Source organism: Leclercia adecarboxylata (assembly GCF_006171285.1).
GTDB classification, from domain to species: domain Bacteria; phylum Pseudomonadota; class Gammaproteobacteria; order Enterobacterales; family Enterobacteriaceae; genus Enterobacter; species Enterobacter barmai.
The window spans coordinates 3,047,985-3,163,327 of record NZ_CP040889.1; the positions used below are offsets into that span (position 1 = coordinate 3,047,985).

The following is a 115,343-nucleotide window of genomic DNA, read 5'->3' on the forward strand; positions in this document are numbered from 1 at the left end:
GCGCCACCAGCAGAAAAGCTTCCTTGTTCCTGAATGACCAGCGGCTCGGCATAGACCGACTGAGCCACCAGGCCACCCGCCATCATGCAGATGGCCAGCGTTTTTAACATTGTCTTCAAGGGTATTTCCTCTTATTAATTAATCAGCTGCGTATCGTCTCTAACCAATTAGTTACCGTTTCAGTGGTTCGTCGCTCCTGGTCGCATTCAATAACCAGCGGTTTTTCCCGACGCGCCGTTGGGGCAAGACGGGTAAGGATGTCGTCGCTGTCTCCTTTACCGTAGCCACCGTGAGTAATGAAGGGGATGAGTAATTTGCCCGCAAGGTTGTGGCTGCTGAGAAATGCTTGCACGACAGGCGGCACGCTGGTCCCCCAGATCGGAAAGCCTAAATACAGGGTCTCGTAGCGTGAGATATCTGCAACGCTATTTTTTAATGCCGGTTTGACTCCCCGCTCACGCTCTTTTTTCGCCTGTTCAACGGTCTGAAAATAGTCTTCCGGATAAGGCGTAGCCGGTTCGATTTCAAACAGATCGGTATTCAGGCTGCGGTGAATGACGCCCGCAATCACCCGTGTATTTCCGCTGCGGGAAAAGTACGCCACCAGAACACGGCTTTTACCCTGCACGTTTGCGGTTCCGGTCGCAGCTGAGGCAAAAGAAACGTTCGCCAGCGTCAGCCCGGCAAGTGCGGTGATTAACATTCTGCGGTTGGGATCATGCTCCATAATCCACTCCTAATTGTTTGCAAGCGCCTGCTGCAGCGCCTTTTCAGCTCGCGTTGCTGCATCACTTTCGCCATGTTCACGCAGAACCTGTGCCAGCTGGCGCAGCTGCGACGCCGTCAGGCCGACCCGCATGCTTGCTCGCGTATGCGACAGCAGTTGTGATTCGACGCCCGGCGTGGCCGCTAATGCGCCAACCGTTGCCAGCTCGCGGCTTTGCCAGTCGAGGTTATCACGGGCGAAAATGTCGCCGAAAAGGTGCGTTTGCAGGAACTGGTTAATCACCGGGGCAAAATCAAACAGCGGGCCCTGGACGGGAGTGCCTGAGATTTTTGTCTGGTTTGCGGTACCGACACGGCGAAGCTCATCCCCGACAGGGATCGGGGCAACCGGTTCTTTACCCTCAACGTCTTTGATACCACGTTGTTTACGTGCTTCGACGACTTTCATCAGTTCATTAAGCGCATTCAGGCTACGAGGGAAGCCCGTATAGGCATAAAGCTGGACGAGAATCTCTTTGGTTTCGTTTATCGTAAGCCCGGCATCCAGTCCCTGATTCAGGGCTGCATTCAGCTTATCCATCTGACTGCTGGCCATCGATGCCGCAATCAACGGGATGGCCTGTTGGCGAGCTGACAGCGTATCTGAAACCTTTTGTTCGTGGTTCATTTCTGAGGCTCCTTTACTGACGGGCGCAGCATGTGCCGCGAGACCAAAACCAAAGGTCAGCAGTACCGCTGCCGCTAATGCTTTAATGGGCGTGGTATTGTTCATCTGTCACTAACTCCTTCCAGTTAACGCTTTTGCCATCCACAATCCCGGTTATCGCCAGATGCGTCATCGCGCTGCCGGGGGCCGCCCCGTGCCAGTGTTTGACGCCCGCCGGGCAAGAGACAACGTCACCGGCGCGGATAACCTGCACCGGCTGACCTTCTTGTTGGGTGAGCCCAACACCCGAGGTCACAATCAGCCGCTGACCTGCCGGATGCGTATGCCAGGCGGAACGAGCGCCGGGTTCAAAGGTGACATAAGCCCCGGAAACACTGATGTCGTTATCCGGTTTGAAGAGAGGATCAACCCTGACGCGACCGGTAAAGTTTTCGGTTGGCCCGAACACCGCGTTCTGACTTCCTGCGGGGGCGATATGGACAGCAGGATTTTGCTCCGCTGCCCAGGATGAAAATGCGACGAGGGGCAGTAACAGCCCGAGGTAACGTAAATGTCCGATCATGCAAAGCGTCCTTATCAATGAAGAGGGGATTGCCTGCGATGATTTTATCGAGAGGGTGATGACGTCAGGCTGACGCCCCCCTGACAATTCTGTCAGTTAACCCGGGTTCCGGCTCAGTGCCGGAGTGAGCGTTGCCCGACGCTTTATCGATTTGCATCGCAAAGGTGAGGCCAAAAGTATTGATGCCTCCTTCACTACGAGCAAAGACGTCTCCCCGGTGCATAATGGCGACGGCACGCACGATCGACAGACCCAGTCCATGATGGGTATCACTCCTGGCTCGGGAGGTGTCAACGCGATAGAACCGCTCGAAAAGTCGGTGTAAGTGCTCTGGTGCTATCGGATCGCCCGGGTTTGACACTTCAATACAGGCTTGATGACCGGTTTCGCTTAACCGCACCGTAACCGTACTGTCAGAGGGCGAATGCCTTGCGCTATTTTCCAGTAAATTAGCCAGTGAGCGGTGGAACAGTCGTCGGTCGATATGCGCGGTGACGTCGCCTTCCACATCCAGAGAAAGCTGTTTTTCAGCAAAAGAAGGCTCTACATACTCCGCTGTTTTCAGCGTTTCTTCCCGCAGGGACACTTGGGTAAGCTGGGACGCATGTTCACCCGCATGGGCATGGGACAGGAACAGCATGTCGTTAACGATAGACGTCATGCGTTCAAGTTCTTCCAGATTGGAACCCAGTAACTCTTCCAGTTCATCCTGCGAGCGTCGGCGCGAAAGCCCCAGCTGCGTCTGGCCGATCAGGTTAGTCAGCGGAGTCCGGAGCTCATGCGCAACATCGGCATTAAAGCTTTCGAGCTGCCGCCAGGCGACCTCCTGCCGTTCCAGCACGCCATTAAAAGATGATGCTAACTGCTGTAATTCGTCAGGTAATGCTTCGGTATTCAGGCGCTGACCATGGTCCCCGGGAGCGAGATGCCTCGCCTGTTTACTGAGCGCCCCAACGGGACGAAGACCGATCCTTGAAACGACGTATCCCAGTAAGGCGACAATCACGACGCCCAGTGCGGTAATGATCAGTAATGTACGCGTGAACGCATCGAGTGTGCCCATGTACGGCGTGGAGTCGATGGCAACCACATAGCGCAGCTCAGGCCTTTCACCGTTGGCGGGTATCGTTTTCACTAAAAGGAACAGCGAGCAGGCACCTTCTGATGCGCCGGGCACTTTATTAAAGCCTTCCTGTAAAGAAGACCACTGAACGCCCACCGGTGGCGTTCCCCCCATGCTAAAGCGTGGGTTATCGCTCACTATCCAGTAGCGAACGCGTTCACCTTCAGAATTGGTTAACACGGTGAATTTATTGGCAAGCAGTGACCAGCCGTCAGCCGAGGTTCGCGCGGTGATCCACGGACTCATTAATGATTCGCGAAACAGCAGCTCGTTGTGCATCTGCTTTTGCAAAGAGTCATGCAGGGAGCTTCTGAGCAGGATACCGATAACGGACACAATCAGCAGCGCGGATAGGGCAAACATCAGCGCCAGGTGAACGGAGATGGAACGCTTAGGCATGCTTATCCCCTTCATTTATTCGGACCGGACTTCGAGGACATACCCCATGCCACGAACGGTATGTAACAGCTTGATATCGAACGGCGCATCCACTTTGGCCCGAAGTCGTTTAATGGCCACTTCAACCACGTTGGCATCGCTGTCGAAATTCATGTCCCATATCTGCTCCGCAATCATCATTTTTGACAGAATCTCTCCCTGATGCCGGGCCAAAAGGCTCAGCAGGGAAAACTCTTTCGCGGTCAGCTCCAGCCGTGTTCCGGCGCGAAATACGCGACGAGCCAGCAGGTCGAGATGCAGATCGTGAATTTGCAGCTGGGTGATGTCTGCGCCATCCGTAGCGCGGCGGCGCACCAGCGCCTGAATACGCGCCACCAGCTCAATCAGCGAGAAGGGCTTGGGCAGATAATCATCCGCGCCAAGACGCAGCCCTTTAACGCGCTCGTCGACCGATCCCCGTGCCGATAGCATCAGTACCGGCGTCTGTTTGATTGCCCGCACGCCCTCCAGTACCCGGTAGCCATCCATCCCCGGCAGCATCACATCCAGTATTATCGCGTCGTAGTCGAACTCCAGCGCGTAATGAAGACCTTCAGCGCCATCTGCAGAGACATCTACCGTAAACCAGGACTCACCCAGCGCACGGTTGAGATAGGTTGACGTTTTTTCTTCATCTTCGACTAACAACAGACGCATAACGGGACTTCCTCTTAACTATCCAATCGGGATCATTCTGCTTCTTGATTGCCAACATAAAGCTGACGGCTACCTGACAGCGCTGTCAGAAATACTTCCCACCCGTTCTGTTCCTGACAAAAATGTTATTTCTCTGTCACTATGCTGACAGCCCTCTCTCCCTAATCTGAGCCTGCAAATTTGATTCCGCGAGCCTGAATAACCAGGCCGACACTCATCGGGAGAGACCATGAAATTCACGCTTATCAGTGCAATGCTACTCACGGCAATGGCTGTGGTGTCCTCAGTCAATGCGGCTGATTATAAAAAGAATCCATTCACACTCGTCTATGACGGTGCCATCACCGAGAACGTCAAAGGCAAGGTCAACATTCATCCCGTGAAATACGATCTGCATGGCATCCAGATTGCTGCGAATGTCTATACCCCTGCTAACTACGATCCCGCCAAAAAATACCCTGCTGTAGTGGTGGCACATCCTAATGGCGGCGTAAAAGAACAGGTCGCCGGGTTGTATGCTCAGCGTCTTGCCGAGCAGGGATACATCACGATTACCGCCGACGCGGCTTATCAGGGTGCCAGCGGCGGAATGCCTCGCAGCGTGGATAAACCCGCTAATCGCATTGAGGATATCCATGGCATGGCTGACTACATCAGCCAGTATCCTGGTGTAGATACCGCCCGCCTTGGTCTGCTGGGTATTTGCGGAGGCGGCGGGTATTCACTTGTTGCGGCTGAAACTGACAAGCGGTTCAAATCGATAGCAACCATCAGCATGTTTAATTCAGGCCTTGTGCGCCGCAACGGTATGCAGGATTCACAGCTGGATACTGTCCAGCAGCGTCTTCAGCAGGCTTCTGACGCACGGGCTCAGGAAGCCGCCGGAGGCGAAGTCCTATACTCCGGCGATGCCAACCTGACTGATGAACAGATTGCTAAATTACCTTTTGCCTTATATCGCCAGGGCTACGAGTACTACTGGAAAACCCATGCGCATCCGAACTCCACGTTTAAATACACCACCAGCAGTCTTCTGGATTTGATGAGCTTTGACGTAACGGACCATATCAATCTCATCAATAAACCGCTGCTGATGATTGCCGGTACAAAAGCCGATACGCTCTATATGACTGAAGATGCGTTCGCGAAAGCCACCGGGACGAAGGACAAAGAACTCTTCCTGATCGACGGCGCTACCCATATCGAGACGTACTGGGTACCAAAATACGTTGACCAGGCGATGCAACAGTTAGACGTCTTCTTCGATAAGAATATTTAACTAGCCTGCGATGACGCCCCAGCCGTACAGGCTGGGGTATGCCTGTCAGTTACAGCCACTTTCCGCTTGAATATTCACTCGATAGATCCAGATTAACGAAGTTGCGGTTAAAGATAATTACGCTATTTAAATAGGCGCTATGAGTTAAATTCATAAGCGTGGCGGAAATATAGTGGTCACTTTTTTATCTGAACGGTCAGTGCCATTACGGCGCTGGCTGCTGTAAACAACGCGATTATCCAGCCCATCGTCCAGGGTGTGCCATCACTGAACAGCGCGAGAAGAAGTGAAGAGATGATGCCGCTGCCGTATTGTAACGCGCCCATGAGCGCCGACGCGGAACCCGCCACATTAGGCACTGCATCTAATGCGCAGGCCGTGGATGTCGCCGCGATGATGCCATTCATAGAGAAGAACACGAACACAGCGCCGACAATCACGGTAATTCCACCTACGCCCAGGCCGGTGGTGACCGCCAGCACTATTGCCGCAAGAGTGGCGACGAATACGGCCTTCCTGAGCAACGCTTCCAGTGGGTAGCGGTGAACCAGACGTCTGTTGACCATGCTCACCGCCATCAGTCCAAAAATGTTTACTGCAAACAGCCAACCGTAATGCTGCGGATCAACGCCGAAGTAGGTGATGTAGACAAACGGAGATCCGGTGATAAAGGCATAGGCTGCAACGTAGTAGAACGTCAGGCAGAGGGTAAAACGCATATATTTGGCGTTGGTCAGTAATGCGTAATAGTTACTAAAGGCGCTGGATACGGACGCTTTCGAACGTTTTTCAGCAGGTAACGTCTCCGGTAACCAGAATAAAGACATCAGCATTAATGTGCCGATAATCGCCAGCAGCCAGAAAATGGCATGCCACGAGATGACTTTAATCATCTGCCCGCCGATCAGGGGCCCGGCAATCGGCGCGATGGCCATGATTATCATCAGTGTAGAAAGCATTTGTGCTGCACGAGTGCGGCTAAACAGGTCACGGATCATTGCTCGTGCCAACATCGGCCCGGTACAGGCACCTAACGCCTGAAAAACACGCCAGAAGACTATTTGAACGATATCTGTTGATAACGCACAGCCCACCGAGCCGATGATGAACAGCCCTAAACCGATAAACAGTGGCAGACGACGCCCATAACGATCGCTAATCGGCCCCCAAATCAGTTGCGCAATGCAGAAACCGATAAGGAACCCAGTGATTGTCAGCTCTGCATCACCCTGCAAATCTTTGGCCATCAAGGGCATAGCAGGAAGATAGATGTCGGTTGATAAAGAGGTAACAGCCATCAGGGCGCTGAGAATGAGTAGAAACGAGAGGCCAGTTTTTTTAGCTGTAGCCGACTGTGTTTGTACCTGTTGATTAAGCATGGTGATCCGTTGGACATGTAAAGATAAAGCATGTTAACGGGTTTGCGCTCGCTGATAATCACAGGTGGGAGGATAGGGACTATGAATGGCATTCATTAATGAAAGTTAATTTATCAGATAACGCTTTTATAGACAAAAGTAGCATCCCTTTTTATAAGGGATTTATTTTTAATCAAATGAATGAAGGTCTCTTAAGTCACCTGACCATAATACCAGCGTTCTCCCGTGAACCATTCATCACGATCGTCGCTTCCATAATATTCGAGTGTGATACCTATTTCCTGTACGTTATCTGGCAGAACGAGTCCCCATTCAGCAGCAAGACTACGATCTTTGATCAAAGCAGAAGCACCATTTTCAGAACGATCTTCAGTTATGAAGCCTTGATAATATTCTTCGGAGCGATAAAGACAGACCTCACTTGTAAACATATCTGGAAGACATACCATAGCGGTAATTCGAGGGCTGTAATTCATACTAGCAGTAGCCGTTATGAGGTTTGAACAAGCATTAATTAAAGCTTGTGCACAAGCTGCTTTGGTTTTAAGCGTGCTGTATTTTCCCTGAACGAGATTTATATCTACCGGAATTTTGAAATTCCAGTAATGCTCTTCTTCTGGAAAAATACTACGTTCAGGGCTATAAAAGTACCAGCCCAACGATTAAGAGCTTTTATGCGTCGGGTAATATTTCTGACTTTGGTTCTATGATCTCTGTTAAGTCGTCTACTCATAAATAATGTACCTATTAGCTGCTTAAACGGTTCACGTTTTGCCCCTATACAAGAGCATTCTATCCTAAGTTGTTCCGCTTATCGTTACGTCTGCAATATAACGCACCGCAATCGGCTTATGAGAATTTATGTCCGCTCTTTGCTCAAAGCAGTCCCGTCACATTCCCTTTGGCAGTAATGTCGCAAAAGCATAACCCAAGGCTTTATTTAAATAGCCTGTGAATTCGCCAGGATTTATCAGGTGGTTCATTAATTTTGCAGCCTGTCTTTCTTAACACTTCTATGGAGAAGGAAGACAGGCTGCCCAGCGACGTTAAAACTGCGGCTTGGTCGCGTTTTGCTGATCCATAAATTTTATTCTGGCGTTTTGCCAGGCAGGATCGATCAACGTCAGTTTTGTGCTGGCCACTTTCAGTTCGGCTGTACCCTGTTCGCATCCCATGCCTGTCCCGGGCAGGGGTTTTTCACACCATATAGGGTTCGTATCAGGGGCGGAAACCGGGCCATATTTTGCCAGCGCGGCTTCCTTCATTGACGCTGCATTATCGCTCGTCCAGGGGATCTCATAGGAGATCAAGGCTGCAGCCATCGGGTTGCTTTTGTCGTAAGGGACGCGAGGTTCGAAACTCACCTGCATCCGGGTACCGTTGTTCTCATAGACCAGATACATAACCTGCGGGCTCCCGGTAATCTTGGTTGCCACCTGGTATGTCGCAGACTTAGAGGCTTCGATTTTGTCGGCTGAGACACCAAAATTTTTCTGCATCGCTGCTCGGGCTTGTTCAACGCTCATCCCGGTCTTCACGCCGCCGACATCAAAGGATTTTACATCAACAGCATGCACCGGCTGCGCGGCGCTGGCGGGGGAGACGATACAAGGTAAAGCCATAAGAATGGCAGGGGGCAATGCGAAGAGAGTTTTTTTCATCTACTTTCCTGTAGGGGTTAGTTAAGTGCGATTTCCATTTTCAGCTTCAAGTGTGTGGTAACCCGTCCACACGATGAAACAGTGTTAAATAATTTAACATGCACTCAGGAAACCAGGCGTAAAATCAGCCCAACCCCTTAATTTTGATAGGTTCTTCCTGATGCAAACGCGCCGCCGCCACGTCCGCCACCACCGACAGCGCCAGGGTGTTCGCATCCCGTGCCTGAGGGAAAATCCCAATCGGCGCCTTGATGCGCGCGATATCCGCCTCTTCCCAGCCCAGTTCAAGCAGCTTCTCGACCCGCCGCTGGTGGGTGCGACGGCTGCCGAGGGCACCGATATAAAAAGGTGCTGCCGTCAGGGCGGCCTCCAGCACCGGCAGCTCCTTATGCCCATCGTGCCAGAGCAAAATCACCGCCGTGTCGGCATCCATCGGTTCAACCCTGCGCGGGTTGCACTGAACCTCATACCCCGCCGCCTGGGCCACGCGTGCGGTGGCCTGCGCCTCCACTGAGCCCCCGTAAATCAGTATCCGCACACTGGGGCGATAGCTCTGCTCAAAAACATCATCATTCCAGCCTGTCCGGGTTGTCCCGGGCACTGAGTGCAACGACTGCGACGGGGCGTGATAGCGCAATCCCACCGGTTTACGCTGCGCCAGGCTGTTCAATACCGCCAGTAGCGGCTGCACCGAGCGCAGTTTATGAATGTTCAGCGTAATCCCGCCGCCGCAGGGCAGCACGATGTCGAACCACGGCGATCCCTCGCCGTACTTCACCTGACGGTCTTTGCCGCTGGCGAGGGTCTCCAGCGCCTCGTAAGCGGCAGCGGACTCCACGCAGCCGCCGGAGACATAGCCGCAATATAAGCCGTCCTCGCGAACGGCCATCTGCGCCCCCAGCGGCCTGGCGGCACCGCCGCGGATCTCCACCAGGGTCACCAGCGCCACCGCCATGCCTGCGTTTAACCCCTCCGCCGCGAAGCGCAGCACCGCCACGCTGTCGTCGGTGGCAAAGGCCTGTTCGGGGATAACTTGTTCTGTCAGCGCAGCGTGTTGCAGCATCCTCTCTCCTTACACCACATCGGGTAGCGCTTCGATCAGCTTGTCCAGGGTGATGGGATACTCCCGTACCCGCACGCCCGTGGCGTTATATACCGCATTGGCGATAGCCGCGCCCACGCCGCACAGCCCCAGTTCGCCCACCCCTTTGGCCTTCATGGGCGAGGAGATCGGGTCGGTGTCGTCGAGGAAAATGACCTTCTGCTCGGGGACATCGGCATGCACCGGCACTTCATACCCCGCCATGTCGTGATTGACGAAGTACCCCAGCCGGGTATCGACGGCCAGCTCCTCCATCAGCGCCGCGCCGAGCCCCATGGTCATCGCGCCAATCACCTGGCTGCGGGCGGTTTTCGGGTTAAGAATGCGGCCAGCCGCGCACACCGCCAGCATGCGCCGGACCCGCACTTCCCCCGTCGCCACGTCCACGGCCACCTCGATAAAGTGCCCGGCAAAGGTCGACTGCTGGTACTGCTTGTCCAGATCGCCAAACTCGATACTGTCTTCGGCGGTCAGCGTGCCGTTGGCGGCGGCCTCGCGAATCTCCGCGCTGCGCGTATCCTGGGCGATCTTACCGTCGCTAAATTGCGCCTGAGCGGGATCGAAACCGAGTTTCGTGGCGATGGTTTCACGCAGCTTTACGCAGGCGGCGTAAACCCCCGAGGTGGAGGTATTCGCCCCCCACTGTCCGCCTGAACCGGCCGACACCGGGAAGCTCGAATCCCCGAGGTGCACCGTCACGTTTTCCAGCGGCACGCCCAGCATTTCCGCCGCCGTCTGGGCAATGATGGTGTAACTCCCGGTGCCGATGTCCGTCATGTCGGTTTCTACCGTCACCTTTCCGTCGGCGTCCAGATGCACCCGGGCGGCGGATTTTTCTAACAGGTTATTGCGAAAACCGGCCGCCATGCCGATGCCCACCAGCCATCGCCCGTCGCGGACCTGGCCTGGCGTCGCGTTGCGCTGCTTCCAGCCGAACTCCTCGGCCCCGGTACGCAGGCACTCAATCAGCTGACGACGGGAGAAGGGACGGCTGGGATCCGCCGGATCGACCTGCGTGTCATTGAGGATGCGAAACTCAACCGGATCGACGCCCGCTTTTTCTGCCATCTCGTCGATGGCAATCTCCAGCGCCATCAGGCCCGGCGCTTCACCAGGGGCGCGCATGGCGTTGCCCTCGGGCAGATCCAGTTTTGCCAGCCGCAGGCCGGTATGACGATTTTCACCCGCGTAGAGCAGTTCGGTCTGCTGCACCGCCGTCTCCGGCGTGCCGCCGGGCAGATTGCCGGACCAGCTGTCATGGGCGATGGCGGTGATTTTCCCCGCCTTGTCAGTACCGATGCGAATGTGCTGAATGGTCGCCGGACGGTGAGTGGTGTTGTTAGGGATCGTCGGGCGCGCCAGCATCACCTTAACCGGACGCTTCACGGCCCGGGCCGCCAGCGCGGCCAGCAGGGCATCGCTTCGCAGGAACAGCTTGCCGCCAAAGCCCCCGCCGATATAGGGGGAGATGATGCGCACGTTCTCCTCGGGGATCTTCAGCGTCGCCGCCAGGTCGGTGCGACACCATGCCACCATCTGATTGGAGGTCCAGAGCGTCACCTTATCGCCGTCCCAGACGGCCATAGAGGCGTGCGGCTCCATCGCCATATGGCTCTGATCGGGGGTGGTATAGGTAACGTCTAACTTCACCTCGGCGGCGCTAAAGGCGGCGTCAAAATCCCCGACGTTTTTGTCCGGGGTCTTCTCTGGCGGCTGGCTGACGGCGGGTTTTTCCTCCGCCAGCGAGTACGCGCCCTGATCACGCCGGTACTGAACCTGCACCAGCGACGCCGCCGCCCGGGCCTGCTCAAAGGTCTCGGCCACCACCAGCGCAACGGCCTGATGGTAGTGCTCGATCTTTGGCCCACCCAACAGTGTGGCCGCGTTGCGCTCACCTTTGCCGAGCGCGCCCGCGCTGCTGGCGGTGATCACCGTCAGCACGCCCGGCGCCTTTTTCGCGGCCTGGGTGTCGATGGTGGCGATCTCGCCTTTCGCGATGGCCGAGCCGACCACGTAGCCATAGGCCGCGTTGGGCGCGGTATCGTGCCATTCGTAGGCATAGTGCGCCTTGCCGGTGGTTTTTAACGGGCCGTCGATACGGTCATGAGGCTGTCCAACCACCTTCAACCGATCGATCGGGTTTTCCCCTGCCGGTTTCTCAAATTTCATACCTGAGCCCTCGCTTCTGTCAGCACGGAGGCAAGCGTTCGCTTCGCCAGGGTAAGTTTGAATCTGTTTTCAGGCGTCGGATGCGCGTCGGCAAACAACGCGTCATACACCGCCTGCGCCCCCTGCGCGACCTGCGCATCGGCCTGCGCCACCCGCCAGGGTTTATGCGCCACGCCGCCCATCGCGACGCGACCGGTTCCGTCCGGCTGGACAATCGCCGCCACCGACACCAGCGCGAAGGCGTAGGAGGCGCGATCGCGGACCTTACGGTAAATGTGCTGCCCAGCCACCGGCGGCGGCAGACTGACGGCGGTAATCAACTCGCCGGACGTCAGGACGGTCTCGATATGGGGCGTTTTCCCCGGAGCGCGATAAAAGTCGGCGATTGGAATGTTGCGCGCTTTTCCGTCCGCGTTGATGGTTTCCACCACCGCGTCCAGCAGCCGCATCGCCACGGGCATGTCGCCAGGATGGGTGGCGATACAGGCTTCGCTGCTTGCTACCACCGCATGCTGGCGGCTAAACCCTTCCAGCGCCGCGCAGCCGCTGCCGGGAAGACGCTTATTGCAGGGCTGGTTAGTGTCGTAAAAGTAGGGGCAGCGGGTGCGCTGGAGAAGATTGCCCGCCGTGGTGGCCTGGTTGCGCAGCTGTCCGGAGGCCCCGGCCAGCAGCGCCCGGGAGAGCACGGCATAGTCACGGCGCACGCGCTCATCGGCGGCCAGATCGGTATTACGCACCAGGGCACCGATGCGCAGCCCGCCCTCGTCGGTAGCGTCAATCTTATCCAGCCCCAGGCCGTTCACGTCGATCAGATGGGTGGGGGTCTCAATTTCCAGCTTCATCAGATCCAGCAGATTAGTGCCGCCAGCGATAAATTTCGCGCCAGGGGTGCGCCGGGCGCTGGCCGCCGCCTCGGCCGGGGTTTGTACCCGTTCATAGGTGAAGGCTTTCATGATTTCTTCCCTCCGGCGACGTCTTCAATGGCGGCGAGGATGTTGGCGTACGCGCCGCAGCGGCAGATGTTGCCGCTCATGCGCTCGCGGATCTCCTGGGCGCTCATTTCGGGAGGGGAGACCAGATCGAGGGTCACATGGCTGGGGATGCCCGCTTCAATCTCTTTCAGCACCGCCACCGAGGAGCAGATTTGCCCCGGCGTGCAGTAGCCGCACTGATAACCATCGTGTTCGACAAACGCCGCCTGCATCGGATGCAGATTGTCCGGCGTGCCCAGCCCCTCGATGGTGGTGATATCGGCGTTCTGGTGCATCACGGCCAGGGTGAGACAGGAATTGATCCTGCGCCCGTCAACGATAACGGTGCAGGCGCCGCACTGCCCGTGGTCGCAGCCTTTTTTGGTGCCGGTCAGGTGCAGGTTCTCGCGCAGGGCATCCAGCAGGGTGGTGCGGGTATCCACCTCCAGCTGCTGCTGCTCGCCGTTGACGCGAAACGTCACCGGCATCATCTCCGGCGCGGGCGTGACGGCGGGTTGACCCTCGGCCAGCGCGCCACAAGGGTAAACCGCCGCGGTTGCCGCCGCTGCGGCGCTGACTTTTATCAGATCCCGACGGGACAGGCTGAAGTCGTGTGATCGTCCATCATCAGGGTATTCGCCTTGGTTGCTCATGCCAGGCCTCCGGTATTTAAGGGGATAAAAGTGAAAGAGGGTGCGACTGTGTCGTCTGTTTTTTAAACGTTAAGCATAGTCGGCGATGTGAGCAGGATTATTCTTAAATCGTGGATGCCATGCGCCAGAAGGAATTATCAGGCGCATGGCCGGTGAGCGGTTACCAGTATCTCGTCCAGGTCTGGCGAACCCGGGTCAGCAGCTCGAGGTAGTAATAATCACCCCAGCTACAGCACTCATCCACGCCAATACCGGCGGGCATGTGATAAACCGAATGCTTCAGCAATCCTTCACACGGATCCTCGTCATCCGCCAGATAGTTCTCCGTAAGCGACTGGACGATCCGCAGCGCCATCTCCTCATAATGGGCCCGATGTTCATCCAGCACCGGCAGCGCGTTAACCAGCTCAAGCAGGCCGCAGGCGGCGATAGCTGCCGCCGAACTGTCGCGCACGGCATCGGTGCCCAGCAGGGCCAGATCCCAGTGGCAGACATCATCTTCCGGCAGACGATTGATAAAGTAGTGCGCCAGGCTGCGGGTCAGGTCTACCAGAGGCTTATCGCCGGTGTAGAGATAGCTGAGCATAAACCCATAGATGGCCCATGCCTGGCCGCGGGACCAGCATGACGTATCGCTATGGCCCTGATGGGTATCACCAAAACGCGGCTCGCCGGTCGTCACGTCCATGTAAAATGTGTGGAAGGTCGAGGCATCCGGGCGGACGATGTATTTTGCCGCCTGCTGCGCATGAGCCGCTGCGGCTTCGGCGTAGCGCGCATCGCCGGTCTGCTCGCTGGCCCAGTACAGAAGCGGCAGGTTCATATTGCAGTCAATGATCATCCGTCCCTGCTGCGCCGGATCGTTCAGGTTGCCCCAGGCCTGGATGATCCCGGCGACGGGGTGGTAGCGCTCCATCAGAATATCAGCCGCCTGGAGCGCGACCCGGCGGGCGGTCTCATTCCCCGTTAAGCGCCAGGCGTTAACGCAGGAGAGGGAGTAGAGAAACCCCAGATCGTGGGTGGCCGTTTCAATGCGCTGCGCCAGTCGCGAGGCGAAAGAGGGCAGATAGCGCTCCGCCGCCTGGCGGTATTTATCCTCCCCGGTCAACTCCCAGGCTAGCCACAGCTGACCGGTCCAGAAGCTGGTGGTCCATTGCGTATTGTCTGAAGGGGTCCATTTTCCCCCTTCGCAGGCTTCGTTAGGGAATTTATCTCCCATCAGGGCCATCGTTTTGTCCAGCTTAGGCGTGATGCGGGTTATCGCCTCATCCAGCTTGCGGCGCAGCTGCAGGCGATCGACCTGATGCAGTTCCACAGGGCGCAGTGACTCGGTCACGACATTTGCAGTGACAGCAGAACGAATCATATTTTGTCCTCAGATTAGTGTTTTACCGGCTCGACCGGGGTAGGTTTCAGTTCAGGGGAAAAGGTGTCGGTCAGGCCACGTTGAGACGTGCAGGGCGAAAGGGTAAAGGCGGAGATCAGGGTAAACAGCAGGGCGCAGCCGCCCATCATCAGGTAGGTGTGCTCAAAGCCGATTGTCTCATACAGGTAGCCCGCAGGCGGTGCCACCACCACGGAGCCGACGTAGACCATCGCCTGATAGCCCAGCAGATACATGGTGGCATTCACTTTTTTATGGAAATGCTCGGCGATGTATTTGAAAACCGAAATCAGCAGCAGGGCAATTTCCACGCCATACAGCGGCTTGATAATCGAGATCATCAGCGGATCGGAGGTCAGCCCCGAGGCAATCAGGCGTATTCCCACCACCAGGCCGCACAGCAACAGCCCTTTTTTGGCGCCGTAATGGTTCACCAGCGCGGGGATAAACATCATCATCAGGAATTCGATCCCGGCCTGCAGGGTACCCAGATAGCCGTACCACGCATTGCCCTGCTGTTTCGTTTCGAAAAAGGAGACGAAGTAACGCGGGAACTGCTGCTCGGCGACAAACATCATCCACGCCACCCCGGCCACATAGAGGCTGAACATCCAGAACTTCTGGTACTTCAGGAGCGAAATCACATCGGCAAAGACAATGCGGTTGTCGGCAATGACGTTGTTATTACGCAGCTGTTCGTCGCCAATTTTAAGGCTCATCAGCACCAGCAGCATCACCACGGAGGTCCCGCTGCTGACAAGAAAGTTCGCCAGCGGGGTGATGTTAAACAGCACGCCGGAGACCGACGCTGCCAGCGCCCAGCCTAATGATCCCCACATGCGGAACCGGCCAAACTCCAGGCTATACAGACGACTAAAGCGATCGGCGTAGGATTCCGCGGCCGCGACACCGGCATACCAGCCGAGGCTCAGCCAGAACGCGCCGACGATAATGCCGATGGTGGTATGGGTTAACAGCAGCGGCTGGTAGACCGTGACAAAAAACGGTGCCATCAGGGCCGAGATGGCGCAGACAAAATAGAGCAACCACTTGCTCATGCCTATTTTATCCATGATGTAGCCGTAAACCGGTTTAAGGATCACCGCAAAGGCACCGTTAATCGCAAATACGCTGCCAATGGTGATGCTGTCTAATCCCACTTTCTGGCTCAGCCATAAGGCATATAAACCAAAGCTCGATGACCAGGTAAAAAAATAGAGAAAAATAAAACCACTCATTTTTATTTGTGCGGTACGAACGGATGAGGATAGCGTCATCATTATCTCTCCTGATTACTCATTTATTTTATTGCGTGTGGCGGGCACACGGTGAGCGAATCCTGGTGGATTTTCCGCTTTTCTCCGAGTGAGCCACTTCACAAAAACTATCCGTTATTTAAATAAAGTTGGATTTAAGCCCGTACACGGCAATATTTTATAAATCATGGCCTAAAAACTTAATTCTGTTGCTGTGAGGAAAAATGCAGGAACGACAATTAATGGAGCGCATCGCGCTAAATGACGACGTCATGGCGCTCTATCGTCCGCGCGGCTCCAGCGCCATGTATTACCACTGGCACCAGTGCGTTGAGTTTCTGTATGTCTCAGAAGGCTACGGCATTGTGGTGGTCGATAACCGCCATTACACCGCGCGGCCCGGACGGCTGTTTATCTTTCCGCCTTTCCGGCTGCACAAGGTGCACGTCGAAGCGAGCGACAGTAATCGCTACTACCGCACCACCATGCATATTGAGCAATCGTCGGTGATTGCTGCCCTGCGGGATTTCCCCCGCCATCAGGCGCAGTTTGCCGCCCTGGCCGACAGCAACGTGCCTGCGCAGGTGTACGATCTCAGCGAACACGCCCAGATGATGGGGTGCATTCTGGATCGGTATTGCGGGCAGGGCAGCGGCAATCAAACGGAAGCCAGCGAGGTGGCGTTTCTGGTGATGCAGATAATGGCCTTTCTGCCCGCACAGCCGCAGACGCCCGTTCAGCAACAACATTCCGTGGCGGCGCAGATCATGCAGTGGGTGGAGGATCATTATCAGGAGAAGTTTTCCCTGGACGATCTGGCCAGCGCTATCGGCCTGTCGCGCAGCTACACGTCGCGGATCTTCCGTCAACAAACCGGCGGCAGCATTCACGAATACCTGCTCACCCGGCGCATCAAGAAAAGCTGTGATTTATTGCGAATGTCGCCGTTAAGCATCAACGGGATTGCCGAAAAGGTGGGGTTTACCGAGATGACGTATTTCATTACCTGCTTCAAAAAGCGGATTGGGCAGACGCCATTACAGTACCGCAAGCAGCATCTGGCTCCGGATGCACGTCAGGAGCACGATGAGGCATGACCGCCATGGTAAATCCCCTCAGGATCCGTAAAGTTTATCGACCATCTTCAAAAATTTTTTTACTTTCAAAACTGCTTTTTAATTTGATTTATGGAGCGTAATATCCACACCAGTTATGTTGATTAGGATAATTCTCAAGGATGAGCCGCTCAAATACCCTTTTTATCGACGGACATAAAGCCCTGGTGACCTACGATCCGGTGATTGATATGTTCCGTGGTGTGTTTCTGAATACCAGAAGTGAAGCGCGCTTTATGGCGCGAGATGTGCAGGAGCTGAAGATCGCCGCCCGGGATGCGCTGGACAGCTATCTCAACACCTGCAATATCACCGGTGTACAACCCTTCCAGCAGCGATCCCTGCGGCCTTTGATGGCGCTACAGCGGCTTAAAGCTATTCTGCATTGATCCCTTCCGGCTGCTGGCCTGCCTGATTTTCCGTCAGGCAGGCAAGGGCTATTTACCTTTTTGATGATCGCTGATAGCCTGCGCCGCACAGATCAGCGCCAGATGGCTTAACCCCTGAGGCATATTGCCGACCCACTCGCCGGTGCGGGTATCGAACATTTCATTGAAGGTTTCGACATTGCCGCGATGACATAGCGTTTCAAGAATTTCATCCATGTTCTTTTCGGCCTGCTCCGGTTCGCCCATCGAGGCCCAGGCCTCCGCCAGCCAGAAGGCGCAGGCGATAAAGGTGCTCTCCTCCTGCTCAACCCCGCTGTAGCGGTAGATCATCGCGCTGTTATGACCCAGCTCGCGTTGGATGGCCTGATAGGTCAGCTTCATGCGTTTCGGGTTCACTTTCACACCGTAGCGCGACACCAGGGTAAGCGACGCATCCAGTAGCCCGCCGTCCCCGTCGTAAAAACAGTAGGACTGATGGGTCTCGGACCAGCAGTGCTCTTCAATCCAGTCGCGGATGCGGTCCCGCTCCCGGGCCCAGCGCGCTTTCCATGTAGGTTCGATATGGTTGGTCTCGGCCAGCACCACGGCGCAGTCCAGCGCCAGCCAGCAGGCCATTTTTGAGTGGGTGTAATGCCGCTCTTCCGGCAGCTCCCAGATCCCGGAGTCCTTCATGCGCCAGCGGTCGGCGCACTGGTTGGCAAGATGCCCCAGGAAGCGCGAGGTGCCGATATCCAGAATATGCCCCGCCTCGACGAACAGTTTCGCCACGCCAAGCATATCGCCATACATGCTCAGCTGGCGCTGGTTGCGGGCGTTATTGCCGAGGCGTACCGGCTGCGAATCCCGGTAGCCCTGCAGTTCGGGGTAGCTCTCTTCCGGCACCAGTTCGCCGTCGAGGGTGTAGCAGGCCCGCATCTCCGGGCCGTGTTTAATGATGGTTTTCGACAGCCAGGAGAAGGCCGCTTTACACTCTTCAAGGGTGCCCAGATAGGTAAAGGCTTTGATGATCAGGCAGGCATCGCGCACCCAGGCAAAGCGGTAATCATAGTTTTTGCTGCCGCCGGGCCCCTCCGGCAGGGAGGTGGTGGCGGCTGCCGCCAGCGCGCCGGTGGGGGAGTACCAGAGGAACTTCAGCGCCAGCGCGGAGCGGATAACGTGATCTTTATAGAGGCCGTCGTATTTCAGCCCCTTCACCCAGTCCTGCCAGGCGGTGTGGCTGGTTTCAATCCGGTTATCAATCGCCTGAATGTCCGGTACCGCCAGCGGCTCATCCAGTGTCACCAGCAGCGCGACAATCTCCCGGCTCCCTTTCTTCAGGACGATCTCCGCCTCGATCTCTTCATCATCGGCACGGGTAATGACCACGTTTTCGCTGGTGTGGAGCATCGCCATCAGGTCGCCGATATGGTAAACGCTGCCCTTGTCGGTATCGGAGCGCCAGGGCGATCGCGTTTCGATCATCGTTCCGAACCGCAGTTGAAGTCTGAACGTCAAGGTGCCGCGCACCCCTTCCATACGGCGGGCCAGCTCGCTCCAGGGCAGACGGCCTGCCAGTGTGCTGTTGATGGATTCGGTTAACAGCGCCGTGCCGTCTTTCGTTTCATAGCGGGTTTCCAGGATGTTGCTGTCCTCGCGATAGGCGCGGGAGACGGTGTATTCACTCGCCGGTGTCAGGCTGAAAAAACCGCCGATGCCAGGGTCCAGCAAGCGGTCAAAAAGGGGCGGCGAATCGAGGTTGGGCGCGCCCCACCAGTCGATCGAACCATCCGGGGCGATGAGCGCCACCGAGCGCCCTTCACCGATAGCGGCGTAGTCTCCCAGGCCAACGAACCCGTTATCGCGCAAAGGCATGTCGTATTTCGCATTTTTCAAATGAGTGATCCCTTTTCTTTGATGAATATAAAGCCTGGCATAATGTGACGGTTATCGCGCTTTCAGGGGGGATATGATGGGAGAAAATCCTGGCACCATCGGCTCCCTCTCCATTCAGGGAGAGGGCTGGGGTGAGGGGGAATATGCCGCACAGATGCTTTTTTCTTACTCGCCGCACACACTCGTTTAACAAAGCCAATCTGCCGAAATTACATATATCAATGGCGCGTCAATAGAACGCGTAAGTTTCGCGATATGCCCGCTGGTCGGATATGTTGGGCAGGGGGGCAGTCATAACATCCAGGACTGTTCCTCCCCAACCTAAGAAAATTATGAAAAAGTTAATGATGATAGCGTTCGTCGCGGTTGCTCTGTCCGGCTGCGCCCAACAAACTTTCAGGATCAACAGCGGGGTGGCTGAAAAGCCCACTCAGGAAACAAAACAATCCTTCTTTGTTAATGGTATTGGTCAGTCTAAGACGATTGATGCGGCGCAGGTTTGCGGCGGCGCGGATAAAGTTATTCGTACCGAAGTGCAGGAATCCGGCACGGATGTATTATTACGTGTCGTAACGCTGGGTATTTATACCCCTCGCGAAGCGCGGGTTTATTGCGCTAAATAAATATAATGGCGGGCATTTAATAATGCCCGCCATTATTTATTAGCGCCTGGAATCGATTTATTTACGCGTAAACTGTTGCTCTGTAATGGTGCTGCCCCACTGATCGCCTTGCCACTCTTTCGATAATACAAAGCCGAAGGACTCATACAACCGCCGTGCCGCCGTCAGCTTATTAAAGGTCCACAGCTGAACCGCAGAGAACTCCCTCTCATCGCAAAACTTCATCGCTTCAGCAATCAGCTTTCTGCCCACGCCGCCACCGCGACAACCGTCGTCCAGGATAAACCAGCGCAAATGCGCCTCGTTGTTTCCGAGATCTTCGCCGTCAATGGCGACTGAGCCAACGATGCGCCCGTTCTGCATCGCCAGCCAGATTTGATTGGTCGCATTGTCCAGACGCCCCGAAAAATCCGCTAAGCCAGCGGCGACCTTCGCCTCAAAAAAAGAGCCAAAGTGATGCTCTCTCGCGTAATAGCTGCCGTGCATTTCCGTGATGCGGCCAATCATGCCTGGATGATAGCCAGAGACAATGGTTACCGCGCTTTTTCCTGGCAGATCAACATCATCCCGGCAGGCTTTGAGGGCGCTGGCATAGACGCTCAGGCCCTGTGATACGACGCGCTGCTGGCTGGCGTCCATTTTTTGCAGGGCGGAAATGACGCGTTCGTTACCGTAGGCATTAATTCTGCGCACCGTTTCTCTGCCCTGAGGGCTCAGGCTAAGCTGCTTGATTCTGGCATCTTCCGGGGAGGCGCTCTCTTCCAGCTCTCCGGCCTTGATCAGTTTGGCGAGCATGCGGCTGACGCTGGATTTCTCCAGTCCCAGGACCTGCACCAGCTGGGCGGCAGTCAGGGAGCCCCTGGCTTCCATCTCAAGCAAGGTATGCACTACGGAAGGGGAGTAGTCCGTTGCCGCCAGGGTGTGGTTCATAAAGCCGAGTTCCCGCACCATCAGACGCGACGAGATACGGATCTCTTCAACAATCGACGAATCAGTCATTATTAGGTTAGCCTGTAAAAGATAGTTGTACTATACAACCATCTTTCTCGCATTGCTGTCAATCAGGAAGCGAAACGCCAGGCGACAAGCATCAGCACCGCGACGTTAAGCACCACGCTAACCATAAAATAGGTTTTGAACGGCTGCTTTTGGGTTTTATGACGAAACAGCTGCTGGCCAAAGATAGCGCCCGGCCATCCCCCGACAAACCCGCATACCAGCAGGGTCGATTCCGGGACTCTGCGCCAGGCTTTGCGGGCCGCCAGTTTGTCGGCACCGTAGATCAAAAACGTCAGCGCGCTGGCGAGCAGAAACCACATCGCCAGAGAATGAGGCAACAGGGCGCTGCCCGCGGCGGCAAGGGCGAGAAGGAAATAACAGAGGACATTGAGCATGCTAGGCGGTATCAGTTATCAATCCGGAAGGGCGATGATACGCGATCCTTGCGGGAGTGTAACCGGGCTAGCCGGTTAACCTTTTGGCAAAACAGATGGCCTCGTCGCGCCCGATATAGGGGCCATAGTTTTCTCTCTGCAGATAGCCATGCTTTAAATAGAACTGCACCGCGCGAGCGTTGATTTTACGCGTCTCAAGCCACAGCTCGCGGTAGCCCATGCCCCGCGCTGCCTCTTCAAGCCAGGCGAGTAGCGCCGCCCCAGTGCCCGGGCAACTCCGGTCAGAGAACATGCGTTTGAGTTCGGCAGTGGTCTCAGTCAGCGGGCGGAATGCACCACAGCCTATGGGTTGATTATTCTCATCTTTGGCTATCACCCACATCGCCCGCGCCCCGGAGACATCCTGCGGGTCGAAGTGGCTTTTGCCACTGTCGCCGGTTATAGCGGCAAGCTCTGAGGAAAGTTGATCGATGAGCGTCTGAGAGTCGGTTGAGATTGGGCTGGATTTTTCGATGGTTATCATTTTGACTGGGGCTGAAATTCGGTTTGGATGCCAGTATAAGTCATTGTAAAACCGGCTTATCATACGCAAACGTTATGATGCTACAGCGCGAAGATGGAAGAAGCACCCGCCGGCGACGGGAGCTTCTTTGAGCTCTGTCAGATATTCGCCCCCGGTGGCTGATTCCCCGCCTCCAGCATCCCAAAACTCACAATCCTTGAACGCCCCAGCTCTTTCGCGCGGTACAGCGCCACGTCGGCGGCGCGCAGCAGGTTTTCGCCCTGAGCGTGCTGCGGATAGCTGGCAATGCCAATCGACACATCCACCGGGCCGATCTCCGACAGCTCATAGCGCAGCGCCAGGCCGTGCACGGCGGTATGGATTTCGCTGGCAGTGGCAAACGCCGCCGCTTCATCCGCGCCCGGCAGCAGGGCCAGAAACTCCTCGCCGCCATAGCGGAACGCCATGCCCTTGTCGCTGACCGCGCGCTGGACAATTGCCGCCACACCCTTAATCACCTGGTCGCCCGCTTCGTGCCCAAGTCTGTCGTTGATGGCTTTGAAGTGGTCGATGTCGATCATCAGGCAGCTTACCGGGTTACCGCTGTGCAGCGCCTGGTTCATCTGGGTGCGCAGGGCATCTTCCAGATGGTGGCGGTTGCGCAGCCCGGTCAGGGGATCGAACAGGGCTTTTTCCAGCAGGGCATCGCGCAGACGCTGGTTAGCCAGCGCCAGACCAAGCGCTTCAGCCATCAGCTCCAGATAGGCGCGGGAAGGGGCCATCGCCGGCGTAAGGTTCTGGAAGGAGAGCAGGCCGATGGCTTCGCCCTGGGCAATCAGCGGCACGCAAAGGGCGTGATGGGCGCAGCTGTCCGGCAGGTGATAGCAGGCGATATCCGGCTCGCCGTTGACCGGCGGATGGCTCTGGCCGCGGCGCACCGCCCAGCACTGATCCGGATGGAACGGATCGGGCTCGCCCTGCGGGTTGAGCCACTCGGCGGCGCAGCGCATCTGCCACGGTTCGTGTTCGAGCAGATAGAGCCGCCCGGCGATCCCCGGCGCAATGCTGGGGGCGAACAGCCGCGCGACGTTCAGCACGTCCTCGACGGATTCGCACCCCTGCAGGCGCTGCGTCATGCGTGCCAGCAGTTCGCGGATCGCCCAGTCGGCGTCGCGCTCCTTCTCCAGCCGCTGCCGCACCAGGCCGTTTTCACGAAAGATGCGGATCGCCTGGGCCATATCGCCAATCTCATCGATCTGACGGTAATCCGGGGCTTCGACGGCATAATCCTGGGAGGCCAGCCGGTTGACCACGTCGCTCAGGCGCACCACCGGGCGCAGCACCCGGCGCTTAAGGATAAAGCCCAGCACAAACAGGAACATCAGCGCGGTGAGGCCGACCATCACCTCAGAGAGCGTGCGCAGCGCGTGGGATTTTGCCGTGGCATCCTCAATGGCCACGTCGGTGCGGCGGTCCAGCATCTGGCGAAAATGGTCGAGCTGATTTTGCACCTGCTCCAGTTCGCTCTCGTAACGCTCGCCATAGAGCCGTTCAATGGCCTGCGCCTGCTGCCCGCTATTGACGCTGGCGATGGCGCGCTGCTGTTCATCCTGCAGGGCATCGGCCACGGTTAACCCTTCGTGCAGCAGGGCCAGCTCTTCATCGCTGGCCCCCGCGTCTTTAAGCTTTTGCAGGCGATGCTCGACGCCGACCATGGAGGCCGCTTTCTGGCGATACTCGTCGGCCACCGCGGGCGTCTGTTTGATGACATACAACCGCGCCAGATCCGAGAGCGCCCAGGCGTCCACCTCAACTTCTTCGGTCAGTTGATCGAAGACGTAGCGCTGTTCTACGGCCTGTCGCTCCACCTTTTCAGCGCTGGAAGCCATTAACATGGCTACCCCTGAAGCGATGGTCAGACAGACCGTGGCACCGTATGCCCAGTTAGTGATAGTGGCGATACGCAAGTCTTATTCCTTTTTCATAAATCAGGCGAATTTTTGCCTTCTTCGATAATGGCGTCATCTATTTCTTCGGCATTACCGGCATGATCGCGCCCCGAGAGCAGATTCCAGCAGGCGATAAACAGGGCGGCGATCAACGGGCCAATCACAAAGCCATTGATACCGTAAATCTCCATCCCGCCCAGGGTAGTGATGAGGATGAGATAGTCGGGCATTTTGGTGTCTTTACCCACCAGCAGCGGACGCAGAATGTTATCTACCAGGCCGACGATCAGCACAAAGAACCCGACGATAAACAGGCCCTGCCAGATTTGCTGTGTAGCGAAGAGGAAGATGGCCGCCGGCACCCAGATGATCGCCGAACCCACCGCCGGGATGAGGGACAGGAACGCCATCAGCGCGCCCCACAAAATGCTGCCGTTGATACCGACTATCCAGAAGGCGATCCCGCCCAGCAAACCCTGGACCAGGGCCACCACGGCCGTGCCTTTTACCGTCGCTCTGGCGACCCCGGCAAACTTGGCAAACAGATGCTGTTTGGCGAAATTCGACAGCGGCAGGCTGTCGAGGATCTGGCGCACCAGCCAGGGGCCATCTTTCAGCAGGAAGAACAGCAGATAGACCATCACGCCAAAGCTGATGGCGAAGCCAAAGGTGCCCTTACCAATCAGGAAGGCGCTGCCGGCCAGGTATTGTCCGCCTCTTAACGCTGCTTCAGAGAGCTTCTGCTGGATCTGCGCCGCGGTATCGAGATCGTGCTCGATCATCAGCGTGCGCAGCCAGTGGGGGAGATGGGCGAAGAGGCTCGCCACCACGGTGGAAAACTGGGTGTCGTTCTGCTGCAGGCGCGTATAAACGATATTGAGTTCAAAGGCTAATGAGGAAAAGATCACCATCAGCGGAATAAAAACAATCAGGCAGATCAGCAGCACGCTGAGCAGCGCCGCCAGCCCGTTGCGATCCCCCAGCCTGATACGCAGCGCGTTTTTAACCGGGTAGAAAATCACCGCCAGGATAGCGGCCCACAGGATCGCCGAGAAGTAGGGCGACAGCACATCAAAAAACGCCCAGGTAACCAACAGGAGAATAAGTATGAAGAAACCCTTGGTCAGTCCGTTAAATCGCATTGGATCATCCTTTTTTATATAAACACTACGACTATAGGATGTTTTATATGATTTAACATTCTCATGATTGCGTGCGGCCGGTTGCCGGGTGGCGGCGATGCCTTACCCGGCCTACGTTTCGTGGTTTTGTAGGCCCGTGCAAGCGGAGCGCCGCCGGGCGCTGCGCACTCCCCCTAAAGTTTAGTGAGCCAAAACAGATCCCACTTTCGTCTGACCGACGGAGGATGCGGGGCGGTACATGCTGTAAGTATCGGCTTGCAGGAGGTATCAGATGGCATGGCGACCCTTTCTCTACGTCATTTATACGGTTCATCCCCGCCTGAGCGCCCGTCGAGGATGTCTTCGTCTGGTGCATGGCTAGCAATTTGTTAACAATCGCGGTATAAAAACACCTTCTTTTGGATGTTTAGATGTCCATACGTATAGAAGGTGATATGCAAACACAACAAAATGGGCAGCTTCAGCGCACCATGAAGACTCGCCACTTAATCATGCTGTCGCTCGGCGGCGTGATTGGCACAGGGCTGTTTTTTAATACGGGTTACATCATTTCGACCACCGGGGCGGCGGGCACGCTGCTGGCCTATCTGATCGGCGCGCTGGTGGTCTGGCTGGTGATGCAGTGTCTCGGCGAACTCTCCGTGGCGATGCCGGAAACCGGCGCCTTTCACGTCTATGCCGCGCGCTATCTTAGCCCGGCAACCGGCTACACCGTGGCGTGGCTCTACTGGCTCACCTGGACGGTGGCCCTCGGGTCGAGCTTTACCGCGGCCGGGTTCTGCATGCAGTACTGGTTCCCGCAGGTGCCGGTCTGGGTGTGGTGCGTGGTCTTCTGCGCGGTGATCTTTGCCCTTAACGTCATCTCGACCCGCTTCTTCGCCGAAGGGGAGTTCTGGTTCTCGCTGGTGAAAGTGATCACCATCATCGCCTTTATTATTCTGGGCGGAGCGGCCATCTTTGGCTTTATCCCGATGCAGGACGGTTCTCCCGCGCCGGGGCTCAGCAACATCACCGCCGAAGGCTGGTTCCCGCACGGCGGCCTGCCGATCCTGATGACCATGGTGGCGGTTAACTTTGCTTTCTCCGGCACCGAGCTTATCGGCATTGCCGCCGGGGAGACCGAGAATCCGCACAAGGTGATTCCGGTCGCCATTCGCACCACCATTGCCCGCCTGGTTATCTTCTTTATCGGCACCGTGTTTGTGCTGGCGGCGCTGATCCCGATGCAGCAGGCCGGGGTGGAGAAAAGCCCGTTCGTGCTGGTGTTTGAGAAGGTCGGCATTCCGTATGCCGCGGATATCGTCAACTTTGTCATCCTGACGGCGATCCTCTCGGCGGCCAACTCGGGGCTCTACGCCTCCGGACGCATGCTGTGGTCGCTGTCGAACGAGAAAACCCTGCCGCGCTGCTTTGCCAGGGTGAACAAAAACGGCGTGCCGCTCACCGCGCTGTCGGTGTCGATGCTCGGCGGCGTGCTGGCGCTCTTCTCAAGCGTGGTGGCCCCGGACACGGTGTTTGTCGCGCTGTCGGCCATTTCCGGCTTTGCGGTGGTGGCGGTATGGATCAGCATCTGCGCCTCGCACTTTGTCTTCCGCCGCCGTCATCTGCAGGCGGGCAAACCCTTGAGCGCGTTGCAGTATCGCGCCCCGTGGTATCCGCTGGTGCCGGTGCTGGGCTTTATCCTCTGCCTGGTGGCCTGCGTCGGCCTGGCGTTTGACCCGAGCCAGCGCATTGCCCTTTACTGTGGGTTGCCGTTTGTGGCGCTCTGCTATGGGGCGTACTACCTTACCCAAAATCTGAAAACCCAGGAGCCTGAACATGTCGCAGAATAATCCGCTTACCGCCATCCTTGAAACCCAGCCGTTTGTGGTGCTGGACGGGGCGATGGCAACGGAACTGGAAGCGCGCGGCTGCAACCTGGCCGACAGCCTGTGGTCGGCGAAGGTATTAATGGAGAATCCGGAGCTGATCCGCGACGTGCATCTCGATTACTTCCGCGCCGGGGCGCAGGTGGCGATCACCGCCAGCTACCAGGCCACGCCGGACGGCTTTGCCGCCCGCGGGCTGGACGAGGCGCAGTCCCGGGCGCTGATTAGCAAAAGCGTTGAGCTGGCGCGCAAGGCGCGGGAAGCGTATCTGGCGGAAAACCCGCAGGCGGGCGCGCTGCTGGTGGCGGGGTCCGTCGGGCCGTACGGTGCATTCCTGGCGGACGGATCGGAATACCGCGGCGACTACGTGCGCAGCGCAGAGGAGTTCAGCGCCTTTCACCGCCCGCGCGTGGAGGCGTTGCTGGATGCCGGGGCTGACCTGCTGGCCTGCGAAACCCTGCCATCGTTTGCGGAAATAAAAGCCCTGGCGGCGTTGCTGACGGACTATCCCCGCGCCCGGGCGTGGTTCTCGTTTACGCTTCGCGACAGCGAACACTTGAGCGACGGCACGCCGCTGCGCGAGGTGGTGTCGGTGCTGGCGAACTCACCGCAGGTGATTGCCCTGGGCATTAACTGCATCGCGCTGGAGAACACCACCGCCGCGCTGCAGCATCTGCAAAGCCTGACCGCGCTGCCGCTGGTGGTCTACCCGAACTCGGGGGAGCATTACGACGCGACGACCAAAACCTGGCACCACCACGGCGAGGCGTGCGAGACGCTGGCGGGGTATCTGCCGCAGTGGCTGGCGGCAGGGGCGAAACTGATTGGCGGATGCTGTCGGACGACGCCGAAGGACATTGCGGATTTGAACGCCCAAAGGTAACCGTGTTTTCCCCCTCGCCCCTTTGGGGAGAGGGTCAGGGTGAGGGGAACAGGCCGCACCGTTGTAACCATTGCCGGGTGGCGCTACGCTTACCCGGCCTACATGAGCGCGCCGGACTGTTCCCTCGCCCCTTTGGGGAGAGGGTCAGGGTGAGGGGAACAGGCCGCACCGCTGCAACCCTGCCGGGTGGCGCTGCGCTTACCCGGCCTACATGAGCGCGCCAGACTATTCCCTCTCCCCTTTGGGGAGAGGGTTAGGGTGAGGGGAACAGGCCGCACCGCTGCAACCCTGCCGGGTGGCGCTGCGCTTACCCGGCCTACGGTTCTTGCCGAATTGCTTTTACCTATGCCACATCCGCCAGTACAAACATCCCGTACGGGTGGATCTCCAGGAAATACTCCTCCCCCACATCCGGCTGCAGTCTTGTCGCGTTCACCTGCAACAAAATCTCCTGCCCGTGCCACTCCACAATCACCTCGTACTGCGGGCCCATGTAGGCGACGTGGCGGATCACGCAGCGCTGGCTGGCCTCGCCGTGCTGGCTTAAGGTGATCGCCTCCGGGCGCACCCCGACGGTGCCCGCGCCCATGGCAGCAAAGTGCAGCGGGCGGGGCAGGCGATAGCCGTGGATCGCCACGTAGTCCTGGGTGAAGCTCGCCGGGAACAGGTTGGCATCGCCCATAAAGCTCGCCATAAAGCGCGACGCGGGCTGGCGATAGAGATCCTGCGGGGAGCCAATCTGCATGATGTTGCCCTTGTTCATCACCAGCACCGTATCCGACACCGCAAAGGCCTCGCTCTGATCGTGAGTCACGTACAGAGAGGTAATGTTGAACTGCTTTTGCAGCTCGCGGATCTTATCCCGCATGCTGCGGCGCAGGTTGGCATCGAGGTTACTCAACGGCTCATCGAAAAGCAGCACTTTCGGCTTGAGGATCAGGGCGCGGGCCAGGGCCACACGCTGCTGCTGGCCGCCGGAGATCTGGTCCACGTAGCGATCTTCAAAGCCCTCCAGATCCACCATCGCCAGCGCCTCTTTGACGCGGGCTTTGATCTCACTGCGCGACACGCCGAGCATCTTCAGGCCGTAGCCGACGTTCTCCCCCAGCGACATGTGCGGGAAGAGGGCGTAGGACTGGAACACCATGCAGATATCACGCTGCTGAATGGAGCGGTGGGTCACGTCCTCGCCGTCGATGAGGATCTGCCCGTCGGTGGGTTTCTCCAGCCCGGCCACCAGGCGCAGCACCGTAGTTTTACCGCAGCCGGACGGGCCAAGCAGAGTCACCATCTGCCCCTGGGGGATCGCCAGGTTGATATTTTCAATTACCGTGTTCGCGCCAAAGCGCTTGGTCACGTTACGCAGTTCAACGAAATGTTTCTGAGTCATAGTGTTACGCCTGGTTTTTGGCTTTTGAGCGGGAGATTCGTGCCTCACCGATCAGCCAGTCAAAGAGGAAAATGATCGCCAGCATGACCACAATCAGGATCGAGCCGTAGGCAATCGCCACGCCGTATTCGCCGTCTTCCACGCGGTTCAGGATGTAGGCCGTAGCCACGCGGGTATCCGGCGTGACGAGGAACACAATGGCGCTGACGGTGGTAATGGCGCGCACAAAGCTGTAGATCAGCGCCGACAGAATGGCCGGGCGCAGCAGAGGCAGCAGGATGTGCGTAATGGTGCGTAGCGAACCGGCGCGCAGGCTCAGGGAGGCTTCGTCCAGCGACTTGTCGATCTGGCCCAGCCCCGCGATTCCGGCGCGAATACCGACCGGGACGTTACGCATTACCATCGAGATAATGACGATGGCGGCGGTACCGGTGAGGTACACCGGGGCGCTGTTAAAGGCCAGGATATAGGAGACGCCAGCCACGGTGCCCGGGACGGCAAAGCACAGCATGGTGGTGAACTCGATGGTCTTTTTGCCTTTGAACTGCTGGCGCACCACGATCCAGGCGATCAGCAACCCGAAGGCGGCGGTGATCGGCGCGGCGATCCCGGCGTACAGCAGGGTATCCAGCAGCGAAGGCCATGCGCCGTCGCTCATCCCCTGGCCGAACAGCTTGATAAAGTTATCCAGCGTCAGGGTGTAATCCACCCCCCAGTTGACGGTAAAGCTGCCGTAGAAAATGCTGCCGTAGAGCAGGGCGTTAAAGGCGATCCACACCGCCAGCAGGGCGATCACGCTCCATACCAGAGTCACCGGCAGAGGCTGGACGTCGCCGCGATAGGACTTGCCGGAGACGGTGATGTAGGAGCGCTTGCCGATCCACATGTACTGAATGCAGAACACCAGCAGCGAGAAGAGCAGCAGGAACGCGCCGAGGGTGCTGGCCGCCTGGTAGTCGAGCTGCGATCCGGTGATGTAGAAGTAGATCTGCGTCGCCAGCACGTCGAAGTTGCCCCCCAGCACCAGCGGGTTACTGAAGTCCGCCAGCGACTGGACGATGACGATCAGGAAGGCGTTGGCCAGGGCCGGTTTCAGCAGCGGCACAAAGACGCCGTTAAAGGTCTGCCAGCGGCTGGCGCGCAGGGTGTAGGACGCCTCTTCCAGCGACGGATGAATGGTCTTGATCGCCCCGTCGAGGATCATAAATGCCATCGGGGTGAAGGCCAGCACCTGCGCCAGCCAGATGCCGGTGAAGCCGTACAGCCAGTTGGTGTTGGTCAGCCCGAACCAGTCGACCATCAGCTCGGTGATGTAGCCCGAGCGGCCCATCATTAGCGTCACGCCGAGGCCCACCACGAACGGCGGGGTGACGATCGGCAGGATCGAGAAGATGCGCCCGATGATGGCGCTGCGCTTCGCGATGCGGGTGGTGTAGATCGCCAGCACCAGGCCGAAGAAGGTGCAGCCGATCCCGACCGCCACACAGAGCAGGATCGAGTTTATGATCACCTGAATAATGTGCGACTGCGACAGCACGTTCATAAACGCCAGCGGGGCGAACTCGCCTGCGTCATTGGTGAACATCGGAATAAAGATGGCGATGCTCGGCCAGACGATAAAGATGCCGATCAGCGCGACGATGGCGATCAGCGAGCCGATGACAAAGCGGTCGCCGCCCAGCCATTCTAGGCGGGTCAGGGCCAGGGTCATGATCGAACCCAGCGCCACAAACAGCACGATGGTGGCATAGCCTAAACCGCGCCCTTCGAGGGTGGCGCTGATGACCACAAAGGCCATGCACAGCAGGGCCCAGCCGGCGTCGAGGTAGTGGCGGCTGCGCTGCTCGCGCTTCGCTTCACTGAACGGGCGCACCAGCAGCAGGGTGGGGAGCAGATACCACAGCCAGCTGATGTTGAAGTGCGACCAGCTGTAGGCGTCGAGGATCTCGTCCCCGGTGGACTCCAGCAGGCCGTAATCCAGGCTCCAGCTCGGCAGCAGGGCAAAGGCCAGCCAGCCGACGAAAACCCAAAGGAAGACCGCATCCCGTTTTTTCACGGGATGAAGAGCGAGTGTCTGTGACATAGGTGTTCCGGGTGTTGATGAATGTTGTAGGCCGGGTAAGGCGTAGCCGCCACCCGGCATTTACCGCACGAGTGGGCTTATTTACCCATCTTCACGTCGCTGACCCACTTGTTGATCAGCGCCTTGCGCACGTCCGTTGAGCCGTACTTGTCCATGTCGTAGCTGATCAGCTTCAGGTCATCCAGCTTCAGCGAGTTCGGGGAGGTCTCGGCGGTGGTGTTGGTCAGGATCTGATAGGACTTGCCCTGCTTCCACGCCAGCTCCTGAGCCTCTTTCGACAGCACCCAGTCGACGAACAGCTTCGCGTTCTCTTCGTTACGCGCGCCCTTCAGGATGCTGACGCCGCCAATCTCATACCCGGTGCCTTCGCACGGAGAGATCAGCTCCAGCGGGGCGCCCTGCTCTTTTTCCAGGGAATAGTCATGCAGGAAGCCGATGCCGATGGCCGTTTCACCGCGCGCGGCGTTACGCGCCGGGGCGATGCCCGATTTGGTGTACTGGGAGACGTTGCCGTTCAGCTGCTTCAGGTAGTCGAAGGCCTGGTCTTCCCCCCACAGCTGGACGAAGGTCGCCAGCGCGGTGTAGGCGGTGCCGGAGCTTTGCGGATCGGCAATCTGGATCTCGCCCTTGTATTCCGGTTTGGTCAGATCTTTCCAGCACTTCGGCACCGGCAGGTTCTTCTCTTTCAGGCGCTGGGTGTTAACGCCAAAGCCCAGAATGCCCACGTAAACGGCGGAGGAGAGGTTGCCTTTCACCTTCGCCGGATCGCGGAATTTCTCCATGATCTGCTCGAGGTTCTTCGATTTGTACGGCTGCAGCAGCCCCATTTCACCGGCCTGGGACTGCGGATCCAGGGTGCCGCCGTACCAGACGTCGGCCTGCGGGTTTTTCTTCTCGGCATCCACTTTCGCCAGCGTACTGCCGGAGCCGTTGCGAATAAACGAGGTTTTGACGTCGTACTTATCGCCAAACGCTTTGGTTTCGGCTTCGCACATTTCGTTGGTGGCGCTGCAGTAGACCACCAGACGGCCTTTGGCCTGTGCGGCACCGGTTAAGGTCGCCAGCGCGATCCCGGAAGCAATGAGGGTAGAGAGAAGCGTTGTTTTCATTATTCAGCCCTTTTATGACGTTATGTGACTGCGAGAAGCGGTGATGCCCGCCATCAGCAGGGGCATCAGGAGTAAACCCATCAGTACGGCGGCGATGGAGAGCAAACTGAACATCCCCGACCAGCCGTAGCGTTCGATAACCTGCGACAGCGGCCACCCGGCCAGCGCCGCCCCCAGATAAGCGAACACGCCAAGAAAACCGGTAATCGAGCCTGCTGCCTGCTTGTGTCCGCACTCCACGGCGGCAAGGCCGATGAGCATCTGCGGACCAAAGACAAAAAATCCCACCGTAAAAAAGCACATCGCCAGCAGGGCGTAGTGGTGAACCGGGGCCAGCCACAGGGCGGCGACCGACACCATCAGCCCCAGCGTGAACAGCAAAATCATCGGCGCCCGCTGGCCGCTGAACAGCAGATCCGAACCCCAACCGGCGAACAGCGCCCCGAGCAGGCCGCCGACCTCAAACAGCATCACCGTGGCGTTGGCGCTCAGCAGGTTTACCCCGTGGCTCTCCGCCAGCCAGATGTTGCCCCAGTCGTTGAGGGCGATGCGGATGAGATACACCAGCACATAGGACGCCCCGAGCAGCCAGATCATCGGGTTTTGCAGCATGGTGGTGCGTAACATCTGCCACAGCCCCATCGGCGGGCTCTGCTGTTCCTGGCGCAGTTCCAGCGGATCGTTGCGCCACTCCCCGACCGTCGGCAGACCCTCTTCCTGCGGTGTGCCCCGCAGTTGTGTGGTCAGCCACAGGCCGAGCACGATACTGATGATCCCCGGTGTCAGCATCGCTGCCTGCCAGCCCCAGCGATGGGCGGCGAAGGCACAGATCAGCGGAATAATGGCTCCACCGATGTTGATAGAGGTGTTCCAGCATCCCCACCAGAAGCCGCGCTCGTTGCGCGAGTACCAGTGGGTGAGCAACCTGGCGCAGGGCGGCCATCCCCATCCCTGAAAGAAGCCGTTCAGCGTCCAGATAAACAGCAGCAGCGGCAGGGAATCCCCGAAGGCGAACAGCACGTTCAGCACCCCGGTCGCCATCAGGCCGATGCCCATAAAGGCCCGCTGGCCTTTACTGTCATGCCACAGCCCGGCGGCAAATTTCGACAGGCCGTAGCTGAGGTAAAACAGCGACCCGATCAGGCCGATATCGCTCTTGCTCAGCCCCAAATCCAGCTGCAGCGCGGGCAGGACATAGTTGAGGCTTTTACGCGTCAGGTAGAACGCGGCGTAGCCAATCACCATGCAGAGCAGCAGTCGCGGGCGCAGTGCCCGGTAGCGTTGTGTAACCTGTTCAGCTGACAGTGCGGACATGGCGTTCTCCGTTTGCATTGACTGTATGAAAGCGCGACGAAAAAGGGATGAGAGAAAGTCTGGCGTGACTAAGACTTTTTCCTGGTTAGCGGTGTGTTTGTTGCAAAACTGTGGGCAGGTTAACAATTACGCGCGTGCCGCCCTGCGACTCCAGCGTGAACTCCCCGCCCAGGGCATGCACCCGCTCGCGCATCCCCTGGATGCCGAAGCCGGGGATCTGCTGCGTGCTGATGCCGCTGCCGTTATCTTTTACCTCCAGACGCAGCTGGTTATCGTGCTCGCAGAGCAGGACGCTGACCTCGCTGGCGTTGGCGTGTTTGCTGACGTTATTCAGCAGTTCCTGGAGTAATCGATAGAGGGTGAACACCAGGGTTTCGCTCTGGGGCGGGGCGCTGAGCCGGTAATCGAACCGGCACTGAATGCCGCGCTCGGCAAAGGCGAACTCGTTCACCAGGTGGTGCAGCGCCTCGTTTAAGGAGAGTTCGTCCAGCACCGGAGGGCGAAGCTGGCGCAGCAGCTGGCGGGTGGAGTGGTGAATGCGCCGGGCCAGCTCGTTGATCTGCCCGGCGGCTTCCAGCGCCTGGGGCGTATCCCCGGCCCGTTTCACCAGCTGGGACTGGATCTGAATGGCGGTGATGTTCTGGCCGATCTCATCGTGCAGCTCCCGGGCCAGGTGTTTGCGGGTGTCCTCTTCGGTGTGGATCAGCTTTTCCGTCAGCTCGCGCCGGGCCTGTAGCTCCGCTTCCAGCCGACGGCGATAGTGATCGAGATTCATCGCCAGATGCTGCTGGCGGCTGATGGCGATCCCGAGCCCAATCCCCAGCAGCGACTGGGTGGCGAGGAAAATCTCCAGCTCCAGCAGATCGCTGAACCCCACGCCAACCTGACGGGCGATGGTGATCATCATGCTGCCCAGCAGCCCGGAGAGCACGCCGCCCTGCCAGCCGAACTTCCACGCCATCACTACGTTTGGCAGAAACACCACGATCAGCAGCAGCCGCTCAAGGGCCGGGGAGAGCACCATCTGGGTGCCGATGCCGATGATAAAGAACAGGCTGCACCAGATGATCAGCGACGTGCGCAGGGGCGGATTGCTGGTATCGAGCCCCAGCAGATGATAGCGGTGCTGCTGGCGTAAAAACTCAAACACCAGGTAGACAAACGGGGTCAGCAGCACCCCGCCGGTAAAGGAGGCCAGCACCAGCAGGGTGGGCGGGCTGTCGAGGAACGGCGCCAGGAGCAGGGTCTGGAGCAGCGCGTTAAGGGTCACCGCGGCGATCAGCAGCGACAGACGCTGCCAGTAAAGGGGATAGCGGTGCCAGTAGCGCTGCGCCAGCCAGGCGCAGACGGTACCCACCAGCGGCACCATCAGCATCAGCGGGCGGGTGAGCAGCTGTTCGCTGTGCAGCCAGAGCATCGCCGCCTGGGTGGGCAGGATCAGCGCCGGCCAGAAGCGGCGCGAGAGCAGGATCAGCAGCGCCAGATAGACGCCCTGAGGTAAAAACAGCGCCGCCTGCTGGCCGTTCTGGGTGAGGTAAAAGCTCAGCGTCCACAGCATCAGCCAGCCGGTGCCCCACGCCAGCATGATAAACAGCGAGAGGATAGTGTGTCGCAGGGAGCGCCGCATCAGTGGCCGGTCAGCAGCTGGTGGTCGAGGGCAAAATGCACCAGCTCAATGGTGCTGTTGCACTGGAGTTTGCCGAGCACGTTGGCGCGATGCACGTGGACGGTTTTGTGGCTGAGTTCCAGCTGGAACGCAATCTCCTTGACGCTTTTGCCGTGAACCAGCAGTTCGAACACCTCTTTCTCGCGCGGAGTCAGCACCGCCAGGGCCCGGGACACTGGCTCGCCGCCGCGCAGGGCTTTGACCGCATCGGCACAGAGGTAATGACCGCCCATGCCGACGGAGCGCACGGCCTGCACCAGCTCCTCCGGGCCGCAGCGTTTGGTGAGATAGCCGCTGGCCCCGGCGTCCAGCGCGCTCTGCACAAAGGCAGGGGTGTCGTAGATGCTGAGGATAATGGCGCGAAATCCGGGGCGCTGCTGGCGCAGGCGTTTGAGCAGGCTCAGGCCGTTCTCATCGGGCATGGCGACGTCGAGCACTGCCACGTCGATCTGTTCGCGGCTGAGCGCGGGCCAGGCCTCGGCGGCGCTGCTGTACTGGCCTTCCACCACCAGATCGTCTTCCAGATTTAACAGCTGGGCGAACCCGGAACGCACCACCACATGGTCGTCCACCAGCACCACTTTGATCATCTTGCATACCTTTGCTGAATAGTTTGCCTATGATGCCTGTCCGCGTTGGGCTGGCAATGAGATGCCTGTGGTTATGTAACGAATGTAACAAAATTGCAATAAAGGTTTGGGGTGGGGGGGGGGAGGAATATGCTGAGGGCTGTGGTGGTTCCGTTCACTTTATGTTTCTTGCTTCTCTGTAGCCCCAGAACACGTGAACGTGTCAGGGGGGCTCGCCGCCGCCCCCCTGACCACCCCGGCTCCCGGCAAAGAAAATCGCCGCTTCGCGGTCCCTTCGGCTAATGACTTGCGGCTGTCGGGTCGGGGTCGATCCTACATCCCTGTAGGTCGCCCCCTCTCGGCGCATCCATGCGCCTCGCCCCGGCCTCCAGTCAACGCCTCAGCGATTTTCAGCCGGACCAGGGTGCCGCTGGGACATCTGTGCCTGAGAGGCATTTTCATCGCGGTAATTTCTTGTTTTGCGAGGCTGCTTCCGGGAATAGCCCTTCACATAGAATGGATATGGCGGTATCTTTTTTACGCGTCTGCAAAATCAGGCGTCGGGATTGACCTCCTGCTTTCTTCATCGGCGACGTATAATGATGCGTCGTACGCTCTGCTACATCTCAATGGTGGGCTGAGTAGGGGCATCGCAAGGTGCGCCGGTATCCGATGAAGCCGGTAAGGTCAACTCTGCTTAGTCCGCCACCCATGAGATTGACCTCTCTGGTGGTGGTTAATTAAATCATTCATCGGAGGCTGCCTTTATGGCTACGACCCTAAACCACACTCACGCATTACTTACCCTGCCCTTCAATCACAGCACGTCTTTTACCGAACTGGCGGACAACTGCGAACGCTTTATGGATGCGCTGGTTGAATGTGATCTTCCCACTGAAAAACTCGCCCTTTACGGACGACTTTCCGCCTGTCTGGCCCTGCTGCAACCCACGCTGCTGGAGCCCGTGCCGGACTATTTAAAAGCGAGCCTGACCGTAGACGATTTACCGACACGCCTGCCCGCCTTCGACCCTGAACCCGATCAACTGGGCCGTTACTGTCAGGAGCTGACTCGGCATCTGATGAGCGGTGCATTCCCACCTGAAGCCGAAAGAGTCATCAAGGATCTGCTTTATGAGCTGGTCAGCTTCTATGCCGATACGCTAAAAATGCCACGCTGGCTCAGAACAGACGAGGGAACAATCCCCTTAAATTAACCCACGAAGAGCGATGAAAATGCTTGAGTCATTTACCGACTCACAGCAACACCTGGTCCGGCTGAAAATCGCCGAAGCGTTTCCCGCAGGCCGGGGCGAGGCGCATGGACGCGCCGAGAGGGCATAGCCTGCAGGGATGCAGGCTGGTGCCCGACCCGATAGCCGGAGGGAATAAGCTGAGGGAATCGCGAAGCGGCGATTTTCTTGCCGGTAGCCCGGGTAGCCAGGGTGGTGGCGATTGAGCCACCCTGGCACGTTCACGGGTTCGGTTGTAACAGAGAAGCAATGGACTGGAAGTGAACGGAACAACCACCGGTGTAGCATGCTCCCCCTCACCCCAACCCTCTCCCTCGAGGGAGAGGGGGCCAACCGTGCCGCCGGGCAATGCAGACCGCACAAAATTCACTATCTATTGCCACTTTTTTTCTAAAAACGATTCGGCATTAACGATGCTTTTTAATTCCTTTATCAAAATACCGCCGCCGGAAATACTGCCTCCATAACAACTACGGGAGCAGACACCATGGCAATTTCATCGCGTATCACCTTACTTGGCGCCCTTGCGCTGTGGGCATTTCAGGCGCAGGCGGTGGACGTCACCGTCGCGTATCAAACCTCCGCTGAGCCCGCCAAAGTGGCCCAGGCAGACAAGACCTTCGAGAAAACCAGCGGCGCCAAAGTGGACTGGCGTAAGTTCGATAGCGGCGCAGCCATCGTGCGGGCCCTGGCCTCAGGCGACGTGCAGATTGGCAACCTCGGCTCCAGCCCGCTGGCGGTCGCCGCCAGCCAGCAGGTGCCGATTGAAGTTTTCCTTCTGGCCTCGCAGCTCGGGAATTCCGAAGCGCTGGTAGTGAAGAAAAACATCACCAAACCCGAAGATCTGATCGGCAAACGCATCGCAGTGCCCTTTATCTCTACCACCCATTACAGCCTGCTCGCCGCCCTGAAACACTGGGGGATCAAGCCGGGTCAGGTGGAAATTATCAACCTGCAACCGCCAGCGATTATTGCCGCCTGGCAGCGTGGCGATATTGACGGGGCGTATGTCTGGTCCCCTGCGGTTAACGAGCTGGAGAAAGACGGCAGCGTGCTGACCGACTCCGCCCAGGTCGGCCAGTGGGGCTCACCAACCCTCGATGTGTGGGTGGTGCGTAAAGACTTCGCCGAGAAGCATCCGGAGGTAGTTAAAGCCTTCGCCAAAAGCGCCATCGACGCCCAGCAGCCCTACATTGCTAACCCGGATGAGTGGCTGAAACAGCCCGCCAACCTGGAGAAACTCGCCCGTCTGAGCGGCGTGCCGGAGGCCGACGTGCCGGGTCTGGTGAAGGGCAACACCTACCTGACGCCTGCCCAGCAGGTGCAGCAGCTCTCCGGGCCGGTGAATAAAGCGATTGTCGATACCGCCGGGTTCCTGAAAGAGCAGGGCAAAGTGCCCGCGGTGGCGGCAGATTACAGCCAGTACGTGACCGATCGCTTCGTGAAATAAGGGGGGCCGGATGCTGAATATTACAAATCTGTCTGCCGATTACGCTGGCAAGCCTGCGCTGGAGGATATCAACCTGACGCTGGACAGCGGCGAGCTGCTGGTGGTGCTCGGCCCGTCCGGCTGCGGCAAGACCACGCTGCTGAATCTGATCGCCGGGTTTGTACCTTATCAGCACGGCACCATTCAGCTGGAAGGAAAAAAGGTGGAGGGCCCCGGCGCGGAGCGCGGCGTGGTCTTCCAGAACGAAGGGCTGCTGCCGTGGCGTAACGTGCAGGAGAACGTCGCCTTTGGCCTGCAGCTGGCGGGCACCGGACGGGAAGAGCGGCTGGCGATCGCCCGGGACATGCTGAAAAAGGTGGGGCTGGAGGGGGCGGAAAAACGCTTTATCTGGCAGCTCTCCGGCGGACAACGTCAGCGCGTCGGCATTGCCCGGGCGCTGGCGGCTAATCCGCAGCTGTTGCTGCTGGATGAACCCTTCGGGGCGCTGGATGCCTTCACCCGGGAACAGATGCAAACCCTGCTCCTGCGCCTGTGGCACGAGACCGGCAAGCAGGTGCTGCTCATTACCCATGACATCGAAGAAGCGGTGTTTATGGCTACCGAACTGGTGCTGCTGTCGCCGGGGCCTGGAAGGGTGCTGGAGCGCCTGCCGCTCAATTTTACCCGCCGCTTTGTGGCGGGGGAGCCGGTGCGCAGCATCAAGTCCGATCCCGATTTTATTGCCCGGCGCGAATACGTGCTGAGCCGCGTCTTTGAACAGCGGGAGGCCTTCTCATGAGCATTGTGGTGAATGACAAAACGGCGCGCAAACGCCTGACCCTGCGCTGGCCCCTTTCCCGCCAGTTGACCCTCAGCCTCAGTACCCTGCTGGTGCTGCTGGCGGTGTGGTGGGCGGTAGCGGCGGCCCAGTGGGTCAGCCCGCTGTTCCTGCCGCCGCCGGGCCAGGTGCTGGTGAAGCTGTTCACCATCGCCGGTCCGCAAGGTTTTATGGATGCCACCCTGTGGCAACATCTGGCGGCCAGCCTGGGACGCATTCTGGTGGCCCTGCTGGCGGCGGTGATCGTCGGGATCCCGGTGGGCATTGCGATGGGCTTAAGCCCGACGGTGCGCGGCATTCTCGATCCGCTGATTGAGCTATACCGCCCTGTGCCGCCGCTGGCCTATCTGCCGCTGATGGTGATCTGGTTTGGCATCGGCGAGACCTCAAAGATCCTGCTCATCTACCTGGCGATTTTTGCCCCGGTGGCGATGTCGGCGGTGGCCGGGGTCAAAAGCGCCCAGCAGGTGCGGATCCGTGCGGCGCAGTCGCTGGGAGCCAGCCGTGCCCAGGTGCTGTGGTTTGTGATTTTGCCCGGCGCGCTGCCGGAAATTCTTACCGGTCTGCGCATCGGCCTTGGGGTTGGCTGGTCGACGCTGGTGGCGGCTGAGCTCATCGCCGCCACCCGCGGGTTAGGCTTTATGGTCCAGTCGGCGGGGGAGTTCCTGGCGACGGACGTGGTGCTGGCAGGGATCGCGGCGATCGCCGTGATCGCCTTCGGATTAGAACTGGGGCTGCGCGCGCTTCAGCGCCGCCTGACGCCCTGGCATGGAGAGATACAATGAGTGAACGTCTGACCATTACCCCGCTGGGGCCGTACATTGGGGCGCAGATTTCCGGCCTGGATGTGACCCGGCCATTAAGCGATAACCAGTTTGAGCAGTTGTATCACGCGGTGCTGCGCCATCAGGTGGTGTTCCTGCGCGAGCAGGCGGTGACGCCTCAGCAGCAGCGGGCGCTGGCGCAGCGGTTTGGCGATCTGCATATCCACCCGGTCTATCCCCATGCCGAGGGGGTAGAGGAGATTATCGTCCTGGATACCCACAACGATAATCCGCCGGACAACGACAACTGGCACACCGATGTCACCTTTATCGAGACCCCGCCCGCCGGGGCGATTCTGGCGGCAAAACTGCTGCCGGAGAGCGGGGGCGATACCCTGTGGACCAGCGGAATTGCGGCATTTGAGGCGTTATCCGCGCCGTTCCGTCAGCTGCTGAGCGGCCTGCGGGCGGAGCACGATTTTAAGAAATCGTTCCAGGAGTATAAGTACCGTAAAACCGAAGAGGAGCATCAGCGCTGGCGGGAGGCAGTGGCCAAACACCCGCCCCTGCTGCACCCGGTGGTGCGTACCCACCCGGTGAGCGGCAAGCAGGCGCTGTTCGTCAACGAAGGCTTCACCACGCGGATTGTGGATCTGAGCGAGAAAGAGAGCGATGCGCTGCTAACCTTCCTGTTTGCGCATGTCACTAAGCCGGAATTCCAGGTGCGCTGGCGCTGGCAGCAGAACGATCTGGCGATCTGGGATAATCGGGTGACGCAGCATTACGCCAATGCCGATTATTTGCCGCAGCGGCGGATTATGCACCGGGCGACGATTTTAGGGGATAAGCCTTTCTTCCGTGCGGGCTGATCCCCTCACCCCGACCCTCTCCCCAAAGGGGCGAGGGAGAAAACCTGTACGGCACCTGACTGTTCCCTCTCCCTTCCAGTTCCCGTAGGCCCGGTAAGGCGTCGCCGCCACCGGGCGTGACAAATGTGCGCTGTTTTTGCCGGGTGGCGCTGCGCTTACCCGGCCTACGAGACATCAACACCTACAAATGTGCCCCAATATACCGCTGGTACCGGCTGGCTTTCAGGTAACAGAGATCCACCAGCACCAGGCCGTCGATGCAGTTGTTGAACGCCGGGTCGCTGCCAAAATCGATAAACTGCACGCCGCCGGGCTCGCACAGCTCGGAATACTGTTTATAGAGCGGCGGAATGCCGCATCCCAGGTTGCCCAGCAGCGATTTCAGGCGGGTGAGGTCTTCCACGTAATCTTCGCCGCCAAACTGCGCCAGCACGTCGGGCAACGAGGCGGGATACGGGCGGCGGGAGGTCGCCAGCGGATGGGTAGCCGGGAACCACAGCCGGTAAAAGGCGACCAGCAGATCCCGCGCGGCAGGGGGCAATCCGCCGGAGATGGAGACCGGCCCGAACAGGTAGCGATAGTGCGGATAGCGTGCCAGATAGGCCCCAATTCCTGACCACAGATAGTCGAGGCCGCGACGTCCCCAGTAGCGCGGCTGAATAAAGCTGCGCCCCAGTTCAATCCCGTGATCGAGGATCGCCTGCATCTCGTCATCGTAGTGAAACAGGCTGTGGCTGTAGAGCGCCTCCCGTCCCTTTAAGGCTCCCGGCATAAAGCGGTAGGCGCCGACAATCTCCAGATCCTCGTCATCCCATAAAATCAGGTGCAGATAGTCATCGTCATAGCGATCGGTATCGCGCCGCTTTCCGCTGCCTTCCCCCACCGCGCGAAAAGCGATCTCCCGCAGGCGACCCAGCTCGCGCAGGATCGGCGCCTCTTCCTGGCCGTTGCGCTGCCACAGACAGATGGTTTTGCCATCGGCGGTTGTCCCCAGACACTCCGCCTGCGTCAGGGCGCGCTTCAGGGTGGCCCGATCTTCCGGGCGGGCAATGGCGGATTCGGTTTTGAACACGCCTGACAGCCCCTTGCCAAGGCGCAACACGTGCTGGCGGCACTGTTCGGCCATCTCGCGGGCTGAAAGGGTGGGGCTATACCAGTGGCTCCAGCCGATCTGCTGGCCGATTTTCACCGGCAGGCGGCTGTGGCGACGGCGAAACATCTGCTGCATCAGCAGAAGCATCGACAGCTGCGGCGAGAGCAGGGTGCTGGCATAAAACAGCAGGCTGTTACGGGCGTGGATGTTCACCGGCAGCAGCGGCGCGCGGAATTTGCCCGCCAGCTTGATAAAGCCGGGGTGCCACTTTTTATCGCGGATCCCGATGCGCGTCGGGCGGGAAACTTCCCCGGCCGGGAAGAAGATCAGCACCCCGGCGTTTTGCAGGTGCTGTTCCATCAGGGTGAACGACGACTTCGCCGTGCGTCCGCCCAGATTATCCACCGGGATAAACAGCGAGCTTAGCGGCTCCAGGTGGCTCAGCATGCGGTTGGTGACCACTTTCACGTCCCGGCGCACCCGGGAAATGGCATACAGCAGCGCCAGGCCGTCCAGCGTCCCGGTGGGGTGGTTAGCGATAACAATCAGCGGACCGTGAGCGGGAATTTGTTCGAGGTCGTGAGCGGGAATGGCGCAGAGGATATCAAGATGTTCCAGAACCTGTTCCACCATATCGAGCCCTTTCAGGTGACGGTGGTCGGCGGCAAACTGCTGAAATTCTTCTTCGTGTAAGAGCTTCTTTAACAGGCTTTTTTGCCAGGGTGCAGGTTTCGCCTGCGGCCAAAGGTCATCGAGAACGCTGTCGAGACTAAACATGGTGGCTCCTCCTCCTGTTCTGCGAAGACAGTAGAAGCGCCAGATGTCGGTTGTATTGCAGTGTGGTGAAGGTTTGTCGCAGGCCGGGCAGGGCGAAGCCCCACCCGGCACTGGCGATTAACGCAGGATTTTCTTCTCGGCCAGATCCAGCGCGAAGTAGCTGAAGATCAGATCCGCGCCCGCGCGTTTGATCGCACCCAGGCTTTCGAGGATCACTTTCTCTTCGTCGATCGCACCCGCCTGGGCGGCGAACTTGATCATCGCGTACTCACCGCTCACCTGATACGCGCCCAGCGGCAGTTCGGTGCGCTCGCGGATATCGCGCAGGATGTCCAGATAGGCACCAGCCGGTTTAACCATCAGGCAGTCAGCGCCCTGGGCTTCGTCGAGGAGCGATTCACGGATCGCTTCCCGGCGGTTCAGCGGGTTCATCTGGTAGGTTTTGCGATCGCCCTTCAGCGCGGTACCGGCTGCTTCACGGAACGGGCCGTAGAAGGAGGAGGCGAACTTGGTGGAGTAGGACATGATCGCCGTGTCGGTGAAACCGGCGGCGTCCAGCGCCTGGCGAATGGCCTGCACCTGGCCGTCCATCGCCGCGGAGGGGGCGATAAAGTCAGCGCCGGCTGCGGCGGCCACGACTGCCTGTTTGCCCAAGTTGAGCAGGGTCGCGTCGTTGTCCACGCCGTGATCGCACAGCACGCCGCAGTGGCCGTGGGAGGTGTATTCGCAGAAGCAGGTATCGGACATGACGATCATTTCCGGTACGGTCTGCTTGGCGATGCGCGACATACGCGCCACCAGACCGTCCTCTTTCCAGGCATCGCTGCCGGTAGCGTCGGTATGGTGGGAGATGCCGAAGGTCATGATTGAGCGGATGCCCGCGTTGGCAATGCGTTCAATTTCGCGCGCCAGGTGCTTCTCAGGAATGCGCATCACGCCCGGCATGGCATCGATGGCTTTGTAGTCGTCGATCTCTTCTTCAACAAAAATTGGCAACACCAGATCGTTTAAGGACAGGGTTGTCTCTTCAAATAATGCGCGCAACGCCGGGGTTTTGCGCAGGCGACGGGGACGAGCAATTAAATCGGTCATGATATGCCTGAAGTCGGTGAATCAAAGAGAGGCAGTGTAACCGAAATGCGCGCAGACTGTTTTACTAAAGTTGTCGTTTTGGCCACAGTGTGCGCAGCGGTAAAATCGGCATTATTTTTGCTTTATATGTTTTTCCGCCTGAAATAAGTTTACGCTTTATCGGCGAGCATTAATTACGGGGCCATGGATATAGTGAATCCAGGTAATATCTCAACTTGCCTTGCTGATGCTGTTAGTTGCTGGTTGTTATTTATTTATTTTATCTCTTATTTTCTTTTATTTTATAATTAACAATGATCTTTCGCCTCGCCTTATTTTTCTTTCGAATATACATAACATACTGTAATTAAAGTTGTTTTTTATTATTTTTTGTATTTTAAAAAGTGCTGTGGTTATTTTGTATGTTTCCGGACTTAATTGCCGCATTCATTGAACTATTTTCTTTCGAGACTGCATAATTCGCCTCGCAATATATTTGCACTGTATTTACGGACAAACTTGCTTACGTCCCTGAGGAGGGATGACCCAATGCAAACATGGAAAAAGAAATTTGTTGTATCTCAACTTGCATTAGCCTGCACGCTGGCTATCGCTTCTCAGGCCAATGCAAAGGATATTTCTGATACTACTTACAACACCTTTGGTTACGATAATACCGCCACCTCGGCCTGGTATAATGGATATTCCGACTGGAATGACTCTTCCGCGGCACACGATGGCGATATCTATCCTGTCATCAACAAGTCCACGGTGAACGGCGTGATTTCAACGTACTACCTGGACGATGGCGCAGGCGGTCGTGCCAACGCCCTGTCTGTCTCCAACAGCACCATTAACGGGATGATCACCTCGAAGTGCATGACCACTGAATGTGCCAGCGGCCTGAATTCAGACGGCACGACGCACCAGCAGTACGACCGTTTTGCGCTGACGGTGGACAATACCACCATCAACGATACTTACGAGCATTACGCTTACGACGTGGTAAGCGGCAGCAGCACGACCACCACCTACTGGGATACCTACGCGCTGGGGAATGCCATCACCCTCGACGTGGAGTCGGACATTGTTATTCAGAACAACTCCCGCGTGGCCGGTATCACCCTGACCCAGGGCTATCACCAGCTCGATAACACCCCGTATGACGCGGTCACCGGCATTGAGGACAACGGCCACGTCTTTACCAACACCCTGCAGGTGAAAGATTCTGTCGTCACTTCAGGCGCCTACAGCGATCTGGGCACCAGCGGTTTTTATGGTCAGTCGGCAAAACCGAGCGATTACGGCGAAAACAACGCCACGGCCTCGGATGATGCGGCGCTGATCGTCACCGCCAGCAGCGCGGATAACGCCATGCGCACCACGGCGAACTTCGATCACTCCACCCTGACCGGCGATGTGCTGTTCACCAGCACCTTCGACAACAACTTCTATCCGAATGGCGATCCGGCCACCGATACCACCGCTGACGGCGTCTACAACCCGACCACCAACGGCTGGGACGGTACCGACAAACTGGATCTGACCCTGACCAACGGCAGCAAATGGGTCGGCGCGGCGGTCTCCAGCGTGGAGGCCATCGGGCCGGGTCAGATGTACGGTCAGGGCTACAGCAGCGTCGACTGGCGTGCGCTGTCGCCAAACAGCATCTGGCCAGCCTCAACGTTCAACAGCAACGGCCATCTGGTGGGTAATCAGGTTTACCAGAGCGGTCTGTTCAACGTCGCGCTGGATAACGGCTCAGAGTGGGATACCCGTAAGCAGTCCAACATCGATACCCTGACCGTTAACAACCGCTCGCAGGTTAACGTCGAGAGCTCCGGCCTGCTGGCTGACAGCATCACCCTGACCAACCGCTCGTCGATGAACATCGGCGATTCCGGTGACGTGGCGACCGACAGCCTCTATCTCGACAGCGCCAGCCGGCTCACCCTGACTCAGGAAACCGCCGGGCTGTACGCCAACACCATTACCGTTGATAACCAGGCTGAACTGGCGCTGGGTCTGGGCCAGGTGGATACCCACAGAATGGTGCTGACCGACGGCGGCGTGCTCAACGTTGCCAGCCGCGATTACGTGTTCAATTCCGATCTGAACAACGCCCGCTATGTCTCTGACGATATCCACCATGCTGAGTACGATTACGGGGTGATTGCCCTCAATTCTGACGGGCATCTGGCGGTGAACGGTGAAGTCTCCGGTAACTACAACGTGCGTCTGGATAACGCGACCGGGGCGGGTTCAGTTGCCGACTATAACAATAACGAGATCGTTCGCGTTTACGACAACAACGCGGATACCCGGTTTAGCTTTACCGCGGCCAATAAAGCGGATCTCGGTGCTTACACTTACCAGGCGCAGCAGCAGGGCGACACCGTGGTGCTGCATCAGGAGCGTCTGACCGATTACGCCAACATGGCCCTGAGCATTCCATCAGCCAACACCAATATCTGGCATCTGCAGCAGGATGCGCTCTCTACCCGTCTGACCAACAGCCGTCAAGGCCTGAAGGACAACGGCGGCGCGTGGGTAAGCCTTGTCGGCGGTAACTTCGACGGCGATAACGGCACGATCCACTACGATCAGGACGTCAGCGGCATCATGGTGGGTCTCGATACCTGGATTGATGGCAACAACGCCGATTGGATCTTTGGTGCGGCAGCGGGCTTTGCCAAAGGCGATATGAGCGATCGTACCGGCCAGGTGGATCAGGACAGCCAGACCGCCATGGTCTACTCCGCGGCGCGCTTTGAGAACGCGATCTTCCTCGACAGCTCCCTGAGCTACTCGCGCTTCAATAACGATCTCTCTGCGACCATGAGTGATGGCAAGTACGTCGATGGCAACACCACGACCGATGCCTGGGGCTTTGGCCTGAAGCTGGGCTACGACTGGAAACCGAACACGGCCGGTTACCTGACACCGTACGCGGCTATCTCCGGGCTGTTCCAGTCTGGCGACGACTACCGTCTGAGCAACGATATGCGCGTGGGCAGCCAGTCTTACGACAGCATGCGTTATGAGGCCGGTTTCGACGCGGGTTACACCTTCGGTTATGGCGACGATCAGGCGCTGACGCCGTTCTTCAAACTGGCATACGTCTATGATGATGCCGGTGAAGATGCGCGCGTGAACGGCGACAACATCGACAACGGCGTGAAAGGCTCTGCGGTTCGCGTGGGGCTGGGGACGCAGTTCAGCTTCACCAAACACTTCAGTGCTTACACTGATGCGACTTACCTGGGTGGGGGTGATGTCGATCAGAACTGGGGCGCAAACCTGGGTGTGAAATACACCTGGTAATACGTCTGATGCGGGGAGGCTTGCCTCCCCGTTTTTTAGCTCAGTTAAGGATGATCTGAGGCCTCATGAACCGTTATGCAAAACCCATTTCTGAGTTCTCCCGACTTGAACATTGCCTGGCATCGCACAGCACGCCATTTAAACTTCCCGCAATGCATCCTCTCTTCGGGGAGGGCGATCGAGAAAATGACAACGCAGTGGTGCTGCAGTCGGGCACGCTCAGTATTCACCGCCAGCAGGATGACCTGCTGATAGAGATTGTCGCCGCGCCTTATATCTTCGGGCTCAATGCCGGCATGATGGGCTGCAGCACCGAATATCTGCTGGTGACGCAATCGCCCTGTACCGGTTTCTGGCTGCCTGCGGCGAGTGCCCGCCAGCTGATTCAGCAGGCCGGACTGTGGTCCGACGCCTTCTGCTGGCTCTCCTGGCACCACCGGATGATGGAGATCCGCGATAAACAGCTGGTAGGCAATAACTCCTACAGCCAGATCCGCTCCACGCTGCTGGACATGGCCCAGTGGGACGAGGGGCTGCGGATGCGGGTGGGGGTGATGAACTACATTCAGCGCCGCACGCGCATTTCGCGTTCGGTGGTGGCAGAAGTGCTGGCGGCGCTGCGGCAGGGGAACTACATCATGATGGAAAGGGGCAAACTGATCGGTATCAACCATTTGCCCGCTGAATATTAAGCCTCAGGATGCCGGAATAACCTGCGGTTTGTTCTCGCTCAACTCCACCACCAGCTGGTTAACGCCGTCGCTCATGTTGACGAAACGCGTGAGCGGCGAGCGCGTCACCACCACGAATACCCCCACGTTAGACTGCGGGATCATCGCCATATAGGTGATGAATCCGCCGCCACCGCCGGTTTTCTGGATAATCCCCGGACGACCGTTTTTCGGCGACATATAGACCCAGCCAAGGCCCAGCGCGTCCGCGCGGCCCGGCACATCCATCCCGATCACCCGCGTTAACTGGCTGCGCTGATAGATCAGGGTCTGCATTCTGTCGGCCTGGTTGCTGCGCGAATAGAAATCCGAGGAGAGGAACTGCTGCATCCAGCGCATCATGTCACCCGGCGTGGAGTAAACCCCGCCGCTGCCCACTGCCGCCAGAGTGTTGTTACACGGGCTGGCCCCTTTTTCCGCCACCATCAGGCGTTTGCACTGATCGGGGGAGGGAGTAAAGGTGGTGTCTTTCATCCCCAGCGGACGGGTGATCTGCTCTTCGAACAGCTGCGCATAGGGCTTGCCGGCGGCGTTGCCCAGCGCGTCGGCCAGCAGGTCAAACGCCAGGTTGGAGTAGGCGGCCTGCGTGCCCGGCGTCGATTTCAGGGTCGCCGTCGACAGCCAGTTCCAGCGCTGATCCCGGGTGGGCCAGACGAAGACCGGACGATGCGCCGCGCCGCCCGGCTGTTCGCGCGGCAGGGCGCTGGTGTGGGTAGCGAGGTTAACGAGCGTAATCGGCGCGCCCTGATAGGTCGGCACGCGAGCCCCCGGCGGGGCATATTTACTTAACGGATCGTTGAGCCTGACCACGCCCTGATCGAGCAGTTTTACCAGCATCTCGCTGGTCATTAATTTGGTCAGGGAGGCGATGCGCACCACCGAATCCAGCTGCGGGTGAACGTTGTTGCCCGGGCGCGTTTCGCCAAAGCTGCGGAACACGCGCTGGTTGCCGTCAATCGCTACCAGAGCCATCCCCGTTGCGCCACTGCCGTAAAAAATATGATTTGCGTAGCGATCAACCACATCAGAGGCAAAAGCCGGATCGGCGATCGGCTCGACAGCCTGCACGCTGGTGAGGCTGGCCGCATACAGCGCGGCGGAGAGGAACAGACAACGTTTCAACGAAAGTATCCATGAAGTGAATGAAAAAAGTATGCGTATTTATACTACTAATCGGCGTATTGCAAAGGCCTGAACAGCATAACGATAGCGTGAAAAACGTAACCATGGGTAAATACGAACAATTTCGTGATTACCGATCTCATGTTTTGTGACATTGCGCTTATGATACCTGTCAGATTCATTCACTTTTCCGCCCGGGTGGCGGGTGACGGCGAACTAAAACCAGGCCGACAGGTCTGATAATCCGTCGTGCACAGCAGTAAAGATAACAACCAGAAGGAAGCGTTATGTTTAAGTCGTTTTTCCCAAAACCGGGACCCTTTTTTCTCTCGGCCTTTATTTGGGCTCTGATCGCAGTCATTTTCTGGCAGGCGGGTGGTGGGGCCTGGATTGAGCGTCTGGCTGGCGCTACCGGCGATGTACCCATCAGCGCGGCGCGTTTCTGGTCCCGTAGCTATCTGATCTTTTACGCCTATTATGCGATCTGCGTCGGGGCGTTTGCCCTGTTCTGGTTTATCTACTCGCCGCACCGCTGGCAGTACTGGTCGATTCTCGGCACCGCGCTGATTATCTTCGTCACCTGGTTTCTGGTGGAAGTGGGGGTAGCGGTCAACGCCTGGTACGCGCCGTTCTATGACCTGATCCAGACCGCGCTCAGCTCGCCGCATAAGGTCACCATCAACCAGTTTTATCACGAGGTAGGCATTTTCCTTGGCATCGCGCTGATCGCTGTAATTATCGGCGTGATGAATAACTTCTTCGTCAGCCACTACGTGTTCCGCTGGCGTACCGCGATGAACGAACATTATATGGCCCACTGGCAGCAGCTGCGCCATATCGAAGGTGCCGCCCAGCGTGTGCAGGAAGACACCATGCGCTTTGCCTCCACCCTGGAGGATATGGGCGTGAGTTTTATCAACGCTATCATGACCCTGATCGCCTTCCTGCCGGTGCTGGTGACCCTGTCGGCACACGTGCCGGATCTGCCGATTGTCGGCCATCTGCCGTATGGCCTGGTGATCGCCGCGATTGTCTGGTCGCTGATGGGGACCGGTCTGCTGGCGGTGGTCGGGATCAAGCTGCCGGGGCTGGAGTTCAAAAACCAGCGCGTCGAAGCGGCCTACCGTAAAGAGCTGGTCTATGGCGAAGACGATGCCAGCCGCGCCTCGCCGCCGACGGTGCGCGAGCTGTTCGGCGCGGTGCGCCGGAACTACTTCCGTCTCTATTTCCACTACATGTACTTCAACATTGCCCGCATCCTCTACCTGCAGGTGGATAACGTTTTCGGTTTGTTCCTGCTGTTCCCGTCGATTGTGGCCGGTACCATTACGCTCGGTCTGATGACGCAAATCACTAACGTGTTCGGTCAGGTACGCGGCTCGTTCCAGTATCTGATCAGCTCGTGGACCACGCTGGTGGAGCTGATGTCCATCTATAAACGTTTGCGCAGTTTTGAACGTGAGCTGGACGGTCAGGATCTACAGGAAGTTACCCATACGTTAGGTTAATACAGGGAGTGTCTATGTCTTTTACCGTACCGCGCGCGTTACCCCTTTCGCTGCTTGCCGCCCTGGTGCTGGCCGGGTGTGCTGAGAAAGGGGCGGCGCCGCTGAAAAAGGGCGAAAAGCCCGTCGACGTGGCAAGCGTGGTGCGGCAAAAAATGCCTGCCACGGTAAAAGACCGGGACCAGTGGGCCTCGGCGCTGGCGAAAACCTTTGAGAGCCAGAAGATCGCCCCCACCGAGGAGAACATCTGCTCGGTGCTGGCGGTGGCGCAGCAGGAGTCGCTCTATCAGTCCGACCCGGCGGTGCCCGGGCTGAACAAAATCGCCTGGAAAGAGATCGACCGGCGCGCCGAAAAGCTGCATATCCCGACGTTCCTGGTGCATACCGCTTTGAAAATCACCTCCCCGAACGGCAAAAGCTACAGCGAGCGGCTGGATGCGGTGAAAACCGAAAAGCAGCTGAGCGCCATCTTCGATGACATGATCGGTACGGTGCCGATGGGGCAGACCCTGTTTGGCTCCCTCAACCCGGTGCATACCGGCGGGCCAATGCAGGTGAGTATCGCCTTTGCTGAAAAGCATACCGACGGCTATCCGTGGAAAATCGAAAACACGGTTCGCCAGGAGGTCTTCTCCCTGCGCGGCGGACTCTGGTTTGGCACCTACCATCTGCTGAACTACCCCACCAGCTATACGGTGCCGCTCTACCGCTTTGCTGACTTTAACGCTGGCTGGTATGCCAGCCGCAATGCAGCGTTCCAGAATGCCGTCAGCCGCGCCAGCGGCGTGAAGCTGGCGCTGGATGGCGACCTGATTGTCTATGGCAGCAACGAGGCAGGCAAAACGGAGCTGGCGGTGCGCAAGCTGGCCAGCAAGCTGGATATGAGCGAGAGCGAAATTCGTCAGCAGCTGAGAAAGGGCGACAGCCTGGCGTTTGAGAAAACTGAACTGTATGAGCGGGTGTATAAACTGGCGGAGCAGAAGAGCGGAAAGACGTTACCGAGGGCGATGCTGCCGGGGATCCAGCTTGAGAGTCCGAAAATCACCCGCAATCTGACCACGGCCTGGTTTGCCCAGCGCGTTGACGATCGCCGGGCGAAATGTATGGCGCTGAATTAACGGTAGCGGCGCCAGCGCACCACGACGGCAACGGCGCCTAACACTACCAGACCGACAAGGAAGGGGATCAGTCCGAAGACGGTGCCGACGCCCAGGCCAATTTCCACCCGCGGACGGCCGCTGTCTTCGACCTGCATCAGATGTTCGTAGACCCCTGGCGCATGCACCAGAATGTTCAGTAATTGCGAACCTGCCCAGAAGCAGAACAGCACGAACAGCGCGTAAGCAATATTACCCGCCGTGGAGGTTTTGGGTTGTCTGGTGCTGAAGATGGGCTTCGGCATAGTGAAGTCTGCCATAAATACCTCCGAGTGTTCTGACTGGCTATGTGCCTGTTGTACACGTCAAGTTTGACAGCACATTGCCGTTGTCAATATCGGAATGATGGTAATTTGGCCTGGGGAATTCTCCTGGTTTACCAATTTCTGCCGCGCATCACAGATTTTTTACTTAAGTGAAATTCACTCTCATTTCAGATTTTCCGCATACGCCGCAGACCTGGCGACAAAACTGTGCGAGGATAGATTTTTTCTTCTGGAGCGACCATGAAACTGCCTGCCAAAATTCGCCGTGACTGGCACTTCTATGCTTTTGCTATTGGGCTGATCTTTATTCTGAATGGGGTGGTAGGACTGCTGGGCTTCGAAGCGAAGGGCTGGCAAACCTATGCGGTGGGGCTGGTGACCTGGGTGGTCAGCTTCTGGCTGGCGGGGTTTATCATTCGCCGCCGCCCGGAAGAGACGACGGCGAACGACGCGGATTAACCGCTCACTGAAATCTGCAGCGCGCTGTCAGCGGCATGCCGCTCCAGCGCCAGTTCAATCAGGCGGGTGATTAAATCCGGATAGCTCAGGCCGCTGGCCTGCCACAGTTTCGGGTACATGCTGATGTTGGTGAAGCCGGGCAGGGTGTTGATCTCGTTGATCACCACGCTGTTATCCGCCGTTAAGAAGACGTCGACGCGCGCCATGCCGCGGCACCCCAGCGCCTGATACGCTTCGATGGCAATCGCGCGGATCGCGTCGTTAACCTCAGCATCCAGCGCCGCAGGGACCACCACCTGTGCGCCCTTGTCATCGATGTATTTGGTGTCGTAAGAGTAGAACTCGCTGTTCAGCACCACTTCGCCGCAGGTGCTGGCCTGCGGAAAATCATTGCCCAGCACCGCACACTCAATCTCACGCCCTTTAATTCCCTGCTCAACCACCACTTTGTGATCGAAGGTGAACGCCAGACGCACCGCTTCGCTGAACTGCGCTTCGCTGTTCACCTTGCTGACGCCAACGGAAGAGCCCTGGTTAGCCGGCTTGACGAACAGCGGCAGGCCAAAGCGGGCGCTGAGATCGGCAAAGGTGTGTTGCTCGCGGTTGGCGCGGGTGAGGGTGACAAACGGCGCCACGTTCAGCCCGGCATCGCGCAGCAGGCGTTTGGTGACGTCTTTATCCATACAGGCGGCGGAACCGAGCACATCGGAGCCGACGAACGGCAGGTTGGCCATGCGCAGCATCCCCTGCAGGGAGCCATCTTCGCCCAGCGTGCCGTGGACAATCGGGAAGATAACGTCGAGCTGTGAAAGCGTCTGGCCGGTGCCGGCGTCGATCAGCTGGCCCTGTACTACGCCCGGTACGGTGGCAACGCTGATTTCAGACGGGTTCAGCGCAATGCGCGCCGGATCGTCAGCGTTGAGCAGATAGCCCTGCTCGTCGTTAATGTGCCACTGGCCCTGTTTATCAATACCCAACAGCACGACTTCAAAGCGGCTCTTATCAATCGCGTTAACGATATTTTTGGCCGATTGCAGCGACACTTCGTGCTCTGCTGATTTTCCCCCAAAGACAATACCTACCCGCAACTTCGCCATCACTTCGTTCATCCACTCTGACTCAAAACGCTTACCATATCACGATGCCCGGCGGGATTCGCCGCCTTCTGCCATAATGTTTTTGACACATCGCAAAGGGGGGTGAGTGAAAGGAAAAAGCCTGATTATCTGTCTGATACTGATTGTTGCGGCTGTGGCGGGCTATCGCTGGCTGCCGTCTTATTACAATCCTTTTGCGCCGCTCACCCTCGACGATCCCCCCGGCACCCTGACCCAGTTTAAGCTCCGTCGCCTGACGCCCGAGCATTGTGACGTGCTGCTGGCCCAGGCCAATGCGCGCCAGCTGATCCGCACCCAGGCGGTAGCCGACAGCACGGGAGAGTGTTCGTTGAGCGACGTGGTGCGGGTGCGCAGTTTTGGCCACGTCAGCCTCAGCAGCAGCTTTCTGGCCAGCTGCCCGCTGGCGCTCAGTACGGCGCTGTTCGTTGATCAACAGGCCCGGCCGCTGACCCAAAGCCTGATGGGAAGCAGCCTTTCGCGTATCGACCATTTCGGCAGTTTTGCCTGCCGGAACATCTATCACCGTCCCAACGCCCGGCGCAGCGAGCATGCCACCGCCGAGGCGCTGGACATCAGCGGATTTACCTTGGAAAACGGTCAGCGAATTTCGGTCCTGCGCGGCTGGAAGAACGCCCGAACCGAACCCTGGCTGCGGGCGCTGCTCAGCGCCAGCTGCGGCTACTTCGGCAATGCCCTCGGCCCGGATTACAACGCCGCCCACGCCAACCATTTTCACCTGGGAATGCGCGGTTTTGGCTACTGCCCGCAAAGCATAAATCACCAGCAAAAAGGCGAAAATATGTGACATATTTCACAAATATGATGACTGGGAAGATAAAACACCGAAGTCGCGTCAGGCGCATCTCTGACAACTAACGGCGCAACGTAACTTGCTAATCTGATAACGAATTTACGTAATATGAAGACAGTACCCGCCTATGGAATCGTGGAAGGTTAACCTCATCTCGGTCTGGTTTGGTTGTTTTTTCACCGGCCTTGCCATCAGTCAGATTTTGCCGTTTTTGCCGCTGTATGTGTCTCAGCTTGGCGTCTCGTCCCACGAGGCGCTGTCGATGTGGTCAGGGCTGGTCTTCAGCGTCACGTTTCTCGTGTCGGCCATCGTCTCGCCCATGTGGGGCAGCCTCGCGGATCGCAAAGGGCGCAAGCTGATGCTGCTGCGCGCCTCGCTGGGGATGGCGATTGCCATCCTGCTGCAGGCGTTTGCCACCAACGTCTGGCAGCTGTTCCTGCTGCGCGCTCTGATGGGGCTCACCTCCGGCTATATTCCGAATGCGATGGCGCTGGTGGCCTCCCAAGTGCCCCGGGAGCGTAGCGGCTGGGCCATCAGCACTCTGTCGACGGCGCAGATCAGCGGGGTGATTGGCGGTCCGCTGATGGGCGGATTCCTGGCAGACCACGTGGGGCTGCGCGCGGTGTTCGTCATCACCGCCGTCCTGCTGGTGATCAGTTTTCTGGTGACGCTGTTTCTGATTAAAGAGGGGGCGCGCCCGACCGTGAGCAAGGCGGAGCGGCTGAGCGGCAAGGCGGTATTTGCCTCGCTCCCTTATCCGAGGCTGATGATCAGCCTGTTCGTCACCACCATGGTGATCCAGCTCTGCAACGGCTCGGTGGGGCCGATCCTCGCCCTGTTTATTCAGTCGATGGCGCCCGAGAGTAACAATATTGCCTTCCTCAGCGGGATGATTGCCGCCGTGCCGGGGATTTCTGCGTTAATGTCCGCTCCACGGCTCGGCAAGCTCGGGGATCGCATCGGCACGGGCCGTATTCTGATGGCGACGCTTATCGTGGCGGTGGTGCTCTTTTTCGCCATGTCCTTTGTCACCACCCCGTTGCAGCTTGGCGTGCTGCGCTTTTTACTCGGCTTTGCTGATGGCGCCATGCTGCCCGCCGTGCAGACCCTGCTGATCAAGTACTCCAGCGATCGGGTCACCGGGCGCATCTTCGGCTATAACCAGTCGTTTATGTATCTGGGGAACGTGGCCGGTCCGCTGATGGGGGCCGCGGTTTCGGCGATGGCCGGATTCCGCTGGGTATTTGCCGCCACCGCGGTGGTGGTGCTGGTGAATATTCTGCAACTGGCATGGGCGATGCGCCAGCGCCGCCTGCGGGAAGCCCGGACTCAGGCGGCAAAGCGTCTTTAATGTTGTTGTATAATATAGTGTGATCTGACCGCCATTATCATAAATGTGAAATGGTGGTTCTTCATTTTAATTATTCTGCTAAGAAAGAATTAAATTTAATTTAAAGCACGTCTTATCACGCACCCAGAGATACTATTTTATGATGCATGTGGGGTTTGCTTAAAAATAGTACTTTTACCCACTTTGCAAGCATCAGACATAATGATAACGTCGAAAAAAACTGATAAGGAAATAGCGCTGTGAAAAATCTCATTGCAGAGTTGTTGGTGAAGCTGGCAGAAAAGGAAGAAGAGTCAAAAGAGCTGGTGGCTCAGGTTGAGGCACTGGAAATTGTGGTCACCGCACTGTTACGCCAGATGGCGCAAAGCGATCAGCAGGCGTTGATCAAAAGCGTGGAAGGCGCGCTGGATGAGGCCCGACCAGATGCGGAGGTACCGGCCCAGGATAGCGAGATGCTGCAGCAATACGTAAAAAAGCTGCTACGGCACCCGCGCAGCTGAACGGTTATCTGACTTAAGTTATTGTCATAGAAACGTCACGTCGGTTGCCTGTAGTCGCTCTGTTTTATTTTTCATGTATTTCTCCATGGAGAAAATAAGTGAAACAGAGCGCATTTTATATTGCATTACTCCCTCAGCTGTTTACCCTCACTATTTATGCTGAAAATGTCGCATCCACTACGGTGCTTGTTAATCGTGCTGCCCAGGGGATATCACCTGGCCCGGCGGGGCTCGTCGTTTGACGGAAGTTCAGACCGCCGCAATTCGCGCGTCATTAAATGATAAGCCAGCCCAAAATATTATTCTGCTGATTGGCGACGGAATGGTCGATTCCGAAATAATCGCGGAACGAAATTATGCCGAAGGGGCAGGCGCGTGCAGGCTCAGGCCCGTGGCTATCAGTTGGTGAGCGATGCCGCATCAGGGCTGATATAAACTGGCTGCCCGACGGGAAAATATCCCGCCGGGTGGTTTTTTTATCAACACGGACCAGACTTAAGGAGATCATTCACAGAAGGAAAGTGCTATGAAAATCACACTGCTGGTCACGCTGCTCCTTGAGCTGTTTTCTCTCACCCCGGCGGGGGCGCAGGATAAACAGCTCACCCCGCAGCAGCAACGCATGACTACCTGCAACCAACAGGCGACCGCCCAGGCGCTGAAAGGCGACTCCCGTAAGACCTACATGAGCGATTGCCTGAAAAACGCCTCTTCTAAACCCAACGAAAAAAGCCTGACGCCGCAACAGCAAAGAATGCGTGAATGTAACTCCCAGGCGACGCAACAATCGCTCAAAGGCGATGACCGTAATAAGTTCATGAGCGCCTGCCTGAAGAAAACCGGCTAGTTCAAAAGGGTGAGCGCTTCGTCTGGCTCACCCGAAATATCATACTTAGCGCCAGATAAGCCTTTCTATAATTTGGGAAAATACTATTGAGTATTCCCAATGCCCATGAATGATGAGAACTTTTACACTAAAGCCTATGCCCGTGAGGGTATAAACCAGGCGCGATCCGCGGATGAACATCACCGCGAAGGCATCCGTCTGGCCCGCCGGTTACGTTTACCCCGTGCTGTGGGTCTGGCTATTCTTTTCTTCCCGATTGGCAGCATGCTGGCCGCACTGCCGGCGAACGGCCTCTGGTGGCTACTGCTGGTGGGATGGGCGTTCGTCTGGCCGCACCTGGCCTGGCAATTAGCGATGCGCTCGGCGGATCCTCATCATAATGAGATGTTCAACCTCAAAATTGACGCCATTATGGCCGGGGTGTGGATTGGGCTGATGGGCTTCAACGCCATGCCCAGCGCGGCGCTGATCATGATGATGAGCATGAACCTGATGGGCGTGGGGGGCATCCGGCTTTACGCCACAGGCGCGTTAATGACCGCGCTGTCGGCGCTGGTAACCCTGCAAATGATGCACGTGCCGCTGGCCTTCGTCAGCGCCCCGCTGGAAATCTGGCTCGCGCTGCCGGTCATTGTGGGTTATCCGATGCTGTTTGCCTGGGTCAGTTTCCATACTACCAACAGTCTGGTGGAGCATAAGCGGCGGCTGGAGCTGATGAGCACGCTGGACGGGATGACAGGGGTATTTAACCGTCGCCACTGGGAAGTGCTGCTGCGCACGGAGTTTGAAAACTGCCGTCGCTACCACCGGAGTGCGACGATGCTGCTGATCGACATCGATCACTTTAAGGGCATTAACGACACCTGGGGCCACGACGTCGGCGATCAGGCCATTATCGCCGTGACCCGCCAGCTTCAGCTGACGTTACGCGCCAGCGATATGATTGGCCGTTTTGGCGGGGATGAGTTCGCGGTGATCATGAGCGGGACGCCTGCGGAAAGCGCCATTGCGGCGATGTCGCGGGTCCATGAACGGCTGGCGGAACTGCGCCTGCCGGGTGCGCCGCAGGTAAAGCTGTGCATCAGCGTCGGGGTTGCGCCGCTAACGACGTCGATGGTGCATTACCAGGAGTGGCTGAAAGCGGCGGATATCGCACTCTATAAAGCGAAAAATGCCGGACGGAACCGCACCGAGGTGGCCGCATAACGTCCGGCTATGGATCAGGATTTGCTCAGCAGCTCTGATTTTTCCATGCACTTATTCATGGCTTCAATGACGGCTGCGCGGAATCCGCGCTCTTCCAGCACCCGCACCGCTTCGATGGTGGTGCCGCCCGGTGAGCAGACCATATCCTTCAGTTCGCCAGGATGTTTGCCGGTCTCCAGCACCATTTTGGCTGAACCCATCACCGCCTGCGCAGCAAACTTATAAGCCTGCGCGCGCGGCATCCCGCCCAGCACCGCCGCATCCGCCATCGCTTCGATAAACATAAACACGTAGGCGGGCGCCGAACCGCTGACGCCCACCACCGGGTGGATCATCGCCTCGGCAATTACTTCGGCTTCCCCGAAGCAGCGGAAAATATTGACCACATCGGCAACTTCTTCCGTCGTCACCAGCGCGTTAGGGGTGATGGAGGTCATGCCCGCTTTCACCAGCGACGGCGTGTTTGGCATCGCGCGGACGATTTTACGGTCGTGGCCCAGGGCGCGCGCCAGCTGGTCGAGGGTGACGCCTGCCGCGATTGAGACCACCAGGGTCTCTTTATTGAGGCTGGAGGTGATATCGCTCAGGACTTTGACCATCATGTTCGGCTTCACCGCCCCGAAGACGATATCGGCCACCTGCGCCACTTCCTGGGCGCTTTGCGCAGCGTTGATCCCGTACTGGTCGTGCAGGGCGGCGACCTTGTCCGGTGACGGGGTGTAGACCCAAATCTGACCAGGCAGCACCTGACCGCTGGCAATCAGTCCGCCGAGAATGGCTTTGCCCATATTACCGCAGCCGATAAAACCGATTTTCTTCTCCATCACGTCTCCCTCTTAAACTTTGTTATGATTGTCGAACTTTAGCCTATCAGGTTTTGTTACGCAGCATTATATGCCGGAGAGAGAAGATGGCGATTTGGGTGGATGCCGATGCGTGTCCCAATGTGATTAAAGAGATCCTGTTTCGCGCCGCCGAGCGCGTTCAGATGCCGCTGACCCTGGTGGCGAATCAGAACCTGCGCGTGCCGCCGTCCCGCTTTATCCGCTCCCTGCGCGTTCCGGCCGGTTTTGACGTGGCCGATAACGAAATCGTGCGCCTGTGCAGCGCGGAAGACCTGGTGATCACCGCCGACATTCCGCTGGCGGCGGAAGTGCTGGAGAAAGGGGCGGCAGCCCTCAACCCGCGCGGCGAACGTTATTTCCCGTCCACCATCCGCGAAAAGCTGACGATGCGTGATTTTATGGACACCATGCGCGCCAGCGGCGTGCAGACCGGCGGGCCGGATAGCCTGTCTCAGCGCGACAGGCAGCAGTTTGCCGCCGAACTGGATAAATGGCTGCTGGAAGTGAAGCGCCGCCAGGGTTAATCATCACTGCGACATATGTTTTGGTCATTATTACCCCAGTCCGGGGTTGTCAACGGCGGGTGGGTTCAGGTAAGGTGGGCGCACCGGCTAGTGCCATCATTTCTTTACAGGTTCTTTCCTTGATATTTCTGGAGTTGACTGAAATGTCAGTTAAAAGTCACGCCTGATGTAATAATTTTTTTACGGTTAACGTGTGTACTAGCTTAATGGTATCATTGCACTCTTTTCGACTTCACGTCCCGCACGTCTGCGGCATCAAGGGGAACACCTGGTCATGACCCAGCCTATTTTTTTAATTGGCCCCCGCGGCTGTGGCAAAACCACCGTCGGTCTTGAACTGGCTCGTCTGTGCCAGAGTGAATTTGTCGATACCGACCACTGGCTGCAGACCCAGGCCGGTCAGAGCATCGCCGACATTGTTGAGCAGGAAGGGTGGGAGAGTTTTCGCGCCCGTGAGACGGCCACTCTCGAAGCGGTAACGGCGGGCTCCGGCATTATCGCTACCGGCGGCGGCATTATTTTGTCTGCCTACAACCGGCAGTTTATGCGCGAAAAGGGCATTGTGATTTACCTTTGCGCCCCCGTCCCGGTGCTGGTGGAGCGCCTTGAAGCCTCCCCGGAAGAGGGACAGCGTCCAACCCTGACCGGCAAACCCATCAGCGAAGAGGTGAGCGCGGTGCTGGCAGAGCGTGACGCGCTCTATCGCGAAGCCGCGCATCATGTGGTGGACGCATCGCTTGCGCCTGGAGACGTGGTGCAAAATATCGTCGCTGCGCTGCATCTGGCATGCGCCAGCTAACTGATGTCTATACTGATAGTTCAGCCAACCAAAAAAAGGATGAACTATGCCAACCAGACCTCCCTATCCGCGTGAAGCCCGTATCGTTGCCGTTGAAAAAGGTGCGACGGGCCAGACCGTAACCTGGTATCAGCTGCGCGCCGACCACCCGAAACCGGATTCGCTCATCAGCGAGCATGAAACGGAGCAGGAAGCGCAGGATGCCAAAGTCCGTTACGAAGACCCCGATAAGTCCTGATAAAAATCTGAAAGCATAAAGAACTGTACGGTAATCACATTTTTAACAAAGCGTAAACATGAATCGGAGGGTAATGTTCAGGGTTTACAGACACATTGTGTCAGGCTCGCGGATCTTTACATTCCAGCACCCTAAAGTGCTGCTACGCTTTTCAGCACTTTTTCTGAACAGCGAAGTGAGCCTGTATCTGTGTCACGGTAGTGATGGTTAAGAAAGGCGAGAACAATGAAGGCGACGTTGGCGATCCTCACGATTGGGGTAGTCCCGGTAAGCGAAATATTACCGCTCTTAACAGAGCATATTTCTGAACAACAGATAACGCATTACAGTCTGCTCGGTACGCTGAGCCGGGAAGAGGTCATGGAAGACTACGCCCCTGAACGGGGTCAGGCGCGGCTGCCAGTTCTGCTCAGCGACGGTAAGCTGGGCCACGTCTCGCTGCCAAAGATCGAGCGAGGCCTGCAAAGCGTGATTGAAGTGCTCGATAACCAGGATTATGAGGTGATCCTGCTGATGAGCACGGCCCCCATCACCGGGCTTGTCGCCCGCAACGCGATCCTGCTTGAGCCGATGCGGATCATCCCCCCGCTGGTCGGATCCATTGTCGACAGCCATCAGGTGGGGGTGATCGTCCCGATGGATGAGCTGCTGGAGAACCAGTCGAAAAAGTGGCAGGGTCTGTCCAACGCGCCGCTCCTCGCCGTAGCCAACCCTTTCTGGGACAGCGAAACCAGACTTATCGACGCCGGACGCGATCTGCTCGATCGCGGCGCGGACGTTCTGATGCTCGACTGTCTTGGTTTCCATCAGCATCACCGCGATTTACTGCAAAAAAATCTGGATGTGCCGGTGCTGCTGTCAAACGTGCTGGTGGCCCGGCTGGCCTCGGAATTGCTGGTCTGATGATTTTGCGTGACAGGCATGGAGTGTCACCCCTATATTGGATTGACAACCAACGACAATAAGGACCAGTCCATGCTTCAGAGTAATGAATACTTTTCCGGTAAAGTGAAGTCCATCGGTTTTAGCAGCAGCATTACTGGCCGCGCCAGTGTCGGCGTAATGGAAGAAGGGGAGTACGCCTTCGGGACCGCGCAACCTGAAGAGATGACCGTAGTCAGCGGCTCACTGAAGGTGTTATTGCCGGGTGAAACCGAGTGGAAAATCTATAATCCGGGTGATGTTTTCAACGTACCCGGCCACAGCGAATTCCATCTGCAGGTTGCTGAACCTTCATCCTACCTGTGTCGTTATCTGTAAAAAAAAGAGCCGGGTTAACCCGGCTCCGATTTCTGGCATTAAGCATCAGCGCTGTGCTTCGCCGCCTAATCCTTCCACCACGCTTTTAATCAACGCCGCCAGTTCACCCGTCATCAGAATGAAGTCAGCATCAAAGCGCTGGGCGTAGTCGTCCCGGTCGATATCGTCGTTCTGATCGCGCAGCTCATCGGAAAACTTCAGGCGCTTGATTGAGCCATCGTCACACATCATGAACTGAATACGCTGCTGCCAGTCGAGGGCCAGCTTGGTCACCAGCTTGCCGGCTTCGATATGCACGGCGATTTCGTCGCTGACCAGCTCCTGCTTCTTGGCGCGGATCACGCCGCCATCTTCCAGAATCGCTTTCAGCTCGGCTTCGTCCAGCAGCTGGAACCCCTGCGGAACGTTGTTGCCGCGTACCCACTCGGTGAGGGTCAGCTCGATTGGATTTTCCATCGTCAGCGGCACCACCGGCAGCGAGCCGAGGCTTTTACGCAGCAGCGCCAGGGTGTCTTCTGCTTTTTTGGCGCTGGCACAGTCGACCATAATCAGGCCGTTTACCGTGTCGATCCACATCATCGTCTGGCTGAAGCGGCTGAAGGCGCGCGGCAGCAGGGAGTGCAGAACTTCATCTTTCAGCGAATCTTTTTCCGTTTTTTTCAGCTTCCGCCCCTGTTCGGCTTCCAGCTTGAAAATTTTGGCTTCCAGCGCCTGCTTCACCACCGGCGTCGGCAGGATCTTCTCTTCCTTACGCGCGCAGATGATGATTTGACCATTGGTGGTGTGGGTCAGCGCATCGCTCTGTGATCCCATAGGCGGAACCCATCCGGTTTTGGCCATGTCCTGGCTGCCACACGGGGTAAATGCGTAAAGGTCTAACTGTTTTTCCATCTCGTCTGCGCGCAGTTCGATATCGCGGCTGAGACGGTAAACCATCAAATTTTTGAACCACAGCATGATAATTTCCACGGTCTTGTCGTTTAATTCAGCGGGCATGATAGCGAATTGTCGCATCGCTTGCATTGCTAATCGGGTAGCAGGCTTCTACTCTGTTGATAATCAAAATAATGAGGAACGTCCTGTGCGAATTGGTATTGATCTCGGCGGCACCAAAACAGAAGTCATCGCCCTTGGCGAGCAGGGGGAGCAGCTGTTCCGCCACCGCCTGCCCACCCCGCGTGACGACTACCGGCAGACCATTGAAACCATCGCCCACCTGGTGGAGATGGCCGAAAAGGCCACCGGCCAGACCGGCACGGTTGGCATGGGCATTCCGGGGTCGATTTCGCCCTATACCGGGGTGGTGAAAAACGCGAATTCGACCTGGCTTAACGGCCAGCCCTTCGACCGCGACTTAAGCCAGCGCCTGAACCGCGAAGTCCGGCTGGCGAACGACGCTAACTGCCTGGCGGTCTCCGAGGCCATCGACGGCGCGGCGGCGGGCGCACAGACTGTATTCGCGGTGATCATCGGAACCGGCTGCGGGGCAGGCGTAGCCTTTAACGGCCGCTCCCATATCGGCGGCAACGGCACGGCAGGCGAATGGGGGCACAACCCGCTACCGTGGATGGATGAAGATGAACTGAAGTACCGCGCCGAAGTGCCGTGCTACTGCGGCAAGCAGGGCTGCATCGAGACCTTTATTTCCGGCACCGGTTTTGCCACCGACTACCGTCGTCTGAGCGGCCATCCGCTGAAAGGCAATGAGATCATGCGGCTGGTGGAGGAGCAGGACGCCGTGGCCGAACTGGCGCTCAGCCGTTACGAGATGCGGCTGGCGAAGTCGCTGGCGCACGTGGTGAATATTCTCGACCCGGATGTGATCGTGCTGGGCGGCGGCATGAGTAACGTTGACCGTCTCTATACCACCGTTCCGCAACTGGTGAAGCAGTGGGTGTTTGGCGGCGAATGCGAAACCCCGATCCGCAAAGCGGTGCACGGCGACTCCAGCGGCGTGCGCGGCGCGGCCTGGCTGTGGCCGCACTGATGGTGCCATTGGTGCGGCTTGTTCCCCTCACCCTAACCCTCTCCCCTATGGGGAGAGGGTTAGGGTGAGGGGAACAGATAGCACCCATCCTTAACTACTCCACCGCAAACACCTTATCCAGCCTGCTGTACCCCAGCCCGTTGATCTTCTTCACTTTGATCTGCACCGGAATGCGCTCTTTCATCGCCTCCACGTGGCTGATCACGCCGATGGTTTTACCGCTGGCGTTCAGCGCATCCAGCGCATCCAGGGCGGTATCCAGCGTTTCGCTATCCAGCGTGCCGAAGCCCTCATCGAGGAACAGCGAGTCAATCTGCGTTTTGTGGCTTACCAGATCGGAGAGGGCCAGCGCCAGCGCCAGGCTCACGAGGAAACTTTCCCCGCCGGAGAGCGTGCGGGTGTCACGCACCGCATCAGCCTGCCAGGTGTCCATCACTTCCAGCTCCAGCGCGTCGCTGGCTTTGCGCTGCAGCAGGTAGCGGCCATGCAGGCGGGTCAGCTGCTGGTTGGCGAGCCACACCAGATTGTCCAGGGTTAAGCCCTGGGCGAACTTGCGGAAGCGATCCCCCTCTTTGGAACCGATCAGCGAGTTCAGATAACCCCAGTCATCCGCCTGACGGGCCGCCTCTTCGATCTGCTGCATCAACGTCTGCTGGTGCTGACGATTGTCGCTGTCCTGCTTAAGCTGCTGGCGGATCTCCCCCTGACGGGTGGTGTTTTCCCGCAGCTTCAGCGCCAGCTGCTGGAGCTGCTCGTGCAGAACCGGGGCTTGCGTTGTCAGGCCCGCCGGGCGCTGTTCCAGATGTTCGTTCAGCCGTTGACCGGCCTGCTGGAGCAGCGCCGTGGTCTGCTGGATCTGATTCTCCAGGCTGTGTTTCAACTGCTCCAGACGCTGAACCGTCCCGGCATCCAGCAGGGCCGCGAGAAACGCCTCCCGATCGCTGAAGACGCTGGCGGCCAGCGCGGCGGTAAACTGCGCCCGGGATTGTTGCAGGCGCTCGCTTTCCAGCTTGTGCTGCTGTTGCAGCGTGGCGAGCTGGCTTTGCAGGGAGACGCACTCGGTGTGGATCTCGCGCCAGTTATCCGGGATGGTGCTTTCCGCTTCCGTGAGATCCGTTTCCGGCAGGGTATCCAGTAGCGGTGCCAGGGCAGTGATGCGATCCCGCAGAGCGTTATGCTGCGACTGCCGCTCCTGCCAGGCCAGAGACTCTTTTTCGCGTTCAGCAAGCCAGGCTGCCTCTGTACCGTCTTCCGGCACCGCCAGCGACAGGGCATCAAGCGTGTTTTCCATCGCAGCGCGCGTTGCTAGAAGCTGCTGCTGGTAGAGTTGTTCCTGGGCTTCCTCTTCGTTCAGCTGGCTTTGCAGGGTCAGACGCTGGCTAAGCTGGTGGAGCTGCTGCTCGTACTGCTCCTGTTCAGCCAGCCAGGGAGCGATATCTTCCTGAATATTCAGGTTAACGTTCAGGGAACCACACACCGCCAGCCACTCTTTAGTGAGCGCTTGCTCTTCCTGCGAGAAGGTCTGCGCTTCGCTTGTTTCTCGCTGAAGCTGAGTATTGAGCGCATTCACCTGTCCGAGCACCAGCAGGCCTTCCTCTTTGAGAGCGGCGACCTCTTTTTCCATCGCATCCCGACGGCGCTGGTTTTCGGTGAGCACTAAGGCCTGGTACTGGGCAATCGCCGGATGCCCGGTGGAGCCGCAGAGCGGGCAGGGCTTCCCGGCTTCCAGTTCCGCCCGGTAGCTTTCCAGCTTTTTGATCTTCTCTTCCTGCTCACACAGGGTTTTGAGATCGAGATAGTGCTGGTTTTTCTCTTTGTACTGCTGACGGCGCAGCGTCAGGGTTTCGTTCAGTGTTGCCAGTTCACCCTGCGCCTTTTGCACGCTTTCGCCATTCTGGCGCAACCGCTGCTGCAGGGGCTGATAGCGGGCATGCAGGGTGGTCAGGCGCTGGCGTGCCCCGCGGGACTGGGTCTGGAGCGCCATCTCAGCGGCGGCCTGTTCCGCGCTGAGCGTCAGCGTGCTTTCCGGTAATCCGGCCAGCTTCTGGCGTAACTCCGTCAGACGCCGGGTCAGGGTCGCCATCTGCGTTTTGTCGCGGTTGAGCTGGGTAAAGTGCGCCCGCCAGCCGGCAATCTCCTGACTCCACTGGCGGAAGCGATCGTGTTCGGTGAGCCACTGGGTGAGCGCGTTCAGTTCGGTTTGCAGCTCATCGCGCGCGCGCAGGGCCCCGTTGCGAATGCGCGAGCGCAGCTCCACTCTGGACTGTAAGCGAGTATTCACCTCCTGCATCTGCTGCTCGGTTTGCGACAGAAGGGCAAGCTGCTCCTGCTGCCGCTCCCACTGCGGACGCAGCTGGGCCGCAGGCTGGGCCAGATGCAGCTTTTCCAGCTCGGGCATGGCGTCGGTCAGAGCCTGCTGCGCCTGCTGTTGGGCTGCCATCGACTGCTGTTGCTCACGCACAAGCTCATCGTGGCGGGTAAGCCATTGAAAATCTTTCTGTTGCGCCTGCTGCTGGGCCAGCAGCTGCGCTTCTTCGTCAGTAAGTACCTGCAAACCTTGCTGAAGCTGCTGCTGCTGTTCTTCACTGAGCAACACCACCCCGGCTGCCTGGGCCTGACGTTTCTCCAGCTCGCTGCGCGCCGCTTTATGTTTTTCAAATACCATAGCGGAAATCTGGCCGTAAATTTCCGTGCCGGTCAGCTCTTCCAGCAGTTCGGCGCGCTCTTTCGGTTTGGCGTTCAGGAAGGCGGCGAACTGTCCCTGAGATAAGAGCATTGAGCGGGTAAAGCGGTCGTAGTCGAGCCCGGTCAGGGAGGCGACCAGCTCCAGCTTGTCCTTTACTTTATCCGCCAGAATTTTGCCATCTTCACACTGGGCCAGCTCCACGCGGGGCACCTGCAGATTGCCGTCCGGCTGGTTACGCGCCCGGTTCTGGCTCCAGAAGGCACGATAGGCGATCCCTTTGACTTCAAACTCCACTTCGGCGAGGCACTCGGCGGTGTCGCGGGTCATCAGGTCGTTTTGCGACTGCGAGACCGTATTCAGGCGCGGCGTCTCGTGATAGAGCGCCAGGCAGATGGCGTCCAGCAGGGTGGTTTTACCCGCACCGGTCGGGCCGGTAATGGCAAACAGGCCATTGCTGAGGAAAGGCTCGGCGGTAAAGTCGATTTTCCATTCGCCCTTGAGGGAGTTGAGGTTTTTCAGGCGCAGGCTGAGAATTTTCATGCGTCATCCTCCTCATTGCTGAGGGCGTGGAGCGTGTGGCTGAACAGTTCGTTGAGCCGGGCACGCTGGGCATCATCCAGGGTTTCCTGTGCGAGGCGGCGCTCAAAAACTTCCTCCACCCGCAGCTCGCTGAGGGTTTCCCGCAGGCTGCTGGCCAGGCTCTTTTCGCGCTGCTCGCGGCTGCGGCGCACCAGCAGCACCTCCACCGGCAGATCTTCCGTCAGGTTCTGGATCTTGCGCTGCATGTCGTGCAGGTACTCATCGGTGGTGAGTTCGATATCCAGCCAGACGGGCGGCGTTTGTTCCACGCCGCGCCACTGCTCAAGCTGGGCGGTAATGGCCGCCAGATCGCCCTTCAGCACCGCCAGCGGCTGGGTAATGGGCACCTCAAGTGATTCGACGGCGCTAAGCTTACCCTGGTCGAAACTCACCAGATGCACGCATTTGCTTTTGCCGGTTTCATCAAAGCTGAGGGGAATAGGGGAGCCGCAGTAGCGAATATGCTCGCAGCCGCCAATCATCTGCGCCCGGTGGATGTGGCCCAGGGCGATATAGTCTGCCGCCGGGAAATGCTGGGCGGGAAAGGCATCCAGCGTACCGATATAGATGTCACGTACCGCGTCACTTTTACTGGCCCCGACGGTGGTGAGATGCCCGGTCGCGATAATCGGCAGCACGCTGTCGCCGCGAAGGGCGCAGGCCTGGGTATATTGATCGTCATAATAGTGGGTGATGGCTTTTAACAGCTGCTGCTGTTTCTCTGTCCCGGACAGACCCGCCTGGCTCTGCACCACGTCGCGCGGACGTAAAAAGGGGATTGGGCACAGCACCGCCCCGGGCGTGCCGTCGCGTCTGTTCAATATTTGCGGAGCATGGCCGGCGCTGGCGACCACGGTGGTATTCAAAAAAGCCAGGATCTCACGGGATTCATTCAACGTGGCGACGGAATCATGGTTGCCCGCTACTATCACCAGATGGCAGCCGGTTTTTTGCAGGTTCACCACGAAACGGTTATAGAGCTCGCGCGCATAGCTCGGCGGCGAGCCGGTATCGAAGATATCCCCGGCCACCAGGATGGCATCGACGTCCTGTGATTGCGCAGTCTCAAGCAGCCAGTTGAGGAACGCTTCATGTTCGGCGGCGCGGCTTTTGCTGTAAAAATTTTGTCCCAGATGCCAGTCCGAGGTGTGAAGTATGCGCATAACAGATCCGTGGCAAAAAAAGGTTAGCGGGATTATAAACTTTCAGGGTGACGAAGATAACCGTTACAATCGGGGCTGCCATAAAACAACGGCTTGCCATTATTAGCGGGTACGTTTTTCATAAATCTGTCATAAATCTGACGCATAATGACGCCGTATTACAAACATGTAACCTCAATAAGACAGGGCTAAGTATGGCGAGACGTATTCTGGTCGTAGAAGATGAAGCACCCATTCGCGAAATGGTCTGTTTCGTGCTCGAACAAAATGGCTTTCAACCGATAGAAGCCGAAGATTACGACAGCGCGGTGAATCAGCTCAACGAACCCTGGCCCGATCTGATCCTGCTTGACTGGATGTTGCCTGGCGGCTCTGGTCTGCAATTCATCAAATATATCAAACGTGAAGCGCTAACCCGCGATATCCCGGTGATGATGTTAACCGCCCGTGGCGAAGAGGAAGATCGCGTTCGTGGCCTGGAGACCGGCGCGGATGACTACATCACCAAACCCTTCTCCCCGAAAGAGCTGGTGGCACGCATTAAGGCCGTGATGCGACGTATTTCACCGATGGCGGTGGAAGAGGTGATTGAAATGCAGGGCCTGAGCCTGGATCCTACCTCGCACCGCGTGATGACCGGTGAAAACCCTCTTGATATGGGGCCGACCGAATTCAAACTGTTGCACTTCTTCATGACCCACCCGGAGCGCGTCTACAGCCGCGAGCAGTTGCTCAATAATGTCTGGGGCACTAACGTTTATGTTGAAGATCGAACGGTGGATGTTCACATTCGCCGTTTGCGTAAGGCACTCGAAACCAGCGGTCACGATCGCATGGTACAGACCGTCCGCGGCACGGGTTATCGTTTCTCCACCCGTTTCTGAACAATGACAGGAGTGTGACGCGTGCTGGAACGTCTGTCATGGAAAAGGCTCTGTTTTGAACTGATACTTTGCTGTATCCCGGCCCTGATCCTCGGGGCCTTAATCGGTTATTTACCCTGGTTTTTACTGGCAGCGGTCACAGGACTGCTGATCTGGCATTTCTGGAATTTGCTCCGCCTGTCATGGTGGCTGTGGGTTGACAGAAGTATGACGCCGCCGCCCGGCAGCGGAAGCTGGGAACCTCTTCTGTATGGCCTGCACCAGATGCAGATGCGTAATAAAAAACGCCGTCGTGAGCTGGGCAGTCTGATCAAACGCTTTCGCAGCGGCGCGGAATCGCTGCCGGATGCGGTGATACTCACCACCGAAGAGGGAACAATGTTCTGGTGCAACGGTCTGGCACAACAGCTGCTGGGCCTGCGCTGGCCGGATGATAACGGGCAAAACATTCTCAACCTGCTGCGTTATCCGGAGTTCACGCAGTATCTGAAAAAACGCGACTTCACCCGCCCGCATAATCTGGTGCTCAACAACGGTCGTCATCTGGAGATCCGCGTGATGCCCTACAGCGACAAACAGTGGCTGATGGTGGCGCGCGACGTGACGCAAATGCACCAGCTCGAAGGGGCGCGGCGCAACTTCTTCGCCAACGTCAGCCACGAATTACGCACCCCGCTGACGGTGCTGCAGGGCTATCTGGAGATGATGCAGGAGCAGACCCTGGAGGGTGCGCCGCGGGAAAAAGCGCTGCAGACCATGCGCGAGCAGACGCAACGCATGGAAGGCCTGGTGAAGCAGTTGCTGACCCTCTCGCGCATTGAGGCGGCTCCGACCCTGGCGCTGAATGAAACGATCGATGTGCCGATGATGCTGCGGATGTTAGAGCGCGAAGCGCAGACCTTAAGCCAGCAGCAGCACCAGCTTACCTTCGAGGTGGATAACACCCTGAAAGTGCGCGGCAGTAACGACGAGCTGCGCAGCGCGATCTCGAACCTGGTCTATAACGCGGTGAATCATACCCCCGCCGGGACCCACATCACCGTGCGCTGGCAGCATGTGCCCACGGGGGCGGAGTTCAGCGTTGAGGACAATGGCCCGGGGATCGGTCCGGAGCATATTCCTCGTCTGACCGAGCGTTTTTATCGGGTGGATAAAGCGCGTTCCCGGCAGACGGGCGGCAGCGGCCTGGGGCTGGCGATTGTTAAGCATGCCATCAATCACCACGACAGCCGTCTCGATATCGTCAGTACGCCGGGTAAGAGCACGCGTTTCAGCTTCGTGATCCCGGAACGTTTAATTGCCAGTAACAGCGCCTGACGGCGTCACTGTAATCAGATATTGCCACAGGCCAGCGTATGCTGGCCTGTTTGCTTTGCAGTCAACCGAAGCGCGGGTAAATTTTATACGCCTGTTGCTTTTTTGTTCGCATGATTAGCCATGAGTTTTTCTTATAAATGGTGTAATGTTCCACGCTCATCTTTCAGGCTGGCATATTGTTCTGGTTTTCAGATCCCATATTGCCTTTAAACGTTATAAGCGTTTAAATTGCCCCCCTGATATCGTCGGACAGACTGTATTTGCGTGGTAAATCGAAAAACTATTCTTCTCCACGCCGGTAGGAAAGCATTTCCCGCTGAGGTTGCACATTTTTTCCGCTGTTTTGTTCCGCAACGGATAGCGAAAAATTCAACGTTTTCAACACCACATCCACAGGCAGTAAGGTTTTATGACCCATCAATTGAAATCGCGCGATATCATCGCGCTGGGCTTTATGACATTTGCGCTGTTCGTTGGCGCTGGCAACATCATCTTTCCTCCCATGGTTGGCTTACAGGCGGGTGAACACGTCTGGACGGCGGCTATTGGCTTTTTAATTACCGCCGTAGGTCTGCCGGTACTGACCGTCGTTGCGCTGGCGAAAGTTGGCGGCGGCGTTGACAGCCTCAGCGCGCCGATTGGCAAGGTGGCCGGGGTGATGCTGGCCGTGGTCTGCTACCTGGCGATCGGCCCGCTGTTCGCGACGCCGCGTACCGCGACCGTCTCCTTCGAAGTGGGGATTGCCCCGCTGACCGGCGACGGCCCGCTGCCGCTGTTTATCTACAGCCTGGTTTACTTCGCCATCGTGATTCTGGTGTCGCTCTATCCGGGCAAGCTGCTGGATACCGTGGGTAACTTCCTGGCACCAATGAAGATCCTGGCGCTGGTGGTACTGGCTGTTGCGGCGATTATCTGGCCTGCCGGCCCGCTGAGCTCCGCGACCGAAGCGTACCAGAATGCGGCATTCTCTAACGGATTTGTGAACGGCTATCTGACCATGGATACGCTGGGCGCGATGGCGTTCGGTATCGTGATCGTTAACGCTGCGCGTTCCCGCGGCGTGACCGAAGCGCGTCTGCTGACCCGTTACACCGTCTGGGCTGGCCTGATGGCGGGCGCAGGGCTGGCGCTGCTCTATCTGGCGCTGTTCCGTCTCGGTTCCGACAGCAGCGTGCTGGTTGACCAGGGCGCTAACGGTGCGGCAATCCTGCATGCGTACGTTCAGCACACCTTTGGTGGCGCGGGAAGCATGATGCTGGCTATCCTGATCTTCCTGGCCTGTCTGGTGACGGCGGTTGGTCTGACCTGTGCCTGTGCAGAGTTCTTTGCCCAGTACGTGCCGCTCTCTTACCGCACGCTGGTGTTTATCCTGGGCGGCTTCTCCATGGCGGTGTCGAACCTCGGTCTGAGCCACCTGATTCAGGTCTCCATTCCGGTGTTGACCACCATCTACCCGCCGTGCATCGTGCTGGTCGTGCTGAGCTTCACCCGCGGCTGGTGGAACAATTCCACACGAATTATCGCGCCGGCCATGTTTATCAGTCTGCTTTTTGGTATGCTTGACGGCATTAAGGCATCTGCTATCAGCGCCATTCTGCCTGCCTGGACACAGCGTCTGCCGCTGTCCGAACAGGGTCTGGCGTGGTTGATGCCTACCGTTGTTGCACTGGTACTGGCAATTATCTGGGATCGTGCTGCAGGGCGTCAGGTTACATCGAACGCGCACTAATCAACGGCTGAATGTTTAACCACGGGGCGTAATGCCCCGTGGTTTTTTGTTTTTTTTAGTCTGAAATGGCATGACAACAAATGGAAAGCACTAACAAACTCAAGCGTGGATTGAGCGCCCGTCACATCCGCTTTATGGCGCTGGGTTCTGCAATCGGTACTGGTCTTTTTTATGGCTCGGCAGATGCCATCAAAATGGCCGGTCCCAGCGTTCTGCTGGCGTATCTTATCGGCGGTGTTGCCGCTTACATCATCATGCGTGCGCTGGGGGAGATGTCGGTACATAACCCGTCAGCCAGCTCCTTCTCCCGCTATGCGCAAGAAAACTTAGGCCCGCTTGCTGGCTATATCACCGGCTGGACCTACTGCTTCGAAATCCTGATTGTCGCTATCGCCGACGTAACGGCGTTCGGCATTTATATGGGCGTCTGGTTCCCGACCGTGCCGCACTGGATCTGGGTGCTCAGCGTGGTGCTGATCATCTGCGCCATCAACCTGATGAGCGTGAAGGTGTTTGGCGAGCTGGAGTTCTGGTTCTCCTTCTTTAAAGTCGCCACCATTATCATCATGATTGCTGCCGGTATCGGCATCATTATCTGGGGTATCGGCAACGGCGGAGAGCCGACCGGGATCCACAATCTGTGGAGCAACGGCGGTTTCTTCAGTAACGGCTGGATAGGCATGGTGATGTCGCTGCAGATGGTGATGTTTGCCTACGGCGGGATCGAAATCATCGGTATTACCGCCGGTGAAGCCAAAGATCCTGAGAAGTCCATCCCGCGCGCCATCAACTCGGTGCCGATGCGTATCCTGGTCTTCTATGTGGGCACGCTGTTTGTGATCATGTCCATCTACCCGTGGAACCAGGTTGGTACCAACGGCAGCCCGTTCGTGCTGACGTTCCAGCATCTGGGGATCACCTTTGCCGCCAGCATTCTTAACTTCGTGGTGCTGACCGCCTCGCTTTCCGCCATCAATGCCGACGTCTTCGGCGTGGGGCGTATGCTGCACGGCATGGCCGAGCAGGGCAGTGCGCCGAAGGCATTCGCCAAAACCTCCAGCCGCGGTACGCCGTGGGTGACGGTGCTGGTGATGACCGTGGCGCTGCTGCTGTCGGTCTACCTCAACTACATCATGCCGGAGAACGTCTTCCTGGTGATTGCGTCGCTGGCGACCTTTGCCACCGTCTGGGTGTGGATCATGATTCTGATGTCGCAGATTGGCTTCCGCCGCCGTCTGTCGCCGGAAGAGGTAAAAGCGCTGAAGTTTAAGGTGCCGGGCGGCGTGGCAAGTACCGTTGCTGGCCTGATCTTCCTGGTCTTTATTATCGGCCTGATTGGTTACCATCCGGAAACCCGCATCTCGCTGTATGTCGGCTTTGCGTGGATTGCGCTGCTGCTGGTGGGCTGGGTGTTTAAACGCCGCCGCGAGCGTCAGTTAGCGCAAGTGCAGTAACAGCAATGCCCGGCAAACGCCGGGCATTTTTCTCCTCCCCCTTCCTCCTCCCCCAATAAACCTCTCCGTGAGGAGTGAACATCAACTACCCTGTGGCAAGGTGACCTCATTTCTGGGAAAGGGGATAAAAGATGTTGAATGCATGGCACCTGCCGGTTGCCCCATTTGTTAAGCAAAACAACGATAAACTTGTCATCACGCTGTGGCTGACGGGCGAGAATTTGCCTGAGCGGGTGACGCTGCGCGCTGAAATCGATAATGAAGAGACGTCGCTGAAAATGCAGAAGCAGCGCAGCCAGCCGCAACCCGGCGTAACGGCCTGGCGGGCCACCCTCGACGTGGAGAAAGGGCAGCCGCGCCGCCGCTACAGCTTTAAGATGCTCTGGCATAACCGCCAGCTGTGGTTCACCCCGCAGGGTTTCAGCCGTTTTCCACCGGCGCGGCTGGAGCAGTTTGCCGTCGATTACCCCGATGCCGGGCCGCAGTGGGTGGCCGACCAGGTCTTTTATCAGATCTTCCCGGACCGCTTTGCCCGCAGCCAGCGGCGCAACCCGGAACTGGATCGAACCTATCATCACCATGCCGCGGGGCATGAGACGCTCTTCCGGGAGTGGGATGAGCCGGTAACCGCCCAGGCAGGGGGATCGACGTTTTACGGTGGCGATCTCGACGGCATCAGCGAGAAGCTGCCCTATCTGAAAAAACTGGGCGTCACGGCGCTCTACCTCAACCCGGTGTTTGTCGCCCCCAGCGTGCATAAATACGACACCGAAGATTATCGCCACGTGGACGAGCGCTTTGGCGGCGACGTCGCCCTGTTACGCCTGCGGGAGAACACCCACCGGGAGGGGATGCGCCTGATCCTCGACGGCGTGTTCAACCACAGCGGTGATTCCCACGCCTGGTTCGACCGCCACAACCGGGGGACGGGCGGGGCCTGCCATAACCCGGACTCGGCCCAGCGGGACTGGTACAGCTTTGACGACGAGGGCCGCGCCCTCGACTGGCTGGGCTACGCCAGCCTGCCGAAGCTGGATTATCAGTCGTCCGGGGTGGTGGATGAGATCTACGGCGGCGAGGACAGCATTGTTCGTCACTGGCTGAAAGCGCCGTGGAGCATGGATGGCTGGCGGCTGGACGTGGTGCACATGCTCGGCGAAGGCGGCGGGGCGCGCCATAATCTGCAGCACGTCACCGGGATCACCCGTTCGGCAAAAGAGGCCAATCCAGAGGCTTTCGTCTTTGGTGAACATTTTGGCGACGCCCGCCAGTGGTTACAGGCTGATGCAGAAGATTCGGCGATGAACTATCGCGGCTTCACCTTCCCGCTGTGGGGTTTCCTCGCCAATACCGATATCTCCTACGATCCGCAGCAGATTGATGCGGAAACCTGCATGAGATGGATGGATAACTACCGCGCCAGCCTTTCCCATCAGCAGCAGCTGCGCATGTTTAACCAGCTCGACAGTCACGACACCGCCCGCTTTAAGTCGTTGCTCGGCAAAGATGTCGCCCGCCTGCCGCTGGCCATCACCTGGCTGTTCACCTGGCCTGGGGTGCCGTGTATTTACTATGGCGATGAGGTGGGGCTCGACGGCAATAACGATCCGTTCTGCCGGAAGACCTTCCCGTGGGAGGATGAAAAACAGGACAAAACCCTGCTGGCGCTCTACCAGCGGTTAATCAGGCTGCGCAAGCAGAATCAGGCCCTGCGCTACGGCGGCTGTCAGGTAGTGTACGCCCACGACAACGTGGTGGTGTTTATGCGCGTCTACAACCAGCAGCGGGTGCTGGTGGCCATTAACCGGGGCGATGCCTGTGAAGTGGTGATGGACGATTCGCCGCTGCTCAACGTTAAGCAGTGGCAGCTGAAAGAGGGGAAAGGCGTGGCGCAGGACGGCGTGCTGTCGCTCCCGGCGATCTCGGCTTGCGTCTGGTTCGGTAATTAATTTGCTGTACGGCAGGTGCTGAGCGCCTGCCGCCTGCTTTTCGGGTGGGAAGAATTTCTGAAAAGCGACTAGTTTTACAGTCAGAGATAGCGGAAATGCAACAATTTGTGTCAATCTGCGTAACCCATATACGGTGGAAGGTGGAAACATGGATGAGCTACTGATCTTTGGCTGCATTGTTTTATTGTTCGTGGGGGTGGTGGTGCCGATCCTCGCGATTGTCGCCCTTAACCGCACCTCGGCGTTTCGCTTTGAGCTAACGGTTCTGCGCCGCCGTCTTGAGGAGCTTGAACAGCGCGGCGTGGCAGAAAAACCTGCGATGCCGCAGGCTGAAGCGGTGACAACTGCGCCGACACTTGTGGCCCCGGAACCGGTCGTCGTCGCCGTTGTGCCCGAGCCTGCCGATCCCTGGCTCTCCCGGGCGAAGCCTGCACCCGCTGCCCGGGAGCCAGACCCTGTTAACGCGGTCACTAAAGACCCGGAGCCTTCTGCCCTTGGCGGCATGGTTACCTCGCTGGTACGCTGGTTTATGCAGGGTAACCCGCTGGCGAAGCTCGGTATTTTGCTCCTGTTCTTCGGCCTCTCATTCCTGCTGCGCTATACGGTTGAACATTCACTCTTCCCTCTGGAATTACGTCTCGTCGCGGCCGCGCTGTTTGCTCTTGTGCTGCTGGCGACAGGTTGGCGATTACGTCATAAACAGCCGGTTTATGCCCTGATATTACAGGGGGGCGCGACAGGCGCGCTCTATCTCACCGTTTTTGGCGCGTTCCGCCTGTGGCAAATGCTGCCGATGACCCTGGCGTTTGCGCTGCTGGTGGTGATTTGTGCCGCGAGCGTGGGGCTGGCGATTTTACAAAAGGCGCTCAGTCTGGCGATGCTGGCAAGCCTCGGCGGTTATCTGGCGCCGCTGCTTCTCTCCAGCGGCAGCGGCAACCACGTGGCGCTGTTCTCGTTTTATCTTCTGCTTTCCGTGGGCATTCTTGCCATCAGCATCTGGCAGCACTGGCGGGAGCTGAATCTGCTCGGCCTGGCCTTCACCTTTGGCGTCGGGGCATTATGGGGAGCAAATGCTTACCAGCCCGCGTACTACCTGAGCTGTCAGCTGTTCCTGATCGCAAATACGATCCTTTTCGGCGTGCTGAGCGTGGCGCTGTCGCTGCGTGCGCAGGAGAAGGGGAAACAACTTATTGATGGCGTGCTGCTGTTTGCGCCGCCCCTGGTGGGCTTTGGCATGCAGTACGCCATTACCCGGCACTGGGAGTATGGACCAGCCCTCAGCGCGTTGGGGTACGGCGGTTTCTATGTCGCATTAGCCTGGCTGGCCTTGCGTCGCTACCCTTCGCTGGGGAAACCGCTGGTCCTGGCTGCGCTGGCGCTTGGCGGCGCCTTTATCACCCTCGCTATCCCGCTGGCGCTCTCGGCGCGCTGGACGTCGATGGCCTGGGCGCTGGAAGGGTTGGGGATTCTCTGGCTGGGGGTACAGCAGCACCAGCGACGCATGACGTACAGCGGCACGGCGCTGCTGGTTCTGGCGCTGTGCAGCGCGGTTTGGGCGCAGGTAAATGGCACGGTGCCGCTGTCTCTGATGCTGATCTTCGCGGTTCTCAGCCTGTGCTGGCTGGCGGGGGCATGGCTGTGGCGTGCGGTCCAGCTTCAGGTCAGCCTGGGGCTTCTCGCAGGCGGACTACTTTTCTGGCTGGTCGCGCTGGCGGGCGCATCGCAGTGGGTGCTGAACAATGACTCACGGGTGATGGCGGGCGTGCTGGGGTTGCTGGCGATCTCGGTCTGGGGCTGGCGCGGCGTTGCGGGGCGGCTGGCGTGGCAGGCGCTGGATCACAGTAAATGGCTGCTGTGGCCCATGATGCTGGTGGTGCTGCTGTACCAGATATCACAGCAGCAGATCTTCGCTGCCGGCTGGTCGAACCTGGCGTGGTGTGTTGCGTTACCCGCGGCGGTGGCGCTGCTCTGGCGCGACGGAGCGGCATTGCCGCCGCGGCTGTCCAGGATTGCGCATTTGTCGCTTTTCTGGATGGTTCTGCTGGCGCTGGCGATGGAGCTTTTCTGGTTTGCACGCGATCTGCCGTGGGGCATGGCGGCCTGGGGAAGCGGCTTGATGATGGCGGCGGGTGGCCTGGCGATCTTCCTGATTAACGAGGCGGTGGGGCGAAACATCTGGCCATTCCGCGTCTGGCCTGCGCTGTATGGGGTACAGGCGATGCTGCCGGTCGCGGCGGCGTTGACAGGCCTGTTAGTGCTGAGCAACTTCCAGGATGGCGTGGTTTATCGTCAGACCTGGCTGCCGTTAATCAATCCGCTGGAGGAGGGGGCGGCCCTGGCGTTGCTGGGGCTGGTGATGCTGTATCGCGCGGCGTTGCGCTACTTCCCGGTCTATATCGCGGTCTCCCGCCCCTGGCCGGTTGTCGCCTTGCTCGCCCTGAGCTGCTGGTGGCTGAACGGCATGCTGCTGCGGGCCCTGGCCTGGTACGGAGAAATTGCCTGGGACGCGGACGCGCTGTGGCATTCGCGGCTGGTGCAGACCTGCTTTGCGCTGGTCTGGATGCTGGCGGCGCTGGTGGTGATGCTCCATGCCACCCGGCGTCACTCCCGCCACCAGTGGCTGTGCGGCGCGGTGCTGCTGGGAATTGTAATTGTGAAACTGATGCTGGTGGACAGCGCGGGCGGCGGCGGGCTGGCGCGGGCAATCGCGTTTATCGGCGTGGCTATTCTGGTGTTAATCGTCGGGTATTTCTCCCCGTTACCGCCAAAAGCAGGAGAAGCAAAATGAAATGGATGAGAGCGGTGTTATGGGGCGTGCTGTTCAGTGCCGCCGGGGCGGCCTCGGGCAACGATAAGGCAGGGGAAACGCCGCAGGATTACGCCACGGGGATGTCGCTTGGAACGGTCGACGCATCGCCCTGGTATCGCGTTGCGCTGCCCCAGGCGGTCTATCAGACCACGGCCTGGCTGGACCTGCGTGATGTGCGGGTCTTTAACCATCGGGGTGACGCTGTGCCCTTTGCGCTCGACGTGCAAAAACAGCAGCCGGTGGCGCCAGAAACGGTGGATCTGCGGCTTTTCCCGCTGGACAGGGCGCCGGTCTCGTCGGCTGAACAGCAGGAAAAGGGGTCGGCATCCGTTGTTTTACGCTCCAGGAGCGGGATTGAAATCCATCTGGAAAGCGACGAGGTAAAAAGGTTCGGCCAGAGTTATCTACTGACGTTGCCCGAGGAGAGAAAAGATCCGCTTTATCTGGCGCAACTGCGCCTGAACTGGAACACGCCGCCGGGTAACTGGCAGGGGAAAGCGTCGGTCTATGCCAGCGAGGATCTCCGCTACTGGCGACAGGTGCAGGAAGATGCGCCTCTGATGGATCTGACCCGTGACAACGATCGGCTGAAGATGGATACCATCAGCGCCCGTCTGATGCTCTCCGGGGAAGGGACGCGATACCTGCTGGTGATCCTCGATTCGCAAAGCCCGGCGCTGGCCCTGAACGGCGTCAGCGCCATTACCGATAGCCGCGAGCCGGAACCTGAACGCGTGGTGATCGCTGCCCGGGCCGAAAAAGCGGGCGATGACCAGGTCGTCTGGCGCTGGAAAAAGCCGCAGCCGCTGACTTCGCTCAGGATCACCCTGTCACATGAAGGGGTCTTGCCGGTGGAGTTGAGCTGGCGCAGTGGCGAAAAAGAGCCCTGGCAGCCGCTGAGCAAAACCGTGCTCTACCAGCTGGATGGTAAACGTTCGGACGATATCCTGCTTTCCGGTCAGCCGGTTGAAGCGGTGCGGATGGTGACCATCAATACCCGCCTGCCCGAGACGCTGCCTGAGATGAGCGGCGCGCGCGACAGCTATCAGCTGGTGTTCAATGCCCAGGGCAAAGGCCCCTATATGCTGGCCTGGGGAAACCGGGCGGCACAGAAGGCAGACATTGGGCTGGATATGCTGATCCCGGCATCGCTGCGTAACACCCACCCGGTAAACGCGCTGCCGCGGGCGCTGGCGCAAGAGGACGTCACTTTGGGCGGCGAAGAACGACTGACGGCGACCTCGGTTGCCGAGCAACAGGCACGCTGGAAAACGCTGCTGGTGTGGGGCGCGCTGCTGCTCGGGGTTGGAGCGCTGGCGCTGATGGCCTGGCGTATCTGGCGGGAAGTGAAAAAAGACGGGGCGGCTTAACGGCATAAAAAAGGCCCGCATCTGCGGGCCTTTCTCGTAAACCGTGCCGATTACAGGCTGGATACGTTCTCGGTCAGGTATTTAGCAACGCCTGCCGGAGAGGCTGCCATACCTTCTTTACCTTTTTCCCACTGAGCCGGGCACACTTCACCGTGCTCTTCGTGGAACTGCAGCGCGTCAACCATACGCAGCATTTCGTCGATGTTACGACCCAGTGGCAGATCGTTCACAACCTGGTGACGAACGATGCCGTTCGCGTCGATCAGGAAGGAGCCACGCAGTGCAACGCCAGCGTCCGGATGTTCGATACCGTAAGCCTGCTGGATTTCACGTTTGATGTCCGCAACCATTGCGTATTTCACTGGACCGATGCCGCCGTTGTCGACAGGGGTGTTACGCCATGCGTTGTGTACAAACTCAGAGTCGAAGGAGACGCCAACCACTTCCACGCCACGCTTCTGGAATTCTTCGTAACGCTTGTCGAACGCGATCAGCTCAGACGGGCAAACGAAGGTGAAGTCCATTGGCCAGAAGAACAGAACGGTCGCTTTACCGTTGGTGTGCTGCTTGAAGTTGAAGTTTTCAACGATTTCACCGCTGCCCAGAACGGCTGCTGCTGTAAAATCCGGAGCCGGACGAGTTACCAGAACCATATGATTCTCCTGTGATTACTAAGGTTATTTAGAACGCAACGCGGGCCAGTATAGAGAGTGTTCGTCCTAAAGACAAAGAGGCGCTGACAATCGTTAACCCAGCTTTTACCTATCAATCACATTTATATTAAAGCTGCTTATGCTTCGCCTGCTCCATCATCCGGGGATAGAACTGCCAGAAGCGCTGCTCCAGCGCGTCGTAATGGGCGTCCAGATCCTGCCAGGAGTCGCGCAGGGCGTCGAGACGCGGGCGGCGGCTGGCCATGCCGTTGAGCACCCGCTGAATGAAATCCATCTCGCTGTAGCGCTCCAGCCAGCGCTCCGACCACAGATAGTTGTTCAGATTCACAAAGCGCGGCGGAGAGTCGGGCAGGATAATCGCCACCTGGGCATGGGCATAGCGCACGAACGCCGGCAGCGGCATCTCGGGGGAGAGTTGCGCCCAGTGGCGGGAGACAAAGTGATCCCACATCACATCCAGCGTAATGGGTGCTACCCGGCGGGTTTCCGGGCGGAACCACTCTTTGGCCTCTTTCACTTCGGGCAGATTGTCGGTGAGAACATCGATCCGGCGATGCATGAAAATGCCCTCCACGACGTCGGCGGGGTAATCCTCAGCAGGGTTGCCGCGCACGAAGTCGGCCAGCAAATTGCCGGAAAGGGAGCTGTCAGCGAGATGGGCGAGGTGCAGGTGAGCGAGAAAATTCATGCGATTCGTTATCCGAAGCGAGGCTAGTTGTTGCAGCAAAGAGGTGTGAGCACTAGACTAAGCCGCCTGTTTTTAAGTCACGAGTATATGCCATGCGCGTCGCCGATTTCTCCTTTGATTTACCCGAGTCCCTGATTGCCCACTATCCTATGCCTGAGCGCAGTAGCTGCCGCTTATTGTCGCTGGATGGGCCGACGGGGGCGCTGACGCACGGTACTTTCACCGATCTGCTCGACAAGCTCAACCCGGGCGACCTGCTGGTGTTCAACAACACCCGCGTGATCCCGGCCCGTCTGTTCGGCCGCAAAGCCAGCGGCGGCAAGATTGAAGTGCTGGTCGAAAGAATGCTCGATGATAAACGTATTCTGGCACATATTCGCGCTTCCAAAGCCCCTAAGCCGGGCGCGGAGCTGCTGCTGGGCGATGACGAGAGCATTAAAGCGACCATGACTGCGCGCCACGATGCGCTGTTTGAAGTCGAGTTTAACGACGAGCGCACGGTGCTGGATATCCTTAACGCTATCGGCCACATGCCGCTGCCGCCGTACATTGAACGTCCGGATGAAGAGGCTGACCGCGAGCTATATCAGACCGTCTACAGCCAGAAGCCGGGTGCCGTAGCGGCGCCGACGGCGGGCCTGCACTTTGATGAACCTCTGCTGGAAAAACTGCGTGCGAAGGGCATTGAGATGGCCTTTGTGACGCTGCACGTCGGCGCGGGAACCTTCCAGCCGGTGCGCGTTGACAGCATTGAAGACCACATCATGCACTCCGAATATGCCGAAGTACCGCAGGGGGTTGTCGATGCAGTGATGGCGGCGAAAGCGCGCGGTAACCGCGTCATTGCCGTTGGTACAACGTCGGTTCGCTCGCTGGAAAGCGCCGCGCAGGCCGCCAAAAATGACCTGATCGAGCCGTTCTTCGGCGATACTCAAATCTTCATCTACCCGGGTTATCAATATCAGGTGATCGACGCCCTGGTGACCAATTTCCACCTGCCGGAGTCAACCCTGATCATGCTGGTATCGGCCTTTGCTGGTTATCAAAACACCATGAATGCCTACAAGGCTGCGGTAGAACAAAAATATCGCTTTTTTAGTTACGGTGACGCGATGTTTATCACGTACAATCCGCAGGCTTTGAATGAGCGTGTCGGGGAATAAGTCCGCGACAGCAGAATAATGTGTTGGACTGTTTTTCTGGCACAGAGGAATAAGAATGAAATTTGAACTTGATACCACCGACGGTCGCGCTCGCCGTGGCCGTCTGGTGTTCGATCGCGGCGTAGTCGAAACGCCAGCCTTTATGCCTGTGGGCACTTACGGCACCGTAAAAGGGATGACGCCGGAAGAAGTCGAAGCCACAGGCGCGCAAATTATCCTCGGCAACACCTTCCACCTGTGGCTGCGCCCGGGCCAGGAAGTGATGAAGCTGCACGGCGATCTGCATGACTTTATGCAGTGGAAAGGCCCAATCCTGACCGACTCCGGCGGCTTCCAGGTCTTCAGCCTCGGCGATATCCGTAAGATCACCGAAAAGGGCGTGCATTTCCGCAACCCGATCAACGGCGACCCGATTTTCCTCGATCCAGAAAAATCGATGGAGATTCAGTACGATCTCGGTTCCGACATCGTAATGATCTTCGACGAATGTACGCCATACCCGGCGGACTGGGACTACGCCAAGCGCTCGATGGAGATGTCGCTGCGTTGGGCGAAGCGCAGCCGCGACCGTTTTGACTCTCTGCAGAACAAAAATGCGCTGTTCGGCATTATTCAGGGAAGCGTTTACGAAGATTTACGCGATATCTCTGTTAAAGGTCTGGTAGAGATAGGTTTTGATGGCTACGCTGTCGGCGGTCTGGCTGTGGGAGAGCCGAAGGAAGATATGCACCGTATTCTGGAGCATGTTTGCCCGCAAATTCCAACAGATAAACCTCGATACCTGATGGGCGTCGGTAAGCCAGAAGACCTGGTTGAAGGCGTGCGTCGCGGCATTGATATGTTCGACTGCGTTATGCCGACCCGCAACGCCCGTAATGGCCACCTGTTCGTGACCGACGGCGTGGTAAAAATCCGTAATGCGAAGTATAAAAGCGACACCAGCCCGCTCGATGCCGAGTGCGATTGCTATACCTGTCGCAATTATTCTCGTGCCTATTTGCATCATCTTGATCGTTGTAATGAAATATTAGGCGCGCGTCTCAACACGATTCATAACCTTCGCTATTACCAGCGCTTAATGGCTGGTTTACGCAAGGCTATTGAAGAAGGTAAATTAGAGAGCTTCGTGACCGATTTTTACCAACGTCAGGGTCGGGATGTCCCACCTTTGAACGTTGATTAATTTATTTAATGAGGGAATTTTAATGAGCTTTTTTATTTCTGATGCGGTAGCGGCAACAGGTGCACCGGCGCAGGGCAGCCCGATGTCTCTGATTCTGATGCTGGTGGTGTTCGGTCTGATCTTCTATTTCATGATCCTGCGTCCACAGCAGAAGCGCACCAAAGAGCACAAAAAGCTGATGGACTCCATCGCGAAAGGCGATGAAGTGCTGACTAACGGTGGTCTGGTTGGTCGTGTGAGCAAAGTTGCTGATAACGGCTACATCGTCATCGCACTGAACGATACCACTGAAGTGGTTATCAAACGTGACTTCGTTGCTGCCGTTCTGCCGAAAGGCACCATGAAAGCGCTGTAATTAACTTTTCCCAAAGGGAACTGCCGTGTTAAACCGTTATCCTTTGTGGAAGTACATCATGCTGGTCGTCGTCATTGTCGTCGGCCTGCTGTATGCGCTTCCCAACCTGTATGGTGAGGATCCGGCTGTTCAAATCACTGGCGCGCGCGGCGTCGCCGCCAGTGAGCAAACGCTGATCCAGGTCCAGAAAACGTTACAAGAAGAAAAAATTACCGCTAAGTCTGTGGCACTGGAAGAGGGCGCAATTCTTGCTCGCTTCGACTCCACCGACACGCAGCTCCGCGCTCGTGAAGCGCTGATGGGCGTGATGGGTGATAAATATGTCGTGGCGTTGAACCTTGCTCCTGCAACTCCGCGTTGGTTAGCTGCTATTAACGCTGAGCCGATGAAACTCGGTCTCGACCTGCGTGGTGGCGTTCACTTCCTGATGGAAGTGGATATGGAAACCGCACTCGGAAAACTTCAGGAACAAAACATTGATAGCCTGCGCAGCGATCTGCGCGATAAAGGCATCCCTTACACCACCGTGCGTAAGGAAGATAACTACGGGATGAGCATCGCGTTTCGCGACAGCAACGCCCGCGACCAGGCGATGGATTACCTGACCCAGCGTCACCGCGATCTGGTGCTCTCTTCTCAGGGTAGCAACCAGCTGCGTGCGGTGATGACCGATGTGCGTCTGAAAGAAGCGCGTGAATACGCGGTTCAGCAGAACATCAACATCCTGCGTAACCGTGTTAACCAACTCGGCGTAGCTGAACCGCTGGTACAGCGTCAGGGTGCTGACCGTATCGTGGTTGAACTGCCGGGTATCCAGGATACCGCGCGTGCGAAAGAGATTCTGGGCGCAACCGCGACGCTGGAATTCCGTCTGGTGAACACCAACGTCGATCAGTCTGCTGTTGCCTCTGGCCGCGTGCCGGGCGACTCAGAGGTGAAACAGACCCGTGAAGGCCAGCCGGTTGTCATGTACAAACGCGTGATCCTGACCGGTGACCACATCACTGACTCGACCTCCAGCCAGGACGAATACAACCAGCCGCAGGTTAACATCTCGCTGGATAGCGCGGGTGGTAACATCATGTCTAACTTCACCAAGGACAACATCGGCAAACCGATGGCGACCCTGTTCGTGGAGTACAAAGACAGCGGTAAGAAAGATGCCAACGGTCGTTCCGTGCTGGTGAAAGAGGAAGAGGTGATTAACATCGCCAATATCCAGTCTCGTCTGGGTAACAGCTTCCGTATCACCGGTATCAGCAACCCGAACGAAGCCCGCCAGCTCTCGCTGCTGCTGCGTGCCGGTGCGCTGATTGCGCCGATTCAGATTGTTGAAGAGCGTACCATCGGTCCAACGCTGGGTATGCAGAACATCACTCAGGGTCTGGAAGCCTGTCTGGCCGGCCTGGCGATCTCCATCATCTTCATGGTCTTCTTCTATAAGAAGTTTGGTCTGATTGCGACGTCGGCGCTGATTGCCAACCTGGTGCTGATTATCGGCATTATGTCCCTGATACCAGGGGCGACGCTGACCATGCCAGGCATTGCGGGTATCGTCTTAACCCTTGCGGTTGCGGTGGATGCCAACGTACTGATTAACGAACGTATCAAAGAAGAGCTCAGCAACGGTCGCTCAGTCCAACAGGCGATTGATGAAGGCTACCGTGGCGCATTCAGCTCCATCTTCGATGCGAACGTAACAACACTGATTAAGGTTCTTATCCTGTATGCAGTGGGTACTGGCGCGATCAAGGGCTTTGCTATCACCACCGGTATCGGTGTGGCAACGTCAATGTTTACCGCTATTGTCGGCACCCGTGCCATCGTGAACCTGCTGTACGGCGGCAAGCGCGTTAAAAAGCTGTCTATCTGAGGAGTGCGTTGTGGCACAGGAATATACTGTTGAACAATTGAACTACGGCCGTAAAGTCTGGGACTTTATGCGCTGGGACTACTGGGCCTTCGGCATTTCAGGTTTTCTGCTGATCCTGTCCCTCGCCATTATTGGCGTGAAAGGCTTCAACTGGGGTCTTGATTTCACCGGCGGTACGGTGATTGAGATCACCCTGGAAAAACCGGTCGACATGGACCAGATGCGTATCTCGCTTGAGAAAGCGGGCTTTGAAGAGCCGCTGCTGCAGAACTTCGGCAGCAGCCGCGACATCATGGTGCGCATGCCGCCAGTGAAGGATGCCAACGGCAGCCAGGAGCTGGGCAGCAAGGTTGTACAGGTGGTTAATGAAACGACCAGCCAGAATGCAACGGTAAAACGTATTGAATTCGTTGGCCCGAGCGTCGGTGCGGATCTGGCCCAGACCGGTGCGATGGCACTGCTGGTGGCGCTGCTCTGTATCCTGACCTATGTCGGTTTCCGCTTTGAGTGGCGTCTGGCTGCCGGGGTGGTAATCGCCCTGGCGCACGACGTGGTAATCACCATGGGCGTTCTGTCGCTGTTCCATATCGAGATCGACCTGACCATTGTGGCCTCGTTGATGTCGGTTATCGGTTACTCTCTGAACGACAGTATCGTGGTATCGGACCGTATCCGTGAAAACTTCCGTAAGATCCGTCGCGGTACGCCGTACGAAATCTTTAACGTGTCGTTGACCCAGACGCTGCACCGTACCTTGATTACCTCCGGGACTACCCTGATGGTGATCCTGATGCTGTATCTCTTCGGCGGTCCGATTCTGGAAGGCTTCTCGCTGACCATGCTGATCGGTGTCTCCATCGGTACGGCCTCTTCCATCTACGTCGCGTCCGCGCTGGCGTTGAAACTGGGCATGAAGCGCGAGCACCTGCTCCAGCAGAAAGTGGAAAAAGAGGGCGCGGATCAACCGTCCATCCTGCCGTAACGGAAATGCTGTTACGTCAGCAAAATCCCGGTCTTATGGCCGGGATTTTTTTTGCCTGCTCCTGACAAACACTCCTGACAGTATGCTGTCAGGAGCCCTGGCGTAGACTCCTTCTGACCCCAAACAACAGGCAGGAGGATGTATGAAAAGTGTGATTAACTGGTTTGAAATTCCGGTTGCTGAGATGGATCGCGCCATCAAATTTTACGAGCCGGTGATGCAGGTGTCGCTGAGACGCGAGAAAATGGACTGCGCTGAGCTGGCTGTTTTCCCTCATGACGATCCGGCTACCGGCGGCGCGCTGGCGAAATTTGATGGCATTACACCGTCGCAGCAGGGCGCTATTATCTATCTGCATACTGACAATCTGGCGGCCACACTGGATCGCGTTTCGTCCGCCGGTGGTGCCTGCGTGTTCGGCCCGCTGGAGCTGCCGCACGGTATTGGCACCATTGCGCTCTTTACCGACAGCGAGGGCAACCGCGTCGGTCTTCATCAACCCGCCTGATCCGGAGAATCTATGACCCGACGCGCTGACCGCCTGTTTCAGATTGTGCAGATCCTGCGCGGCAGGCGTCTGACAACGGCAGCGCATCTGGCGGACAGGCTGGGCGTGTCTGAACGCACGGTCTACCGCGATATCCGGGATCTGTCGCTCTCCGGCGTGCCGGTGGAAGGGGAGGCGGGGAGCGGCTACCGGTTGATGTCGGGTTTCGACCTGCCGCCGCTGATGCTGACCAACCGGGAATCGGAAGCGCTGATGGTGGCGATCCGCCTGCTCAAAACCTGGGGCGGGGAGTCGCTGTCGCGCGAGCTGGAGTCGGCGCAGGAGAAAGTGCTGGCGATCCTGCCGGAGGAGAGCCGCCGCAAGGCCGAGCAGACGCGCATCTATGCCCCGGATATTGCCATGCAGAACCACTCCCGCAGCGGTTTCGATCTGATTCATCAGGCGATATCGGCCCAGAGGGTGCTGGCGCTGCATTATCGGGATGAAGCCGGACAGCTCTCTTCCCGCGAGGTGCAGCCGCTGGGGTTGTTCTTCTGGGGAGAGCACTGGCTGCTGGCGGCCTGGTGCGAACGGCGCGATGACTATCGCTGTTTCCGGCTCGACAGGTGTCTGAATATCACAATGACGGACAGGCGGTTTAGCGAAAGCGCGGACAGGTCGTTGGCGGATTTTCTCAGGAAAGTGAAGCAATAAAAAGCCAGCTCTTGAGCTGGCTTTTTTGCCCGGCGGCGCTACGCTTGCACGGGCCTACAGGTTTGTAGGCCGGGTAAGGCGTAGCCGCCACCCGGCACCAACCACCAGGTTAGAAGTTATAACCCACAACCAGGTAACCACCCCAGCCGGTAGAGCGAACGCTGAAGTCACCGTCGCCGAAGTTCAGGCTTGCGTCGTCGTTCCACTGACCACCGTTGTGCCAGTAACGGGCAACAACAGAGTAGTGCCAGTGATCGTAGTTCAGGGCCAGAATGTGGCTGGACGCGATAGAGTCGTTGGTACGCGCTTTCTTACCGTTCAGGTCACGGAAGTCGTTGTCGCCCAGGTCTGAACCCCAGTCAAAGTTGGTGAAGCCGATGTAGCTCAGGTTGCCGCCCCACAGCTGGGTGATCGGCACAAAGTATTTCACTTTGAAACGGTAGCCATCCCACTCGTTTTCGTTCGCTGCGCCGTAGTTCTGCCACTGGTATTTGGCATAAACGTTCATGGACAGGCTCATCGGCAGACCGGTGTCGATGTCGGTACCCAGACCCATATACCAGGTGCTCTGACGACCGGACTTGTTGCGGCCCATGTCGTAGATGTAGTTGTTCGCGAAGTACCACTCTTTAAACGGACCAAACGCCAGGCTGGTGCCGGTCAGCTTGTCGATAGAGAAGCGCGGTTCAATCTCCATGAACAGTGGGGAACCGTGGTTCCAGATACCTTTCGCGTCAGTGTTACCACCGAAGAAGACCGGCGCATCCATGTAACCATAGAAATCAAACCAGTCTTTCTTGGCAAAGGCTTCGTATTCCAGGTAGGTATCGTTACGGATCTGTGGTCCAAAACGGGTGTGATAGCTGCCGACGACGTTAACGCTCTGGTGCCACCAGTCGGAAACGTACTCTGGTTTGTCGTTTTCTGCTGCCTGCACAGTAAAAGTAGAAGAGAGGGCCAGCGCTGCACCGGCTGCCAGTAATGTTTTTTTCATAATGATGCCACTGATTTGAAATCCCTTACGGGAGTGAAAAAGGCGCGAATTGCGTTTCTAAATATTTCGTGTTTCTGGGAGCCTATTATAGGAATCCTTGCTCACAAAAATATGTGTTGTTTCACAGTTCTCTCACATACGTAATCGATTGCGTTCACGTTTGCGTATTTTTGACGAAGCGGATTGTAATGGCAAACATCTTTGTTGCCAATGTTTACACTTCAGAGGAGAGCGGAACGCGAAACACGTTCCGCTGGGGGATTATTGCTGGACGGGCTGAATATCGTGAATGCGGATAAAGCCGAGCTGATCCGGCGTCATGCCGTTTAACTGTAGCGGAATGTCGACATCGCTCGGTGCCAGCACGCTGGCAGGGGCGTTAATCAGCTGGGTCTGCACGTTCTGTTCCTGGAAGCTGTCGGTGGTGCCCTGAATCTGGCCCCACTCCACGGTGGCGCTGAAAGCCGGCAGCGGGTCGTTGGACTCCCCCTGAATGCGCAGCGTGGCGCGGGTGCCGTCGGCATTTGGCGCGACGTTGACCATCGACATCTTCAGCGTACCAATCTGGCTGTTCAGCCGGGCTGGCGTATTCGAGCCCGGAAGCAGATAGACGCCGCTGGTCGATTTGGCGTTCAGCGCGTTCTGCTGGGTGATTTTGACGGTTTCCTGGTTGAGCTTGTTCATGGTCGTATTCAGCGAACTGATGCTCTGGTTCATCTGACGAACTTCGCTTTGCTGCGCGCAGGCGCTGAGGCTAAAGAGGCTTCCCACCAGCAGGATCCTCAGGTAACGTCTTGTCATGGCAATTATTTCCCTGAATTATCGGATTCTGCTAAGGGTAGTCAACCAGGCTGCCATTCGTATAGATCCTTTATCTCAAAAACGCTCCTTCTTTGTTGTGGGGCCAGTTCGGGGTAAAATAGAGTTCAGTCAACCCGATAGTCAGGACACCGTATGCATTGCCCATTCTGTCTCGCCGTGGATACCAAAGTAATCGACTCCCGACTCGTGGGAGAGGGCTCGTCCGTGCGCCGCCGTCGGCAGTGCCTGGTGTGTAATGAACGTTTTACGACCTTTGAAGTGGCAGAGCTGGTGATGCCGCGCGTGGTGAAAAGTAACGACGTTCGCGAACCGTTCAACGAAGAGAAACTGCGTAGCGGGATGCTCAAGGCACTGGAAAAACGGCCAGTGAGTGCAGATGACGTTGAAATGGCGCTTAACCACATCAAAACCCAGCTGCGCGCCACCGGCGAACGCGAAGTGCCGAGTAAAATGATCGGCAACCTGGTGATGGAGCAGCTTAAAAAGCTCGATAAAGTGGCCTATATCCGCTTTGCCTCCGTTTACCGCAGTTTCGAAGACATCAAAGAGTTCGGCGAAGAGATCGCCCGCCTACAGGATTAAGCCCATGCAGGATGAGATTTACATGGCGCGAGCGCTGAAGCTGGCGCAGCGCGGGCGGTTTACCACCCATCCCAATCCGAATGTCGGCTGCGTCATTGTGAAAGATGGCGAGATCGTCGGGGAAGGTTTTCACTATCGCGCTGGCGAGCCGCATGCCGAAGTGCACGCGTTGCGCATGGCAGAAGAGAAGGCGCGGGGCGCAACCGCCTATGTCACGCTGGAGCCCTGCAGCCATCATGGCCGCACCCCGCCGTGCTGCGATGCCCTTATCGCTGCGGGCGTTTCACGGGTGGTGGCGGCAATGCAGGATCCTAATCCTCAGGTAGCCGGTCGCGGTCTTTACCGCCTTCAGGAGGCCGGAATCGACGTCAGCCACGGCCTGATGATGAGTGAAGCCGAACGTCTGAACAAAGGCTTCCTCAAGCGGATGCGGACCGGTTTTCCTTACGTGCAGCTGAAACTCGGCGCGTCGCTGGATGGCCGCACGGCAATGGCCAGCGGCGAAAGCCAGTGGATCACGTCGCCGCAGGCAAGGCGCGATGTGCAACGTCTGCGCGCGCAAAGCCATGCTATTCTCACCAGCAGTGCTACCGTGCTGGCGGACGATCCTGCCCTGACCGTGCGCTGGGATGAGCTGAACGCTGATACCCAGGCGCTCTATCCGCAGGAGAATTTACGCCAGCCGCTGCGCATTGTGGTCGACCGGCAGAACAGCGTCACCCCTGCGCATCGCATTGTGCAGCAGCCGGGTGAAACCTGGTTTGCCCGCACCCAGCAGGATGACCGCAGCTGGCCGGAAGGCGTGCGCAGCATTATGGTGCCTGAGCATAACGGGCATCTCGATCTCGTGGTGCTGATGATGCTGCTGGGCAAACAGCAGATCAACAGTATCTGGGTTGAAGCTGGCCCGACGCTTGCCGGCGCGCTGTTGCAGGCCGGGCTGGTGGATGAGCTGATCGTCTATCTGGCACCTAAACTGTTAGGCAGCGACGCCCGCGGCTTATGCACCTTGCCCGGGCTGGAAAAACTGGCGGATGCACCGGCATTTAACTTCAGCGAGATACGTCCGGTTGGACCGGATGTCTGCCTCCACCTGACCACCGCGTAAGGCTTGCCTAAATAGGGAAGCAGTGCGCAAAATATTATGATAAAATCCGCCCCCCTGCGGGGCCACCAAATGAACCCGTTAAGGAAGAGTATGAACATTATTGAAGCAGCCGTTGCTACCCCGGACGCTCGCGTCGCCATCACCATTGCGCGTTTCAACAACTTCATCAACGACAGCCTGCTGGATGGCGCGATTGACGCCCTGAAACGTATCGGCCAGGTGAAAGACGAAAACATTACCGTTGTCTGGGTTCCGGGTGCTTACGAACTGCCACTGGCAGCGGGCGCACTGGCGAAAACCGGCAAGTACGATGCGGTAATTGCGCTGGGTACGGTGATTCGTGGCGGTACCGCGCACTTTGAATATGTTGCGGGTGGCGCAAGCAACGGTCTGGCGCACGTGGCTCAGGATGCAGAAATTCCTGTCGCGTTCGGCGTACTCACCACTGAAAGTATTGAACAAGCCATCGAACGTGCTGGCACCAAAGCCGGTAACAAAGGTGCAGAAGCTGCACTGACCGCGCTTGAAATGATCAATGTATTGAAAGCCATCAAGGCCTGATTTTTTTGTAAGGGGAATTCCGTGAAACCTGCTGCTCGTCGCCGCGCCCGTGAATGTGCCGTTCAGGCACTTTACTCCTGGCAGTTGTCCCAGAACGACATCGCTGATGTTGAATACCAGTTCCTGGCGGAACAAGACGTCAAAGACGTTGACGTCGTGTACTTCCGTGAACTGCTGTCGGGAGTGGCGACTAATAGCGCGTATCTCGACGGTCTGATGAAGCCGTACCTGTCCCGTCTGCTCGAAGAACTGGGCCAGGTTGAAAAAGCGGTGCTGCGTATCGCACTCTTTGAGCTGTCTAAACGTGACGATGTGCCGTACAAAGTGGCCATCAACGAAGCGATCGAACTGGCGAAAACCTTCGGTGCTGAAGACAGCCACAAGTTTGTGAATGGCGTGCTGGATAAAGCTGCACCTGCGATCCGTCCCCGTAAAAAGTGATCCGCAAGCCGGAGTGTCGTACTGCCCATCGGGCGGTGCGGGCTCCGGTTTTTTTATTTTCTTTGCTGAGGCATAACGTATGGCATGCGGCGAATTTTCCCTGATTGCCCGTTATTTTGACCGAGTCAGAAGCTCGCGTCGCGATGTGGAAACCGGCATCGGCGACGACTGTGCACTTCTCAATATTCCCGATAAACAGACGCTGGCAATCAGCACCGACACGTTAGTGTGCGGCCACCATTTTCTGCCGGATATCGATCCTGCCGATCTGGCGTATAAAGCGCTGGCGGTGAACCTGAGCGATCTGGCGGCAATGGGAGCCGATCCGGCGTGGTTAACCCTCGCGCTGACCCTGCCGAAGGTCGATGAAAGCTGGCTTGAGGCCTTCAGCGACGCGCTGTTTGAACAGCTTAACTACTACGATATGCAGTTGATCGGTGGCGATACCACCGCCGGACCGCTGTCGATGACGCTGGCGATCCACGGCTACGTGCCGGCAGGGCGCGCGCTGAAACGCTCTGGCGCGAAGCCCGGCGACTGGATCTACGTGACCGGTACGCCGGGCGATAGCGCGGCAGGACTGGCCATTTTGCAGAAGCAATTCGTGGTGGAAAACGACGATGACGCGGCCTATTTCCTGCAACGTCATCTGCGCCCGACGCCGCGTATTTTGCAGGGGCAGGCGCTGCGCGATCGCGCCAGCGCTGCCATCGATCTGTCGGATGGCCTGATCTCCGATCTCGGGCATATCCTCAAGGCCAGCGGCGTTGGCGCGCGAGTCGATCTGAACGAATTCCCGCTCTCAGAGGCGATGCGCAGGCATGTCGAGCCAGAGCGCGCCTTACGCTGGGCGCTCTCCGGCGGCGAAGATTATGAGCTGTGCTTTACCGTTCCTGAGCTTAATCGCGGAACGCTGGATGTGGCGTTAGCCAATCTGGGGGCGCGGTACACCTGTATCGGGCAGATCATGCCGGAAAGCGAAGGGCTGCAGTTTGTGCAGAACGGCGAGCCGGTGACGCTCGACTGGAAAGGGTACGATCACTTCGCTTGACCTGTGTTGCCGGGTGGCGCTGCGCTTACTCGGCCTACGGTGAGTGCAAATTTGTAGGCCGGGTAAGGCGAAGCCGCCACCCGGCTTTTTTATTACTTAAACCCAACTACCGGATGCTCTTTGTACGGCGTCTCCAGCTCGGCAATCTGCTCCGGCGTCAGAGTGATATCCACGGCGTTGATCAGCTCATCCAGTTGCTCTTCGCGCGAAGCGCCGATAATCGGCGCTGCCACTCCCCTTTTGCTCAGCACCCACGCCAGCGCCACCTGGGCGCGCGTCACTCCGAGATCCTCGGCAACACCCGTTAAACGCTCGGCGATCTGTGCGTTGTTGGCTTCGGTTTCGTCATACAGCGTCTTGCCAAACTCGTCGGACACCGAGCGGGCCGTGGTTTCGCCCCACGGACGGGTCAAACGCCCGCGCGCCAGCGGACTCCACGGGATCACCGCCACGCCGTGCTGGTAGCACAGGGGCAACATCTCGCGCTCTTCTTCGCGGTAGATCAGATTGTAGTGATCCTGCATGGTGACAAACGGCGCCCAGCCGTGTTGTTCCTGCAGCGCCAGCGCTTCGGCAAACTGGGCGGCATGCATCGATGAGGCGCCGATATAGCGCGCTTTGCCTGCTCTGACTACGTCGTTCAGCGCTTCCAGAGTCTCTTCAATCGGGGTGTTGTAATCCCAGCGGTGGATCTGCAGCAGATCGACATAATCCATATTCAGGCGACGCAGGCTGTCGTCAATGGAGCGCAGGATCTGCGCCCGGGAGAGACCTTCCGACAGATCCCCCGTCTGATGGTAAACCTTGGTGGCGACCACCACGTCCTCGCGGCGGGCAAATTCGCGTAGCGCCCGGCCGACGATCTCTTCGCTGCTGCCGTCGGAATAGCTGTTAGCGGTATCAAAGAAGTTAATGCCGCCTTCAAGGGCGTGTTTGATAATCGGACGGCTGCTCTCTTCCGGCAGCGTCCAGGCGTGCTTACCCCGGTCCGGTTCGCCAAAGGTCATACAGCCCAGGCAAAGACGGGAAACCTTAAGATCGGTTCTTCCTAATGTATTGTATTGCATGGTTCCACTCCTGCTGATTACTTAAAACGTACCGTTAAGCATAGCAGGAGCGGAAAGGGGAGGGATTATGCCAGCCAGGCGGCGATGCGCGCTTCGATACCAGCAGCATCCAGGCCGATTTCGGCGCGGGCTTCATCCTGGGTACCCTGCGGAATAAAGTGGTCCGGCAGGCCGAGGTTCAGCACCGGCACGACTTTGCGTTTCGCCATTAGCACTTCGTTCACGCCGCTGCCTGCGCCACCCATAATCGCATTCTCTTCGAGGGTGATCAGCGCTTCATGCTCTGATGCCATCTCCAGAATCAGCGCTTCATCGAGCGGTTTCACAAAACGCATATCTACCAGCGTCGCGTTCAGGGATTCCGCCACTTTTGCCGCTTCCGGCATCAGCGTACCGAAGTTGAGGATCGCCAGCTTTTCGCCACGACGTTTGACCACGCCTTTGCCAATCGGCAGTTTCGCCAGCGGCTCGAGGGTAACACCCACGGCGTTACCGCGCGGATAACGTACGGCGGTCGGGCCATCCTGATAGTGGTAACCGGTGAACAGCATCTGACGGCATTCGTTTTCGTCGCTCGGGGTCATGACCACCATATCCGGGATACAGCGCAGATAAGAGAGATCGAACGCCCCCTGGTGCGTCTGGCCGTCGGCGCCGACAATGCCCGCACGGTCAATGGCGAACAGCACCGGCAGTTTCTGGATCGCGACGTCGTGGATAACCTGGTCGTAGGCGCGTTGCAGGAAGGTGGAGTAGATCGCCACCACCGGCTTGTAGCCGCCAATCGCCAGGCCCGCAGCAAAGGTCACCGCATGTTGTTCGGCGATAGCGACATCAAAATACTGGGTCGGATACTTTCTGGAAAACTCGACCATGCCGGAGCCTTCACGCATCGCCGGGGTCACGGCCATCAGCTTGCTGTCTTTGGCGGCGGTTTCACACAGCCAGTCGCCGAAGATTTTTGAGTAGCTCGGCATGCCGCCGCTGCTTTTCGGCAGACAGCCGCTGGTTGGGTCGAACTTCGGTACCGCGTGGAAGGTGATCGGATCTTTTTCTGCCGGTCCGTAGCCACGACCTTTTTTGGTCATGATGTGCAGGAACTGCGGGCCTTTCAGATCGCGCATGTTTTTCAGCGTGCTGACCAGGCCCAGAACGTCGTGGCCATCTACCGGGCCGATGTAGTTAAAGCCCAGCTCTTCAAACAGCGTGCCGGGAACCACCATGCCTTTAATGTGCTCTTCGGTGCGACGCAACAGCTCTTTGATTGGCGGCACGCCGGAAAGCACTTTTTTGCCGCCTTCACGCAGGCTGGAGTACAGCTTGCCGGAGAGCAGATTTGCCAGGTGATTGTTCAGCGCCCCGACGTTTTCGGAAATCGACATCTCGTTGTCATTGAGGACCACCAGCATATCCGGCTTGATATCGCCCGCGTGGTTCATCGCCTCAAAGGCCATCCCGGCGGTGATTGCGCCATCGCCAATCACGCAGACGGTGCGGCGCTGTTTGCCCTCTTTGGCAGCCGCGACGGCTACCCCGATCCCGGCGGAAATCGAGGTGGAGGAGTGCCCAACGCTCAGCACGTCGTACTCGCTTTCGCCCCGCCACGGGAACGGATGCAGGCCGCCTTTCTGGCGAATCGTGCCAATTTTATCGCGACGGCCGGTGAGAATTTTGTGTGGATAAGCCTGATGACCCACGTCCCAGATCAGCTGATCGAACGGGGTGTTGTAGACATAATGCAGCGCCACGGTGAGCTCCACCGTGCCAAGCCCGGAGGCGAAATGGCCGCTGGAGCGGCTTACGCTGTCGAGCAGATAGCGACGCAGCTCGTCGCACAGCTTCGGCAGGCTCTCTTTCGGCAACAGACGTAACTCCTGGGTGGAGTCAACCAACGCCAGTGTCGGGTATTTGGCAATATCAAAACTCATCAGAGACTCATCGTGGTGTTTTCGTTATTTATCACGCTGGATTATATAGTCCGCTAGCGCTTCCAGTGCCGAGGTGTCCAGTGACTGCGCGGCCAGTTGTTCGAGCGACTGGCGGGCTTCAGCAATCAGGTCCCGGGCTTTTTGTTGGGCTTGCTCAAGGCCCAGAAGGGCGGGATAGGTACTTTTGCCAAGCTGCTGATCGGCACCCTGACGTTTACCCAATGTTGCAGTATCGCCCACGACATCCAGAATGTCATCCTGAACCTGGAAGGCTAAACCGATACTTTCGGCATAACGATCCAGAACGGGCAGGGCTTTACGTCCTCGCTCACCCGCGCTCAGCGCCCCCAGACGAACGGCTGCGCGGATCAGCGCCCCGGTCTTGTGACGGTGAATACGCTCCAGCTGTTCCAGATTAACCTGACGACCTTCCGCCTCCAGATCCAGCGCCTGACCGCCGCACATGCCCGCGACGCCGCTGGCCATCGCCAGCTCGGAAACCATCGCCAGACGGTCGCGATCCGCCACTTCAACCATAGGTGCATCGCTCAGAATCGAAAACGCCAGCGTTTGCAGGGCGTCGCCTGCCAGAATAGCGTTCGCTTCGCCAAACTTAATATGGCAGGTCGGCTGGCCGCGGCGCAGGTCGTCGTCGTCCATGGCCGGCAGATCGTCATGGATCAGCGAATAGGCGTGGATACATTCGACCGCAGCGGCCGGGGCATCCAGCGTATCAGCGCTGATACCGAACATCCCGCCGGTGGCATACACCAGAAAAGGACGCAGGCGTTTACCGCCTAACAGTGCGCCATAGTGCATGGCCTCAACCAGTGGAGTGTTCTGAAAAGGCTGGGGTTCTATAAAACGGCGCAGTGCGTCGTTAGCACGCTCGACGCACGCCTGAAGCTGGTTCGAAAAATCCATCTACTCGGCATCCGGGGTGAAGGGGGTTGTGGCAGCGTCTTCGTTATCGGAAAGCAGGATCTGCACGCGCTGTTCCGCCTGTTGCAGCTTAACCTGGCCCTGGCGCGCCAGCTGTACGCCGCGTTCGAATTCATTAAGCGCCTCTTCTAACGGCAGATCGCCGCTTTCCAGACGGGTAACGATTTGCTCCAGTTCACTCAGCGCAGTTTCGAAACTGGCAGGTGCATCGTTTTTCTTCGGCATAGTGAATATCTGACTCTCTGTTTTTTATCCCTGATATGGTATCGGACTCAGGGTAATTATCAAATAACGCGCAATGTGCACAGGAGGCGCGCGATGGTGGTATACTTGCGCGCCTGGATGCAGCCGCGGATGTGGGCTGCTTACTTTTCCATTACAAGCTTAAATGCTTGCCAAAGAAACATTGCCGCCATGAAGTTTATCATTAAATTGTTCCCTGAAATCACCATCAAAAGCCAATCTGTGCGTTTGCGCTTTATTAAAATTTTAACCGGGAACATTCGTAACGTTCTGAAGCATTACGACGAGACCCTCGCCGTCGTGCGTCACTGGGATCACGTCGAAGTCCGCGCTAAAGATGAAAACAAGCGCCTGGACATTCGTGATGCTTTAACCCGAATCCCCGGGATCCACCATATTCTGGAAGTGGAAGATGTCCCGTTCACTTCCCTGCACGACATTTTTGAACAGGCGCTGGCCCAGTATCGCGACCAGATCGAGGGCAAAACCTTCTGCGTGCGCGCCAAGCGTCGCGGTAAACATGAGTTTAGCTCCATTGAAGTAGAACGTTACGTCGGCGGTGGTCTGAACCAGCACGTTGAGTCCGCGCGCGTGCGTCTGACCAACCCGGAAGTGACCGTTAATCTGGAGATCGAAAACGACCGTCTGCTGCTGGTGAAAGGCCGCTACGAAGGGATCGGCGGTTTCCCGATTGGCACCCAGGAAGACGTGCTGTCGCTCATTTCCGGCGGTTTCGACTCCGGCGTTTCCAGCTATATGCTGATGCGTCGCGGCTGCCGCGTGCACTACTGCTTCTTTAACCTCGGCGGCGCTGCGCATGAAATTGGCGTGCGTCAGGTTGCGCACTACCTCTGGAACCGCTTCGGCAGCTCCCACCGCGTGCGTTTTGTTGCCATTAACTTCGAACCGGTGGTTGGTGAAATCCTCGAAAAAGTGGACGACGGTCAGATGGGCGTGGTGCTGAAGCGCATGATGGTGCGCGCGGCGTCGAAAGTGGCTGAGCGTTATGGCGTGCAGGCGCTGGTTACCGGCGAAGCGCTGGGTCAGGTTTCCAGCCAGACCCTGACCAACCTGCGTCTTATCGACAACGTATCCGACACGCTGATCTTGCGTCCGCTGATCTCTCACGATAAAGAGCACATCATCGACCTGGCGCGTGAAATCGGCACCGAAGACTTTGCCCGCACCATGCCGGAATACTGCGGCGTGATCTCTAAAAGCCCGACGGTTAAAGCGGTGAAGGCGAAGATCGAAGCGGAAGAGGAGAACTTCGATTTCTCCATTCTGGATAAAGTGGTGGAGGAAGCCTCTAACATTGATATCCGCGAAATCGCCCAGCAGACCGAGCAGGAAGTGGTCGAGGTAGAGACCGTTAACGGTTTCGGCCCGAATGACGTGCTGCTGGACATTCGCTCCGTCGATGAGCAGGACGCGAAGCCGTTTGAGCCGGAGGGTGTGGAAGTGGCCTCGCTGCCGTTCTACAAGCTGAGCACCAAATTTGGCGATCTCGACAAGAGCAAAACCTATCTGCTGTGGTGTGAGCGCGGGGTGATGAGCCGCCTGCAGGCGCTCTATCTGCGCGAGCAGGGTTTCACCAATGTGAAGGTGTATCGTCCGTAGTTGTTAAGCCGGGTGGCGGCTACGCCTTACCCGGCCTACATAAATCGCGTAGGCCCGGCAAGCGTAGCGCCGCCGGGCAATTCCTACGCTTCGTAATAGTTATAAATGCCTGCCGCCATCACCAGGGACGACGCGACTTCATACGCTTTTTTTCGCCCAACCAGCAGTTCGATAATCTTCAGCGCAAAATCAATCGACGTGCCCGGCCCCTGGCTGGTTAACAGGTTCACGCGCGGATCCCAGACCATACGTTTGTCCACCCACTGCTCTTCAGGGATTTTATCCTTGAGGGTCGGGAAACCGGTCATATTGCCGATGGGGAAGATGTTATGCGGCACCAGCACCGTGGCCGCTGCCGCGCAGATGGCCGCAACGATTCGCCCGGAATGGTGGAACTGCCTGACAGTCTCGACCAGCAGCGGGCTGTCGCGGAAACACTCCGCGCCTTTCAGGCCACCCGGCAGGACGATCGCGTCGTAATCACCGTCGGCGACCTCCACCAGCGGCGCATCTGCCACGATCTTCACCCCACGCGAGCAGGTAATAACCAGGTTGCCATCGCTGGCGACGCTCGCCGTCGTGACGCTAATCCCGGCGCGAACCAGCAGATCGATGGTGGTAACCGCTTCGGTCTCTTCGCTACCAGGGGCGAGGCATACCAGTGCCGACGCGCTCATACTCACTCTCCTTACGTTTAACCTGTTCATACAGATGGACATTTTCCGGCACGCTAATACCGTGCGCCCGGGCGCGTTTTAGCAGGTAGCCGGTGATATAGTCAATTTCGGTATGGCGCAGCGCGCGGATGTCCTGCAGCATTGAGGAGATATTATGCGCGGTGCTCTCAATGACCTCTTCAACGTAGTAGCGGATATCCTCTTCCGACGTGTGAATGCCTTCCCGTTCTACCACCGCAGCCACTTCGGCGCACAGCGTCGCCACTTCCTCTGGATGATTTTTCAGCTCGCCGTTCGGGCAGTTCAGCAGGGCGGTGAGCGGGTTGATCACACAATTTACCGCCAGCTTGCGCCACATCTGCGGACGAATGTTATCGTGCCAGGCGACATCCGGCAGCACCTGCTGGAAGCGATCCGCCAGATAACTGTAGTCGCCCTCCTGGGCTCTGGCAGGGCCGATGTGGGTCATACCGCTGGCGACATGAACAATCACGTTGCCATCACGGCGGGCAGCGTGGGTGGTGATCGCCATCAGTAGCGGCTGGGGTATGTGTCTGAGCTCTTCAATGGTGCCCATGCCGTTGTGCAGTAACATAATCGGTGAGGTGCGGGGGAGGGTGGTTGCCAGCGCCCGGACGGCATCGGAAACCTGCCAGGCTTTCAGGGTGACCAGCAGCAGATCGCTTTTCGCGAGAAAATCAGGATCGTTAGCGGTAAGAGATTCGTTAAAGATACTCCCGTCTTCTTCAATCAGGTTTACACTGCAATAGGGCTGTGGCACGCGCAGCCAGCCCTGTACTTCATGCCCATGTTTGCAAAGTGCGGTGAGCCAAAGTTGTCCCAATGCTCCGCATCCGAGCACGGTAATTTTCATCGTTCCTCCTCACCTGCAACTGCGCCAGGTGTTACAGCATTTAGTATAGCGTCGACAACTAAGCTTCTGTTGAGTTATGCCCCGTAGCGGGTATTATGCAACGCAACAAAAGTGAAGGGAGAAGAAAAGATGCCATCTTTCGATATTGTTTCCGAAGTTGATATCCAGGAAGTACGTAACGGCGTGGACAACGCCAGCCGCGAGGTTGAATCTCGCTTCGATTTTCGTGGCGTTGAGGCCTCATTTGAGCTGAACGACGCGAATAAGACCATTAAGATACTGAGCGAATCTGATTTCCAGGTAACGCAGCTGCTGGACATTCTGCGTGCCAAGCTGCTGAAGCGTGGTATCGAAGGGACCTCCCTTGACGTGCCGGAAACCTTCGTTCACAGCGGGAAAACCTGGTTTGTTGAAGCCAAACTGAAGCAGGGTATTGAGAGCGCGACGCAGAAGAAAATCGTTAAGCTCATCAAAGACAGCAAGCTGAAGGTACAGGCGCAAATCCAGGGCGAAGAGATCCGCGTTACCGGGAAATCCCGCGACGATCTGCAGGGCGTGATGGCGCTGGTGCGTGGCGGCAATCTCGGCCAGCCGTTCCAGTTCAAAAACTTCCGCGATTAAGAAAAAGCCCGGCAGAGCCGGGCTTTTTTTCAGGCTTTCAGCGCCTGCTCAACTTCGAAGCGGTTAGTTATTTTACTGTCGATTTTGACATACAAACTGCGCTCTTCCGGCACCAATAATACCTCACTGACACCCTCTTTTGCTTCAAGACGCTGTTTTAACCGATCGTCCACCTCAATGTCCTGCGGAATTTCCACCCGCAGACTGCTGACGTACCGCGGCTCTTTCATGGTACTGGCGACCAGTAACCAAAGCGTTGACAGCAGCGCACCCGCCAGGAAAACGGTCTGAGAATCAAACACTCCATCGACCCAGCCGCCCAGCGCTCCGCCGATAGCCACGCCGATAAACTGGCTGGTGGAGTAGATCCCCATTGCCGTGCCTTTATAGCCTGCCGGCGACTCTTTGCTGATCAGCGACGGCAGCAGGGCTTCCATCAGGTTGAAGGCCAGGAAGAAGAGTTGTACGCCGGCAACCAGCTCCCAGAAGTGCGGGCCTGAGCCCCACAATACGATTTCCGCAATCAACAACAGGGCGACGCAGGAAATGAAGACGCGCTTCATCCGGCGCTTCACTTCGGCATAGATAATAAATGGCACCACGGAGACAAACGAGATGAGCATGGTGACCAGGTAGATTTTCCAGTGCTCGGCCGCCGGGAAACCGGCCGCGGCGAGCTGGCCGGGCAGGGCGACAAAGGTGGACATCAGCAGAATATGCAGACACATGATGCCAAAGTTGAGCTTGAGCAGGCGCGGCTCAACCAGCACTTTGCTGAAGCAGCCTTTAACCATCCCCGATTCACGGTTCAGCACATGGTTTTTGCTGTCCGGCACCACCCAGATCGTCAGGGCGATACCGACGGTCGCCAGCACGGCGATCATCCAGAACAAAGCGTGGAGCCCAAGTGCATGGGTAACGATCGGCCCCAGCACCATCGCGATGGCAAAGGTCACGCCGAAGCTGACGCCAATAAAGGCCATCGCCTTGGTGCGGTTCTGTTCGCGGGTCAGATCGGAGAGTAGCGCCATCACGGCGGCGGCAATGGCGCCGGAGCCCTGCAACGCACGGCCGAGAATAATTCCCCAGATGGAGTGGGAGAGGGCGGCTATCACGCTACCGGCGACGAAGACCAGCAGCCCGCCGACGATTAACGGTTTGCGACCCACGCGATCGGAGAGCAGGCCGAAGGGGATCTGGAATATCGCCTGCGCCAGGCCGTAAATACCGATGGCAAGACCAATCAGCGCCTCGCTTGCTCCCTGTAACGCCATGCCGTATGTCGTCAGTACCGGCAGGACCATAAACATGCCGAGCATACGCAGCGAAAAAACCGTCCCCAAACCCCAGGTGGCACGAAGCTCGCCTGGCGTCATTTTATAATCGTTCATTACCACCTCTGTCTGAAAAGCGCGTCCAGTGTAGTCTGAGAGCGGTGTGGGGTAAACAGAGTGATGATAAACAATTATTTCTATAGTTAATGACTTGTGCGATTAAACATATAGTAGCGTTATGGTTGCTATCTAAGGCAGGTGAAAGTGCGGAATCTAATTATTCAGCAGAGATTTTTACAATAGAAATTGGATATATGAGTGAGAATTAATAAAACTACCAGTAATTATATAAGCCATTTGCAGGGTCAGGATAATTATAGAACTATCCCGACCCTGAACTTATTACGGTTTACGCGCTAGCGCTGACAAGGAAACTATTCCAGTCTGATGCCGCGTTATTTACGAAAGATGACCAGCTGTTACCTGCCGTTTGAACAAAAGCGCCCCAGTTATTTGAACCGCTATCTACGAAGGTTTGCCAGTTAGATTCGCCTGCGACGAACTTACCAAACGAAACAGTGCTGTCAATCACGAAGTTAGCAAAAGCCTCGCCTGAAGTCAGGGCGAAGGAGCCAAAGCCAAAGCCGGAGTTAACGGTAAAATTCAGGAAACCGCTTGCGGCGCCGATCAGATTAAAACCACCGGAGATATAATGCATTTCATTCATTGATAATTCTTTCATTCATATTTCCTTATTAAATGAAAATGGGTAAGTGAGAAAATTACTCACGGCCCAAGGTTACCATTCTGAAATGCAAATAAGACAGGGAAATTTACATTAAGTGGTTTACATGCTCTTTTTTTAACTTGATTAATATTTAATGGTGATTTTTGGTGGGATATTAATTTATTTTCAATATAAAATAAAAAAAACAGCCCGCGACCATAAGGTGGCGGGCTGTTGAGTCACTCAGTCTGACGACATCACCAGACGTAAGTCAGTAGATTACCAGAGTCAGGCACCATAAAATCGACGGACATCATTACCGAGAGGGAAGTGATAGCGACAATCGAGAACACAAACAGTTTGCGCGCCCAGACTTTATCGTCTTCCACTTTATAACCCCGCAGCGCCATACCGAGCCACCAGACGCTCACCGCGGCAGCAACCACCAGATATTTATATCCAGCGTAACCGCCCAGCGACAGCATCAGGGTAGCAACCGCAAACGCAATGATGTAGAGCGTGATATGGTTCTTGGCGACTGAGATGCCTTTCACCACCGGCAGAACCGGAATGTTCGCTGCCTGATAATCCTTGAAGCGGAAAATCGCAATGGCGTAGGAGTGCGGCATCTGCCACAGGCTAAAGATAGCCAGCAGGATGAGCGCACCGCTGTCGAACTCGTTGGTGACCGCGCAGTAGCCAATCACCGGCGGCGCAGCGCCGGAGAGAGAACCAATCAGCGTACCGTAGACGGAGTGACGCTTCATATACAGGCTGTAGACGCCCACATACACTACGAAACCCATCACCCCCAGCCAGCAGGCCAGAGGGTTGGCGCCGAACCACAGCAGCATAAAGCCAGCAATACCCAGCAAGGTGGCGTACACCAGCGAGACGGCAGGGGACATCAGGCCTTTTACCAGCACCCGATTCTTGGTCCTTTCCATCTTCCTGTCGATATCCATGTCGATGTAGTTGTTAAATACACAACCGGACGCAACAACCAGTGACACCCCAATCAGCGTGTAGATAAAGAGGGTGTAGTCGATGCTGCCTTTAGAAGCCAGCAGGAACCCTCCGATCACCGAAATCAGGTTGCCAAAGATGATGCCTGGTTTTGTTACTTGCAGGTATTGCTTAAACATACTCGCCGCTCTTAGTGAACCATCATGTTGTAGTTGAGGTTCCACATAATCCAGATGGATCCGACTACCAGGATTGCGATGATAATCACGGTAAAGATGAATGCTGTCATATTCCAGCCTTCATCAGACTTGGTGTTCATGTGCAGGAAGCAAACCAGATGCACCAGAATCTGCACTACCGCAGTAACCAGGACAGTGCCCAGGATCGCCGCGTGAGAAGCAGTACCGCTCATCACCATCCAGAACGGAATGACCGTCAGGATGATCGACAGGATAAAACCTGTCATGTAGGTTTTTACGCTGCCGTGGGAAGCGCCATGATCGTTAGAATGACTCATTACATCGCCCCCATCAGATACACAACAGAGAACACACAGATCCAGACCACATCCAGGAAGTGCCAGAACAGGCTCAGGCACATGATACGGGTGCGGTTAGTGCTGGTCAGGCCGCGACGGGATACCTGGAACATCAGTACCGCCATCCAGATCAGACCGGACGTTACGTGCAGACCGTGAGTGCCTACCAGCGCGAAGAACGCGGACAGGAAGCCACTGCGATCCGGGCCGAAGCCTTCTGCGATCAGGTGATGGAATTCATAGATTTCCATCCCGATAAATCCAGCACCGAACAACCAGGTCAACGCCAGCCAGGAAACAACCTGGCTCTTGTTGTTTTTGTACATGGCGATAGCCGCCATGCCGTAGGTGATGGAGCTGAACAGCAGCAGTGCGGTTTCAACCAGAACGAACGGCAGCTCGAAAATGTCCTTGCCGGTCGGGCCGCCCGCTGTGCCGTTCACCAGAACGGCATAGGTCGCGAACAGACAGCAGAACAGGATGCAGTCGCTCATCAGGTAGATCCAGAAGCCAAAGACTTTCATCGGCCCTGTATCGTGGTGCCCGTGATCATGCGCATGGGCGGTCGCGTGGGTTAAAGTATCAGTTGCCATTTTTCAGCCCCGCTTTAGCAATCTCGTCGAAATGCTGTTTTTCCAGAATTTCAACTTCACGGACTGGTACGTAGTAGTCCACGTCCTCATCAAAGCTCTTCACAATCCAGCTGATTACGATGCCAGCAAAACCGACGATCGCAAGCCACCAGATGTGCCAGATCATTGCGAAACCAAATACCGTAGCGAAGGCGGCGATAACAATGCCCGCACCGCTGTTTTTCGGCATGTGGATCTCTTCGTAATGCGCAGGCTGCTTATACGCTTCGCCTTTCTCTTTCATTTCCCAGAATGCATCACGCTCATGAATGTGCGGCACAACGGCAAAGTTATAGAACGGCGGTGGAGAAGAAGTTGCCCACTCCAGCGTACGGCCACCCCATGGGTCACCGGTCAGGTCACGGTTCTGATCGCGGTCGCGAATAGAGACGTAGAACTGAATCAGCTGAGACGCGATACCACAGGCAATCAGAACGGCGCCGCCCGCTGCAATCATCAGCATTGGGTGGAACTGCGGATCGATCTGCTGGCTCAGACGACGGGTCATACCCATGAAGCCCAGCACGTACAGCGGCATAAATGCCACGAAGAAGCCGATGATCCAGAACCAGAACGCGCGTTTACCCCAGGTTTCGTTCAGCGTGAAGCCGAACGCTTTTGGCCACCAGTAGGTTACGCCAGCGAAGCAGCCGAAGACGACGCCGCCGATGATAACGTTATGGAAGTGCGCAATCAGGAACAGGCTGTTGTGCAGAACGAAGTCAGCACCTGGAACAGCCAACAGTACGCCGGTCATCCCGCCTACGGAGAAGGTCACGATGAAGCCGATGGTCCACAGCATTGCTGAGTGGAACACAATACGGCCCTGGTACATGGTGAACAGCCAGTTGAAGATCTTAACCCCGGTCGGGATTGCGATAATCATGGTGGTGATACCGAAGAAGGCGTTTACGTTCGCGCCCGCACCCATGGTGAAGAAGTGGTGCAGCCAAACGATGAACGACAGGACGGTAATACACACGGTTGCCCACACCAGCGAGGTGTAACCAAACAGACGTTTACGCGAGAAGGTTGCTGCGATTTCGGAGAACACACCGAAGACCGGCAGAACCAGGATGTACACTTCCGGGTGACCCCATGCCCAAATCAGGTTGATGTACATCATCATGTTGCCACCCATATCATTCGTGAAGAAATGGGTGCCCAGGTAACGATCCAGGGTCAGCAGCGCGATGGTGACGGTCAGAATTGGGAACGACGCGATAATCAGGATGTTGGCGCACAGAGATGCCCAGGTAAATACCGGCATCTTGAACATGGTCATGCCAGGGGCACGCATCTTGATAATGGTCACGAAGAAGTTAATACCGGTCAGGGTAGTACCGACACCGGAGAGCTGCAGCGCCCAAATCCAGTAATCAACACCTACGCCAGGACTGTATTCAATTCCAGAAAGCGGCGGATAGGCCAGCCAACCGGTCTGCGCGAACTCACCGACGCCCAGAGACAGGTTAACCAGAATCACACCGACAACCGTGAACCAGAAGCTCAGGTTGTTCAGGAACGGGAACGCAACGTCACGCGCGCCGATCTGCAGCGGCACAACAACGTTCATCAGACCGATAACCAGCGGCATCGCTACGAAGAAGATCATAATCACGCCATGCGCGGTAAAGATCTGGTCGTAGTGGTGCGGCGGCAGGAAGCCTGCTTCGCCAGCGGAGGCAAGCGCCTGCTGGCTACGCATCATGATCGCATCCGCAAAGCCACGAATTAACATGACGATACCGACGATGCAGTACATGATACCGAGTTTTTTGTGGTCGACCGAAGTCAGCCACTCATTCCACAGGTAGCTCCACTTACCGAAGTAAGTGATCAGGCCAACTAAGGCCGCGCCACCAATGATAATTGCAGCAATCGTAACCATGATAATGGGTTCATGGTACGGCACTGAATCCAGTGTCAATTTTCCGAACATTTTCTTCCTCGGCCCCTTAGTGAGCGGTTTCCGCGTGGCTCATGTCCATGCCTTCCATACCTTCGTGCGCGCTGTGCTCGCCTTCAGGCTGGGTCACGTCCATGCTCATGCCATGTCCCATAAATTTGCCAATAACATCTTTGAACAAATTCGGTTTCACGTTAGAGAAGTACTCCACTTTGTTGTATTCGCTAGGCGTTGCCACTTTGTCGAACGCGGCCATGTCAGACATGGTGTTCGGGGACTGTTTCGCTTTAGCAACCCACTGGTCGAAAGCGGCACGGTCAGGCGTGGCAATGGCTTTGAACTTCATACCTGAGAAGCCCGGGCCACTGTAGCTGGCGGAGATACCGTCATAGGTGCCTGCTTCATTCGCGATCAGGTGCAGGTTAGTCTGCATACCGGCCATCGCGTAAATCTGGCTGCCCAGACGCGGGATAAAGAAGGAGTTCATCACGGAGTTAGAGGTGACTTTGAACTCTACCGGAGTGTTCGCCGGGAAGGCGATTTCATTCACGGTAGCAATGCCCTGTTCCGGATAGATGAAGAACCATTTCCAGTCCATGGAGACCACTTCGATGGTGATAGGTTTCTCATCGTGAACCAGCGGTTTGCTCGGCTCAAGCGCGTGAGTGGTTTTCCATGTCAGTACGGCCAGGAACAGGATGATCAGGATAGGCACCGTCCAGACCACAGCTTCCACTTTATTGGAGTGTGACCAGTTAGGGCTATACTTCGCATCTTTATTGCTCGCACGGTACTTCCACGCAAAACCAACAGCCATCAAAATGGCAGGAATAACGACGATCATCATCAGGCCGAAAGCCGTCAGAATCAGGGAACGTTGTTCCAGTCCAATCTGTCCTTTGGGGTCCAGAAGCGCAGAATCACAGCCACTGAGTAAAACAGTGCCTGCAATTAACGACAACCAGCCCAAACCTTTATTGTATTTCCTAAGTGTCATTTAACGACCTCAATTCCACGGGGACCTTGGTGGCGTTTAAAGTGTGGGGGCATTTTACGGGAAGGTTACATTACTGTAAACATGATTAGGCCTGTGTCAGGAACGTGTTACCGGGTTCTGCCGGATAAGTCACACATGTTGCAAAATATGACCATTTCCAGATGGGAGTCCCGCCGCACGCGGCTTATAACGAATCCAGCCCTGTCTGGGGGGCAAAAAGGGTAATTGGTATAACCATTGTGAAAAAGATACAAATAATTAACAATTAATTATCAATAAAAAGACAAACAAAAAACGGAAAATTAATCTTTCGTTTGCTGAATCGGTTAACGAAATTAGTGTTTATTACAGCTTCCAATAATTTCCGGAATTCTAAGACGCACAAAACAACAAATATTTTTTTAATCAGACAGATTTATTTGCCGTTATAATTTTGCAGGGTGATTACAACGGCAAATAACGTTTTTTATTTTAAGCCGCCTGGGTTTTTCGCATTGCCAGATAGTCGAGCAGCGCCCCGGTCACGATGCCGACCAGCGCCAACAACGCACCAACATCAAGCAACAGCAGGGCAAACGGCAGGTCGAGAGCGGTAGTGGCATTGACAATCAGCACGACCAGCCACAGCGCCAGCATCAGACAGCCCGCCAGCAATACGCGTAAGGCGAAGCGATAGGCCGACGGGTAGAGCGTCCTTTCCATAAAGTGTTCGGTCTGCTGGGTATATTCCAGCGAACGACGGCATATTAATAACAGGAGCAGCCCTGGAATAGCCGCAAACACAGAAAACAGATAGAACTCCGCCCAGCCATGCGCTTCAACAAACCAGCCCGCGATAGGGCCGACGTAGACCCGACCCACCGCAGAGAGCGCAGAGAGCAGGGCGAACTGCGTGGCAGAGAAGGATTTATTGCACAGGGTCATCAGCAGTGCGACAAAGGCGGCTGTCCCCATCCCGCCACACAGGTTTTCGAAGAACACCGCCGCCGCCATGCTGAGCATATGCTTATCGGTGATGGAGAGCAGCCAGTAACCTGCGTTGGATACTCCCTGAAGAATGCCGAATATCAGCAGGGCGCGGAACAGGCTTAAGCGCTGCATTAGTACGCCGCCGTACAGCGCGCCGATAATCGTGGCAATCAGCCCCAGGGTTTTGTTCACGACCCCCACCTCGCCGGCATCAAAGCCCACGCCGCGGATCAGGAAGGTCGTTGTCAGACTCATCGCAAACGCATCGCCAAGTTTATACAACACAATCAGCAGCAGAATGAGCCAGGCGTTGTTGCGGCCAAAGAAGTCGCGCAGCGGTTCAGCGACAGCCTGTTCCAGGGAGCGCGGAACGGGGATCACATCGCTCGGCTCCGGGGCAAGGAACGTGGCGATCATGCAGGGAATAAGCAGGGCGGCCATCAGCCAGTACATTCCCTGCCAGCCGAGGTATCTGTCTGCCAGCCACAGAGCCAGTCCGCCCGAGACCAGCATGCCCAGACGGTAGCCGAGCACGCTGATAGCGGCACCGGCTCCACGCTCTTCGGCTGAGAGCACGTCCGTTTTCCAGGCATCAAACACGATATCCTGCGATGCGGAACAGAAGGCGATGACCACCGCCAGCGCGGCCATCCAGCGAAGCTGTGACGCCGGTTCAAGGAAGCCCATGGCGGCAACCGCCAGCAGCAGCATCGCCTGGGTCATCAGCAGCCAGCCACGACGCCTGCCGAGGAAAGGCGGCGTGTAGCGGTCCATCATGGGTGACCACAGGAACTTAAACACATAGGCCTGGCCGACCAGAGAGAAAAAGCCGATGGTTTTAAGATCGATATTTTCGACGGTCATCCACGCCTGTAGCGTGCCGGAGGTCAGGGCAAGAGGTAAACCGGAGGCGAAACCAAGGATCAGCAGGATAGCTGATTTAGGCTGCTGGAAAATACGTAAATATTGACTGGACATGGGTTAAAACTGACCCGACCGGGAGTCGGGTCAGCGGGCAGACTTAACGTGCGTTCTGCTTGATGAACTCGTGAATGCTGGTGTCCTGCGCCATGTCGGCGATGGTGTCGGTCAGCACGCTGTTAACCGCGTTAGCAATGTTCTGGTTGGAAGCCTGGAAGGCACCTTCAACGGAGTAGCTTGCACGGTAGTTTTTGTTCATCTTATTGCCGTTCTTCGCGGTAGCGATGATGGCGATATCGGCTTTGGTGGCGATGTTATAGCGCACGTTGCCCTGAGAGACGTCTGCATACAGGTTGTTCACGATGATCTGCAGATCGACCGCGCCGCTTGGGCCAATCATATAACCGCGGGAGGTCATCTGCTTCTCAAGCACTTCCTGCAGCAGGAAACGCAGGTCGCGGGAAGCGGTCAGGGTGACCACCTGGTTGTCGCGGGTGACTTTCGCCAGCGCCTGATCGCGACGCTGATCCGCACCGTTGATGCTCACGGTCACGCCCATCAGGCTTGGATCCTGCTGCGGCAGAGTGATTTTTGGTGAAACATCAATGGTGGTTGGTGGAGTTGCGCAGCCCGCCAGCATAAACAGGGCGACTAAAGGGAAAAAGAGTTTTTTTAACATGTTCAGGCTCTCAAGGAATCGTAAGCATATATAGAAAAAAATTGCCGCCATCATAACATCGCCAACGGCAAGGGGAAGTGGTCAACGCATGTAAATTCATCGCCTTGTCTGAAAACTGACCACCTGAAACGCTTTTCCGTTATTCTGGCGACAAATCGACGCTTCCCTTATATGACTTCATACGGTTGAATGAGAAAATCAGACGAAAGCTAAATTTTTGTTGTCTTGTTGTTATGCAAGCGGTAAAAGCGGCTAACATTTAAAGGGATGGGTGACATCTCAGCGTTGTCGGAGGAGTAATTTCATGATGATACGTGAACAGATTGAAGATAAGTTAAGGGCGGCGTTTGAACCTGTGTTCCTTGAAGTCGTCGACGAAAGCTATCGTCATAACGTACCGGCAGGCTCTGAAAGCCACTTTAAGGTGGTGCTGGTCAGCGACCGTTTTGCTGGCGAGCGTTTTCTCAATCGTCACCGTATGATTTACGGAACCCTGACGGAGGAGCTCTCGACCACGGTCCACGCGCTGGCGTTACACACATATACGATCAAAGAGTGGAAGGGGTTACAGGATACGATTTTCGCGTCGCCGCCGTGCCGGGGAGCTGGGACGATCGCGTAATAAATCCTGTTTGCAACAACGGGAACTTTTCCAGTATGTTGCATAAAGAATACGTCAAAGCGGCCTGCGGGCCGTTTTGTTTTGTCCGGGTTTTGGGACGGTGGCGCGATTTTAAGGCTAAAAATAGCCTTAAATTGTGAAAAAAGCCGCAGCAACATGCGCCAACCGTTCTCGACTCACTAAAGTGATGCCGCTATAATGCCGCGTCTTAATGAATGTCTTCGGGATGATTCTGGCGACAGGGAATGTGAATCTGCTACAAGAGAGCATCCCGGTATTGCGAGGCAAATTCAGAGTTGACCGAGCACTGTGATTTTTTTGAGGTAACAAGATGCAAGTTTCAGTTGAAACCACTCAAGGCCTTGGCCGCCGTGTAACGATTACAATCGCTGCTGACAGCATCGAAAACGCTGTAAAAAGCGAGCTGGTCAACGTAGCGAAGAAAGTCCGTATTGACGGCTTCCGCAAGGGCAAAGTACCGATGAATGTCGTTGCTCAGCGTTATGGCGCTTCTGTTCGCCAGGACGTGCTGGGTGACCTGATGAGCCGCAACTTCGTTGACGCGATCATCAAAGAAAAAATCAACCCAGCCGGTTCCCCGACCTATGTTCCGGGCGAATACAAACTGGGCGAAGACTTCACCTACTCCGTCGAGTTCGAAGTTTATCCAGAAGTTGAGCTGAAAGGTCTGGACGCGATTGAAGTTGAAAAACCAATCGTTGAAGTGACTGAAGCTGACGTTGACGGCATGCTGGACACCCTGCGTAAGCAGCAGGCGACCTGGAAAGACAAAGACGGCGCTGCTGATGCAGAAGACCGTGTCACCATCGACTTCTCCGGCTCTGTAGACGGTGAAGAGTTCGAAGGCGGCAAAGCGTCTGACTTCGTACTGGCAATGGGCCAGGGTCGTATGATCCCAGGCTTTGAAGACGGTATCAAAGGCCACAGCGCTGGCGAAGAGTTCACCATCGACGTGACCTTCCCGGAAGAGTACCACGCTGAAAACCTGAAAGGTAAAGCGGCTAAGTTCGCGATTACCCTGAAGAAAGTTGAAGACCGCGAACTGCCAGAACTGACTGCAGATTTCATCAAACGTTTCGGTGTTGAAGATGGTTCTGTTGAAGGTCTGCGTGCGGAAGTGCGTAAAAACATGGAACGCGAGCTGAAAGGCGCCGTGCGTAACCGCGTTAAGTCTCAGGCGATCGAAGGTCTGGTTAAAGCTAACGAAATCGAGATCCCGTCTGCCCTGATCGACAGCGAAATCGACGTTCTGCGCCGTCAGGCTGCACAGCGTTTCGGTGGCAACGAGAAACAAGCTCTGGAACTGCCACGTGAGCTGTTCGAAGAGCAGGCTAAACGCCGCGTAGTTGTTGGCCTGCTGCTGGGCGAAGTGATTCGTACCCACGAGCTGAAAGCTGACGAAGAGCGCGTTAAAGGTCTGATCGAAGAGATGGCTTCTGCCTACGAAGATCCGTCAGAAGTTGTTGCTTTCTACGGCAGCAACAAAGAGCTGATGGAAAACATGCGTAACGTCGCACTGGAAGAGCAGGCTGTTGAAGCCGTTCTGGCCAAAGCGAAAGTGTCCGAAAAAGCCACTTCCTTCAACGAACTGATGAACCAGCAGGCGTAATTCTGCCCGCTTCGTTTAAAGTTTGAGCGAAAAACCCGTTGCCGTCTGGCGACGGGTTTTTTTTATCACAGTTATAAATCACGAAGCGTGATAAAACGCTTTTTCAGTGTTAGCGTTACACCAAAAGATTGTTATGCTTGAAATAGGGCTGAGCCGCCCCCATTAGTGGGGAAGTAGTATTAAAGAGACTGGCTGATAATCCGTCCGCAAGGTTACAATCAGTACAGCAGGTATTTTCATTTTTTATCCAGGAGACGGAAATGTCATACAGTGGCGAACGAGATAACTTTGCACCCCATATGGCGCTGGTGCCAATGGTCATTGAACAGACCTCTCGCGGTGAACGTTCTTTTGATATCTACTCCCGTCTGCTTAAAGAACGCGTTATCTTCATGACCGGCCAGGTGGAAGACCACATGGCGAACCTGATCGTAGCGCAGATGCTGTTTCTGGAAGCGGAAAACCCGGAAAAAGACATTTACCTGTACATCAACTCCCCGGGTGGCGTGATCACCGCCGGGATGTCCATTTACGACACCATGCAGTTCATCAAGCCTGATGTGAGCACCATTTGTATGGGCCAGGCAGCATCAATGGGCGCATTCCTGCTGACTGCAGGGGCGAAGGGCAAGCGTTTCTGCCTGCCGAACTCGCGCGTAATGATTCACCAGCCGCTGGGCGGGTACCAGGGCCAGGCCACAGATATTGAAATTCATGCCCGTGAAATTCTGAAAGTAAAAGGGCGCATGAATGAACTTATGGCTCACCACACGGGTCAATCACTTGAGCAGATCGAGCGCGATACCGAGCGCGATCGCTTCCTGTCCGCACCAGAGGCAGTTGAGTACGGCTTAGTCGACTCCATTTTGACCCATCGTAATTGATGCCCACGACGCGGGTGTGCCGCTATACTATGGTAGGGCGGCACTTTGCTTACGAGCAGCTTGCGTCTGAGAATGGCATTTGCGTCGTCATGTGCGGCACAAAGAACTTAAAAAGAGGTTTTGACTCATGACAGATAAACGCAAAGATGGATCGGGCAAACTGCTTTATTGCTCTTTTTGCGGCAAAAGCCAGCATGAAGTGCGCAAACTGATTGCCGGGCCATCCGTGTATATCTGCGACGAATGTGTCGACTTATGTAACGACATCATCCGCGAAGAGATTAAAGAAGTTGCACCGCACCGCGAGCGCAGCGCGTTACCGACCCCGCACGAGATCCGTCATCACCTTGACGACTACGTCATCGGTCAGGAACAGGCGAAGAAAGTGCTGGCAGTGGCGGTGTACAATCACTACAAACGTCTGCGTAACGGGGATAACAGCAACGGCGTTGAGCTGGGCAAAAGTAACATTTTGCTGATCGGCCCAACCGGTTCCGGTAAAACCCTGCTGGCAGAAACGCTGGCACGCCTGCTGGATGTTCCTTTCACCATGGCTGATGCCACCACCCTGACCGAAGCCGGTTACGTGGGTGAAGATGTGGAAAACATCATCCAGAAACTGCTGCAGAAGTGTGATTACGATGTGCAGAAAGCACAGCGCGGTATCGTGTATATCGATGAGATCGACAAAATCTCACGTAAATCCGATAACCCGTCGATCACCCGTGACGTTTCCGGTGAAGGTGTGCAGCAGGCATTGCTGAAGCTGATCGAAGGGACGGTTGCCGCTGTTCCACCACAGGGTGGTCGTAAGCATCCTCAGCAGGAGTTCCTGCAGGTTGATACCTCCAAAATCCTGTTTATCTGTGGCGGCGCGTTTGCCGGTCTGGATAAAGTCATCGCTAACCGTGTTGAAACCGGCTCGGGTATTGGCTTTGGCGCTACGGTGAAAGCTAAGTCTGAAAA

General features: G+C 57.1%; 107 protein-coding genes and 1 pseudogene (2 of these 108 cut by a window edge). 53 read left to right on the forward strand and 55 right to left on the reverse strand.

The features are described from left to right. From FHN83_RS16310 to FHN83_RS16335, 6 genes are all read right to left on the reverse strand, one after another. Window positions 1–119, reverse strand: the 5' portion of a protein-coding gene (locus FHN83_RS16310; RefSeq protein WP_139564385.1) for an alpha/beta hydrolase. 946 nt of this gene lie to the left of the window's left edge; only the first 119 of its 1,065 coding nucleotides appear in the window; the start codon lies at window positions 117–119; its stop codon lies off the left edge, out of view. 23 nt (window positions 120–142) lie between these two features. Further along, window positions 143–727 (reverse strand): flavodoxin, encoded by a 585-nt coding sequence (locus tag FHN83_RS16315; protein WP_139564386.1) that lies wholly within the window; start codon window positions 725–727, stop codon window positions 143–145. A gap of 9 nt (window positions 728–736) precedes the next feature. Further along, the gene (locus FHN83_RS16320) at window positions 737–1,498 is read right to left on the reverse strand and encodes a carboxymuconolactone decarboxylase family protein (RefSeq protein WP_139564387.1); all 762 of its coding nucleotides are present in this window, start codon (window positions 1,496–1,498) and stop codon (window positions 737–739) included. Continuing rightward, window positions 1,476–1,955 carry a cupin domain-containing protein gene (locus FHN83_RS16325; RefSeq protein ID WP_139564388.1) on the reverse strand — a complete coding sequence of 160 codons (480 nt, stop codon included), beginning with the start codon at window positions 1,953–1,955 and terminating at the stop codon, window positions 1,476–1,478. The genes FHN83_RS16320 and FHN83_RS16325 overlap by 23 nt, the downstream gene beginning before the upstream one ends. A gap of 64 nt (window positions 1,956–2,019) precedes the next feature. Further along, on the reverse strand, window positions 2,020–3,477 hold the full coding sequence (locus FHN83_RS16330) for a heavy metal sensor histidine kinase (RefSeq protein WP_139564389.1): 1,458 nt from the start codon (window positions 3,475–3,477) through the stop codon (window positions 2,020–2,022). Between the two features lie 15 nt (window positions 3,478–3,492). After that, window positions 3,493–4,173 carry a heavy metal response regulator transcription factor gene (locus FHN83_RS16335; protein WP_139564390.1) on the reverse strand — a complete coding sequence of 227 codons (681 nt, stop codon included), beginning with the start codon at window positions 4,171–4,173 and terminating at the stop codon, window positions 3,493–3,495. A 229-nt stretch (window positions 4,174–4,402) separates the two neighbouring features. Between FHN83_RS16335 and FHN83_RS16340 the strand changes: the two genes are divergently transcribed. Next, entirely contained in the window at window positions 4,403–5,452 is a 1,050-nt protein-coding gene (locus tag FHN83_RS16340; RefSeq protein WP_139564391.1) for an alpha/beta hydrolase, read from the forward strand. Window positions 5,453–5,628: 176 nt separating this feature from the next. On the opposite strand, the gene FHN83_RS16345 is transcribed toward FHN83_RS16340, so the two are convergent. The 9 genes from FHN83_RS16345 to FHN83_RS16385 all read right to left on the reverse strand — a co-directional run bounded on the left by FHN83_RS16345 (window position 5,629) and on the right by FHN83_RS16385 (window position 16,048). Next, complete coding sequence (locus FHN83_RS16345) at window positions 5,629–6,831, reverse strand: multidrug effflux MFS transporter (protein ID WP_139564392.1); 1,203 nt, start codon at window positions 6,829–6,831, stop codon at window positions 5,629–5,631. Window positions 6,832–7,022: 191 nt separating this feature from the next. Then, entirely contained in the window at window positions 7,023–7,490 is a 468-nt protein-coding gene (locus FHN83_RS16350) for a DUF3916 domain-containing protein (RefSeq protein ID WP_255296416.1), read from the reverse strand. Between the two features lie 387 nt (window positions 7,491–7,877). Next, on the reverse strand, window positions 7,878–8,492 hold the full coding sequence (locus FHN83_RS16355; protein WP_052246226.1) for a hypothetical protein: 615 nt from the start codon (window positions 8,490–8,492) through the stop codon (window positions 7,878–7,880). Window positions 8,493–8,616: 124 nt separating this feature from the next. Then, entirely contained in the window at window positions 8,617–9,555 is a 939-nt protein-coding gene (locus tag FHN83_RS16360) for an XdhC family protein (protein ID WP_139564393.1), read from the reverse strand. 9 nt (window positions 9,556–9,564) lie between these two features. Next, a complete protein-coding gene (gene paoC, locus FHN83_RS16365; protein ID WP_139564394.1) occupies window positions 9,565–11,763 on the reverse strand; it encodes an aldehyde oxidoreductase molybdenum-binding subunit PaoC in 2,199 nt (732 codons plus the stop codon). After that, window positions 11,760–12,716 (reverse strand): FAD binding domain-containing protein, encoded by a 957-nt coding sequence (locus tag FHN83_RS16370; RefSeq protein WP_139564395.1) that lies wholly within the window; start codon window positions 12,714–12,716, stop codon window positions 11,760–11,762. The genes paoC and FHN83_RS16370 overlap by 4 nt, the downstream gene beginning before the upstream one ends. After that, window positions 12,713–13,387, reverse strand: coding sequence for an aldehyde dehydrogenase iron-sulfur subunit PaoA (gene paoA / locus FHN83_RS16375; protein WP_139564396.1), 675 nt, complete (start codon window positions 13,385–13,387; stop codon window positions 12,713–12,715). The genes FHN83_RS16370 and paoA overlap by 4 nt, the downstream gene beginning before the upstream one ends. Before the next feature lie 160 nt (window positions 13,388–13,547). Next, complete coding sequence (locus tag FHN83_RS16380; RefSeq protein ID WP_139564397.1) at window positions 13,548–14,753, reverse strand: glycoside hydrolase family 88 protein; 1,206 nt, start codon at window positions 14,751–14,753, stop codon at window positions 13,548–13,550. Window positions 14,754–14,767: 14 nt separating this feature from the next. Further along, window positions 14,768–16,048 (reverse strand): oligosaccharide MFS transporter, encoded by a 1,281-nt coding sequence (locus tag FHN83_RS16385; RefSeq protein WP_139565447.1) that lies wholly within the window; start codon window positions 16,046–16,048, stop codon window positions 14,768–14,770. Between the two features lie 203 nt (window positions 16,049–16,251). Here FHN83_RS16385 and FHN83_RS16390 point away from each other — a divergent pair, with 203 nt between their 5' ends. Together FHN83_RS16390 and FHN83_RS16395 are read left to right on the forward strand one after the other, a co-directional pair. Further along, window positions 16,252–17,124 (forward strand): AraC family transcriptional regulator, encoded by an 873-nt coding sequence (locus tag FHN83_RS16390; protein WP_039031319.1) that lies wholly within the window; start codon window positions 16,252–16,254, stop codon window positions 17,122–17,124. Between the two features lie 140 nt (window positions 17,125–17,264). Beyond that, window positions 17,265–17,531: a type II toxin-antitoxin system HicB family antitoxin gene (locus FHN83_RS16395; protein ID WP_138370665.1), complete on the forward strand. Its 267-nt coding sequence runs from the start codon at window positions 17,265–17,267 to the stop codon at window positions 17,529–17,531. A 48-nt stretch (window positions 17,532–17,579) separates the two neighbouring features. Here FHN83_RS16395 and FHN83_RS16400 read toward each other — a convergent pair whose 3' ends face one another. Next, window positions 17,580–19,403: a glycoside hydrolase family 15 protein gene (locus FHN83_RS16400; protein WP_139564398.1), complete on the reverse strand. Its 1,824-nt coding sequence runs from the start codon at window positions 19,401–19,403 to the stop codon at window positions 17,580–17,582. A 332-nt stretch (window positions 19,404–19,735) separates the two neighbouring features. Between FHN83_RS16400 and FHN83_RS16405 the strand changes: the two genes are divergently transcribed. Further along, entirely contained in the window at window positions 19,736–20,026 is a 291-nt protein-coding gene (locus FHN83_RS16405; RefSeq protein WP_138370663.1) for a Bor family protein, read from the forward strand. 57 nt (window positions 20,027–20,083) lie between these two features. Here FHN83_RS16405 and FHN83_RS16410 read toward each other — a convergent pair whose 3' ends face one another. The 5 genes from FHN83_RS16410 to FHN83_RS16430 form a co-directional block, all read right to left on the reverse strand. Continuing rightward, entirely contained in the window at window positions 20,084–21,025 is a 942-nt protein-coding gene (locus FHN83_RS16410) for a bifunctional helix-turn-helix transcriptional regulator/GNAT family N-acetyltransferase (protein WP_139564399.1), read from the reverse strand. Between the two features lie 62 nt (window positions 21,026–21,087). After that, window positions 21,088–21,420: a DUF1294 domain-containing protein gene (locus tag FHN83_RS16415; protein WP_138370661.1), complete on the reverse strand. Its 333-nt coding sequence runs from the start codon at window positions 21,418–21,420 to the stop codon at window positions 21,088–21,090. 67 nt (window positions 21,421–21,487) lie between these two features. After that, window positions 21,488–21,943, reverse strand: a complete 456-nt coding sequence (locus FHN83_RS16420) for a GNAT family N-acetyltransferase (RefSeq protein WP_139564400.1) — start codon at window positions 21,941–21,943, stop codon at window positions 21,488–21,490. 137 nt (window positions 21,944–22,080) lie between these two features. After that, window positions 22,081–23,889, reverse strand: coding sequence for a diguanylate cyclase (locus FHN83_RS16425; protein ID WP_139564401.1), 1,809 nt, complete (start codon window positions 23,887–23,889; stop codon window positions 22,081–22,083). Window positions 23,890–23,903: 14 nt separating this feature from the next. Beyond that, window positions 23,904–25,013: an AI-2E family transporter gene (locus FHN83_RS16430; protein ID WP_039032445.1), complete on the reverse strand. Its 1,110-nt coding sequence runs from the start codon at window positions 25,011–25,013 to the stop codon at window positions 23,904–23,906. 434 nt (window positions 25,014–25,447) lie between these two features. Here FHN83_RS16430 and mmuP point away from each other — a divergent pair, with 434 nt between their 5' ends. Next, window positions 25,448–26,845, forward strand: a complete 1,398-nt coding sequence (mmuP, locus tag FHN83_RS16435) for an S-methylmethionine permease (protein ID WP_139564402.1) — start codon at window positions 25,448–25,450, stop codon at window positions 26,843–26,845. Next, a complete protein-coding gene (gene mmuM, locus FHN83_RS16440) occupies window positions 26,832–27,764 on the forward strand; it encodes a homocysteine S-methyltransferase (protein WP_139564403.1) in 933 nt (310 codons plus the stop codon). Before mmuP ends, mmuM begins: the two co-directional genes overlap by 14 nt. A gap of 343 nt (window positions 27,765–28,107) precedes the next feature. On the opposite strand, the gene fbpC is transcribed toward mmuM, so the two are convergent. From fbpC to FHN83_RS16470, 6 genes are all read right to left on the reverse strand, one after another. Continuing rightward, entirely contained in the window at window positions 28,108–29,154 is a 1,047-nt protein-coding gene (gene fbpC / locus FHN83_RS16445; protein ID WP_138370656.1) for a ferric ABC transporter ATP-binding protein, read from the reverse strand. Window positions 29,155–29,158: 4 nt separating this feature from the next. After that, window positions 29,159–31,237 (reverse strand): ABC transporter permease, encoded by a 2,079-nt coding sequence (locus FHN83_RS16450; RefSeq protein WP_139564404.1) that lies wholly within the window; start codon window positions 31,235–31,237, stop codon window positions 29,159–29,161. A gap of 77 nt (window positions 31,238–31,314) precedes the next feature. Then, window positions 31,315–32,346: an ABC transporter substrate-binding protein gene (locus tag FHN83_RS16455; protein WP_039032440.1), complete on the reverse strand. Its 1,032-nt coding sequence runs from the start codon at window positions 32,344–32,346 to the stop codon at window positions 31,315–31,317. 12 nt (window positions 32,347–32,358) lie between these two features. Then, window positions 32,359–33,678, reverse strand: coding sequence for an MFS transporter family glucose-6-phosphate receptor UhpC (uhpC, locus tag FHN83_RS16460; RefSeq protein WP_082019623.1), 1,320 nt, complete (start codon window positions 33,676–33,678; stop codon window positions 32,359–32,361). Between the two features lie 67 nt (window positions 33,679–33,745). Continuing rightward, window positions 33,746–35,287 (reverse strand): MASE1 domain-containing sensor histidine kinase, encoded by a 1,542-nt coding sequence (locus FHN83_RS16465; protein ID WP_139564405.1) that lies wholly within the window; start codon window positions 35,285–35,287, stop codon window positions 33,746–33,748. Next, complete coding sequence (locus FHN83_RS16470) at window positions 35,287–35,916, reverse strand: response regulator transcription factor (RefSeq protein WP_039032437.1); 630 nt, start codon at window positions 35,914–35,916, stop codon at window positions 35,287–35,289. The genes FHN83_RS16465 and FHN83_RS16470 overlap by 1 nt, the downstream gene beginning before the upstream one ends. A 746-nt stretch (window positions 35,917–36,662) precedes the next feature. Between FHN83_RS16470 and FHN83_RS16475 the strand changes: the two genes are divergently transcribed. From FHN83_RS16475 to tauD, 5 genes are all read left to right on the forward strand, one after another. Further along, complete coding sequence (locus FHN83_RS16475) at window positions 36,663–37,112, forward strand: hypothetical protein (RefSeq protein WP_039032436.1); 450 nt, start codon at window positions 36,663–36,665, stop codon at window positions 37,110–37,112. 523 nt (window positions 37,113–37,635) lie between these two features. Then, window positions 37,636–38,598 (forward strand): taurine ABC transporter substrate-binding protein, encoded by a 963-nt coding sequence (tauA, locus tag FHN83_RS16485; RefSeq protein ID WP_039032435.1) that lies wholly within the window; start codon window positions 37,636–37,638, stop codon window positions 38,596–38,598. 10 nt (window positions 38,599–38,608) lie between these two features. Beyond that, on the forward strand, window positions 38,609–39,376 hold the full coding sequence (gene tauB, locus FHN83_RS16490) for a taurine ABC transporter ATP-binding subunit (RefSeq protein ID WP_139564406.1): 768 nt from the start codon (window positions 38,609–38,611) through the stop codon (window positions 39,374–39,376). After that, a complete protein-coding gene (gene tauC / locus FHN83_RS16495) occupies window positions 39,373–40,200 on the forward strand; it encodes a taurine ABC transporter permease TauC (RefSeq protein WP_039032433.1) in 828 nt (275 codons plus the stop codon). The genes tauB and tauC overlap by 4 nt, the downstream gene beginning before the upstream one ends. Beyond that, the gene (gene tauD, locus FHN83_RS16500) at window positions 40,197–41,048 is read left to right on the forward strand and encodes a taurine dioxygenase (RefSeq protein ID WP_139564407.1); all 852 of its coding nucleotides are present in this window, start codon (window positions 40,197–40,199) and stop codon (window positions 41,046–41,048) included. Before tauC ends, tauD begins: the two co-directional genes overlap by 4 nt. A gap of 181 nt (window positions 41,049–41,229) precedes the next feature. Here tauD and FHN83_RS16505 read toward each other — a convergent pair whose 3' ends face one another. Then, entirely contained in the window at window positions 41,230–42,918 is a 1,689-nt protein-coding gene (locus tag FHN83_RS16505) for a lysophospholipid acyltransferase family protein (protein WP_139564408.1), read from the reverse strand. 117 nt (window positions 42,919–43,035) lie between these two features. Beyond that, window positions 43,036–44,010 carry a porphobilinogen synthase gene (hemB, locus tag FHN83_RS16510; protein ID WP_139564409.1) on the reverse strand — a complete coding sequence of 325 codons (975 nt, stop codon included), beginning with the start codon at window positions 44,008–44,010 and terminating at the stop codon, window positions 43,036–43,038. 528 nt (window positions 44,011–44,538) lie between these two features. Here hemB and FHN83_RS16515 point away from each other — a divergent pair. Continuing rightward, complete coding sequence (locus tag FHN83_RS16515) at window positions 44,539–47,313, forward strand: autotransporter outer membrane beta-barrel domain-containing protein (protein ID WP_139564410.1); 2,775 nt, start codon at window positions 44,539–44,541, stop codon at window positions 47,311–47,313. Window positions 47,314–47,378: 65 nt separating this feature from the next. Then, complete coding sequence (locus tag FHN83_RS16520) at window positions 47,379–48,005, forward strand: helix-turn-helix domain-containing protein (RefSeq protein ID WP_039031460.1); 627 nt, start codon at window positions 47,379–47,381, stop codon at window positions 48,003–48,005. 3 nt (window positions 48,006–48,008) lie between these two features. Here the strand turns inward: FHN83_RS16520 and ampH are convergent, their stop codons facing one another. Then, window positions 48,009–49,166: a D-alanyl-D-alanine-carboxypeptidase/endopeptidase AmpH gene (gene ampH, locus FHN83_RS16525; RefSeq protein ID WP_039031461.1), complete on the reverse strand. Its 1,158-nt coding sequence runs from the start codon at window positions 49,164–49,166 to the stop codon at window positions 48,009–48,011. Window positions 49,167–49,453: 287 nt separating this feature from the next. On the opposite strand from ampH, the gene sbmA reads away from it, so the two are divergent. Next, window positions 49,454–50,674 carry a peptide antibiotic transporter SbmA gene (gene sbmA / locus FHN83_RS16530; protein ID WP_039031462.1) on the forward strand — a complete coding sequence of 407 codons (1,221 nt, stop codon included), beginning with the start codon at window positions 49,454–49,456 and terminating at the stop codon, window positions 50,672–50,674. Between the two features lie 14 nt (window positions 50,675–50,688). Continuing rightward, window positions 50,689–51,789, forward strand: a complete 1,101-nt coding sequence (locus FHN83_RS16535; protein ID WP_039031463.1) for a DUF1615 domain-containing protein — start codon at window positions 50,689–50,691, stop codon at window positions 51,787–51,789. Here the strand turns inward: FHN83_RS16535 and FHN83_RS16540 are convergent. Further along, a complete protein-coding gene (locus tag FHN83_RS16540; protein ID WP_039031464.1) occupies window positions 51,786–52,088 on the reverse strand; it encodes a DUF2755 family protein in 303 nt (100 codons plus the stop codon). The two genes, FHN83_RS16535 and FHN83_RS16540, sit on opposite strands and share 4 nt — an antisense overlap. Before the next feature lie 246 nt (window positions 52,089–52,334). Between FHN83_RS16540 and FHN83_RS16545 the strand changes: the two genes are divergently transcribed. Next, entirely contained in the window at window positions 52,335–52,553 is a 219-nt protein-coding gene (locus tag FHN83_RS16545; RefSeq protein WP_039031465.1) for a DUF2754 domain-containing protein, read from the forward strand. On the opposite strand, the gene ddlA is transcribed toward FHN83_RS16545, so the two are convergent. Next, a complete protein-coding gene (gene ddlA, locus FHN83_RS16550; protein WP_139565448.1) occupies window positions 52,550–53,650 on the reverse strand; it encodes a D-alanine--D-alanine ligase in 1,101 nt (366 codons plus the stop codon). The genes FHN83_RS16545 and ddlA overlap by 4 nt on opposite strands. 106 nt (window positions 53,651–53,756) lie before the next feature. On the opposite strand from ddlA, the gene FHN83_RS16555 reads away from it, so the two are divergent. The 6 genes and pseudogenes from FHN83_RS16555 to adrA all read left to right on the forward strand — a co-directional run bounded on the left by FHN83_RS16555 (window position 53,757) and on the right by adrA (window position 58,386). After that, on the forward strand, window positions 53,757–54,476 hold the full coding sequence (locus FHN83_RS16555) for an extensin family protein (protein WP_139564411.1): 720 nt from the start codon (window positions 53,757–53,759) through the stop codon (window positions 54,474–54,476). A gap of 133 nt (window positions 54,477–54,609) precedes the next feature. After that, complete coding sequence (locus FHN83_RS16560) at window positions 54,610–55,833, forward strand: multidrug efflux MFS transporter (protein WP_139564412.1); 1,224 nt, start codon at window positions 54,610–54,612, stop codon at window positions 55,831–55,833. Between the two features lie 239 nt (window positions 55,834–56,072). After that, the gene (gene iraP / locus FHN83_RS16565; protein ID WP_039031467.1) at window positions 56,073–56,333 is read left to right on the forward strand and encodes an anti-adapter protein IraP; all 261 of its coding nucleotides are present in this window, start codon (window positions 56,073–56,075) and stop codon (window positions 56,331–56,333) included. A 98-nt stretch (window positions 56,334–56,431) separates the two neighbouring features. Next, a pseudogene (locus FHN83_RS28620) lies at window positions 56,432–56,706 on the forward strand (alkaline phosphatase); the annotation flags it as partial. 153 nt (window positions 56,707–56,859) lie between these two features. Then, window positions 56,860–57,180: a phosphate starvation-inducible protein PsiF gene (psiF, locus tag FHN83_RS16575; protein ID WP_139564413.1), complete on the forward strand. Its 321-nt coding sequence runs from the start codon at window positions 56,860–56,862 to the stop codon at window positions 57,178–57,180. A 105-nt stretch (window positions 57,181–57,285) separates the two neighbouring features. After that, window positions 57,286–58,386 (forward strand): diguanylate cyclase AdrA, encoded by a 1,101-nt coding sequence (gene adrA / locus FHN83_RS16580; RefSeq protein ID WP_138370678.1) that lies wholly within the window; start codon window positions 57,286–57,288, stop codon window positions 58,384–58,386. 14 nt (window positions 58,387–58,400) lie between these two features. Here adrA and proC read toward each other — a convergent pair whose 3' ends face one another. Continuing rightward, complete coding sequence (gene proC / locus FHN83_RS16585) at window positions 58,401–59,210, reverse strand: pyrroline-5-carboxylate reductase (RefSeq protein WP_039031470.1); 810 nt, start codon at window positions 59,208–59,210, stop codon at window positions 58,401–58,403. A gap of 86 nt (window positions 59,211–59,296) precedes the next feature. On the opposite strand from proC, the gene FHN83_RS16590 reads away from it, so the two are divergent. The 5 genes from FHN83_RS16590 (at window position 59,297) to ppnP (ending at window position 62,052) form a co-directional block, all read left to right on the forward strand. Further along, window positions 59,297–59,755 (forward strand): YaiI/YqxD family protein, encoded by a 459-nt coding sequence (locus tag FHN83_RS16590; RefSeq protein WP_139564414.1) that lies wholly within the window; start codon window positions 59,297–59,299, stop codon window positions 59,753–59,755. Between the two features lie 274 nt (window positions 59,756–60,029). After that, window positions 60,030–60,554, forward strand: a complete 525-nt coding sequence (aroL, locus tag FHN83_RS16595; protein ID WP_139564415.1) for a shikimate kinase AroL — start codon at window positions 60,030–60,032, stop codon at window positions 60,552–60,554. A 46-nt stretch (window positions 60,555–60,600) separates the two neighbouring features. After that, window positions 60,601–60,792 (forward strand): protein YaiA, encoded by a 192-nt coding sequence (gene yaiA, locus FHN83_RS16600; protein WP_039031473.1) that lies wholly within the window; start codon window positions 60,601–60,603, stop codon window positions 60,790–60,792. A 225-nt stretch (window positions 60,793–61,017) separates the two neighbouring features. Continuing rightward, window positions 61,018–61,695 carry an AroM family protein gene (locus FHN83_RS16605; protein ID WP_139564416.1) on the forward strand — a complete coding sequence of 226 codons (678 nt, stop codon included), beginning with the start codon at window positions 61,018–61,020 and terminating at the stop codon, window positions 61,693–61,695. Between the two features lie 72 nt (window positions 61,696–61,767). After that, window positions 61,768–62,052, forward strand: a complete 285-nt coding sequence (gene ppnP, locus FHN83_RS16610; RefSeq protein ID WP_039031475.1) for a pyrimidine/purine nucleoside phosphorylase — start codon at window positions 61,768–61,770, stop codon at window positions 62,050–62,052. A 45-nt stretch (window positions 62,053–62,097) separates the two neighbouring features. Here the strand turns inward: ppnP and rdgC are convergent, their stop codons facing one another. Continuing rightward, window positions 62,098–63,009, reverse strand: coding sequence for a recombination-associated protein RdgC (gene rdgC, locus FHN83_RS16615; RefSeq protein ID WP_039031486.1), 912 nt, complete (start codon window positions 63,007–63,009; stop codon window positions 62,098–62,100). A 124-nt stretch (window positions 63,010–63,133) separates the two neighbouring features. Here rdgC and mak point away from each other — a divergent pair, with 124 nt between their 5' ends. After that, window positions 63,134–64,039 (forward strand): fructokinase, encoded by a 906-nt coding sequence (mak, locus tag FHN83_RS16620; RefSeq protein WP_176556499.1) that lies wholly within the window; start codon window positions 63,134–63,136, stop codon window positions 64,037–64,039. Between the two features lie 94 nt (window positions 64,040–64,133). On the opposite strand, the gene sbcC is transcribed toward mak, so the two are convergent. Next, on the reverse strand, window positions 64,134–67,265 hold the full coding sequence (gene sbcC / locus FHN83_RS16625) for an exonuclease subunit SbcC (RefSeq protein WP_139564418.1): 3,132 nt from the start codon (window positions 67,263–67,265) through the stop codon (window positions 64,134–64,136). Further along, window positions 67,262–68,467: an exonuclease subunit SbcD gene (gene sbcD / locus FHN83_RS16630; RefSeq protein WP_139564419.1), complete on the reverse strand. Its 1,206-nt coding sequence runs from the start codon at window positions 68,465–68,467 to the stop codon at window positions 67,262–67,264. Before sbcD ends, sbcC begins: the two co-directional genes overlap by 4 nt. A 194-nt stretch (window positions 68,468–68,661) precedes the next feature. Between sbcD and phoB the strand changes: the two genes are divergently transcribed. The 7 genes from phoB (at window position 68,662) to FHN83_RS16665 (ending at window position 79,979) form a co-directional block, all read left to right on the forward strand. Continuing rightward, entirely contained in the window at window positions 68,662–69,351 is a 690-nt protein-coding gene (gene phoB, locus FHN83_RS16635; RefSeq protein WP_139564420.1) for a phosphate response regulator transcription factor PhoB, read from the forward strand. A 21-nt stretch (window positions 69,352–69,372) separates the two neighbouring features. Further along, window positions 69,373–70,668 carry a phosphate regulon sensor histidine kinase PhoR gene (gene phoR, locus FHN83_RS16640; protein WP_039031480.1) on the forward strand — a complete coding sequence of 432 codons (1,296 nt, stop codon included), beginning with the start codon at window positions 69,373–69,375 and terminating at the stop codon, window positions 70,666–70,668. A 409-nt stretch (window positions 70,669–71,077) separates the two neighbouring features. Next, entirely contained in the window at window positions 71,078–72,397 is a 1,320-nt protein-coding gene (brnQ, locus tag FHN83_RS16645; protein WP_039031481.1) for a branched-chain amino acid transporter carrier protein BrnQ, read from the forward strand. Between the two features lie 80 nt (window positions 72,398–72,477). Beyond that, complete coding sequence (gene proY, locus FHN83_RS16650; RefSeq protein ID WP_139564421.1) at window positions 72,478–73,851, forward strand: proline-specific permease ProY; 1,374 nt, start codon at window positions 72,478–72,480, stop codon at window positions 73,849–73,851. A 131-nt stretch (window positions 73,852–73,982) separates the two neighbouring features. Next, entirely contained in the window at window positions 73,983–75,800 is a 1,818-nt protein-coding gene (malZ, locus tag FHN83_RS16655) for a maltodextrin glucosidase (protein WP_139564422.1), read from the forward strand. Between the two features lie 148 nt (window positions 75,801–75,948). Further along, on the forward strand, window positions 75,949–78,588 hold the full coding sequence (locus FHN83_RS16660; protein WP_139564423.1) for a DUF2339 domain-containing protein: 2,640 nt from the start codon (window positions 75,949–75,951) through the stop codon (window positions 78,586–78,588). After that, window positions 78,585–79,979, forward strand: coding sequence for a DUF3999 domain-containing protein (locus FHN83_RS16665; protein WP_139564424.1), 1,395 nt, complete (start codon window positions 78,585–78,587; stop codon window positions 79,977–79,979). Before FHN83_RS16660 ends, FHN83_RS16665 begins: the two co-directional genes overlap by 4 nt. A 50-nt stretch (window positions 79,980–80,029) precedes the next feature. On the opposite strand, the gene FHN83_RS16670 is transcribed toward FHN83_RS16665, so the two are convergent. Together FHN83_RS16670 and acpH are read right to left on the reverse strand one after the other, a co-directional pair. After that, the gene (locus tag FHN83_RS16670) at window positions 80,030–80,632 is read right to left on the reverse strand and encodes a peroxiredoxin C (protein ID WP_032616797.1); all 603 of its coding nucleotides are present in this window, start codon (window positions 80,630–80,632) and stop codon (window positions 80,030–80,032) included. A 127-nt stretch (window positions 80,633–80,759) separates the two neighbouring features. Next, entirely contained in the window at window positions 80,760–81,341 is a 582-nt protein-coding gene (gene acpH / locus FHN83_RS16675) for an ACP phosphodiesterase (RefSeq protein WP_139564425.1), read from the reverse strand. A 92-nt stretch (window positions 81,342–81,433) separates the two neighbouring features. Here acpH and queA point away from each other — a divergent pair, with 92 nt between their 5' ends. The 7 genes from queA to FHN83_RS16710 all read left to right on the forward strand — a co-directional run bounded on the left by queA (window position 81,434) and on the right by FHN83_RS16710 (window position 88,098). After that, the gene (gene queA / locus FHN83_RS16680; protein ID WP_139564426.1) at window positions 81,434–82,504 is read left to right on the forward strand and encodes a tRNA preQ1(34) S-adenosylmethionine ribosyltransferase-isomerase QueA; all 1,071 of its coding nucleotides are present in this window, start codon (window positions 81,434–81,436) and stop codon (window positions 82,502–82,504) included. Window positions 82,505–82,559: 55 nt separating this feature from the next. Next, window positions 82,560–83,687 carry a tRNA guanosine(34) transglycosylase Tgt gene (gene tgt / locus FHN83_RS16685; protein ID WP_139564427.1) on the forward strand — a complete coding sequence of 376 codons (1,128 nt, stop codon included), beginning with the start codon at window positions 82,560–82,562 and terminating at the stop codon, window positions 83,685–83,687. 22 nt (window positions 83,688–83,709) lie between these two features. Next, window positions 83,710–84,042, forward strand: a complete 333-nt coding sequence (gene yajC / locus FHN83_RS16690) for a preprotein translocase subunit YajC (protein ID WP_032616800.1) — start codon at window positions 83,710–83,712, stop codon at window positions 84,040–84,042. A 25-nt stretch (window positions 84,043–84,067) separates the two neighbouring features. Continuing rightward, window positions 84,068–85,915: a protein translocase subunit SecD gene (gene secD, locus FHN83_RS16695; protein WP_072036752.1), complete on the forward strand. Its 1,848-nt coding sequence runs from the start codon at window positions 84,068–84,070 to the stop codon at window positions 85,913–85,915. 10 nt (window positions 85,916–85,925) lie between these two features. Beyond that, window positions 85,926–86,897, forward strand: a complete 972-nt coding sequence (gene secF, locus FHN83_RS16700; RefSeq protein WP_039032356.1) for a protein translocase subunit SecF — start codon at window positions 85,926–85,928, stop codon at window positions 86,895–86,897. 142 nt (window positions 86,898–87,039) lie between these two features. Continuing rightward, complete coding sequence (locus FHN83_RS16705) at window positions 87,040–87,405, forward strand: VOC family protein (protein WP_138370629.1); 366 nt, start codon at window positions 87,040–87,042, stop codon at window positions 87,403–87,405. 12 nt (window positions 87,406–87,417) lie between these two features. Then, entirely contained in the window at window positions 87,418–88,098 is a 681-nt protein-coding gene (locus FHN83_RS16710) for a helix-turn-helix transcriptional regulator (RefSeq protein WP_039032358.1), read from the forward strand. Window positions 88,099–88,207: 109 nt separating this feature from the next. Here the strand turns inward: FHN83_RS16710 and FHN83_RS16715 are convergent, their stop codons facing one another. Further along, window positions 88,208–89,092 (reverse strand): nucleoside-specific channel-forming protein Tsx, encoded by an 885-nt coding sequence (locus tag FHN83_RS16715; RefSeq protein WP_138370628.1) that lies wholly within the window; start codon window positions 89,090–89,092, stop codon window positions 88,208–88,210. A 261-nt stretch (window positions 89,093–89,353) separates the two neighbouring features. Beyond that, on the reverse strand, window positions 89,354–89,893 hold the full coding sequence (locus FHN83_RS16720) for a DUF3251 domain-containing protein (RefSeq protein ID WP_039032360.1): 540 nt from the start codon (window positions 89,891–89,893) through the stop codon (window positions 89,354–89,356). A 153-nt stretch (window positions 89,894–90,046) separates the two neighbouring features. On the opposite strand from FHN83_RS16720, the gene nrdR reads away from it, so the two are divergent. The 5 genes from nrdR to thiL all read left to right on the forward strand — a co-directional run bounded on the left by nrdR (window position 90,047) and on the right by thiL (window position 93,657). After that, on the forward strand, window positions 90,047–90,496 hold the full coding sequence (nrdR, locus tag FHN83_RS16730) for a transcriptional regulator NrdR (RefSeq protein WP_032616812.1): 450 nt from the start codon (window positions 90,047–90,049) through the stop codon (window positions 90,494–90,496). A gap of 4 nt (window positions 90,497–90,500) precedes the next feature. Beyond that, window positions 90,501–91,604, forward strand: a complete 1,104-nt coding sequence (gene ribD / locus FHN83_RS16735; protein WP_139564428.1) for a bifunctional diaminohydroxyphosphoribosylaminopyrimidine deaminase/5-amino-6-(5-phosphoribosylamino)uracil reductase RibD — start codon at window positions 90,501–90,503, stop codon at window positions 91,602–91,604. 90 nt (window positions 91,605–91,694) lie between these two features. Continuing rightward, window positions 91,695–92,165, forward strand: a complete 471-nt coding sequence (gene ribE, locus FHN83_RS16740) for a 6,7-dimethyl-8-ribityllumazine synthase (protein WP_039032362.1) — start codon at window positions 91,695–91,697, stop codon at window positions 92,163–92,165. A gap of 21 nt (window positions 92,166–92,186) precedes the next feature. Beyond that, window positions 92,187–92,606 carry a transcription antitermination factor NusB gene (gene nusB / locus FHN83_RS16745; protein WP_032616814.1) on the forward strand — a complete coding sequence of 140 codons (420 nt, stop codon included), beginning with the start codon at window positions 92,187–92,189 and terminating at the stop codon, window positions 92,604–92,606. Window positions 92,607–92,685: 79 nt separating this feature from the next. Further along, window positions 92,686–93,657 carry a thiamine-phosphate kinase gene (thiL, locus tag FHN83_RS16750; protein ID WP_039032363.1) on the forward strand — a complete coding sequence of 324 codons (972 nt, stop codon included), beginning with the start codon at window positions 92,686–92,688 and terminating at the stop codon, window positions 93,655–93,657. A gap of 92 nt (window positions 93,658–93,749) precedes the next feature. On the opposite strand, the gene FHN83_RS16755 is transcribed toward thiL, so the two are convergent. The 4 genes from FHN83_RS16755 to xseB all read right to left on the reverse strand — a co-directional run bounded on the left by FHN83_RS16755 (window position 93,750) and on the right by xseB (window position 97,819). After that, a complete protein-coding gene (locus tag FHN83_RS16755; RefSeq protein ID WP_139564429.1) occupies window positions 93,750–94,724 on the reverse strand; it encodes an aldo/keto reductase in 975 nt (324 codons plus the stop codon). A 65-nt stretch (window positions 94,725–94,789) separates the two neighbouring features. Beyond that, window positions 94,790–96,652, reverse strand: coding sequence for a 1-deoxy-D-xylulose-5-phosphate synthase (dxs, locus tag FHN83_RS16760; protein ID WP_139564430.1), 1,863 nt, complete (start codon window positions 96,650–96,652; stop codon window positions 94,790–94,792). 24 nt (window positions 96,653–96,676) lie between these two features. Then, window positions 96,677–97,576 carry a (2E,6E)-farnesyl diphosphate synthase gene (gene ispA / locus FHN83_RS16765; protein WP_039032366.1) on the reverse strand — a complete coding sequence of 300 codons (900 nt, stop codon included), beginning with the start codon at window positions 97,574–97,576 and terminating at the stop codon, window positions 96,677–96,679. Continuing rightward, window positions 97,577–97,819: an exodeoxyribonuclease VII small subunit gene (gene xseB / locus FHN83_RS16770; RefSeq protein WP_032616819.1), complete on the reverse strand. Its 243-nt coding sequence runs from the start codon at window positions 97,817–97,819 to the stop codon at window positions 97,577–97,579. A gap of 189 nt (window positions 97,820–98,008) precedes the next feature. On the opposite strand from xseB, the gene thiI reads away from it, so the two are divergent. After that, window positions 98,009–99,457: a tRNA uracil 4-sulfurtransferase ThiI gene (gene thiI, locus FHN83_RS16775; RefSeq protein WP_039032429.1), complete on the forward strand. Its 1,449-nt coding sequence runs from the start codon at window positions 98,009–98,011 to the stop codon at window positions 99,455–99,457. A gap of 83 nt (window positions 99,458–99,540) precedes the next feature. Here thiI and yajL read toward each other — a convergent pair whose 3' ends face one another. Both yajL and panE read right to left on the reverse strand, forming a co-directional pair. Continuing rightward, on the reverse strand, window positions 99,541–100,134 hold the full coding sequence (yajL, locus tag FHN83_RS16780; protein ID WP_139564431.1) for a protein deglycase YajL: 594 nt from the start codon (window positions 100,132–100,134) through the stop codon (window positions 99,541–99,543). Beyond that, window positions 100,097–101,008, reverse strand: a complete 912-nt coding sequence (gene panE / locus FHN83_RS16785) for a 2-dehydropantoate 2-reductase (protein ID WP_039032368.1) — start codon at window positions 101,006–101,008, stop codon at window positions 100,097–100,099. The genes yajL and panE overlap by 38 nt, the downstream gene beginning before the upstream one ends. Before the next feature lie 129 nt (window positions 101,009–101,137). Between panE and FHN83_RS16790 the strand changes: the two genes are divergently transcribed. Beyond that, a complete protein-coding gene (locus FHN83_RS16790) occupies window positions 101,138–101,629 on the forward strand; it encodes a YajQ family cyclic di-GMP-binding protein (RefSeq protein WP_039032369.1) in 492 nt (163 codons plus the stop codon). A 29-nt stretch (window positions 101,630–101,658) separates the two neighbouring features. Here FHN83_RS16790 and FHN83_RS16795 read toward each other — a convergent pair whose 3' ends face one another. From FHN83_RS16795 to FHN83_RS16835, 9 genes are all read right to left on the reverse strand, one after another. Continuing rightward, window positions 101,659–103,020, reverse strand: coding sequence for an MFS transporter (locus tag FHN83_RS16795; protein ID WP_139564432.1), 1,362 nt, complete (start codon window positions 103,018–103,020; stop codon window positions 101,659–101,661). 292 nt (window positions 103,021–103,312) lie between these two features. After that, a complete protein-coding gene (locus FHN83_RS16800) occupies window positions 103,313–103,645 on the reverse strand; it encodes a hypothetical protein (protein ID WP_039032371.1) in 333 nt (110 codons plus the stop codon). A gap of 242 nt (window positions 103,646–103,887) precedes the next feature. Continuing rightward, window positions 103,888–104,775: a heme o synthase gene (cyoE, locus tag FHN83_RS16805; RefSeq protein WP_039032372.1), complete on the reverse strand. Its 888-nt coding sequence runs from the start codon at window positions 104,773–104,775 to the stop codon at window positions 103,888–103,890. An 11-nt stretch (window positions 104,776–104,786) separates the two neighbouring features. Beyond that, window positions 104,787–105,113, reverse strand: coding sequence for a cytochrome o ubiquinol oxidase subunit IV (locus FHN83_RS16810; protein ID WP_032616827.1), 327 nt, complete (start codon window positions 105,111–105,113; stop codon window positions 104,787–104,789). Next, complete coding sequence (locus tag FHN83_RS16815) at window positions 105,113–105,727, reverse strand: cytochrome o ubiquinol oxidase subunit III (RefSeq protein WP_138370623.1); 615 nt, start codon at window positions 105,725–105,727, stop codon at window positions 105,113–105,115. Before FHN83_RS16815 ends, FHN83_RS16810 begins: the two co-directional genes overlap by 1 nt. Then, a complete protein-coding gene (gene cyoB, locus FHN83_RS16820) occupies window positions 105,717–107,708 on the reverse strand; it encodes a cytochrome o ubiquinol oxidase subunit I (protein ID WP_039032374.1) in 1,992 nt (663 codons plus the stop codon). The genes FHN83_RS16815 and cyoB overlap by 11 nt, the downstream gene beginning before the upstream one ends. 16 nt (window positions 107,709–107,724) lie before the next feature. Continuing rightward, window positions 107,725–108,672, reverse strand: coding sequence for a cytochrome o ubiquinol oxidase subunit II (gene cyoA, locus FHN83_RS16825; protein WP_039032375.1), 948 nt, complete (start codon window positions 108,670–108,672; stop codon window positions 107,725–107,727). A 471-nt stretch (window positions 108,673–109,143) separates the two neighbouring features. After that, window positions 109,144–110,619 carry a muropeptide MFS transporter AmpG gene (ampG, locus tag FHN83_RS16830; RefSeq protein WP_139564433.1) on the reverse strand — a complete coding sequence of 492 codons (1,476 nt, stop codon included), beginning with the start codon at window positions 110,617–110,619 and terminating at the stop codon, window positions 109,144–109,146. Window positions 110,620–110,662: 43 nt separating this feature from the next. Continuing rightward, window positions 110,663–111,241, reverse strand: a complete 579-nt coding sequence (locus tag FHN83_RS16835) for a lipoprotein (protein ID WP_039032377.1) — start codon at window positions 111,239–111,241, stop codon at window positions 110,663–110,665. A gap of 304 nt (window positions 111,242–111,545) precedes the next feature. Between FHN83_RS16835 and bolA the strand changes: the two genes are divergently transcribed. From bolA to clpX, 4 genes are all read left to right on the forward strand, one after another. Continuing rightward, on the forward strand, window positions 111,546–111,863 hold the full coding sequence (gene bolA, locus FHN83_RS16840) for a transcriptional regulator BolA (protein WP_039032378.1): 318 nt from the start codon (window positions 111,546–111,548) through the stop codon (window positions 111,861–111,863). 331 nt (window positions 111,864–112,194) lie between these two features. Then, complete coding sequence (gene tig, locus FHN83_RS16845; RefSeq protein ID WP_039032379.1) at window positions 112,195–113,493, forward strand: trigger factor; 1,299 nt, start codon at window positions 112,195–112,197, stop codon at window positions 113,491–113,493. A 260-nt stretch (window positions 113,494–113,753) separates the two neighbouring features. Then, window positions 113,754–114,377: an ATP-dependent Clp endopeptidase proteolytic subunit ClpP gene (gene clpP / locus FHN83_RS16850; protein WP_032616835.1), complete on the forward strand. Its 624-nt coding sequence runs from the start codon at window positions 113,754–113,756 to the stop codon at window positions 114,375–114,377. Window positions 114,378–114,504: 127 nt separating this feature from the next. Next, window positions 114,505–115,343, forward strand: the 5' portion of a protein-coding gene (gene clpX, locus FHN83_RS16855) for an ATP-dependent protease ATP-binding subunit ClpX (RefSeq protein ID WP_139564434.1). The gene runs 436 nt beyond the window's last position; the window shows 839 of its 1,275 coding nt (coding positions 1–839); its start codon is at window positions 114,505–114,507; its stop codon lies beyond the right edge, outside the window.

Bases quoted from the DNA above. Each gene is read 5' to 3' on its own strand.
- FHN83_RS16315 (WP_139564386.1), bottom strand. From the start codon at position 727: ATGGAGCATGATCCCAACCGCAGAATGTTAATCACCGCACTTGCCGGG.
- FHN83_RS16320 (WP_139564387.1), bottom strand. From the start codon at position 1,498: ATGAACAATACCACGCCCATTAAAGCATTAGCGGCAGCGGTACTGCTG.
- FHN83_RS16325 (WP_139564388.1), bottom strand. From the start codon at position 1,955: ATGATCGGACATTTACGTTACCTCGGGCTGTTACTGCCCCTCGTCGCA.
- FHN83_RS16330 (WP_139564389.1), bottom strand. From the start codon at position 3,477: ATGCCTAAGCGTTCCATCTCCGTTCACCTGGCGCTGATGTTTGCCCTA.
- FHN83_RS16335 (WP_139564390.1), bottom strand. From the start codon at position 4,173: ATGCGTCTGTTGTTAGTCGAAGATGAAGAAAAAACGTCAACCTATCTC.
- FHN83_RS16340 (WP_139564391.1), top strand. From the start codon at position 4,403: ATGAAATTCACGCTTATCAGTGCAATGCTACTCACGGCAATGGCTGTG.
- FHN83_RS16345 (WP_139564392.1), bottom strand. From the start codon at position 6,831: ATGCTTAATCAACAGGTACAAACACAGTCGGCTACAGCTAAAAAAACT.
- FHN83_RS16355 (WP_052246226.1), bottom strand. From the start codon at position 8,492: ATGAAAAAAACTCTCTTCGCATTGCCCCCTGCCATTCTTATGGCTTTA.
- FHN83_RS16360 (WP_139564393.1), bottom strand. From the start codon at position 9,555: ATGCTGCAACACGCTGCGCTGACAGAACAAGTTATCCCCGAACAGGCC.
- paoC (WP_139564394.1), bottom strand. From the start codon at position 11,763: ATGAAATTTGAGAAACCGGCAGGGGAAAACCCGATCGATCGGTTGAAG.
- FHN83_RS16370 (WP_139564395.1), bottom strand. From the start codon at position 12,716: ATGAAAGCCTTCACCTATGAACGGGTACAAACCCCGGCCGAGGCGGCG.
- paoA (WP_139564396.1), bottom strand. From the start codon at position 13,387: ATGAGCAACCAAGGCGAATACCCTGATGATGGACGATCACACGACTTC.
- FHN83_RS16380 (WP_139564397.1), bottom strand. From the start codon at position 14,753: ATGATTCGTTCTGCTGTCACTGCAAATGTCGTGACCGAGTCACTGCGC.
- FHN83_RS16385 (WP_139565447.1), bottom strand. From the start codon at position 16,048: ATGACGCTATCCTCATCCGTTCGTACCGCACAAATAAAAATGAGTGGT.
- FHN83_RS16390 (WP_039031319.1), top strand. From the start codon at position 16,252: ATGCAGGAACGACAATTAATGGAGCGCATCGCGCTAAATGACGACGTC.
- FHN83_RS16395 (WP_138370665.1), top strand. From the start codon at position 17,265: ATGAGCCGCTCAAATACCCTTTTTATCGACGGACATAAAGCCCTGGTG.
- FHN83_RS16405 (WP_138370663.1), top strand. From the start codon at position 19,736: ATGAAAAAGTTAATGATGATAGCGTTCGTCGCGGTTGCTCTGTCCGGC.
- FHN83_RS16410 (WP_139564399.1), bottom strand. From the start codon at position 21,025: ATGACTGATTCGTCGATTGTTGAAGAGATCCGTATCTCGTCGCGTCTG.
- FHN83_RS16415 (WP_138370661.1), bottom strand. From the start codon at position 21,420: ATGCTCAATGTCCTCTGTTATTTCCTTCTCGCCCTTGCCGCCGCGGGC.
- FHN83_RS16420 (WP_139564400.1), bottom strand. From the start codon at position 21,943: ATGATAACCATCGAAAAATCCAGCCCAATCTCAACCGACTCTCAGACG.
- FHN83_RS16430 (WP_039032445.1), bottom strand. From the start codon at position 25,013: ATGCGATTTAACGGACTGACCAAGGGTTTCTTCATACTTATTCTCCTG.
- mmuP (WP_139564402.1), top strand. From the start codon at position 25,448: ATGCAAACACAACAAAATGGGCAGCTTCAGCGCACCATGAAGACTCGC.
- mmuM (WP_139564403.1), top strand. From the start codon at position 26,832: ATGTCGCAGAATAATCCGCTTACCGCCATCCTTGAAACCCAGCCGTTT.
- fbpC (WP_138370656.1), bottom strand. From the start codon at position 29,154: ATGACTCAGAAACATTTCGTTGAACTGCGTAACGTGACCAAGCGCTTT.
- FHN83_RS16450 (WP_139564404.1), bottom strand. From the start codon at position 31,237: ATGTCACAGACACTCGCTCTTCATCCCGTGAAAAAACGGGATGCGGTC.
- FHN83_RS16455 (WP_039032440.1), bottom strand. From the start codon at position 32,346: ATGAAAACAACGCTTCTCTCTACCCTCATTGCTTCCGGGATCGCGCTG.
- uhpC (WP_082019623.1), bottom strand. From the start codon at position 33,678: ATGCAAACGGAGAACGCCATGTCCGCACTGTCAGCTGAACAGGTTACA.
- FHN83_RS16465 (WP_139564405.1), bottom strand. From the start codon at position 35,287: ATGCGGCGCTCCCTGCGACACACTATCCTCTCGCTGTTTATCATGCTG.
- FHN83_RS16470 (WP_039032437.1), bottom strand. From the start codon at position 35,916: ATGATCAAAGTGGTGCTGGTGGACGACCATGTGGTGGTGCGTTCCGGG.
- FHN83_RS16475 (WP_039032436.1), top strand. From the start codon at position 36,663: ATGGCTACGACCCTAAACCACACTCACGCATTACTTACCCTGCCCTTC.
- tauA (WP_039032435.1), top strand. From the start codon at position 37,636: ATGGCAATTTCATCGCGTATCACCTTACTTGGCGCCCTTGCGCTGTGG.
- tauB (WP_139564406.1), top strand. From the start codon at position 38,609: ATGCTGAATATTACAAATCTGTCTGCCGATTACGCTGGCAAGCCTGCG.
- tauC (WP_039032433.1), top strand. From the start codon at position 39,373: ATGAGCATTGTGGTGAATGACAAAACGGCGCGCAAACGCCTGACCCTG.
- tauD (WP_139564407.1), top strand. From the start codon at position 40,197: ATGAGTGAACGTCTGACCATTACCCCGCTGGGGCCGTACATTGGGGCG.
- FHN83_RS16505 (WP_139564408.1), bottom strand. From the start codon at position 42,918: ATGTTTAGTCTCGACAGCGTTCTCGATGACCTTTGGCCGCAGGCGAAA.
- hemB (WP_139564409.1), bottom strand. From the start codon at position 44,010: ATGACCGATTTAATTGCTCGTCCCCGTCGCCTGCGCAAAACCCCGGCG.
- FHN83_RS16515 (WP_139564410.1), top strand. From the start codon at position 44,539: ATGCAAACATGGAAAAAGAAATTTGTTGTATCTCAACTTGCATTAGCC.
- FHN83_RS16520 (WP_039031460.1), top strand. From the start codon at position 47,379: ATGAACCGTTATGCAAAACCCATTTCTGAGTTCTCCCGACTTGAACAT.
- sbmA (WP_039031462.1), top strand. From the start codon at position 49,454: ATGTTTAAGTCGTTTTTCCCAAAACCGGGACCCTTTTTTCTCTCGGCC.
- FHN83_RS16535 (WP_039031463.1), top strand. From the start codon at position 50,689: ATGTCTTTTACCGTACCGCGCGCGTTACCCCTTTCGCTGCTTGCCGCC.
- FHN83_RS16540 (WP_039031464.1), bottom strand. From the start codon at position 52,088: ATGGCAGACTTCACTATGCCGAAGCCCATCTTCAGCACCAGACAACCC.
- FHN83_RS16545 (WP_039031465.1), top strand. From the start codon at position 52,335: ATGAAACTGCCTGCCAAAATTCGCCGTGACTGGCACTTCTATGCTTTT.
- ddlA (WP_139565448.1), bottom strand. From the start codon at position 53,650: ATGGCGAAGTTGCGGGTAGGTATTGTCTTTGGGGGAAAATCAGCAGAG.
- FHN83_RS16560 (WP_139564412.1), top strand. From the start codon at position 54,610: ATGGAATCGTGGAAGGTTAACCTCATCTCGGTCTGGTTTGGTTGTTTT.
- psiF (WP_139564413.1), top strand. From the start codon at position 56,860: ATGAAAATCACACTGCTGGTCACGCTGCTCCTTGAGCTGTTTTCTCTC.
- adrA (WP_138370678.1), top strand. From the start codon at position 57,286: ATGAATGATGAGAACTTTTACACTAAAGCCTATGCCCGTGAGGGTATA.
- proC (WP_039031470.1), bottom strand. From the start codon at position 59,210: ATGGAGAAGAAAATCGGTTTTATCGGCTGCGGTAATATGGGCAAAGCC.
- FHN83_RS16590 (WP_139564414.1), top strand. From the start codon at position 59,297: ATGGCGATTTGGGTGGATGCCGATGCGTGTCCCAATGTGATTAAAGAG.
- aroL (WP_139564415.1), top strand. From the start codon at position 60,030: ATGACCCAGCCTATTTTTTTAATTGGCCCCCGCGGCTGTGGCAAAACC.
- yaiA (WP_039031473.1), top strand. From the start codon at position 60,601: ATGCCAACCAGACCTCCCTATCCGCGTGAAGCCCGTATCGTTGCCGTT.
- FHN83_RS16605 (WP_139564416.1), top strand. From the start codon at position 61,018: ATGAAGGCGACGTTGGCGATCCTCACGATTGGGGTAGTCCCGGTAAGC.
- ppnP (WP_039031475.1), top strand. From the start codon at position 61,768: ATGCTTCAGAGTAATGAATACTTTTCCGGTAAAGTGAAGTCCATCGGT.
- rdgC (WP_039031486.1), bottom strand. From the start codon at position 63,009: ATGCTGTGGTTCAAAAATTTGATGGTTTACCGTCTCAGCCGCGATATC.
- sbcC (WP_139564418.1), bottom strand. From the start codon at position 67,265: ATGAAAATTCTCAGCCTGCGCCTGAAAAACCTCAACTCCCTCAAGGGC.
- sbcD (WP_139564419.1), bottom strand. From the start codon at position 68,467: ATGCGCATACTTCACACCTCGGACTGGCATCTGGGACAAAATTTTTAC.
- phoB (WP_139564420.1), top strand. From the start codon at position 68,662: ATGGCGAGACGTATTCTGGTCGTAGAAGATGAAGCACCCATTCGCGAA.
- brnQ (WP_039031481.1), top strand. From the start codon at position 71,078: ATGACCCATCAATTGAAATCGCGCGATATCATCGCGCTGGGCTTTATG.
- proY (WP_139564421.1), top strand. From the start codon at position 72,478: ATGGAAAGCACTAACAAACTCAAGCGTGGATTGAGCGCCCGTCACATC.
- malZ (WP_139564422.1), top strand. From the start codon at position 73,983: ATGTTGAATGCATGGCACCTGCCGGTTGCCCCATTTGTTAAGCAAAAC.
- FHN83_RS16660 (WP_139564423.1), top strand. From the start codon at position 75,949: ATGGATGAGCTACTGATCTTTGGCTGCATTGTTTTATTGTTCGTGGGG.
- FHN83_RS16665 (WP_139564424.1), top strand. From the start codon at position 78,585: ATGAAATGGATGAGAGCGGTGTTATGGGGCGTGCTGTTCAGTGCCGCC.
- FHN83_RS16670 (WP_032616797.1), bottom strand. From the start codon at position 80,632: ATGGTTCTGGTAACTCGTCCGGCTCCGGATTTTACAGCAGCAGCCGTT.
- acpH (WP_139564425.1), bottom strand. From the start codon at position 81,341: ATGAATTTTCTCGCTCACCTGCACCTCGCCCATCTCGCTGACAGCTCC.
- queA (WP_139564426.1), top strand. From the start codon at position 81,434: ATGCGCGTCGCCGATTTCTCCTTTGATTTACCCGAGTCCCTGATTGCC.
- tgt (WP_139564427.1), top strand. From the start codon at position 82,560: ATGAAATTTGAACTTGATACCACCGACGGTCGCGCTCGCCGTGGCCGT.
- yajC (WP_032616800.1), top strand. From the start codon at position 83,710: ATGAGCTTTTTTATTTCTGATGCGGTAGCGGCAACAGGTGCACCGGCG.
- FHN83_RS16705 (WP_138370629.1), top strand. From the start codon at position 87,040: ATGAAAAGTGTGATTAACTGGTTTGAAATTCCGGTTGCTGAGATGGAT.
- FHN83_RS16710 (WP_039032358.1), top strand. From the start codon at position 87,418: ATGACCCGACGCGCTGACCGCCTGTTTCAGATTGTGCAGATCCTGCGC.
- FHN83_RS16715 (WP_138370628.1), bottom strand. From the start codon at position 89,092: ATGAAAAAAACATTACTGGCAGCCGGTGCAGCGCTGGCCCTCTCTTCT.
- FHN83_RS16720 (WP_039032360.1), bottom strand. From the start codon at position 89,893: ATGACAAGACGTTACCTGAGGATCCTGCTGGTGGGAAGCCTCTTTAGC.
- nrdR (WP_032616812.1), top strand. From the start codon at position 90,047: ATGCATTGCCCATTCTGTCTCGCCGTGGATACCAAAGTAATCGACTCC.
- ribD (WP_139564428.1), top strand. From the start codon at position 90,501: ATGCAGGATGAGATTTACATGGCGCGAGCGCTGAAGCTGGCGCAGCGC.
- ribE (WP_039032362.1), top strand. From the start codon at position 91,695: ATGAACATTATTGAAGCAGCCGTTGCTACCCCGGACGCTCGCGTCGCC.
- thiL (WP_039032363.1), top strand. From the start codon at position 92,686: ATGGCATGCGGCGAATTTTCCCTGATTGCCCGTTATTTTGACCGAGTC.
- FHN83_RS16755 (WP_139564429.1), bottom strand. From the start codon at position 94,724: ATGCAATACAATACATTAGGAAGAACCGATCTTAAGGTTTCCCGTCTT.
- dxs (WP_139564430.1), bottom strand. From the start codon at position 96,652: ATGAGTTTTGATATTGCCAAATACCCGACACTGGCGTTGGTTGACTCC.
- ispA (WP_039032366.1), bottom strand. From the start codon at position 97,576: ATGGATTTTTCGAACCAGCTTCAGGCGTGCGTCGAGCGTGCTAACGAC.
- xseB (WP_032616819.1), bottom strand. From the start codon at position 97,819: ATGCCGAAGAAAAACGATGCACCTGCCAGTTTCGAAACTGCGCTGAGT.
- thiI (WP_039032429.1), top strand. From the start codon at position 98,009: ATGAAGTTTATCATTAAATTGTTCCCTGAAATCACCATCAAAAGCCAA.
- yajL (WP_139564431.1), bottom strand. From the start codon at position 100,134: ATGAGCGCGTCGGCACTGGTATGCCTCGCCCCTGGTAGCGAAGAGACC.
- panE (WP_039032368.1), bottom strand. From the start codon at position 101,008: ATGAAAATTACCGTGCTCGGATGCGGAGCATTGGGACAACTTTGGCTC.
- FHN83_RS16790 (WP_039032369.1), top strand. From the start codon at position 101,138: ATGCCATCTTTCGATATTGTTTCCGAAGTTGATATCCAGGAAGTACGT.
- FHN83_RS16795 (WP_139564432.1), bottom strand. From the start codon at position 103,020: ATGAACGATTATAAAATGACGCCAGGCGAGCTTCGTGCCACCTGGGGT.
- FHN83_RS16800 (WP_039032371.1), bottom strand. From the start codon at position 103,645: ATGAAAGAATTATCAATGAATGAAATGCATTATATCTCCGGTGGTTTT.
- cyoE (WP_039032372.1), bottom strand. From the start codon at position 104,775: ATGTTTAAGCAATACCTGCAAGTAACAAAACCAGGCATCATCTTTGGC.
- FHN83_RS16810 (WP_032616827.1), bottom strand. From the start codon at position 105,113: ATGAGTCATTCTAACGATCATGGCGCTTCCCACGGCAGCGTAAAAACC.
- FHN83_RS16815 (WP_138370623.1), bottom strand. From the start codon at position 105,727: ATGGCAACTGATACTTTAACCCACGCGACCGCCCATGCGCATGATCAC.
- cyoB (WP_039032374.1), bottom strand. From the start codon at position 107,708: ATGTTCGGAAAATTGACACTGGATTCAGTGCCGTACCATGAACCCATT.
- cyoA (WP_039032375.1), bottom strand. From the start codon at position 108,672: ATGACACTTAGGAAATACAATAAAGGTTTGGGCTGGTTGTCGTTAATT.
- ampG (WP_139564433.1), bottom strand. From the start codon at position 110,619: ATGTCCAGTCAATATTTACGTATTTTCCAGCAGCCTAAATCAGCTATC.
- FHN83_RS16835 (WP_039032377.1), bottom strand. From the start codon at position 111,241: ATGTTAAAAAAACTCTTTTTCCCTTTAGTCGCCCTGTTTATGCTGGCG.
- bolA (WP_039032378.1), top strand. From the start codon at position 111,546: ATGATGATACGTGAACAGATTGAAGATAAGTTAAGGGCGGCGTTTGAA.
- tig (WP_039032379.1), top strand. From the start codon at position 112,195: ATGCAAGTTTCAGTTGAAACCACTCAAGGCCTTGGCCGCCGTGTAACG.
- clpP (WP_032616835.1), top strand. From the start codon at position 113,754: ATGTCATACAGTGGCGAACGAGATAACTTTGCACCCCATATGGCGCTG.